101 protein-coding genes, 1 rRNA gene and 2 pseudogenes (1 of these 104 cut by a window edge) are annotated in these 113,194 nt (G+C 74.0%); 51 read left to right on the top strand and 53 right to left on the bottom strand.

Annotated features, from left to right (window positions below):
• The 3 genes from ACLQ22_RS15440 to ACLQ22_RS15430 all read left to right on the top strand — a co-directional run.
• On the top strand, positions 1-370 hold the 3' portion of the coding sequence (locus ACLQ22_RS15440) for a DUF7662 domain-containing protein (protein WP_425692872.1). It extends 59 nt beyond the left edge of the window; only the last 370 of its 429 coding nucleotides appear in the window; its start codon lies beyond the left edge, outside the window; the stop codon is at positions 368-370.
• Positions 367-1,059: a hypothetical protein gene (locus tag ACLQ22_RS15435; protein WP_425692871.1), complete on the top strand. Its 693-nt coding sequence runs from the start codon at positions 367-369 to the stop codon at positions 1,057-1,059. The genes ACLQ22_RS15440 and ACLQ22_RS15435 overlap by 4 nt, the downstream gene beginning before the upstream one ends.
• 174 nt (positions 1,060-1,233) lie before the next feature.
• On the top strand, positions 1,234-1,911 hold the full coding sequence (locus ACLQ22_RS15430; RefSeq protein WP_425692870.1) for a hypothetical protein: 678 nt from the start codon (positions 1,234-1,236) through the stop codon (positions 1,909-1,911).
• Positions 1,912-2,554: 643 nt separating this feature from the next.
• Here ACLQ22_RS15430 and ACLQ22_RS15425 read toward each other — a convergent pair.
• The 3 genes from ACLQ22_RS15425 to ACLQ22_RS15415 all read right to left on the bottom strand — a co-directional run bounded on the left by ACLQ22_RS15425 (position 2,555) and on the right by ACLQ22_RS15415 (position 7,381).
• Positions 2,555-3,406 carry a hypothetical protein gene (locus tag ACLQ22_RS15425; protein WP_425692869.1) on the bottom strand — a complete coding sequence of 284 codons (852 nt, stop codon included), beginning with the start codon at positions 3,404-3,406 and terminating at the stop codon, positions 2,555-2,557.
• A gap of 69 nt (positions 3,407-3,475) precedes the next feature.
• Positions 3,476-7,069, bottom strand: a complete 3,594-nt coding sequence (gene pglX, locus ACLQ22_RS15420; RefSeq protein ID WP_425692868.1) for a BREX-2 system adenine-specific DNA-methyltransferase PglX — start codon at positions 7,067-7,069, stop codon at positions 3,476-3,478.
• A gap of 72 nt (positions 7,070-7,141) precedes the next feature.
• A complete protein-coding gene (locus tag ACLQ22_RS15415; protein WP_425692867.1) occupies positions 7,142-7,381 on the bottom strand; it encodes a winged helix-turn-helix domain-containing protein in 240 nt (79 codons plus the stop codon).
• Between the two features lie 366 nt (positions 7,382-7,747).
• Between ACLQ22_RS15415 and ACLQ22_RS15410 the strand changes: the two genes are divergently transcribed.
• From ACLQ22_RS15410 to ACLQ22_RS15400, 3 genes are read left to right on the top strand one after another with little or no spacing between them, the layout of a single operon-like run.
• On the top strand, positions 7,748-7,987 hold the full coding sequence (locus tag ACLQ22_RS15410) for a DivIVA domain-containing protein (RefSeq protein ID WP_425692866.1): 240 nt from the start codon (positions 7,748-7,750) through the stop codon (positions 7,985-7,987).
• Complete coding sequence (locus ACLQ22_RS15405; RefSeq protein ID WP_425692865.1) at positions 7,984-8,325, top strand: hypothetical protein; 342 nt, start codon at positions 7,984-7,986, stop codon at positions 8,323-8,325. Before ACLQ22_RS15410 ends, ACLQ22_RS15405 begins: the two co-directional genes overlap by 4 nt.
• Positions 8,258-9,298 (top strand): ADP-ribosylglycohydrolase family protein, encoded by a 1,041-nt coding sequence (locus ACLQ22_RS15400; protein WP_425692864.1) that lies wholly within the window; start codon positions 8,258-8,260, stop codon positions 9,296-9,298. The genes ACLQ22_RS15405 and ACLQ22_RS15400 overlap by 68 nt, the downstream gene beginning before the upstream one ends.
• Positions 9,299-9,352: 54 nt before the next feature.
• Here ACLQ22_RS15400 and ACLQ22_RS15395 read toward each other — a convergent pair whose 3' ends face one another.
• Positions 9,353-10,201 (bottom strand): hypothetical protein, encoded by an 849-nt coding sequence (locus ACLQ22_RS15395; RefSeq protein ID WP_425692863.1) that lies wholly within the window; start codon positions 10,199-10,201, stop codon positions 9,353-9,355.
• On the bottom strand, positions 10,198-11,076 hold the full coding sequence (gene brig1 / locus ACLQ22_RS15390) for an anti-phage DNA glycosylase Brig1 (RefSeq protein WP_425692862.1): 879 nt from the start codon (positions 11,074-11,076) through the stop codon (positions 10,198-10,200). Before brig1 ends, ACLQ22_RS15395 begins: the two co-directional genes overlap by 4 nt.
• On the opposite strand from brig1, the gene ACLQ22_RS15385 reads away from it, so the two are divergent.
• The 5 genes from ACLQ22_RS15385 to ACLQ22_RS15365 all read left to right on the top strand — a co-directional run bounded on the left by ACLQ22_RS15385 (position 11,029) and on the right by ACLQ22_RS15365 (position 15,122).
• Positions 11,029-11,661 carry a DUF6998 domain-containing protein gene (locus ACLQ22_RS15385; RefSeq protein ID WP_425692861.1) on the top strand — a complete coding sequence of 211 codons (633 nt, stop codon included), beginning with the start codon at positions 11,029-11,031 and terminating at the stop codon, positions 11,659-11,661. The genes brig1 and ACLQ22_RS15385 overlap by 48 nt on opposite strands.
• Positions 11,662-11,952: 291 nt before the next feature.
• Positions 11,953-12,381, top strand: a complete 429-nt coding sequence (locus ACLQ22_RS15380) for a hypothetical protein (RefSeq protein WP_425692860.1) — start codon at positions 11,953-11,955, stop codon at positions 12,379-12,381.
• A gap of 7 nt (positions 12,382-12,388) precedes the next feature.
• Positions 12,389-13,561, top strand: a complete 1,173-nt coding sequence (locus tag ACLQ22_RS15375; RefSeq protein ID WP_425692859.1) for a hypothetical protein — start codon at positions 12,389-12,391, stop codon at positions 13,559-13,561.
• Positions 13,558-14,163, top strand: a complete 606-nt coding sequence (locus ACLQ22_RS15370; protein ID WP_425692858.1) for a hypothetical protein — start codon at positions 13,558-13,560, stop codon at positions 14,161-14,163. Before ACLQ22_RS15375 ends, ACLQ22_RS15370 begins: the two co-directional genes overlap by 4 nt.
• Entirely contained in the window at positions 14,160-15,122 is a 963-nt protein-coding gene (locus ACLQ22_RS15365) for a hypothetical protein (protein ID WP_425692857.1), read from the top strand. The genes ACLQ22_RS15370 and ACLQ22_RS15365 overlap by 4 nt, the downstream gene beginning before the upstream one ends.
• On the opposite strand, the gene pglW is transcribed toward ACLQ22_RS15365, so the two are convergent.
• The 3 genes from pglW to ACLQ22_RS15350 all read right to left on the bottom strand — a co-directional run bounded on the left by pglW (position 15,072) and on the right by ACLQ22_RS15350 (position 20,924).
• Positions 15,072-19,463, bottom strand: coding sequence for a BREX system serine/threonine kinase PglW (gene pglW / locus ACLQ22_RS15360; RefSeq protein WP_425692856.1), 4,392 nt, complete (start codon positions 19,461-19,463; stop codon positions 15,072-15,074). The two genes, ACLQ22_RS15365 and pglW, sit on opposite strands and share 51 nt — an antisense overlap.
• A 249-nt stretch (positions 19,464-19,712) precedes the next feature.
• Positions 19,713-20,321 carry a hypothetical protein gene (locus ACLQ22_RS15355; protein ID WP_425692855.1) on the bottom strand — a complete coding sequence of 203 codons (609 nt, stop codon included), beginning with the start codon at positions 20,319-20,321 and terminating at the stop codon, positions 19,713-19,715.
• Between the two features lie 45 nt (positions 20,322-20,366).
• Positions 20,367-20,924, bottom strand: coding sequence for a restriction endonuclease (locus tag ACLQ22_RS15350; protein ID WP_425692854.1), 558 nt, complete (start codon positions 20,922-20,924; stop codon positions 20,367-20,369).
• A gap of 418 nt (positions 20,925-21,342) precedes the next feature.
• On the opposite strand from ACLQ22_RS15350, the gene ACLQ22_RS15345 reads away from it, so the two are divergent.
• Complete coding sequence (locus ACLQ22_RS15345) at positions 21,343-21,831, top strand: hypothetical protein (protein WP_425692853.1); 489 nt, start codon at positions 21,343-21,345, stop codon at positions 21,829-21,831.
• A 171-nt stretch (positions 21,832-22,002) separates the two neighbouring features.
• Here ACLQ22_RS15345 and ACLQ22_RS15340 read toward each other — a convergent pair whose 3' ends face one another.
• Entirely contained in the window at positions 22,003-23,628 is a 1,626-nt protein-coding gene (locus tag ACLQ22_RS15340) for an ABC transporter permease (RefSeq protein WP_425692852.1), read from the bottom strand.
• Positions 23,625-24,593, bottom strand: a complete 969-nt coding sequence (locus ACLQ22_RS15335) for an ATP-binding cassette domain-containing protein (protein WP_425692851.1) — start codon at positions 24,591-24,593, stop codon at positions 23,625-23,627. Before ACLQ22_RS15335 ends, ACLQ22_RS15340 begins: the two co-directional genes overlap by 4 nt.
• A 107-nt stretch (positions 24,594-24,700) precedes the next feature.
• Here ACLQ22_RS15335 and ACLQ22_RS15330 point away from each other — a divergent pair, with 107 nt between their 5' ends.
• Positions 24,701-25,465 carry a TetR family transcriptional regulator gene (locus ACLQ22_RS15330; RefSeq protein ID WP_425692850.1) on the top strand — a complete coding sequence of 255 codons (765 nt, stop codon included), beginning with the start codon at positions 24,701-24,703 and terminating at the stop codon, positions 25,463-25,465.
• A gap of 91 nt (positions 25,466-25,556) precedes the next feature.
• Here ACLQ22_RS15330 and ACLQ22_RS15325 read toward each other — a convergent pair whose 3' ends face one another.
• The 3 genes from ACLQ22_RS15325 to ACLQ22_RS15315 all read right to left on the bottom strand — a co-directional run bounded on the left by ACLQ22_RS15325 (position 25,557) and on the right by ACLQ22_RS15315 (position 30,613).
• Positions 25,557-26,414 carry a hypothetical protein gene (locus ACLQ22_RS15325; protein WP_425692849.1) on the bottom strand — a complete coding sequence of 286 codons (858 nt, stop codon included), beginning with the start codon at positions 26,412-26,414 and terminating at the stop codon, positions 25,557-25,559.
• Positions 26,415-26,424: 10 nt separating this feature from the next.
• Positions 26,425-28,743: an NACHT domain-containing protein gene (locus ACLQ22_RS15320; RefSeq protein WP_425692848.1), complete on the bottom strand. Its 2,319-nt coding sequence runs from the start codon at positions 28,741-28,743 to the stop codon at positions 26,425-26,427.
• Between the two features lie 76 nt (positions 28,744-28,819).
• Positions 28,820-30,613: an ABC transporter ATP-binding protein gene (locus tag ACLQ22_RS15315; RefSeq protein WP_425693051.1), complete on the bottom strand. Its 1,794-nt coding sequence runs from the start codon at positions 30,611-30,613 to the stop codon at positions 28,820-28,822.
• 79 nt (positions 30,614-30,692) lie between these two features.
• Here ACLQ22_RS15315 and ACLQ22_RS15310 point away from each other — a divergent pair, with 79 nt between their 5' ends.
• Both ACLQ22_RS15310 and ACLQ22_RS15305 read left to right on the top strand, forming a co-directional pair.
• Entirely contained in the window at positions 30,693-31,118 is a 426-nt protein-coding gene (locus tag ACLQ22_RS15310; protein WP_425692847.1) for a MarR family winged helix-turn-helix transcriptional regulator, read from the top strand.
• A gap of 200 nt (positions 31,119-31,318) precedes the next feature.
• A complete protein-coding gene (locus ACLQ22_RS15305; RefSeq protein ID WP_425692846.1) occupies positions 31,319-33,103 on the top strand; it encodes an N-acetylglutaminylglutamine amidotransferase in 1,785 nt (594 codons plus the stop codon).
• A 71-nt stretch (positions 33,104-33,174) separates the two neighbouring features.
• On the opposite strand, the gene ACLQ22_RS15300 is transcribed toward ACLQ22_RS15305, so the two are convergent.
• The 3 genes from ACLQ22_RS15300 to ACLQ22_RS15290 all read right to left on the bottom strand — a co-directional run bounded on the left by ACLQ22_RS15300 (position 33,175) and on the right by ACLQ22_RS15290 (position 35,974).
• Positions 33,175-34,308, bottom strand: coding sequence for a carboxylate-amine ligase (locus ACLQ22_RS15300; protein ID WP_425692845.1), 1,134 nt, complete (start codon positions 34,306-34,308; stop codon positions 33,175-33,177).
• A 101-nt stretch (positions 34,309-34,409) separates the two neighbouring features.
• A complete protein-coding gene (locus ACLQ22_RS15295) occupies positions 34,410-35,621 on the bottom strand; it encodes an RNA polymerase sigma factor (RefSeq protein WP_425692844.1) in 1,212 nt (403 codons plus the stop codon).
• Positions 35,622-35,623: 2 nt separating this feature from the next.
• Positions 35,624-35,974 carry a YciI family protein gene (locus ACLQ22_RS15290; RefSeq protein WP_425692843.1) on the bottom strand — a complete coding sequence of 117 codons (351 nt, stop codon included), beginning with the start codon at positions 35,972-35,974 and terminating at the stop codon, positions 35,624-35,626.
• A 191-nt stretch (positions 35,975-36,165) separates the two neighbouring features.
• On the opposite strand from ACLQ22_RS15290, the gene ACLQ22_RS15285 reads away from it, so the two are divergent.
• Positions 36,166-36,420: a hypothetical protein gene (locus ACLQ22_RS15285; protein ID WP_425692842.1), complete on the top strand. Its 255-nt coding sequence runs from the start codon at positions 36,166-36,168 to the stop codon at positions 36,418-36,420.
• A 140-nt stretch (positions 36,421-36,560) separates the two neighbouring features.
• Here the strand turns inward: ACLQ22_RS15285 and ACLQ22_RS15280 are convergent, their stop codons facing one another.
• The 5 genes from ACLQ22_RS15280 to ACLQ22_RS15260 are packed head-to-tail and all read right to left on the bottom strand — an operon-like array spanning position 36,561 to position 43,878.
• Positions 36,561-39,398, bottom strand: coding sequence for a hypothetical protein (locus ACLQ22_RS15280; RefSeq protein ID WP_425692841.1), 2,838 nt, complete (start codon positions 39,396-39,398; stop codon positions 36,561-36,563).
• Positions 39,395-40,507 (bottom strand): ATP-binding protein, encoded by a 1,113-nt coding sequence (locus ACLQ22_RS15275; RefSeq protein WP_425692840.1) that lies wholly within the window; start codon positions 40,505-40,507, stop codon positions 39,395-39,397. The genes ACLQ22_RS15280 and ACLQ22_RS15275 overlap by 4 nt, the downstream gene beginning before the upstream one ends.
• 13 nt (positions 40,508-40,520) lie before the next feature.
• The gene (locus tag ACLQ22_RS15270; protein WP_425692839.1) at positions 40,521-41,969 is read right to left on the bottom strand and encodes a vWA domain-containing protein; all 1,449 of its coding nucleotides are present in this window, start codon (positions 41,967-41,969) and stop codon (positions 40,521-40,523) included.
• Positions 41,966-43,372 carry a hypothetical protein gene (locus ACLQ22_RS15265; protein WP_425692838.1) on the bottom strand — a complete coding sequence of 469 codons (1,407 nt, stop codon included), beginning with the start codon at positions 43,370-43,372 and terminating at the stop codon, positions 41,966-41,968. Before ACLQ22_RS15265 ends, ACLQ22_RS15270 begins: the two co-directional genes overlap by 4 nt.
• Positions 43,372-43,878: a hypothetical protein gene (locus ACLQ22_RS15260; protein WP_425692837.1), complete on the bottom strand. Its 507-nt coding sequence runs from the start codon at positions 43,876-43,878 to the stop codon at positions 43,372-43,374. Before ACLQ22_RS15260 ends, ACLQ22_RS15265 begins: the two co-directional genes overlap by 1 nt.
• 451 nt (positions 43,879-44,329) lie before the next feature.
• On the opposite strand from ACLQ22_RS15260, the gene fxsA reads away from it, so the two are divergent.
• Genes fxsA through ACLQ22_RS15245 form a run of 3 tightly spaced genes read left to right on the top strand, consistent with a single transcriptional unit; the run spans position 44,330 to position 47,771 of the window.
• A complete protein-coding gene (gene fxsA / locus ACLQ22_RS15255; RefSeq protein WP_425692836.1) occupies positions 44,330-44,521 on the top strand; it encodes an FxSxx-COOH cyclophane-containing RiPP peptide in 192 nt (63 codons plus the stop codon).
• A 1-nt stretch (position 44,522) separates the two neighbouring features.
• Positions 44,523-45,980, top strand: a complete 1,458-nt coding sequence (locus ACLQ22_RS15250; RefSeq protein WP_425692835.1) for an FxsB family cyclophane-forming radical SAM/SPASM peptide maturase — start codon at positions 44,523-44,525, stop codon at positions 45,978-45,980.
• A 3-nt stretch (positions 45,981-45,983) separates the two neighbouring features.
• Entirely contained in the window at positions 45,984-47,771 is a 1,788-nt protein-coding gene (locus ACLQ22_RS15245) for an aKG-HExxH-type peptide beta-hydroxylase (protein ID WP_425692834.1), read from the top strand.
• Between the two features lie 18 nt (positions 47,772-47,789).
• Here the strand turns inward: ACLQ22_RS15245 and fxsT are convergent, their stop codons facing one another.
• Both fxsT and ACLQ22_RS15235 read right to left on the bottom strand, forming a co-directional pair.
• Positions 47,790-51,701: an FxSxx-COOH system tetratricopeptide repeat protein gene (gene fxsT, locus ACLQ22_RS15240; RefSeq protein ID WP_425692833.1), complete on the bottom strand. Its 3,912-nt coding sequence runs from the start codon at positions 51,699-51,701 to the stop codon at positions 47,790-47,792.
• Between the two features lie 16 nt (positions 51,702-51,717).
• Positions 51,718-52,950 carry a TIR-like protein FxsC gene (locus tag ACLQ22_RS15235; protein ID WP_425692832.1) on the bottom strand — a complete coding sequence of 411 codons (1,233 nt, stop codon included), beginning with the start codon at positions 52,948-52,950 and terminating at the stop codon, positions 51,718-51,720.
• 186 nt (positions 52,951-53,136) lie between these two features.
• Here ACLQ22_RS15235 and ACLQ22_RS15230 point away from each other — a divergent pair, with 186 nt between their 5' ends.
• The 4 genes from ACLQ22_RS15230 (at position 53,137) to ACLQ22_RS15215 (ending at position 55,481) form a co-directional block, all read left to right on the top strand.
• A complete protein-coding gene (locus ACLQ22_RS15230; protein ID WP_425692831.1) occupies positions 53,137-53,517 on the top strand; it encodes an ArsR/SmtB family transcription factor in 381 nt (126 codons plus the stop codon).
• Positions 53,514-54,155: an SRPBCC family protein gene (locus ACLQ22_RS15225; protein WP_425692830.1), complete on the top strand. Its 642-nt coding sequence runs from the start codon at positions 53,514-53,516 to the stop codon at positions 54,153-54,155. Before ACLQ22_RS15230 ends, ACLQ22_RS15225 begins: the two co-directional genes overlap by 4 nt.
• Positions 54,156-54,284: 129 nt before the next feature.
• Positions 54,285-54,845 carry an NADAR family protein gene (locus tag ACLQ22_RS15220; protein ID WP_425692829.1) on the top strand — a complete coding sequence of 187 codons (561 nt, stop codon included), beginning with the start codon at positions 54,285-54,287 and terminating at the stop codon, positions 54,843-54,845.
• Between the two features lie 123 nt (positions 54,846-54,968).
• Positions 54,969-55,481, top strand: a complete 513-nt coding sequence (locus tag ACLQ22_RS15215) for an NUDIX domain-containing protein (RefSeq protein WP_425692828.1) — start codon at positions 54,969-54,971, stop codon at positions 55,479-55,481.
• Between the two features lie 10 nt (positions 55,482-55,491).
• Here ACLQ22_RS15215 and ACLQ22_RS15210 read toward each other — a convergent pair whose 3' ends face one another.
• On the bottom strand, positions 55,492-56,031 hold the full coding sequence (locus ACLQ22_RS15210; RefSeq protein WP_425692827.1) for an RNA 2'-phosphotransferase: 540 nt from the start codon (positions 56,029-56,031) through the stop codon (positions 55,492-55,494).
• 149 nt (positions 56,032-56,180) lie between these two features.
• Between ACLQ22_RS15210 and smpB the strand changes: the two genes are divergently transcribed.
• Both smpB and ACLQ22_RS15200 read left to right on the top strand, forming a co-directional pair.
• Complete coding sequence (gene smpB, locus ACLQ22_RS15205) at positions 56,181-56,675, top strand: SsrA-binding protein SmpB (protein ID WP_425692826.1); 495 nt, start codon at positions 56,181-56,183, stop codon at positions 56,673-56,675.
• 322 nt (positions 56,676-56,997) lie between these two features.
• Entirely contained in the window at positions 56,998-57,390 is a 393-nt protein-coding gene (locus ACLQ22_RS15200; RefSeq protein ID WP_425692825.1) for an SCO5389 family protein, read from the top strand.
• A gap of 64 nt (positions 57,391-57,454) precedes the next feature.
• Here ACLQ22_RS15200 and ACLQ22_RS15195 read toward each other — a convergent pair whose 3' ends face one another.
• Positions 57,455-58,585, bottom strand: coding sequence for a hypothetical protein (locus tag ACLQ22_RS15195; RefSeq protein ID WP_425692824.1), 1,131 nt, complete (start codon positions 58,583-58,585; stop codon positions 57,455-57,457).
• Positions 58,477-59,523 (bottom strand): transporter substrate-binding domain-containing protein, encoded by a 1,047-nt coding sequence (locus ACLQ22_RS15190; protein WP_425692823.1) that lies wholly within the window; start codon positions 59,521-59,523, stop codon positions 58,477-58,479. Before ACLQ22_RS15190 ends, ACLQ22_RS15195 begins: the two co-directional genes overlap by 109 nt.
• Positions 59,524-59,802: 279 nt before the next feature.
• Here ACLQ22_RS15190 and ACLQ22_RS15185 point away from each other — a divergent pair, with 279 nt between their 5' ends.
• The 4 genes from ACLQ22_RS15185 (at position 59,803) to ACLQ22_RS15170 (ending at position 62,895) form a co-directional block, all read left to right on the top strand.
• A complete protein-coding gene (locus tag ACLQ22_RS15185; RefSeq protein ID WP_425692822.1) occupies positions 59,803-60,228 on the top strand; it encodes a TOBE domain-containing protein in 426 nt (141 codons plus the stop codon).
• 62 nt (positions 60,229-60,290) lie between these two features.
• Positions 60,291-61,022 carry a molybdate ABC transporter substrate-binding protein gene (gene modA, locus ACLQ22_RS15180; protein ID WP_425693050.1) on the top strand — a complete coding sequence of 244 codons (732 nt, stop codon included), beginning with the start codon at positions 60,291-60,293 and terminating at the stop codon, positions 61,020-61,022.
• Positions 61,019-61,834 carry an ABC transporter permease gene (locus ACLQ22_RS15175; RefSeq protein WP_425692821.1) on the top strand — a complete coding sequence of 272 codons (816 nt, stop codon included), beginning with the start codon at positions 61,019-61,021 and terminating at the stop codon, positions 61,832-61,834. Before modA ends, ACLQ22_RS15175 begins: the two co-directional genes overlap by 4 nt.
• Positions 61,831-62,895 carry an ABC transporter ATP-binding protein gene (locus ACLQ22_RS15170; RefSeq protein ID WP_425692820.1) on the top strand — a complete coding sequence of 355 codons (1,065 nt, stop codon included), beginning with the start codon at positions 61,831-61,833 and terminating at the stop codon, positions 62,893-62,895. The genes ACLQ22_RS15175 and ACLQ22_RS15170 overlap by 4 nt, the downstream gene beginning before the upstream one ends.
• Positions 62,896-62,916: 21 nt before the next feature.
• Here the strand turns inward: ACLQ22_RS15170 and ACLQ22_RS15165 are convergent, their stop codons facing one another.
• Positions 62,917-63,342: a hypothetical protein gene (locus ACLQ22_RS15165; protein WP_088999889.1), complete on the bottom strand. Its 426-nt coding sequence runs from the start codon at positions 63,340-63,342 to the stop codon at positions 62,917-62,919.
• Between the two features lie 166 nt (positions 63,343-63,508).
• On the opposite strand from ACLQ22_RS15165, the gene ACLQ22_RS15160 reads away from it, so the two are divergent.
• The 3 genes from ACLQ22_RS15160 to ACLQ22_RS15150 all read left to right on the top strand — a co-directional run bounded on the left by ACLQ22_RS15160 (position 63,509) and on the right by ACLQ22_RS15150 (position 66,835).
• Positions 63,509-64,294, top strand: a complete 786-nt coding sequence (locus ACLQ22_RS15160) for an RNA ligase family protein (protein WP_425692819.1) — start codon at positions 63,509-63,511, stop codon at positions 64,292-64,294.
• A gap of 206 nt (positions 64,295-64,500) precedes the next feature.
• Positions 64,501-66,039, top strand: a complete 1,539-nt coding sequence (locus ACLQ22_RS15155; protein ID WP_425693049.1) for a chitinase — start codon at positions 64,501-64,503, stop codon at positions 66,037-66,039.
• Between the two features lie 208 nt (positions 66,040-66,247).
• The gene (locus ACLQ22_RS15150; protein ID WP_425692818.1) at positions 66,248-66,835 is read left to right on the top strand and encodes a TOPRIM nucleotidyl transferase/hydrolase domain-containing protein; all 588 of its coding nucleotides are present in this window, start codon (positions 66,248-66,250) and stop codon (positions 66,833-66,835) included.
• On the opposite strand, the gene ACLQ22_RS15145 is transcribed toward ACLQ22_RS15150, so the two are convergent.
• Entirely contained in the window at positions 66,806-67,381 is a 576-nt protein-coding gene (locus tag ACLQ22_RS15145) for a GNAT family N-acetyltransferase (protein ID WP_425692817.1), read from the bottom strand. The two genes, ACLQ22_RS15150 and ACLQ22_RS15145, sit on opposite strands and share 30 nt — an antisense overlap.
• An 80-nt stretch (positions 67,382-67,461) precedes the next feature.
• Between ACLQ22_RS15145 and ACLQ22_RS15140 the strand changes: the two genes are divergently transcribed.
• From ACLQ22_RS15140 to ACLQ22_RS15130, 3 genes are read left to right on the top strand one after another with little or no spacing between them, the layout of a single operon-like run.
• The gene (locus ACLQ22_RS15140) at positions 67,462-67,986 is read left to right on the top strand and encodes a PadR family transcriptional regulator (protein WP_121398809.1); all 525 of its coding nucleotides are present in this window, start codon (positions 67,462-67,464) and stop codon (positions 67,984-67,986) included.
• Complete coding sequence (locus tag ACLQ22_RS15135; RefSeq protein WP_425692816.1) at positions 67,983-68,663, top strand: ABC transporter ATP-binding protein; 681 nt, start codon at positions 67,983-67,985, stop codon at positions 68,661-68,663. The genes ACLQ22_RS15140 and ACLQ22_RS15135 overlap by 4 nt, the downstream gene beginning before the upstream one ends.
• Entirely contained in the window at positions 68,660-70,933 is a 2,274-nt protein-coding gene (locus ACLQ22_RS15130) for an ABC transporter permease (protein ID WP_425692815.1), read from the top strand. The genes ACLQ22_RS15135 and ACLQ22_RS15130 overlap by 4 nt, the downstream gene beginning before the upstream one ends.
• Before the next feature lie 160 nt (positions 70,934-71,093).
• Here the strand turns inward: ACLQ22_RS15130 and ACLQ22_RS15125 are convergent, their stop codons facing one another.
• The 6 genes from ACLQ22_RS15125 to ACLQ22_RS15100 all read right to left on the bottom strand — a co-directional run bounded on the left by ACLQ22_RS15125 (position 71,094) and on the right by ACLQ22_RS15100 (position 77,508).
• Positions 71,094-72,275 (bottom strand): (Fe-S)-binding protein, encoded by a 1,182-nt coding sequence (locus ACLQ22_RS15125; protein ID WP_425692814.1) that lies wholly within the window; start codon positions 72,273-72,275, stop codon positions 71,094-71,096.
• Positions 72,272-73,657, bottom strand: a complete 1,386-nt coding sequence (locus ACLQ22_RS15120) for an FAD-binding oxidoreductase (protein WP_425692813.1) — start codon at positions 73,655-73,657, stop codon at positions 72,272-72,274. The genes ACLQ22_RS15125 and ACLQ22_RS15120 overlap by 4 nt, the downstream gene beginning before the upstream one ends.
• A 128-nt stretch (positions 73,658-73,785) precedes the next feature.
• On the bottom strand, positions 73,786-74,229 hold the full coding sequence (locus tag ACLQ22_RS15115; protein WP_425692812.1) for a hypothetical protein: 444 nt from the start codon (positions 74,227-74,229) through the stop codon (positions 73,786-73,788).
• 54 nt (positions 74,230-74,283) lie between these two features.
• Positions 74,284-75,105 carry a sugar phosphate isomerase/epimerase family protein gene (locus ACLQ22_RS15110; RefSeq protein WP_425692811.1) on the bottom strand — a complete coding sequence of 274 codons (822 nt, stop codon included), beginning with the start codon at positions 75,103-75,105 and terminating at the stop codon, positions 74,284-74,286.
• Between the two features lie 38 nt (positions 75,106-75,143).
• A complete protein-coding gene (locus tag ACLQ22_RS15105) occupies positions 75,144-76,301 on the bottom strand; it encodes a dihydrodipicolinate synthase family protein (protein ID WP_425692810.1) in 1,158 nt (385 codons plus the stop codon).
• 55 nt (positions 76,302-76,356) lie between these two features.
• Positions 76,357-77,508, bottom strand: a complete 1,152-nt coding sequence (locus ACLQ22_RS15100) for a Gfo/Idh/MocA family protein (protein ID WP_121398816.1) — start codon at positions 77,506-77,508, stop codon at positions 76,357-76,359.
• Positions 77,509-77,804: 296 nt separating this feature from the next.
• Between ACLQ22_RS15100 and ACLQ22_RS15095 the strand changes: the two genes are divergently transcribed.
• The gene (locus tag ACLQ22_RS15095; protein WP_121398818.1) at positions 77,805-78,851 is read left to right on the top strand and encodes a LacI family DNA-binding transcriptional regulator; all 1,047 of its coding nucleotides are present in this window, start codon (positions 77,805-77,807) and stop codon (positions 78,849-78,851) included.
• Here ACLQ22_RS15095 and ACLQ22_RS15090 read toward each other — a convergent pair.
• Complete coding sequence (locus ACLQ22_RS15090) at positions 78,844-80,097, bottom strand: hypothetical protein (RefSeq protein ID WP_425692809.1); 1,254 nt, start codon at positions 80,095-80,097, stop codon at positions 78,844-78,846. The genes ACLQ22_RS15095 and ACLQ22_RS15090 overlap by 8 nt on opposite strands.
• A 229-nt stretch (positions 80,098-80,326) precedes the next feature.
• Between ACLQ22_RS15090 and ACLQ22_RS15085 the strand changes: the two genes are divergently transcribed.
• Positions 80,327-81,880, top strand: a complete 1,554-nt coding sequence (locus ACLQ22_RS15085; RefSeq protein ID WP_425692808.1) for an NAD(P)/FAD-dependent oxidoreductase — start codon at positions 80,327-80,329, stop codon at positions 81,878-81,880.
• Between the two features lie 66 nt (positions 81,881-81,946).
• Here the strand turns inward: ACLQ22_RS15085 and ACLQ22_RS15080 are convergent, their stop codons facing one another.
• Positions 81,947-82,765, bottom strand: coding sequence for a class I SAM-dependent methyltransferase (locus tag ACLQ22_RS15080; RefSeq protein WP_425692807.1), 819 nt, complete (start codon positions 82,763-82,765; stop codon positions 81,947-81,949).
• A gap of 12 nt (positions 82,766-82,777) precedes the next feature.
• On the opposite strand from ACLQ22_RS15080, the gene ACLQ22_RS15075 reads away from it, so the two are divergent.
• Together ACLQ22_RS15075 and ACLQ22_RS15070 are read left to right on the top strand one after the other, a co-directional pair.
• Positions 82,778-83,758, top strand: coding sequence for a helix-turn-helix domain-containing protein (locus ACLQ22_RS15075; protein ID WP_425692806.1), 981 nt, complete (start codon positions 82,778-82,780; stop codon positions 83,756-83,758).
• Between the two features lie 155 nt (positions 83,759-83,913).
• Positions 83,914-84,201 (top strand): hypothetical protein, encoded by a 288-nt coding sequence (locus tag ACLQ22_RS15070; protein ID WP_225851988.1) that lies wholly within the window; start codon positions 83,914-83,916, stop codon positions 84,199-84,201.
• Between the two features lie 147 nt (positions 84,202-84,348).
• On the opposite strand, the gene ACLQ22_RS15065 is transcribed toward ACLQ22_RS15070, so the two are convergent.
• Positions 84,349-84,789, bottom strand: coding sequence for a hypothetical protein (locus tag ACLQ22_RS15065; protein WP_425692805.1), 441 nt, complete (start codon positions 84,787-84,789; stop codon positions 84,349-84,351).
• Between the two features lie 102 nt (positions 84,790-84,891).
• Between ACLQ22_RS15065 and ACLQ22_RS15060 the strand changes: the two genes are divergently transcribed.
• Positions 84,892-85,389: a DinB family protein gene (locus ACLQ22_RS15060; protein WP_425692804.1), complete on the top strand. Its 498-nt coding sequence runs from the start codon at positions 84,892-84,894 to the stop codon at positions 85,387-85,389.
• A gap of 59 nt (positions 85,390-85,448) precedes the next feature.
• Here the strand turns inward: ACLQ22_RS15060 and coaD are convergent, their stop codons facing one another.
• A complete protein-coding gene (coaD, locus tag ACLQ22_RS15055; RefSeq protein WP_425692803.1) occupies positions 85,449-85,913 on the bottom strand; it encodes a pantetheine-phosphate adenylyltransferase in 465 nt (154 codons plus the stop codon).
• Positions 85,914-86,115: 202 nt separating this feature from the next.
• Between coaD and ACLQ22_RS15050 the strand changes: the two genes are divergently transcribed.
• The gene (locus tag ACLQ22_RS15050) at positions 86,116-86,601 is read left to right on the top strand and encodes a GNAT family N-acetyltransferase (protein WP_425692802.1); all 486 of its coding nucleotides are present in this window, start codon (positions 86,116-86,118) and stop codon (positions 86,599-86,601) included.
• A 76-nt stretch (positions 86,602-86,677) separates the two neighbouring features.
• Here the strand turns inward: ACLQ22_RS15050 and ACLQ22_RS15045 are convergent, their stop codons facing one another.
• Together ACLQ22_RS15045 and ACLQ22_RS15040 are read right to left on the bottom strand one after the other, a co-directional pair.
• Entirely contained in the window at positions 86,678-87,523 is an 846-nt protein-coding gene (locus tag ACLQ22_RS15045) for a siderophore-interacting protein (RefSeq protein ID WP_425692801.1), read from the bottom strand.
• Positions 87,520-88,557 (bottom strand): ABC transporter substrate-binding protein, encoded by a 1,038-nt coding sequence (locus tag ACLQ22_RS15040; protein WP_425692800.1) that lies wholly within the window; start codon positions 88,555-88,557, stop codon positions 87,520-87,522. The genes ACLQ22_RS15045 and ACLQ22_RS15040 overlap by 4 nt, the downstream gene beginning before the upstream one ends.
• A gap of 217 nt (positions 88,558-88,774) precedes the next feature.
• On the opposite strand from ACLQ22_RS15040, the gene ACLQ22_RS15035 reads away from it, so the two are divergent.
• The 4 genes from ACLQ22_RS15035 to ACLQ22_RS15020 all read left to right on the top strand — a co-directional run bounded on the left by ACLQ22_RS15035 (position 88,775) and on the right by ACLQ22_RS15020 (position 92,323).
• The gene (locus ACLQ22_RS15035) at positions 88,775-89,725 is read left to right on the top strand and encodes a FecCD family ABC transporter permease (RefSeq protein WP_425692799.1); all 951 of its coding nucleotides are present in this window, start codon (positions 88,775-88,777) and stop codon (positions 89,723-89,725) included.
• Positions 89,722-90,747 carry a FecCD family ABC transporter permease gene (locus ACLQ22_RS15030; RefSeq protein WP_425692798.1) on the top strand — a complete coding sequence of 342 codons (1,026 nt, stop codon included), beginning with the start codon at positions 89,722-89,724 and terminating at the stop codon, positions 90,745-90,747. Before ACLQ22_RS15035 ends, ACLQ22_RS15030 begins: the two co-directional genes overlap by 4 nt.
• A gap of 47 nt (positions 90,748-90,794) precedes the next feature.
• On the top strand, positions 90,795-91,622 hold the full coding sequence (locus tag ACLQ22_RS15025; RefSeq protein ID WP_121399371.1) for an ABC transporter ATP-binding protein: 828 nt from the start codon (positions 90,795-90,797) through the stop codon (positions 91,620-91,622).
• A gap of 134 nt (positions 91,623-91,756) precedes the next feature.
• Positions 91,757-92,323 (top strand): GNAT family N-acetyltransferase, encoded by a 567-nt coding sequence (locus tag ACLQ22_RS15020; protein WP_425692797.1) that lies wholly within the window; start codon positions 91,757-91,759, stop codon positions 92,321-92,323.
• Positions 92,324-92,392: 69 nt separating this feature from the next.
• Here ACLQ22_RS15020 and ACLQ22_RS15015 read toward each other — a convergent pair whose 3' ends face one another.
• Positions 92,393-96,919: a HAMP domain-containing protein gene (locus ACLQ22_RS15015; RefSeq protein WP_425693048.1), complete on the bottom strand. Its 4,527-nt coding sequence runs from the start codon at positions 96,917-96,919 to the stop codon at positions 92,393-92,395.
• A gap of 344 nt (positions 96,920-97,263) precedes the next feature.
• On the opposite strand from ACLQ22_RS15015, the gene ACLQ22_RS15010 reads away from it, so the two are divergent.
• A complete protein-coding gene (locus ACLQ22_RS15010) occupies positions 97,264-98,400 on the top strand; it encodes an FUSC family protein (protein WP_425692796.1) in 1,137 nt (378 codons plus the stop codon).
• Here ACLQ22_RS15010 and ACLQ22_RS15005 read toward each other — a convergent pair.
• Genes ACLQ22_RS15005 through ACLQ22_RS14975 form a run of 7 tightly spaced genes read right to left on the bottom strand, consistent with a single transcriptional unit; the run spans position 98,367 to position 103,943 of the window.
• The gene (locus ACLQ22_RS15005) at positions 98,367-99,059 is read right to left on the bottom strand and encodes a RibD family protein (protein ID WP_425692795.1); all 693 of its coding nucleotides are present in this window, start codon (positions 99,057-99,059) and stop codon (positions 98,367-98,369) included. The two genes, ACLQ22_RS15010 and ACLQ22_RS15005, sit on opposite strands and share 34 nt — an antisense overlap.
• On the bottom strand, positions 99,052-99,708 hold the full coding sequence (locus ACLQ22_RS15000; RefSeq protein ID WP_425692794.1) for a GTP cyclohydrolase II: 657 nt from the start codon (positions 99,706-99,708) through the stop codon (positions 99,052-99,054). Before ACLQ22_RS15000 ends, ACLQ22_RS15005 begins: the two co-directional genes overlap by 8 nt.
• 11 nt (positions 99,709-99,719) lie before the next feature.
• Positions 99,720-100,655 carry a lysylphosphatidylglycerol synthase domain-containing protein gene (locus tag ACLQ22_RS14995; RefSeq protein ID WP_425693047.1) on the bottom strand — a complete coding sequence of 312 codons (936 nt, stop codon included), beginning with the start codon at positions 100,653-100,655 and terminating at the stop codon, positions 99,720-99,722.
• Between the two features lie 46 nt (positions 100,656-100,701).
• Positions 100,702-101,526, bottom strand: a complete 825-nt coding sequence (locus ACLQ22_RS14990) for a methyltransferase domain-containing protein (protein ID WP_425692793.1) — start codon at positions 101,524-101,526, stop codon at positions 100,702-100,704.
• Positions 101,523-102,560, bottom strand: coding sequence for a glycosyltransferase family 4 protein (locus tag ACLQ22_RS14985; RefSeq protein ID WP_425692792.1), 1,038 nt, complete (start codon positions 102,558-102,560; stop codon positions 101,523-101,525). The genes ACLQ22_RS14990 and ACLQ22_RS14985 overlap by 4 nt, the downstream gene beginning before the upstream one ends.
• Positions 102,561-102,959 (bottom strand): 6-pyruvoyl trahydropterin synthase family protein, encoded by a 399-nt coding sequence (locus tag ACLQ22_RS14980; protein ID WP_425692791.1) that lies wholly within the window; start codon positions 102,957-102,959, stop codon positions 102,561-102,563.
• Positions 102,960-102,962: 3 nt separating this feature from the next.
• Positions 102,963-103,943 (bottom strand): zinc-dependent alcohol dehydrogenase, encoded by a 981-nt coding sequence (locus ACLQ22_RS14975; RefSeq protein WP_425692790.1) that lies wholly within the window; start codon positions 103,941-103,943, stop codon positions 102,963-102,965.
• A 92-nt stretch (positions 103,944-104,035) separates the two neighbouring features.
• On the opposite strand from ACLQ22_RS14975, the pseudogene ACLQ22_RS14970 reads away from it, so the two are divergent.
• A pseudogene (locus ACLQ22_RS14970) lies at positions 104,036-106,511 on the top strand (CDP-alcohol phosphatidyltransferase family protein).
• A gap of 109 nt (positions 106,512-106,620) precedes the next feature.
• Here ACLQ22_RS14970 and ACLQ22_RS14965 read toward each other — a convergent pair.
• The 3 genes from ACLQ22_RS14965 to ACLQ22_RS14955 form a co-directional block, all read right to left on the bottom strand.
• Positions 106,621-107,154, bottom strand: coding sequence for a GerMN domain-containing protein (locus ACLQ22_RS14965; RefSeq protein ID WP_425693046.1), 534 nt, complete (start codon positions 107,152-107,154; stop codon positions 106,621-106,623).
• 158 nt (positions 107,155-107,312) lie between these two features.
• Positions 107,313-108,668 (bottom strand): sensor histidine kinase, encoded by a 1,356-nt coding sequence (locus ACLQ22_RS14960; protein WP_425692789.1) that lies wholly within the window; start codon positions 108,666-108,668, stop codon positions 107,313-107,315.
• Complete coding sequence (locus ACLQ22_RS14955) at positions 108,665-109,339, bottom strand: response regulator transcription factor (RefSeq protein ID WP_425692788.1); 675 nt, start codon at positions 109,337-109,339, stop codon at positions 108,665-108,667. The genes ACLQ22_RS14960 and ACLQ22_RS14955 overlap by 4 nt, the downstream gene beginning before the upstream one ends.
• 173 nt (positions 109,340-109,512) lie before the next feature.
• Here ACLQ22_RS14955 and ACLQ22_RS14950 point away from each other — a divergent pair, with 173 nt between their 5' ends.
• The 3 genes and pseudogenes from ACLQ22_RS14950 (at position 109,513) to ACLQ22_RS14940 (ending at position 110,904) form a co-directional block, all read left to right on the top strand.
• Entirely contained in the window at positions 109,513-109,884 is a 372-nt protein-coding gene (locus ACLQ22_RS14950) for a GlsB/YeaQ/YmgE family stress response membrane protein (RefSeq protein WP_425692787.1), read from the top strand.
• Positions 109,881-110,408: pseudogene (locus ACLQ22_RS14945) on the top strand (STAS domain-containing protein); the annotation flags it as partial. The gene ACLQ22_RS14950 and the pseudogene ACLQ22_RS14945, both read left to right, overlap by 4 nt.
• A gap of 196 nt (positions 110,409-110,604) precedes the next feature.
• The gene (locus tag ACLQ22_RS14940; RefSeq protein ID WP_425692786.1) at positions 110,605-110,904 is read left to right on the top strand and encodes a BON domain-containing protein; all 300 of its coding nucleotides are present in this window, start codon (positions 110,605-110,607) and stop codon (positions 110,902-110,904) included.
• An 85-nt stretch (positions 110,905-110,989) separates the two neighbouring features.
• Here the strand turns inward: ACLQ22_RS14940 and ACLQ22_RS14935 are convergent, their stop codons facing one another.
• On the bottom strand, positions 110,990-111,739 hold the full coding sequence (locus ACLQ22_RS14935; protein WP_425692785.1) for a DNA-formamidopyrimidine glycosylase family protein: 750 nt from the start codon (positions 111,737-111,739) through the stop codon (positions 110,990-110,992).
• An 85-nt stretch (positions 111,740-111,824) separates the two neighbouring features.
• On the opposite strand from ACLQ22_RS14935, the gene ACLQ22_RS14930 reads away from it, so the two are divergent.
• The gene (locus ACLQ22_RS14930; protein ID WP_425692784.1) at positions 111,825-112,901 is read left to right on the top strand and encodes a spore photoproduct lyase family protein; all 1,077 of its coding nucleotides are present in this window, start codon (positions 111,825-111,827) and stop codon (positions 112,899-112,901) included.
• Between the two features lie 67 nt (positions 112,902-112,968).
• On the opposite strand, the gene rrf is transcribed toward ACLQ22_RS14930, so the two are convergent.
• A 5S ribosomal RNA gene (gene rrf, locus ACLQ22_RS14925) occupies positions 112,969-113,085 on the bottom strand.
• Positions 113,086-113,194 lie beyond the last annotated feature (109 nt).

Genomic DNA, 113,194 nt, shown 5'->3' with positions numbered 1-113,194 from the left:
GCCGGCGGCGACACTGGTCGAACCGATCGGACGAAGCCTGCAGGCGCTGCTTTCAATACGCTCCATCTTCATCCGCGCGTGCAGAGCAGCGATCTCGACACAGTTTGATGGAGACCACGTGTCCAAGTACGACGCTCTACGAGATCACCTTCGGCGGCGGACAAGCGAGGTACGGTACCCGCTCGACGAAGTCTCGGAACTGGTGCCGGGTGGGCTACCCCCATCGGCCTACCGGTACGAGGCGTGGTGGGCCAACGGCGACCAGACACATCCGCACAGCCGGGCCTGGGGAGACGCCGGCTTCACGGCTCATCCCGACCTCGCTGGCCGAGCAGTGCGATTCGCGCCGAAGCCGAGGGCGTCGCGGTGACGAGCGAGCCAGCGTGTGCGCCGTTTGCGGGAGAACCCCCCTCGCGCGAGACGTACATCCTCAACCACGGGTTCCATTTCAATCCCCAGACCTGGCGGCGGCGGTTGCCGGAGCCAATCGGCCTACCGGCCTGGATCGAGGACCTCCCCCAACTCGGTCGCTGGCCACGCATCACGCGCGGGGACCTGCTGCAGGCGGGCGCCGCCGCACACACCGGCCGCGCGGCCATCGACATCCTGATCGGGGCGTACGTATGGGGTAGCGGGCTGCCCGGCGGGCGAGGGCCGGCCCGCCTGCGCAAAGTGTTCGATCTCAACAACGGTCACACGGAGCGGCACCTCGGTGAGGCACTCCAGGTCTTGCGGAGTAAGGGGCCTGAGGCGGCATACGCGGCCCTCCATCAAGGCGGTGACTACAGGCTGAAGCGGCTGGGTCCATCCTTCTTCACCAAGCTGCTTTACTTCCTCGGCTGGGACTCGGCAGCGTGCGACCACCGCCCCCTGATCATGGACCAGTACGTGGTGATCGGCATGAACCGCTGCCGGGGCACGCGTTGGCGACCGCTTGGTCCCTGGAGCGCGGCCGAGTACGGCGAGTACATCACCTGGGCTCACGAAAGAGCGAGTGGCTGGGGCGGCGGAACCGAGCCGGATGTCGTGGAGCGGGCGGTTTGGGAGCACGGTCGATGAGGCATGCTGTGAACACCGGGGGTGCGGACCGCTCCCGCTTCTTTCCCACGCGCGTGTACTGACCCGAGTTGCCAATCAAGCGGTCATCATTGCCCAAGCGCAACAACCTCGTCAGATTGGCCGGCAAACGTAGGCTGTGCCGGCCACTCGCCACCAGCAAGGACTCCAATGCACTTGAGCCGTACCGTCACGATCCTCGCGACCGCCGTCACCGCGGCAATCACCCTGGCTGCCTGCGGCGGTGATGGTGGCGGCGGAGCCGAGCCGCCTCCAACTCCCAGTGCTTCCGCGCCCGCCACCGGTCCCACCGCTTCACCGACCGCGGCTACGTACAAGCGGCTCGACAAGGCGGCCCTCACCCAGGCACTGCTGCCGCTGAAATCGATGCCGGCGGGCTACAGCGAGGCTCCGGACGAGGAGGACGACGGTAGCGACAAGACGTTCTGCAACTACCGGCAGCCGCACACCGCCAAGGTCGAGGTATCCCGGTCATACCAGAAGGGCGGTGGCCTGAACACCGAGGTCGCCGTGGTGACGCTACGGCAGTTCGGCAGTGCCGCTCAGGCCAAGGCGTCGTTCGACAAGCTGGCGGAGGTGCTGCAGACCTGCCGCAAGGACACTCTGAACGGTCAGAAGGTGACTTACGCGCTGATGAACCTGCCGGAGACAGGCGAAGCCAGTCTGGGCGTCCGCATCGAGATGGACAACGGCACGGTGCTGCAGGGCTTCGCTCTCGTCGGCCCGGTCTTGATCTCGACGGGTGCCGGCGGCTTGATGAGCGCGGACGCGGACGTGGTGGCCGACCTGCTCGGCAAGCAGGTGGATCGGTACTCGGCCGCAGCCGGCGCCTAGCAGCGAAGTCAGCGCCTCCGGCGCTGACTTCGCTGTCTGAGCCACGAGTTGCGACAACTGCTGGGCGAGCGGACTGGCTGTATGAAGCGGTATCCCGCCGTTCCGCTCGCACTTGGTTGATATCGCACGCACTTCCAGCGTGGCGACGGGCCAATCTGAAAGTGTTGCCAGGACCGTCCTCAGTTCTGCGAGCCGGGCCGGTGTCATGCCTTCATCGCCTAGCAAGCTCCGGCACGCTCACGGGCTCCGCAGCGATTGTCCATACTGGCGCCCAGACACTGATATCCGTGGTCACGTCTCATCCCCTCCCCTCCCCAAAAACGGACGTCCACCCCAGAGGCGGTGGTACCCACACCGGCGCCGGGCTCGTCCATGGACTTTCGCAGATATGGTGGGACCGACAAGGGGAAGTTTGCGTCGTCAAGCAACGACGACGAGGTAACGAGCAACCTCAACAACCTGCTCAATGAGCACACGACCACAAACCCTGGGGTTACGGTCAAGGCGGCCAGAGTGTGGACTGTCCCGACCGCATCAACTCCTATCGCCGCGCTGTTCCCGTTCGAGACAGCCGCCTCTGGACCGACAAGCCGAATTGAGATGTAACTTCCGGGCGGGAGGGCTAGGAGGGGGTGAGGAATCTCTAGTCCAAGGGCGTGCACCCTGGCCCCGGCTCCTGATTGGCGCCGTCGGCAGCAGAGGACTCATGAATATTCGCATCTACGACTTGCGCATCTACGACTTGCTGCTTCGGCTTCGCCAGTTCCGAGCCGGACAGGTGCTCCTTCAGCCTCTTGGACATGGGGAGGAAGGTCGCAAGAGTAAGGCCGCCCGACACGACGGCCCCGACGAGGGGGATCGCCTTTGAGACAGTCTGTGCGAAAGTCTGCTTGGTCATCTGAACACCGAGGTAGCTTGCGACTTTCTTGACTACTGGGTAGACAACGCCCTTGGTAAGTGCCTTCTGCGGTAGTTTCTTGACAACTTGCTTGGAGATCTCGCCCGATATTCTCCCCACGGCAGCGTTGGCCGACTGGGTGCCGAACATCACGCCCACGAAGAGGATGAGTATCCCTTTGGTCGCGTCGTCGAGGTCGTCGCTGTCGGCCGAGAAAAGGTCCGGCCAACTATAGAGGTAGGCAAGTTTTTGTGCCACTCGGAGCATGTGGCCGAAGTATTGGGCCAGGTCGGCGGGCACAGTGGCGGGCAGGAACAGCAAACCGGGTATCCCCGCAGCGGCAGAGAGAACGCTGGCCTTGGCAGCCTCGTAATAGATGGAATCGTCTGCCGCCTTATTGAGAACTTCGAGAGGGATTCCGGCTGCTGCAGGGGTCTCTTCGATTACTCGGCGAATTTCCTCCTCGGAACAGTACTGGGTCAGGGCACTCTTGAGATATTCAGCCCTGCTGATGCGCACGCCCGGAAGACTTGCTGCGCTCACCAGCACTGCCGAGAAGCGCGCCTCCGGGTCCTCGATCGCTTGGCTCGTGGCCATGGCATGGACCTCCCCATCTGATCTCTGTAGAACCGTCGCCGAGGAACGTCCCGGACGTGAATCCGCCACCTATGCCTTGGCTTTACGACCGCGGGTGGCCTTCGGTGGGCGCCACGAGGTGAGCGATTCGTCGGTGAGGTGCAGGCGGTTGGTGGTCTCGGCGAGGAAGCCGGCGTAGATGTCCGCCGGCGAGGCGGCCCACTGCGGGTCGAACTCGCCGTGCCACTGGCGTACCCAGGGGAGGATCTCGCGCAGCCCCGCGACCAGCGGCAACAGCCGGTCGGCGGCCCAGCCGTCCTCCTGCTCGCGGGCGACGATCAGGGTGGCCAGGGCCTGGGCCTGCTCGCGGTGGTCCCAGCCGGCCCAGCCGACCAGCAGCGACGGGTCACCGTCGCGGCTGGCGCCCGGGTACGAGACGAACCGTTCCTTGGGCACGTCGAGCTTGCCCCGGTGCTTCCAGTAGCTGCCCTTGAGGAAGTCCGCCGAGGTGTACTTCGGCGGCACCGGGATCTGCTTGCGGAACTCCCGCTTCGCCGCCTCGTCAGGCAGCGCGTCCTCCTGCCGCTGCAGGTCCCACACGTGCTCCCAGTCGGCACGCTTGGCCAGCCCGGAATCCTTGTAGCGCAACGCGGCCAGGTGCGGCACGTGCTCGTCGGCGACCAGGTCGGCGATCACCTTGCCGAGATCCTGACCGGGCGCGTACAGGTTGGCGACGGTGAGCACGTCGTCGTCGCGGCGCAGTTCGTCGGCAAGCTGGGCGGTGGTCAGCGGGCGCGGCTGCTCCAGCCCGTCGACGTGGTGGTACCACAGCTCACGCGCCTCGCACCGGTCGAGCAGCCAGTCGCGCAGCGCCTTGCGCTGCATCGCGTCCCAGCCCTCGGTGGCCCACCGCCGCTTGCACTCCGGCCGCTCGATCAGCCCGATGTTGCGGTTGCCCTCGATGACCGCGATCCGCCGCTCCACGATCGCCTTGTACTCCGCCGACCAGGACGCCGGCAGCTCGGTGATCGGAGTCGACCCATGCCGGGCGAACCACTGCGTCTCCAGGCCCTCGTCGCGCATCTTGCGGGCCAGCACGATCTCGAACGCCCGCTGCCCGAGCTGCAGGATCGGCGGCCGGACGCTCTCCGGGGCGGTCAGGTCCTCGTCCAGCAGCCCGTAGAGCGAGTAGACCTGCCAGTCCAACTCCTCCTGCAAGCAGATCATCGTCCCCCGGACCGCGTGCCACTCGTAGCTGGCGGCGTCCAGCCGGTCACGGGTCGGCACCCCGGAGCCCGCGACCGCCGCCGGGGTCACGGTGGCAAGCCGCTGCGCCGCGCCGTCGATCTCACGGCTCAGCTCAAGGGGGTACGCCGACGGCAGCGGAAACTCCTGCAGCTTCGTGCCCGTGAACTCATACCTGTCCGACCAGCCCTCGGCGCTTACCCGTGCTCCCTCGTCACCCAGCGGGTCCCCACCCTTTGGATAGCTGACTTGCTTAAGCCAGAAGCAAGCGGTGGAGCTGTTGAGTATCCCGAGCAGCCGCAGGTGCTCGTCTTCCGATGCCCCTTCCGCCAACTTGATGACTGGCGCTGAACGGTTGAACGCCCTCCCGCCCCGATCCATAACGAAGTGGTTGTGGGTTGCCACGAAAGCAAAAGCGATCGCCCATGCATGCGCCCGCTCGTCCTTGGGTATTTGGTGCCACTCGAACCAGGGTCTGCCGTCGCTGAAGTAGGTCCCCCGGGAGAAGGTGGCCCGGTTTCCCAGATCAGTCCGGTAGGGCCACAACCGTCTCGCGTGCGAAGGCATCGCAGAAAGCGGAACCAGGTTGCGGTTTTCGTCATAAGGATGGAAAGCACGGTCGCCGTCAAGCGTGGTCCAGTCGCGCTCCTCATCGCCGATTACCAACCGGCGGTGATATCGAGCCTCTACCTGCTCGCGAACGAATACGGCGAGGGGAGCTGTCATGGCTTCATCGGCACCCATTACGCCGTAGAAGCCGACACGGAACAGGTGCGGACCGAGGCTCGTCACGGACGTCGACTCGATCGATTGCAACAAATCACCCGCGCCGCCGCCGCTCAGGCTCCAAGGGAAGGTTGCAAGTTGGGAACGGGGCGTTTCAGCGGCGGTGACCCACTGACTTTCGGAGCCGGGCCGGCAAATCTGGTCCACGATCGCTTGCCAGACATAACCCTGGCTCGGCTCAGTGGGAGCGCTCGGCTCACCGCGGATGCCCATTATCGTACGGATTGTGCCGGACCGGCCACGGTTGGTATTGCGGCCGACCAAAATGACGGTCGGGGTGCCGTGGCCGGGGATGTAGGCACCAGAAGTATCAATGACGTGGGTCAGGTTGACGTCGACGGCAAAGAGCCGCTCGATCAACTTCTTGCCAAACTCGCGCTTCATGAACGAGTTGGCGGTGATCTGGCCGACGTAACCAGCGCCTTTCCCCTCGCCATCACCAGGCTTGGCTAGGTGAAAGAATCGCTGGGCAAACGGCACCGATAGGGCGTACTTGCCAGAGCAGGCGTCGTACATCTCGCGGTATGCCTCGTTGAGGCCCTTGTCCTTCACGGCAATGTACGGCGGGTTACCCGCGACCACGTGGTAGCTGCCGGGGCTAAGGATGCCAGGGTACTCGTGCGCGTCCTCCGTTGCGTAGGCAAACTCCGTCATCGGGTCCTCGCCAAAGAGCATGGCCTGTCGCCGCTTGATCAGCGAATCGCCGATGGCGAGGTGCATCGGGAAGGTGTAGCCGGCCGAGTCGGCGAGGGTCTTCACGTCGCTGGCGCGGAGGGCTGCGACGAGGAGGCGGAAGCGGGCGATGGCTACGGCGAAGGGATTGATGTCGACGCCGTGGACGGCGTCGAGGGCGAGGCGTACGCGCTCGTGGGGGTCGCGGTTGGGGGCGTGCTGCTCCCACTCCTTCAGCAGCCGATGGAATGCTCCGAGGACGAAGTGGCCGGAGCCGCAGGTCGGGTCGATCATCTTGACGACGTCGTGGCCGAACTCGGCGATTGCCGGGGTGAGGGTCAGGTCGAGGATGAACTCCTCGACGAATTCCGGCGTCTGGAGCAGGGCGTAGGTCTTGCGAGCCGCCTCGGAGAGGTCCTGGTAGAGGTCGCCGAGGAAGCGGGTGTCCCACTCCGGGTCGGCGAAGTCGTGCGTGAGGCCGCCGGTCTCGCCGCGTCGACGCCAAGAGACGATCAGGTTCTTGGCCTCGTCGTGGGACAGCGGGATCTGGTAGAGCGCGTTGTGCCGCTTGTCGAAGAGTGACTTGCCGGCCTGGGTGCTGGCGATGGCTTCGAAGCCCTGGTGCAGCCAATCGCGCAGCGTCTTGTCGGGCTGGTCGCGGAAGAACTGCGCCTCGGCCTCCTCGGCCAGCACCAGTCGGTCCCCCGGGCCAGCCAGGTACGGGTCGGGCAGCAGGCCGTTGTCCTCGCAAAAGCGCACGAAGACGGTGCCGAGCACCCAGGCGACGGCGACCTGGGTGACGCGCTCGTCGCGCCAGGCCGCCCATGTAGCGGCGGTACGCCCGACCTTGAAGGCGTGGTCGTACTCGCCACGCAGGCGGAGGCGCACCTCCTCGACCGATTCGGCCTGCTCCCGCAGGTCCTTTTCCAGGTTCTTGACCTGCTTCTGCAGGTCGGACAAGAGCAGCTTCCGGTCGATCACCCGACGACTCTAGCCGTCCCGTCGACGGGACGGGGGTACCCGTAAGGGCTGTTTCCGTCGCCGGACCGCTACCTACGGCTCCCGCATCCAGGTCTTCGGGTCGGTGACGAAGACTCCCTTGCCCTGCTGCCGGCGGATTACCCGCAACGCCTCCAGTCGGGCGTAGGCCATCTGCACGGTCCCGTGGCTGACGCCATAGCTCGAGCGCAGCTCGGCGATTGAGGGCAGCCTGTCCCCCGGCTTCAACTTCTTGGATCTGACGTCGGCGATCACATCGTCGGCGATGCGCCAATAGTCCGGCACTTCTCGCATGGCACTCCTCGCGTGGCAATCCGATTCGATCACACCGCGACGCGCCTAACAAGCAGCGTTGACTCATCTGACATGTCTAGTTATGTTGATCCCGAGCCGTTCCTCGCGTGGCAACGAGTTCGGCTCATCCCCTGGTCGGGGCGGGTGTGCGTGCCCGTCCCGGCCCCGTCCGGCTGCTCTGCTGTCGTACTGCCGAATCGGGCTGCGGCGGCCGAGCGGGCGGGTCGTCCGCGGCCCCTCGCGGACGACCCGCCCTTCCAGACCCCACCGCGCGGAGCCTGCGCTCCCGCCTGCCCTGGAGAGAGGATCGTCGTGGCTCAGGTCTATCGAGGTGCTCAGCCCCATCCCGCCGGCTACCCGGGTCGGTTGACGCCACACGAGGTGCGGACCCGCGAGTTCGCCGCGCGCCGGCGGGGTGTCGACCCCGTGGAGGTACGCGAGTTCCAGGCCCGGGTCTCCGACGAACTGGCCATGCTCAACGAGACGGTACGGCTGCTCACCCAGGAGAACGACCGGATCAGGCGGGCGCTGCGAGACTGGCAGACCATACACGCGCGGGAGTGCCGGCCGCCGGAGGAGCACCACCGCAACTCCGGTCACTGGTGACCGCGCGCCCCGCCCCCGGCGACCTGCTGATCGTCGACGGCCGGGCCTCGGTGCAGTTCGCCGGGGACCGCGCCCTGACCTTCCGCGTCGTCTCGGTCGCCGACCAACCGACGTACGCCGGCTGGATCTGGCTGACCGGCTACGTCCTGAACCGACGCGGCGACGCGACCGACAAGCGCGAGATCTACGTTCAGCTCGCCGGCCTCCGCCCCGTCGTCAGCCCGCCGACCCCGCAACGCCCGCGTGCCACCCGCTCCTATGCTTCTCAGGGTGACCAAGGTGACGGCAGAGCAGCTCGCGACCGCTCGGGGCTGCGTGCTCGGGCTGATGCTCGGTGACGCGATCGGCGCGACGGGCGGCAAGGTGCCGGCGGGCGGAACCCTGCCGGTCACCAGCGCCGGCCAGCTCGCCTGCTTCACCATCGAGGGCATCATCCGGGCCAACATCCGGGGCACCCACAAGGGCATTTGCCACCCTCCCGGCGTGGTGCGCCACGCCTACACGAGGTGGGCCGCGCTGCAGGGCATCCCTGGGATCAAGCGCTGGCAGGAGCAGGACTGGCCGGACGGCTGGCTCGCTCGGGTGCCGGTGCTGGCGGCCCGGCGTGGATCGGCTCCCGCCACCGTGTCCGCGCTACAGAGCCAATCCAAGTACCCGGCCGAAAAAGCTGACTGGACCAGCGTCGGGGCCCATGGGCTTACTCGCAGCCTGCCCGCCGGGCTCGTTCAAGGGTGGGGGCCGCAGCCGGGGCGCTTCGCGGCGGAGATCGCAGCCACCACCCACGGCCCAGCAGCGGCCGACGCGGCCGCGCTGGGTGCCACGGTGATTGCCAACGTCGTCAAGCGTCAGGACGTCGAGAAGGCGGCGGAACTCGCACAGCGGGAGTGCCAGCCGATCGTGACGGTCCTGACCGGGCTGCCACTCGCCCCGGCCCTGCACGCCGGGCGCACGCGCCCGCGCCAAGCAGAGGTCCTGGCGCAGCTCGCGCCGGATGCTCGTGCGGCGTCTGCACTGGCCGGAGGCGTCTACGTGGCGCTCTCCTATCCCGATCGCTCGCAGCTACGCGACGCCCTCGTCTTTGCCGCATCCGTTCCGCACGGCAAGCACGTGGCCGCTACCGCCGGCGCGTTCCTCGGTGCCGCGCACGGCGTCGACGCGCTTCCCGTCGACGTGGTCTCCCGAGTCGAGTTGGTGTGGGTCGCCGACGTCCTGGCCCGGGATCTCCTCACCGAATTCGCGGACGGCCCGTCCGGCAGCGGCTACGGCGACGAGACCGATCCGCACTGGTGGGAGCGTTACCCGGGCTGGTAGCGCATTCGCGCTGTCCGAGACCGGTGGGGCGTGGCTCGACATTGACGGCAACCGTCAGCGCTGCTGCTGAAGCCATCGGCGTGCGGTTCTGATCGTCGGCACAACCGTCCCGTGCAGGTAGGGCACGCTGGTCAGCCGCCCCCAGTGGTCCGTCAGCCGCATGGCGGACGGGTGGGTGAAGGCGGCGACGAGCGTGTCGACGCCGGCGATCCTCGCCTGTACGAGGTGCGGTGTGATCTCCCGACGGCGACTCATGATCGCGGTGAGCGACTTGTGGACCTCGACGCCCTGGACGATGCAGAGGGTCGGCTGGAGGATCGCGATCGTCGCCGCCATGTGCGGGGCGCAGTTGCGGCTCATCGTGGCGTTACCGAGCGATTTGGTCGTGCCGCTGACCACGGCCGAGCAGAGCCGCATGTTGGCCATGGCGTAGGCGTCGAAGAGGTGCACCGGGGAACGGACGCCGTCCAGGTGGAGCAGCTCACCGGCCCGGTCGGGCCCGGGTTCACGCCCGACGGCGAGCCGCAGGGCGCTCGTGACACCGCGCATGTGCGGGTTCCGGGCGGTGAACGCCAGGCCAGCGGACTGCATGACCTCCGCATGACGCTGTTTGAGCGTCACGCCCTCGCGCGCCCGCCCGGTCTCCATGGCGATGCCCAGGGTCCGCTCCGGCACGCCGTCGAGGACCAGGTCGTAGTGGTGGCCGACGTGCGAGAGTTGCCCCGCGGCGAAAGCGGCCTCGGGTCGGGACGCCGATCGGCGTCCGCCCAGGGCGCTCTCACGGCAGCTGCCGAGCCTGCGGCAGACGCAGGCCCCGGACGGCGCGAGGACGTGCTCGGCCATGTACTGATCGAGCTGCGCGATCCGGCCGGCGGTGACAATCGGGTCGCTGGCATGGGTCATGAGGACGGCCCGATCGGGGTCGGAGCAGGGCTCGAGTCGACGGAGACTCCCGCCCTGGGAATGGGCGTCGTCCGGATGCCGTCACTCCCGGCGCCGACGAGCGCTTTCCGCAGCAGCGCCGTCTCCTTCGCGCTCGGCGGTCCGGCTGAGCCCGTATGCCACTCGACGACCAGTCGCTGCCCCGACGGCAGCGCGTACGTCCGCACCGCCCGGCTGGGCACCTTCGACCCGTAGTCCGTGCCGCCGGAGCCCAGCGCGCCCGTCAGCGGCAACTTGAGCGCCCGAGCGAGGTCATTCCAGGGGCGGCCGAAGGCGAACACGTCCCACACGGGCAGCTCCGCGATCGGCTGCCACACGAACTCGTCGATGACCTCCGGCGGCGGCCGCAGTGGCGCGGTTATGGCCTTCGAGTGCCACGGATAGCACTCGAAGATCAGCAGGTCACGATGATCGGCGCTCGGGTCCTGCAGCCACCGGCGGGTGAACGCCAGCCGGGCCTGGTAGTACCTGTTCTTGCCCATCTCCTGCGGCAGCGTCCATGGCGGCCGGTTGTAGGGGCATGTCGTCGCCCACCTGCTGTACGAGCCGTGCTCCTTGATCTCCTCGGCGAAGATGCCGTCCCGCGCCTGGAAACGGGGGCGGAATTCGCCGGGGTTCAGGCCGAGCACCACCATTCGTGGCGTGTGCTCCAGACCGAGGAGGTCACCGTGGTAGGGCTCCGGAAACCCGTCACGGGTCACCTCGCCGTGGCCGACGCCGACATAGGAGTCGAACCATGGCTGGAGGCATTTTGGTAGTTCGTCCTCGCCGCTGAGCCAGGATTCGACGTGAGCATCCCAGAAGGCCTCGACGCGCTGCCGTGCGGAGGTCGTCATGACGAAAAGTTAGCGATGCGTGACTGGCCAGGCCAGGGCGCAACGCGAAGAATCAACCTCGTGACCGAAACCTTGCGCCAATTGGCCGCGTTGCTGCGGGATCGCGACGAGTTGGACACCCGGATCGCGGCGCTCACCGGGCGATCGGCGCGGCCGGGTGACATCGGCGAGTTCATCGCCGCCCAGGTGTTCGACATCGAGCTGGCCGCCGCGATCCAGGCCGGCTACGACGGCACGTTCCGATCCGGTCCACTCGCCGGCCGGACGGTGAACGTCAAGGCCTACGGTGACGCCTTCGCCGGCCTCGACATCAGCCCGCACCACTGCGACCACTACCTGATCCTCAGTGGACCGGCCAAGCCCCCGGGCATCGTGCGGCACCACCGGTGGCGGATCTCCGCGGCGTACCTTCTCGACACCCGCCGCCTGCTCGAGACCCTCACGGCCAGGGGCGTGAAGGTCGGGATCGCGACGAGCATTCGCAGAGGCGACCTCGATGCGGCCCAGGTCTTCCCCACTGTCGGGGCGCACGCCCCGATACGCCTCACGCCGGAGCAGACCGCACTGTTGTCGCTGTTCACATAGATCGCTCCTGCCCGCCGCCACCACTCGCGGGCCGGCCATGCGCAGCCCTGGTAATCGACCGCGCCGACCGGGGCGGACTGTCGTGATGACGACAGCACGCGGCTCCCACGATCGGCCGCGACACCGACCCTCGCACAAGCGATAGGCGATTTCCCATGGGAAACGACGGCTTTCAACGCCATTGGATCAATAGCGGGAAGGCCCGGCGCATTCTTGACAGACATTTTGGCGTTGGCATACTGGGCGGTGCCCGTTCCCCGCCGTGCGCCATCAGGACAGATACGGTGACCCATGGACGACCTGTCGGCAGCAGGCCTGGCCGCCGCAGCGAGCGCGGCTCTGATCCAGGCCATGGTCTCGGACGTGTGGCTCAACGTGAAGGACCACGCGGCACGCGTCCTCGGTCGCGACGAGACGGAGTTGGTGGCCCGCGCAGACCGGGTCCTGGAGGATTCGCGCGAACGGGTGTTGGCCGCCTCGCCGGACCGCAGAGATACGGCGTCAGCCCTGGAGGCGGCCCGGTGGGAGGGCCGGTTGCAGGCCCGGCTGGAGGAGGACCCGGACTTGGCCGTCGCAATACGGGAGCTGATCGCCGCGGTCCGGGCGGCCGGCGAAGGCGCCGACCAGTCGACCACCGTGCAGCAGAACGTGACCGCCGGACGGGATTCGTACACCGCAGGCCGTGATCTCACCGTGGGTCGCCCCGAACGAACCCCGTGAGTGACGCGTGACCGCGCCCCGGCAGGATGTCAGCGCACACCGTGACGGCTATGTCGCAGGCCGGGACCTGCACCTGCACGTGGCGGGGCAGCAGCTCAGCCTCTATCCAGAGGAACGCTTCGCCGCGCCGCTCACCTACGATCGCGAGCGGCCGATCTTCGTGCAGTACCTGAATCCGGAGATCCGGTCGTGTTACGGCCGCCCGCAGTCGGCCCGTTTCACGGAGACGGATCTGTCCCAGGCGCTGCACGCGACGCGACTGGCCGTGCTCGCCACCGACGAGGAACTGATCCTGCCCGCGTCGTACCTGTTCGAGGTGCCCAGCCTGTCGGTCTTCCTCACCCGGATCCGGTCACTCGTGGTCCGCGGCGTGGTCCACTACTCCTCCCACATCGCCGACCTCGACTCCTACGTGGAGCACAAGGCCGTCGAATACCGCCGCGACGCCCGCAACCCCTACGAGCTGACCCCGCACCGCAGCCTCACCGATGGCCTCGTCTGGCGACCCCGCTACGCGCAGAACACCGCCACCGACATCGGTCAGAGCTGGGGCACCGCGCTACAGCCGGACGGCGAGCTGGCCACGACGGTCGCCAGCATCGCCGGTCGCTGGCCTCCGACGGCCGGTGACGTCGAGACGCACCTGCATGACGTGCCCGAACGGCTCGACGGGCAGGCCTTCATCAGCCGGTTCGTCCGGGCCACGGTGCCGGTGGCCCTGGGAGCCGAGGAACGGGCCAGGATCGACATGTTCCTGTCCCGCGAATACCTCGCCAGTTACCTCCGCGACCTCGACGCCGCCATTGTCGCCGACTTCGACTTCGGCGACTTCTCCTGCGGCATCCGCCAGCTGCGGGCGTCCCTCGCCGACCGCGTGTTGTCCGCCCGCTCGTTCGACCTCGGCCTGCGATGGCTCGGCATCCACGACTTTGTCCACCGCAGCGCCCGCTGGCCCGATCTGCTCTCCCTGCGCTCGACTCCCGAGTTCGGCACCGTCGCTACCGCCACGCAGCATCCGGTGCTCCGCGCCCGGCTCCGCGAGGCGGTGATCCGCGGGCGGAAGCGCATCAGGTTCCAGAACGCCGCGACCATTCAGCAGGCGCTGACCGTGGTGGCCGTCGTCGCCAACAAGCTCGATGTCACGTTGAACCAGACAGATCCCGACCGAAGGGCACGATGATGCTGATTTCCGTTTACTGTTCCGGGTCGATCATCAAGGGCGGAGGCGATCAACAGCGTCTCTGCTGGACGGATGTGGAGCGGGAGGAGGTCGCGGGCGGGGCGGCTCCCTGTGACGTCGTGTTCCTCAATCCGGACGACCCTATTCCCGACGCAGGCAACACGTTGGGTCAGTTCGGCCGGGACATGTACCAGGTGATGGTGGCGACGGCGGTCATCGTCGACGCGCGGGTACGCCGCGGGATCGGCATCGGTGTCGAGATGGCGGCAGCGGTCACGCTGGGAACGCCCGTGGTCGTGGTCGCTCCCCGCAACTCGCAGTACCGCAGTGACGTCCTGGAATATCGCGGCGTGCGGGTGACCGACTACGTGCATCCGCACGTGGCGGCGCTCGCCACCGAGGTGGTCGACGACTTCGCCGCCGCCGGTCGTGCCCTCGTGTCGCTGGCCGACCGACCCAGGGCGGCCCAACCTCGCCCTGCCTGGCTGTCGACCGCACTGAACGAGTACGAGAGCAACGTGCTCGACATCGACACACCGATGCTCGACGCGCTGCGAAGGATCAGGGCCGGCGCGGCGCGAGTGCCCAGCACGACGGCATGATCGCCGACACGGGGTCCAGTGCTATCGAGCCGATCGGCACCAGGACGGGGGTGACCGGTCTCCACCTGGTGCACAACCGGCACCTGGAAACGCTGCTGTTCGACCGTAACCTGACGGGCCTGCCGTTCCGGCGGGCGTGCCTCGCCAGCAGCCGGGAGTTCGTCCGGCACATCCGGGACGAACTCGACGGCGCGGATATCGCCGAGCTGATCGTCCTGAGCAAGGGCCTGGTCTACCAGCTCGCGGAGGCGGTCGCCCTCGAGGCGGGCCGGAACCTGCCGGCGAACCTGGTCTCCACGAGCAGGGTGGCCGTCGCCTCCGACGACGCCACGGTCGAGGTGTCCTACGCGCGGTTCGACGCCGGCGGTTCGACGCTGCTGATCGGCGACACCGTCGCCTCCGGTGCGACGATCGTGGCGGCGCTGCGGGAATACCAGCGGTTCCACCCGGTCCGCCGCCTGTACGTGCTGTCGTACGCCGGCGCCCTGCACGGTGCGGCCCGCATCGCCGACTACTGCGCCAGCAGCGGGATCGAGTGCACCATGCTTTTCGGCCTGGCCGCGTTCGGGCTCGCCGAGAACGGGTTCGACCTGTCCTTCCTGCACCCCGCGACAGTCACCAGGGACGCCTACCGCGAGCGGGCCCGACGGCAGTTCGCCGGCAAGCCCGTCTCGGCCGTCGGGTGGGACTTCGGCTCGCAGGCCATGGCACCGGAGAAGTACCGCCAGCTCTGCTGGGTCGAGGCCGGTTTGTGGGAACTGCACGGCTCACCGGCTCTCGCCGTGGCTCGCAAGCCGGAAGATATGGCAGCCCTCGCGCACGAGGCACCCGCGTACGCGGGCACCACGTTCCAGGCTCCGGGCAACGACGCGGTCCGAGGTGCCGAGGCCATCGTGGACGCTCGTGCGTCAAGCGGTGACTGCGCTGCGGTGGGCGTTGACGACCCAGGCATCCGGTAGGGCGATCCACTCGTTGTCACCCACCCGCACGACCGCACCGTCCAGTTTGGGCAGCAGCGCCGGGTCCTCCATCGGGCAGAGCAGCCACACGTCGCCCGCCCCGCCCCGCGCTGCGTCGGCCAGCTCATAGAGCCGGTCCACCGCCCGGTAGCGCGCCAGCACCGCCGCGTCGTGCAGCAGCACCGGCCCCTCGCCGGCCCGCAGCTCCGCGCGCAGCTCGGGCACGGCGAGCTGCCACGCCTGCTCGGCGTACTCGCCCAGCTTGATCGCCGGCCGAGAATCGGGCGCCGCGATGTCGGCTCTCAGCACCGTCTCCCAGGTCGGTTTCGGGCGCGCGTCGACCAGGGCGTGCAGGTGGTCCAGGAAGCGGGCCGCCACGTTGACCGGCCGGGCGTCGAAGCGCCGGATCAGTTCCTCGCGGGCCGGGGCGTACCGGTTCAGGCGTACCGTCAGAGCCCGGAACCCTCCGGCGGACCTGGCGCCCGTCAGCCGCTCCTCGGCGCGCATCGCCGCCGCCAGCTCGGGTGACTCCGCCGTCCACCGGCTCGGCGCAGCCGTAGCCGACGGACGACGCTGCACGAACGACATCGAGGACGACGCGTTGCGGGGCGGCGGCGGGACGTACCGGTCGCGGTCCCAGCGCAGCTCGAAGCCGGCCTCGGCCAGCAGCCGGTCCAGCTTCGGGTGCGGCGGCAACGGGTCCAGCTCGGGGAAGCGCGCGGTCACCCGGTCTGCCACCTGCGTGGGGGTCAGGCCGCGCCGCTTGTCGGGCCCGGTCGCCGGTGGCACCACACCGGCCTGGGCCAGCCGCAGCGCCCGCACCGGGTCGAGGTCGCGAGGATAGAGCTCCAGCCGCGCGGTCGCGGCGGCCCGCTCCGAGGCCACCGCCGCGAGCAGCACCCGTCGCCGCTCGTCGATCGCGTCGGCCGCCCCGCCGGGCGCGGTCACGGCCGCGAGGGTACGCAGCACCGTCGCCGGGCTGGGCAGCACCTCGCTGGCGGCGAGCCGGTCGGCGGCCTTACCGAGCGCGTCGGCGTAGTCGAGCAGGGCCGGCGCGGCCGGGGTGTCCGGGGCGTCGTCCTCGCCCGCTTCGAGGGCCACCAGCAGCCGCTCGCCGTGCCGGCGCAGCAGCAGGCGCGGCTCGTCGGCGAGGGCGTCGATCTCCACGGCGGCCCGCACCGCGGCGAGCGCCACCGCCCGGCGCAGCGCGTCGCCGGTACGCACCGAACCCCGACTGCCGAGCAGCGCCGTGGCCAGCTCGGGAACGCCCATCACCCGACCACCGTCGCGCAGCAGCTCGATGATCTGCGTACGGACGCTGCCGACGACGGGGATGTCGTGCCAGCGCTTGCGCTGCTTGCCGAGGATCTGCGCGATGCGGGCAGAGCTCACGCCCAGCGCGGTGGCGACCTGCGGCTGCTGCGGCCAGGGCGGCAGCGCCGGCAGCGTGCCGGATTCGTCGGGCAGGTGCAGCAGCAGTCGGGTGCCCTCGATCTCGGTGCCGTTGCGGCCGTTCTTCGCAGGCAGCAGCAGCGTGGCAATCGCGTCCACGCCGACACGTACCAGATCGGCGTCGCCGTGCCCGGCGTCGGTCTCGGTGGCCACCTCGGCGGTGGCCGCCCTGCGGGCGGCGGGGGTGGTGAAGATGGTTTCCCGCTCCCCCAGCCGGCCGCGCCACTCCTTGACCCGGCGCTGCAGCTCCTTGCGGGTCCGCGCGCCGAGGCCGGGGAGGGTGGCGAGCTTGTTCGCCACGGCGAGCAGTTCGCCGACGGTGGTGGCCTCCAGCCGGTGGGCGGCGGAGACGGCGCGCGGGGTGAGGCCGGCGGCCTCCAGCGCGGTGGCCCGGGTCGCCCGGGTCGCGGCCTCGTCGCGGGCCGCCTCGGCGGCCTGCTCGTCCGGCTCGTCGGCCTCGATCTCCGGGTGGTCGGTGCCGACCGGGGCGCTCGCGTCGGAGCGACGGAAAACCTGGTGCCAGGCGTCGCGCATGTCCTTCAGCGAGGCGAACCGCTGCCGGTGGTCGCGGTGCAGGGCCCGTCGGAAGAAGTCGACCAGGTCGTCGCGGATCGCCGGGTCGAACGCCTCCACGGCCAGCACCGGCGGGCCCTCGGTGAGCTGCGGTTCCGTGCCGCCGTCGCCCCAGACCGGCAGCTCGCCCGAGGCCATCTCGTGCAGGGTGACCGCGAGGGCGTACCACTCGGCGTGCTTGTCATAGACCTGCCGGTTGGCGGTGCCGAGGAACGGGTCCAGGTAGCGGGGGGTACCGGCGGCGGTCTCCTTGACCGAGACGCCGGCCAGGGAGAAGTCGAACAGCACCAGCTGGCGGGTGCGGTTGGGGCGGATTCGGATGGCGATGTTGTCGGGCTTGATGTCGCGGTGGTAGACGCCCTCGCCCTCCAGGTAGTCGAGCGCGCCGAAGAGGTAGTGGCTGTAGGTCTCCAACTCGTCGACGGTCAACCGGCCGTCGTCGCGCAGCTTACGTGCCAGCGTCAGTTCGCCGGCGTGCTCCAGCACCACGACGGTGCGGGTGCCGAGCTGCAGCGGCTCGGGCCGAGCCAGCCGGATCACCCGCGAGTCGGTGAGCGGGCCGAGCACCCGCGCCTCGTGCGCGAGCCGGGCGCCCTTCTCGTCGGAGAGGCCGACCTTGAGCACCTCGTCCTTGCCGGTGCGCTCGTTGTGCGCGAGGAACGCGCGGCACGTCGAGCCGGTGCCGAGGCTCTTCCTGATCGTCCACTCGCCGACCCGGTCACCGCCGCGTGCCTCCAGCGGGTCGACCTGCTCGGGCTCCCGTTCCTCCGGGTGCACCGAGCCGGGCGGCGGGGCGGTCAGCTCGTCCTCGACCTCCTGCAGCATCTCGATGAACTCGGCGACGGTGGTGAGTCGCTGCGTCGGCACCGGGGCGGTGGCCGCCTGGATCAGCTCGTCGGCGAACAGGCTGATCCCGTCGGCCACGGCGGTGGCGCGCAGCCCGTTGTCGCGGGCCAACCGGGAAAGCAGCTCGGGGCGCTTCGCCGCCGGCGGCTCGCCGGTCAGGATCAGGTACGCCAGCGCGCCCAGCCCGAAGACGTCCATCGCCACCGCGTCCGGCTTCGGGGCGGTCAGCTCCGGCGCGAGGTACGCCTCGGCGGAGTGCTCGATGTGCGAGGCGGCGTGCGAGGAGTGGGTAACCGGGTCACCGCTGCTGCCGCCAGCGGTGTCGGCACCCCGGGTGGCCGCCTGCCAGTCGCTGACCTGCAACTGCGGCACCAGCCAGGCCTCGTCCTCGCTGCCGCCGCGCCGCCGGCGGCCCGGGCTGACCAGCACGCTGCGGGCCGACAGGGCGCGGTGGTGCAGCCGCCGGCGGTGCGCGTACGCCACCGTCTCGGCGAGCTGACGGATCATGGCGAGCCGGCTCAGCGCGTCGAGGCGGTCGCCGTACTGGGCCATGTAGTGGTCCAGCCGGATGGAGCGGTGGTCGTACCGGAAAATCAGCGCGGGCCCGGCCTCGTGCGACTCCATCGAGTCGACCCGCACGATGCCCGGGTGGTTGATGCCGTGCAGGACGGTCATCTCGCGCTTCGCGGCGCGTTCGATGCTGGCCCGTTCGGACTGCACCGCATTGCGCTCGACCAGATAGATCCGGATCCGCCGGTGCTCCCGCTCCAACTCCCGGTGCCGGGCGTGGTGGTCCTGCCACGTCGGGCCCAGATCGAAGGGTCGGGTGTCCAGCTCCCACGCCCCGATCTGGTAGTGCTTGCGGCTGCGGGCAATGCCGACGGCCTTGAGCAGCTCCGGAAGCGCCGCGGACATCTCCTTGGTGACCCGCTGCCGCTCGTCCTGCGGTGGACGCCGCAACAGCGAGCCGATCGTCGGCAGCGGGCCCGGCTGGTGGCCGGGCGCCGACTCGGGGCCGTGGATGCCGTGCAGGTGGTGCTCGGCAAGGTTGACGATCAGACCCGGCTTGGACAGGAAGACCGCCGCCTGCACGAACGGGATCCTGAGCGGCGGACCCTTACGCTGGCTCGCCGCTACCTGGAGCAGGGACTTGATCTTCTTGGCCTTGGCGTCGGCGAGGTGCAGCGGGTTATCGAACGTGCGGGTGCTGTTCGGGCCGTACAAGATCCAGTTGGAGCCGCTGGAGGTCAGCCGGCCGGCCAGGCTCTTGATCTCGATGAGGTAGAGCCCGCCCGGGCCCGCCACCAACAGATCGACCTCGTACGGGTGGCCGGTCTGCGCGGTGAAGGTGAAGTTAGACCAGGCACGGTAGGGCTCGGTGTCGGGCAGCAGCGCTTGGACGTGCGCCAGCGCCTCCCGCTCGTGCGCGAACTGCGACGGCGTGATCGTCGTCCACCGGCCCTCCTGCATGCCAAAGATCCTAGGCCCAGGTGACCCGCCCCCTGGACCCCCACCAGTTGATCTACAGTCGTGGCGCATGACGCCGTGCAGCGCTTGGGGAGGTACGCCGGTGGGCGTCGAGGTGGCTCGTTTCCACGTGGAAACCGGACCGGCTCCGTTGTTCGCCCGCGTTCACCGGGTGCTGGCCGGCGTACGGCGGCTGCGGTTGCACGGGGCACACCACGCGGAGCGCGTCGCCGGCCAGGACGCTCCCGATCGCTACGCACCGCCTCCGGTTGCCTCGGCCGGAGGCCACGCCTCCGGGGTCTGTCGTGACGCTCTGCTCGCCCGGATCTCGTCCAGCCTTCCCTCCAGCATCATGGCCTGGGCGACTGAACCGCCGCTGACCCCGAGGCCGCCGCGGGCCGCGCGGTAGAAGAGATCCCGCGCCTCGTTCGCCCGGTGCAGCAGATCGGCGGGGTCGTCCCCCACGGTGAGTTCGCGGGCCGCCCGCTCGATCCCCCACACGGCGTCCCGCCAGGTGCGCGCCGCCGACACCGTCGAGGCGTCCCCAAGCAGCAGGAGGCTCTCCCAGGCCAAGGTGTGCCGGACGTCGGCCTCAGCCAACCGGGTGAGCCCTTCCTCCCGGTCTATGCGGTGCGAGCGCGAGTGGGGTCGCTCACTGGTGAGCATGCGCACGGCGACGGCGTGGATCTCCTTGACCACCCGCGCGAACTCGACGTACGCGTCGAGCCGCCGGTCATCCCAGCGAACGGACTGGTTCCGCTTCCAGCGGTTTCGATCGGCGACGGAGGTGGCGACGATCGTGCCGATGGTCCCGATCAACACGCCGATGAGCGCGGGCAACTGCGCGGCGACACTTCCCATGACAGCGAGCCTGCCAGCCGGCGGCAACCCGAGCCGCCCACCGGGTCACCTGCCGCGCAGGCTCGACGGCGGCGTGCCCGTCCAGGCCCACGTCTCCAGCACCCGCCGGTCGACCAGGACGATGCCGAGCTGCCGGGCGAGACGCACGCCGTCACCGGCGGTGAAGAACCCGTTGGTGACGATCACGCACAGCTCACCGCCGTGCACCTCCCGACAGGTGCCGGCGAAGCGCTGGATGGCGGCGCTGCCGACCCGGTTCGTCAGGCTCTGCCGCTTGCACTGCACGACGACACGCCGTCCGTCCGGGGCGATCGCCGTGACGTCGGCACCCCGGTCCCTGGAGCCCCCTCGGACCTGGACGTGCCGGAATCCGGACGCCTCCAGCAGCCTGGCGAACCACTGCTCGAACTCGGACCCGGTCATCCCGTCGGTCACCGCGACCGCCCGGTCGCGCTCGGCCTGCTCGGCCCGCTGGCGTGCCCGCTGCTTCGCCCTGGCCGACACCACGGCGACGGCACTCGCGACGACAACCAGGACCAGGGCGGCCGACCAGTACGGGTACCGCCGGACGAAGTCGACGATCAGCACGACCGCAACGAACACGGCCAATCCCCCAAGGCCGAGACCCCAGCCGTTTCCCGAGCCGCCTCCGGAACGACCACGCCGCGCGGGTCTTCCACCGCCGGCAGGCCGCCGCCTGCGGTAGTGCCCCCGCACCCGGGCTCCGTTCCGGCGGACGTGGGGTTTCACGTACGGCATGCGGCACCTCCGAAGGGTGGGGAACCCAGCTTCCCGCCCCGGTACGACACACACGGGGCACGCATGTCGATACTGTCAGCTACCCGTCACTTCGGAGACGGCCGACGCTCCCATCCGCGCCAGCCGGTCGTCCCGCCGAGCGGGCCCGGCCGCTGCTACGGCTCCCACCTTCTTCGCAGGGCTTGACCCTCGAGTTCGTCGAGTCTCCAGCATGTGTCGCGAGGACCAACGGCCGGTCACCGGCCCGACCATGAGGAGCACCATGGATCCGAACGACACCGACGAGGTCATGGCGGACATCGGCCGCGCCTTGGAATTGGGCCGGGCCGGCGACCAGGCCACCGCCCGCGACGCCCTCACCGAACTCTGGCACCGGGTCGGTGACACCGGGGACGCCCTGCACCGCTGCACTATCGCGCACCACCTGGCCGACCTTCAGGATTCCGTCGCGGAAGAGTTGCGGTGGGACCGCCGTGCGCTGGCCGCCGTCGCCGACCTCAGCGACGCACGCGTCCAGCGGCACCATGCCTCGTTGCAGGTCCGCGCCTTCCTGCCGTCCCTGCACCTCAATCTCGCCGACGGGTACCGCCGTGCCGGCGACGGCGAGCGCGCCCGGCACCATGTGACGGTCGCGGCGCCGCTCGCCGCCGAACTGCCCGACGACGGGTACGGCGAGATGATCCGCGACGCGATCGCGCGGGTGACCGGGCTGCTCGACACCGGATCGCGGGAGCCCCTCGCCGCACCGTGACATAACCCCACTGGAGCAGCTCGGCCCCGGCCTCGCCCGGCGCCGCACACGCGACCCTCACGGTCCCACGAAAGTCGGGGCTGTCAGTTGCCCCCAGCCGCCCTCCACAGGTGTTAGGAAGGACCCTTGTACTACAGAATGCGTTAACAAGGGGCCCTTCCTTACACCAAGTCAGCTGGGGATGTCGCGACGGCGGAAGGCGGCCAGGCCGGCCGCGAGCAGCGCCGCCGCGACCGCCGTCAGCACGACCAGCGGCAGCGCCGCCGGGTCGACCGCCGGCGCCGACGGCACGTGGGTGTACGGCGACAGGTTCAGCGCCGCCTGCGGCAGGTCGAGCACCGCGCCCAGCTGCCCGAGCAGCAGGAACGCGATCAGCGCCGCCCAGGACAGCGCCACCGACCAGCGGGGCAGCAGACCGAACAGCGCCGTCACCACCCCGGCAACCACCAACAGGGCCGGCAGCCGTACCAGCGCCGCCCCGCCCAGCTCGACGGCCCGGCCGAGGGGGTCGCCGGCGACAAGGCCGTAGCCGAGGCCGGTGGTGAGCCCGCCCAGCAGCACCAGGGCGAGCGCACCGAGCGTCGCCGCGACCACCTGCGTGGTCAGCCAGCGGGTGCGGCCGACCGCCGTGGCCAGCACCGCCTCCAGCAGCCCGTCGGTCTCGTCGCCGCGCGTGCGCAACAGCGCCTGCACGACGTACGCCCCGATGGTCAGCGCGAACAGCCCCAGCATCGCCGCCAGGTACGCGTCGATCAGCCGCGCGCCGCCGCCCATGGCGCTGATCGCCTCGGCGGCGGCCGGGTTCTCCTCGATCATGGCGTTGAACTCGTCGCCGGCGATGCCCATCGAGAACCCGAGCACCGCCACCCCGACCGCCCAGCCGAGCAGCGTGCCACGCTGCAACCGCCAGGCCAGTCCGGCGGGGCTGAGCAGCCCGGGTGCGGCCGTGGCCGGTCCGCGCCGGGGCGCGACGAGCCCGGCCCCGATGTCCCGCCGCTCGGCGAGGGCGTAGGCCGCCACCACCCCGGCGACCAGCAGCGCGACGGGCAGCGCCAGCACCCACCAGCGTTCGCCGCCGAAGGCGCGGACCTGGTTGCCCCAGCCGAGCGGCGAGAGCCAGGACGGCCAGGCGCTGACCACCCGCAGCCCGCCGTCGGTCTGCTCGCCCAGCACGTCTCCCGCCGCGCGGAGCAGGAAGGCGATGCCGACGGCGGCGGCGGCGAGCGCGTTGGCGCCCCGGGAGGTGACCGACAGTTGGGCGGTGACGGCGGCGACGCCGGTGAACGCCACCCCGACGCCGCCGACCGCGGCGGCCGCGGCAACGGACCCGGCGAGCGGCAGTCCGGCGCCGGCCAGGGCGGCGGCGAGCAGGGCGGTGGCGGCCACGTTCGCCGCGACGACCACCAGCAGGGCGGCGGTGAGCAGCGCGTACCGGCCGACGACGGAGGCGCCGAGCAGCTCCGCCCGGCCGGTCTCCTCGTTCTGCCGGGTGTGCCGGACCACCGCGAAGGTGCTCAGCAGCGCGGCGAGCAGGGCCAGCGTCACGTACGTCTCGGCGACCACCACCGCGCCGAGGTCGGTGCCGGCGATCGGCCCGTTGAACGCGCGGGCGACGAGGCTGGACGCCGACGTGCTGGCGTAGCCGACCCGGGACGCCTCGTCCGGGTAGAACTCCTTGACGCTGCCGGCGAGGGCGTAGCCGAGCAGGGGCGTGCCGAGCACCCAGATCGCCAGCCGGACCCGGTCGCGGCGCAGCACGAGGCGGGCGAGCCGCCCGGTGCCGGTGAACGCGCTCACCGGGCACCCGCCGGCCGCTCGGCGCCCGGGCTGCGGCCGTCGGTGGGACCCGCCACCGGCGCGGAGGGCCCGGCAACGGCGGCGCGCTCGTCGCCGTAGTGGCGCAGGAACAGCTCCTCCAGGGTGGGCGGGGCGCTGGTCAGCGCGCGGACGCCGAAGCGCACGAGGTGCCCGAGCAGCTCGTCGAGGTGGGCGGGCTCGACCTCCAGGTGGGTGCGCCCGTCGACCTCGCGCACGTCGTGGACGCCGGGCAGGGCGTCCAGGCCGGTCGCCGGCCGGGCCGTCTCGACCGTCACGGCCGTACGGGTGAGGTGGCGCAGCTCGGTGAGGGTGCCGGACTCGACGGTGCGGCCCTCGCGGATGATGCTGACCCGGTCGCAGAGCGCCTCGACCTCGGCCAGCACGTGGCTGGAGAGCAGGACGGTGGCGCCGTCGCGCTTGAGCTGGCGGACCTCGTCCTGGAACACGGCCTCCATCAGCGGGTCGAGCCCGGAGGTCGGCTCGTCGAGCACGTAGAGCTCGACGTCCGAGGCGAAGGCCGCGACGATGGCGACCTTCTGCCGGTTGCCCTTCGAATAGGTGCGGCACTTGCGCGTCGGGTCGAGGTCGAAGCGCTCCAGCAGGTCGTCACGGCGGCGCCGGTCGAGGCCGCCGCGCAACTGGCCGAACAGGTCGATCGCCTCGCCACCGGAGAGGTTCGGCCACAGGTTCACGTCGCCGGGCACGTACGCCAGGCGGCGGTGCAGGGCCACCGCGTCGCGCCACGGGTCGGCGTCGAACACCCGCACGTCGCCCGCGTCGCGGCGCAGCAGGCCGAGCAGGATACGGATGGTGGTGGACTTGCCGGAGCCGTTGGGCCCGAGGAAGCCGTGCACCTCCCCGGCCCCGACCTTCAGGTCGAGCCCGTCGAGCGCGCGGACGCTGCCGAACGTCTTGACCAGGTCGTCGATGGAGATGACGGACATGACCCCTCCTGCCGCTGGCGGTGCCGACGAACCCACTGTACTGACCGGTGGTCAGTCAAATCAACAGTGTCGCCTCCCACCGGTCAGGCGCGGCTAGGCTTGCCGCCATGACCGTCGAGGCGCCCGACGACACGCGTACCCGGATCCTGCGCGCCGCGCTCGACCTGTTCGCCGAGCACGGCTACCAGCGCACCTCGCTGCGCCAGATCGCCGAACGGCTGCGGCTGACCAAGGCCGCCATCCTCTACCACTTCCCCGCCAAGGAGCACCTGCTCGCGGCCCTGGTCGAGCCGCTGGTCGCCGACCTGGAGGCGCTGCTCGACGCGGCCGAGGCAGGGCCGGCCGAACGGGCCCGCTGGACGGTGCTGGAGGGCTGGGTGGACACCATCCTGGGCCACCGCCGCCCGCTCGGCATGCTCTTCCACGACATCGCGCTCGTCGGCCGGGGCGACACCTACCACCGCCTGATGCGGATCGCGATGCGGGCCAACGACCTGATCGCCGGGCCTGACGCCGGGCGCCGGGAGCGGGTCCGGGCGGTGCAGGCGGTCGCCGCGTGCAGCGACCCGGTCGTCTTCTTTACCGACATTCCGGTCGAGGTGCTGCGGGCCGACATGCTCGACGGCGTACGCCAACTGCTCGGCGACCCGCCGGAGGACCTCCCGACCGGGGACTTCGGCGCGGCCACGGGCGGCGACGCCCCGCGGGGCCGACGGCGACCGGGGCGGCCGCAGGCGATGGGCCCGGAGCAGGTCGAGGCGGCCCGGCGGATGTACGCCGAGGGCCGCCAGTCGGCCGACGAGATCGCCGCCGCGCTAGGGGTCTCGCGGGCCACCGTCTACCGTCACCTCGACCCCGCGTCGAGACGATAATGAGACGGTTTACGAGACAGTTGTGAGACGCTACGGCCGCGCCGCCGAAGCCACCGTCGACGACGCGCCCGAAGTGCTGGGCCGGTCGCGCTCAGCCGTCGTGCCACATGGGCGCGCCGCGCCGCACCGTCCGGGCCACGATCTCCGGGGCGTCCAGCACGTCGACGAGCCGGCGGGTCGCGGCCACCCCGAGGGCCCCCAGTGTCGGATGGCCGATCATCGCGTGGCACGCCTGCAGTCCGATCTCCGCCACCTCCCGCCTGGTCAGCTGGATCCCCCGCCCGCGGGCCCGTTGCGCGGCGAGCGCGGCGCGGACCCGGTCGCGCAGCTCCGTCCGCTCGTCGACGACCCGCAGCATCACCGCCACCGACCATCCCCAGGTCTGCGCGAGCACCAGCGGGTCGGTCCGGTCCTCGCGGTCGTCCGCCAGTAGCAGTTGCGCGTGACAGACGGCGAGGACCGAGGCGACGTCCCCGCCGTCGTCCCGGTCCCCGCCATCGTCCGTGGCAGTGTCGCCGGCCGCGTCCGCGTCCCGGCTCCTGTCGGCGTCGGCGTCGGCGTTGGCGTTGGCGTTGGCGTTGGCGTTGGCGTCGAGGATCATCCGGGCCAGCAGCCCCGCGCCGACGGGCGTCGCGCATCCCGCGCCGGCGCTCGCCGCCTCAACCAGTCGCTCCAGGTGCTCCCGGGCGGCCGCCACCTCCCCCTCGGCGTAGCGGACGACCGCCAGGAACTCCCTCGTCGCGGCCAACGGCCGGCCCGCCTGGTCCTCGGCGCGGATCAACTCGTCGCAGGCGGCGCGCAACTCGGGCAGCGACGCCCTGGCGGCGACCAGCTCGGCGACCCGTCCACGCCGCTCGGACAGCGGTGACCCCGCCGGGGGCGTGAGGGGCGTCGGCACCGGCTCCAGCAGCTCCGCCAGCCGACCCCACTCCCGGGCCGCGGCGCCCACCAGCAACGCCTTACGCAGCGACGTCAGCGTGAGGTCGTCGGCCGGCCCGACGCCCGCAGCGCGGGCCCGCGTGACGGCCGCGAAGACGCCAAGCGCCTCCGTCCAGTATCCGGCCCGGGCCAGTTCGACACCGAACTCCTCGCGCAGCCTGCTCCCCCGTCGCCCGGCCAGCGAGCCGGCAGCCAGCCGGCCCTGAACGCGGCCGTGTCGGAACCGGTACGCGCCGGCGCCGTGCCGTACCAGGCCGACCGTCTCGGCGTGCTCCAGGAACGCCAGCAGCCCGGTGCGGCAGGTGCCCGCGCGCCGCGAGCACCATCCGGGCCACGCCGAACTGGACCCACGCGCCACCCCCACGCGCCAGCGTCCACCAGCCCAACCCCAGGCCCACCCCGGCGTACGCGACGGCCGGCAGCGGCGGCGTCCGGGGCAGCAGGCCGGTCACCCAGAGCGCCGCGACACCGGCCAGTACGCCGACGAGCGCGGTGGCGACGGCCGGCAGCACCGACGCGACCGTCGCCGCGCGGTCGGCCCGGACGGTCTCGACCGCGCCGGTCGCCCCGAGTTCCGCGGCCGGGGCCGCGAAGTCGACGCGTAGGGCGGACCGGAGCGCGACGACGACGCACCAGACGACGCCGAGCACCACGCCGGCGCGTGTTTCCACCGGCCAGCCCGTGAGCCCGGGCAGCCGGTCCAGCTCGGCGACGAGCGCGGACGGCGGGGTGGACAGCCACAGCGCGAGCCAGGTCAGCATGCCCCAGAACACGCCCCGGACCAGCCCGTCGAGCGTGCCCTCGCGAAGCGCGCCCCACCCGCCGACGAAGACCACCCGGGTCGGCCGCGGGGCCGGCCCCCGGGCGCCACCGCGTAGCGCGGCGGCCCCTACGGCCACGGCGGCGGCCGCGACCGCGAGATCCCCCGGGTGGTCCGCGAGGGCGGTGAGCAGCTCGGCGGTCCGCTGGTCGGTGACCATTGCGGCCACCGACCTGAGCCCGTCCCCGGCGAGGGCGAGGGTCACCCAGACCGCCAGTCCGGTCCGCAGACCGTCGACGGCCGCCCAGAACAGTCGGGGCAGCGCGGTCGGCAGCTGCCACCAGCGGAACTCGCGGACGTCCAGCGACTCCAGGTACGCGGCCAGGAAGGCCAGGTACCGACGGGCCGTCGCCGGCTCCCACCGACGCAGCCCCTGCGCGCCCCGCCGGGACCGCAGCGCGGCGTCGACCGCGCGGGACAACAGCTCGTCCTCCACGGAGCTGCGGCCCCGACTGGCCGCCAGCGGCACGAGGTCGCGCGGATCGGTGCCGGGCTGGTCGAACGCGCTGCGCGCCATCGCCACCATCAGCGGCGTGGACAGCGCCGCGCTCAGCTCCGCGTCACTGCCGATCCGCGCCGCCACGGTCGACCAGCCCTCGGCCTGGTGCAGGGGCGCGGCGTCGACGAGGTACTCCGCCACGTCGTCCGGGGGCAACGGGTCGATGACCACCACGGCGGCACCGCGCACCTTCTCGCCCTGGGCGAGGTACTTCTCGTAGACGGAGGTGCGGCAGGTCAGCACGAAACGCTGCGTCGACAGCTGGTTGAGCTCCTCCAGGCAGCCGGTCAGCTGCTCCTCGGGCACCTCGTCCAGCCCGTCGAGGACCGGTACGACGAGGTCCGTCTCCACCAGGTCCCGCAGCACCGCTACCCGGCGCGGATGGCTGGGTGCGAGCGGCGTGTACCGCCGGGCGAGCCGGTCCACCAGCCAGTCGTGGAACGTCTCGGCGGTCGGGTCCCAGGACCCGACGGGCAGCAGTACGGGTACGGGCGCGTCTGCGTCCCGGTGCGGCGGCAGCTCCCGAGCCATCCGCAGCGCGATGATCGACTTTCCGGAGCCGGGCGGACCCAGCACCAGCAGGCGGCCGGACGGGATGCTCCGGTAGCGGCTCCACAGCGTCCCGTGGCGACCGGACAGGTCCATTGGGCCGGCGTCGCTGGACCGGCCGATGGCGCGCCACGAGGGCAACAGCCGCGCCGTCGCCGTGCGCCAGGTCACCGGGAGCGGGTAGGGCTCGTCGACTGCCCGCAGCAGGGCCTCGTCGGTCGGCTCGCGGCGGACCAGTTCGAGCAGCTCGTCGGCCGCCGCCCGGCGGTGCACCGCCGCCGCCCCCGAGTCCGCCTGCCGGCTGGTGAGGGTCTGGTCGAGAACGACGTAGACGCCGATGAACCCGGCGACCACGCCCCACGTCCAGTTGACCTTCTCGAAGTCGTACCGCAGCCAGACCCAGGCCGTCCCGCTCGCTGCGAGGGCCGCCACGACGACGAGCAGGCCCCATCTCCACCCCCGACGCTGCACCGGATGATTGTGGTCGTCCGTGCGTCGGTCCGGCAGCCCCGGAACGGTTGGCCGCCGCCGGTGGCGCCGGCCATCGTCAGGCGGCGAGGGTGGCGTAGCGGCCGGCGCGCTCCACCAGGCTGTCGTGGCTGCCGGACTCCACGATCCGGCCGTGGTCGAGCACGGCGATCCGGTCCGCGTCGCGCACCGTGGAGAGCCGGTGCGCGATGGTGATGGTGGTGCGACCCCGGGCCACCTCGTCGAACGCCCGCTGCACGGCGCGCTCGGTCTCGGTGTCCAGTGCGCTCGTGGCCTCGTCGAGGATCAGGATGCGTGGGTCGCGCAGCAGCGTACGGGCGATCGCGAGGCGCTGCTTCTCGCCGCCCGAGAAGCGGTGTCCCCGCGAGCCGACGACGGTGTCGTACCCGTCGGGCAGCCCGGCGATCAGGTCGTGGATCTGGGCGGCCCGGGCGGCGGCCTCGATCTCGGCGTCGGTGGCGTCCGGGCGGGCGTAGCGCAGGTTCTCCCGCACGGTGGTGTGCAGCAGGTACGTCTCCTGACTGACCACGCCGACGATCGCGGCGAGGTCGGCCAGGCGCAGGTCGCGCAGGTCGACGCCGTCGACGGTGATCCGGCCGCTCGTCGGGTCGTGCAGCCGGCTGACCAGCGCGGCCAGGGTGCTCTTGCCGGAGCCGGTCTCGCCGACGAGCGCCAGCCCGGTGCCGGCCGGCACGTCGAGGGTGATCCCGGCGACGGCGGCGGTGTCGCTGCCCGGGTAGCGGAAGGTGACGTCGGTCAGGCGCAGCTCGCCCCGGATCCGGCGCGGGTCGACGGCGACCGGCTCGGCGGGGTCGTCCACCTCGACCGGCAGGTCCAGGTACTCGAAGATCCGGGCGAACAGCGCCAGCGAGGCGGTCACCGAGACGCCCACGTTGAGCAGGCCCATCAGGGGGCGGAACAGCCCGCCCTGCAACGCGGTGAAGGCGACCAGGGTGCCGATGCTGAGCGTGCCGGCGGCGCCGGGCAGGCCGGCGCTGAGGTAGATGACAGCCGGGATGGCGGCGAAGACGACGCTCATGGTGGCCATCCGCCAGCGGCCGGCGAGTTCGGAGCGCAGTTCCAGGTCGACCAGGCGGTCCGACGAGGCGGCGAAGCGCGCGGCCAGGGCGGGGCCGGTGCCGAGGGTCTTGGCCAGGTGTACGCCGCTGACCGACAGCCCCTCCTCGACGGTGACGTTCAGGTCGGCGAGTTCGCGCTGGCGCTGGGCGGTGATCTCGCGGCGTAGCTGGGCGACCCGGCGGGTCAGCCAGACGGCCGGCGGCAGCACGACGAGGGAGACCAGGGAGAGCCGCCAGGAGAGCGCGACCATCGCCGCCGCCGTGGCGACCACGGTGGTCAGGTTGGCCGCGATCGAGGTGGCGGTCGAGGTGACCACGCTCTGCATGCCGCCGATGTCGTTGGTGATGCGGGACTGCACCTCGCCGGTGCGGGTGCGGGTGAAGAACGACAGTGACTGCCGTTGCAGGTGGGTGAAGACGTCGGTGCGCAGCCGGTGCATGACCTGCTGGCCGACCCGGGTGGAGATCCAGGTCTGCGCCACGCCGAGCACCGAGGTCACGGCGGCGACGGCGACCATGCCGGCGACCAGCGCGCCGAGCAGGGCCAGGTCGCGCTCCGGCAGGGCCCGGTCGATCACGGCGCGCAGCAGGAAGGGCGAGGCCATGGCGAGCACCGAGGAGACCACGATGATCGCGGTGACGGTGGCGAGCGCCGCCCGGTGCCGGGCGAACAGGGCGCCGATGCGCCGCAGGGACACCTGGCGGGCCTGCGCCTTCTCGGCGGCGCTGACCTTGCGGGGGCCGCGGTCGCGGCCGGAGGGGACGAGTTCCAAGGGATACTTCCTCACGTCGGATATGCTGAGGTTACCTCAACATGAGGGAGCAACAGCTTCCGCTGCTACGGTATTCCCCGTGACGGCAGACACCGACAGCACCGAGGACGGCCTGGCCGAGGCGTTCCGGGCGGTGACCCGGCGGCTGCGCCACCGCACCGGCGAGGCGCTCGCGCCCTGGGACGTGACGCCCGGCCAGTCCCGGGCCCTCGGCGTGCTGCTCCGGCACGGCGCGTTGCGGCTCAGCGCGCTCGCCGAGCACCTACGCATCGCCCCGCGCTCCGCCACCGAGGTCGTGGACGACCTCGAGGCGCGCGGGCTCGTGCGGCGCCGGCCCGATCCGGCGGACCGGCGCGCCACCCTGGTCACGCCGACCGAGGAGGGCACGCGTGCCGGCGCCGCCATCCACGCCGCCCGCCGGGCCGCCGCCGAGGAGCTGTTCGGCCGCCTCGCACCCGCCGACCGGGCTCAGCTCGCCCGCATCCTGCGTACGCTGCGCGACTGACCGGCCGCCCACCGCCCGGCGCCCGCCGACGCCCGCGACCGGGCACCGCCGGGGTTTGCCGCTCCCGGCGGCGGGTAGCCCAGCCACCCGTCCTGCCGACGGGACCGGGCTCCCGCGAGCGGGCGGCCCGGCACACCTGCGACGCCGACAGGAGTGATCACGGTGGGTCGGATGCCCGGCAAGCCCGGTGACCGCTGACGATGTGCGGCATCAGCGGCGAGGCGAGGTTCGACGGATCGACGCCGGACGCCGACGCGGTGACCCGGATGACCGAGGCGATGCGGTCCCGGGGCCCCGACGGCGAGGGCCTCTTCGACGACGGCTGGGTGACCCTCGGGCACCGCCGGCTCACCGTCATCGACCTCACCGAGGCCGGCTCCCAGCCCATGGTCCGCGACGACCTGGGGCTGGCGCTGGTCTTCAACGGCTGCGTCTACAACTACCCGCAGCTGCGCCAGGAACTGCGGGACGCCGGGCACACGTTCCACTCCACCAGCGACACCGAGGTGATCCTGGTCGCGTACGCGCAGTGGGGCGAGCACTTCGTCGACCACCTGGTCGGCATGTTCGCCGTCGTGCTGGTGGACCGCCGGCGGCACCGGCTCGTGCTGGCCCGCGACCGGCTCGGGATAAAGCCGCTCTACCTCGCCGAGTCGCCCGGTCGGCTACGGTTCGCCTCCACGCTGCCGGCGCTGCTGGCCGCCGGCGACGTGGACACCACGATCGACCCGGTGGCGCTGCACCACTACCTCTCCTGGCACTCCATCGTGCCGGCGCCCCGCACCGTCCTGCGCGGCATCCGCAAGCTCCCCCCGGCCACCGTGCGCGTCGTCGAGGCCGACGGGCGCAGCCGTCAGCACGTGTACTGGCGGCCCGACTACGCCCGGGACCCCGCCCACGCCGGCATGGACGCCGGGGACTGGCGGGCCGCCGTCGGGGAGGCGCTGCGCGAAGCCGTACGCCGGCGGCTCGTCGCCGACGTGCCCGTCGGCGTGCTGCTCTCCGGCGGCCTCGACTCCAGCATGATCGTGGCGCTGCTCGCCGAGGCCGGGCAGCAGCACCTGCGGACCTTCAGCATCGGCTTCGACAGCCGGGGCGGCGAGGCAGGCGACGAGTTCCACTACTCCGACCTGGTCGCCCGCGCCTTCGGCACCGACCACCACCGCATCCGGCTCGCCGACGACGACCTGGTCCCGGCGGTACGCCGCACCGTCCACGCCATGACCGAGCCGATGGGCAGCCACGACGTGGTCGCCTTCCACCTGCTCTCGGAGCAGGTCGCCCGCCACGTCAAGGTGGCCCAGTCCGGCCAGGGCGCCGACGAGGTCTTCGCCGGCTACGGCTACCACCAGCCCCTCGCGCGGGCGCCCCGCGACGACGCGGCCGCGGCCTTCGCCGACGCGTTCTTCGACCGGGACCACGCCGAGCTGAGCCGGGTGGTCGACCCGGCGTACGCCTGCGACCGCGACGCCAGCCGCGAGCTGCTCGCGGCGGACCTGGCCGCGCCGGGCGCGGAGACGGCGCTGGACGCCGTGCTGCGCCTGGACACGCACCTGATGCTCCCCGACGACCCGGTCAAGCGGGTGGACAGCATGAGCATGGCGTGGGGGTTGGAGGTGCGCACCCCGTTCCTGGACCAGGACCTGGTCGCCCTGGCGGCGGCCTGCCCGCCCGAGCACAAGGTGGCCGACGGCGGCAAGGGCGTGCTCAAGGAGGTGGCCCGCCAGGTGCTGCCCGCCGAGGTGGTCGACCGGCCGAAGGGCTACTTCCCGGTGCCGGCGCTGCGCAACGTCGACGGGCCGGTACGGCAGCTCGTCACCGAGGCCCTCGCCGCACCCGCCGCCCGCGAGCGCGGCCTGTTCCGCCGCGAGTACGTCGACGAACTGCTCGCCGAGCCGGACCGGGCGCAGGCCGCCGCCGGCAGCAACAAGCTGTGGCAGCTCGGCCTGCTGGAACTCTGGCTCCAGTCCCACGACATCCGCTGACCGGGCGCGGCCGGGCGCAGCCGGGCATCCCGCCTGGCGCGGGTCAGGCGGCGCGGGTCAGGCGGCGCGGGTCAGGCGGCGCGGGTCTCGGCGGCCAGGTGGTCCAGGACGGCGCGCACGTCGTCGCCGGTGCGGGCCATGACGCGGCGCTGCCGGGTGGCGCCGTTGCCGTCGCGGCGCAGCCGGACCAGCTGGTCGCGTACGTAGTCCAGGTCGCCGTGCCGGGCCAGGGCCGGCGCGACCGTGTCGACGAGCTCGCCGACCAGGTCCCAGGCGGGACGGGCGACGCCGACGCGCAGGTCGATGAGGTCACCCTCCAGCCCGTCGTGGGCGGCCCGCCAGTGCGCGGCGGAGACCAGGCAGTCCCGGATCCGTCGGGCGGGAAGCCCGGCGCGGACGTCGTCGGCCAGCGTCGCGACGAGCGCGCGGACCAGCCCGGCGACCAGCACGGTGTCGTCAACGGCCGGGCAGACGTCGCCCACCCGCACCTCCACAGTGGGGTACGCGGCCGACGGGCGCGCGTACCAGTAGACCATCGCGGCGTCGAGCATGATCCCGGCGTTGATCAGCTCCGCCACCGTCGCGTCGTAGTCGGCGACCGACTCGAAGTGCGGGGTCGGCCCGATGCTGGGCCAGCGTTCCAGCTGCATGGAGCGCCAACTGGCGTGCCCGGTGTCGCGCCCGTCGTGCAGCGGCGAGTTGGCGGTGATCGCCTGCACCACCGGCAGCCACGGGCGCAGGTGGTTGCAGACCTGGATGGCCAGTTCGCGGTCGGGCATCCCGACGTGCACGTGACAGCCGCAGACGGCCGGGTCGTGCGCCACCGGTCCGAACCGCCGGGACATGGCGTGGTAGCGCGGTTTGTCCGGCACCGTCCGGTGCGGCTCGTGCACGGGCGTGGCGCCGACCGCGACGAGCCGGGCCCCGGCGGCCTCGGCCGCGTCGCCGGCGGAGCGGCGCAGCGACACCAGGTGCGCGCGCAGCTCGGCCAGGTCGGCGGTGACCGGCGTGACCATCTCCACCATGCTGTGCCGGAACTCCTGCCGGCTCTGGTCCCGCGCGCTGCCGGACAGGGCGGTGAGCACCCGGTCGGCGACCGGCAGGCTCTCCCCGGTCCGCGGGTCGAGCAGGAGGTACTCCTCCTCGACCCCGAGCGTCAGCGTGCTCTGGTCGGAGGCGGTGGCAGGTGCCGGACGGTACGTCATGGGCGCTCGCGTCCGTTCGTCGGGCGGCGCGCCGGGCGCCGCGCTGCCGGAGGACCCGGGTTCCCGGCCCGCCGCGCGGGCAAACGCGCAGGACGAGGGCGTCATCCGCCCGTCAGCACCGAGGCCGCCCGGGTGTCCAGGAAGGCGCGTTCGGCCGCGTTGTCCGTCCGCTCGGCAGCCGTCCGGTACGCCTGCGCCGCCTCCCCCGCCCGGCCGAGCCGCCGCAGCAGGTCCGCCCGGACGGCGTGGAACACGTGGTACCCGGCCAGGTCGAGCCGCTCGACGGCGGCCAGCGCCGCTGCCGGCCCGACCACCTCGGCGAGCGCGACGGCCCGGTTCAGCGCCACCACCGGCCCCGGGGCGTACGCGGTGAGCTGGTCGTACAGCTGGAGGATCTGCGCCCAGTCGGTGCCGGCGGCGTCGGGCGCGTCGCTGTGCACGGCGGCGATCGCGGCCTGGATCTGGTACGGCCCCGGCCGGTCGCGGCGCAGGCAGCGACGGACCAGGGCCTGCCCCTCGCCGACGAGCCCGGCGTTCCACCGGCGGCGGTCCTGCTCGGGCAGCGGCACCAGCGCGCCGTCGGCCGTGGTGCGGGCGGGGCGGCGCGCCTCGGTGAGCAGCATCAGCGCCAGCAGCCCCAGTGCCTCCGGCTCGTCCGGCATCAGCCGCACCAGCAGCCGGCCCAGCCGGATCGCCTCGGCGCACAGGTCGTCGCGGGCCAGCCGGTCGCCGGAGCTGGCCGTGTGTCCCTCGGTGAAGATCAGGTAGAGCACGGCCAGCACGGCGGGGAGCCGGTCCGGCAGGTCGGCGTCGCCGGGCACCCGGTACGGGATCCCGGCGTCACGGATCTTGGCCTTGGCCCGGACGATGCGCTGGGCCATGGTCGCCTCCGGCACGAGGAACGCCCGGGCGATCTCGGCGGTGCCCAGCCCGCCCAGCAGCCGCAGGGTCAGCGCGACCCGGGCGGCGGGGCCGAGCGCCGGATGGCAGCAGGTGAAGATCAGGCGGAGCCGGTCGTCGCGCACGGGTCCCTCCTCGGCCGGTACGTCGCGGACGTGCAGCAGGGCGGCCTGGGCGTGCCGGTCGGCGCGGGAGGCCTCCCGCCGCAGCCGGTCGACGGCCCGGTTCCGGGCGGTGGTGATGATCCAGCCGGCCGGGCTGGGCGGCGGCCCGGTCTCGGGCCACCGCGCCACCGCCACGGTGAACGCCTCCTGCACCGCCTCCTCGGCGAGGTCGATGTCGCCGAGGAGGCGGACCAGGACGGCGACCGCGCGGCCGTACTCCGCGCGGAACACCGCCTCCACGTCGGGCATGGTCAGTCCTCGCCCTGGAAGGGGCGCACCTCGATCGGCAGGGTGGTGGCCAGCGCGTACCGGCGGCCCCACGCCAGCGCGGCGTCGAGGTCGGGCGCCCGGATGATGGTGAAGCCGCCGAGGTGCTCCTTGCCCTCGACGAACGGCCCGTCGGTGACCAGCACGTCGCCGCCGGACGGCCGCAGCACGGTCGCCGTGTCGGGCGCGTGCAGCCCCTGGCCGAAGACCCAGCAGCCGGACGCCTCCAACTCCTCGCGGATAGCGCCCAGCTCGCGCATCACCCCGGCCAGGAACTCCGGGTCCGGCGCCCCCTCGCCGCCGGGCTGGTAGATGCTGAGCAGGTACTGCTTCATGACTTCTCCTCGCGTCGACGGCCGGCACCACCGCCGGCCTCTCATCCTCCATACGAACGAGGCGAGCCTGGATCGACAACCGTGGGCGATTCGGCGACCCGGCCGTCGACGGTGGGGCCACATGATCGTTCGTGGATGTGCTGACGACCGTCGGTGTGGTGGTTTCACGCAGAGTGGCGAGAATCGGTCCCATGACAGACGACAGCGCCCCGGCCGACGACCGGCCGTCCGACCCGACGGACTCCGCCGACTACGAGCGGGCCGTCGCCCGGAAGATGCGGGCTCTCGGGCTCTCCACGGGCTCCGACTACTGGGTGTACGTACACGACGATCCGGAACTCGTCGCGCTTCGTCGGTCGCGTTCCGCCCCCGCCGCGCAGCTCGACCAGCCACGGTCGCCGGAACCACCGGTCGTGAAACAGCCCCCGGTCGGAGACGACGCGTAGCCACGCCCGACCCCCCGCCCGGCGGCCTCCGCTGCCGCCGGCGGTCAGGGTCGCCGGACCAGTTCGCCGGCGGTGGTCCGCGCCGGCGGGCCGACGAGCCACCGCCCGCCGTGCGGGCCGGGCGTACCGCCGGCCCGCCGTCAGCTCGGTTGGCCCGCCAGCAACGCGGCCACCGCATCGGCGGTCGCCGGATGCGCGGACAGCAGGGTGGCCAGTTCCGGCGGGGTGGCGCTCGCGGTGGCGGCCTCCTCGCGCCACCCGCCGTCGCAGCCCAGCAGCGCGGCGACGGCGTCCACGGCCTCCGGATGGCCGGACAGCAGGCCGGCCACCGGCCCGGACGCGACCGCGGGGAGCGCCGGCACCGGCGATGACGCCGGCCTCGACCACGGCGGCACCCAGGCGTCCAGCGCGGGCAGCGAGCCGGGGAACGTACGCCCGGCCTCCCGCACCAGCAGCGGCACCAGCTCCGCACCGTGCTCCCGCAGGGTGGTGATCAGCGTGGGCAGCCAGGGCAGCAGGACCGGGTCGGGCAGCCGGGCGAACGCGGACGACATCACCTCCACGACGAACGGGGCGAGCCCCGGCACCGGTTCCAGGGCCTGCACGAAGCCGCTGAGGTACTGCGGGAAGGCGGGCACCACCAGCGGGTTGGCGAGCAGCGCGGCGCACCGCTCGCGCAACTCGGCCAGGGGCAGCAGGCCCAACTGGTGCCGGGCGGCCCAGAGCAGCGCCACCTTGGCCGGCGCCTCCGGATGGGACTGTGCGACGGCGAGTTCGAGCTGGGACCGGTCGCAGCCCAGGGAGAGTGCCAGGCTCTCCATGCCGAACAAGAAGCCCAGCATCGCGCCGACCTGCCGCACCCCGCTCTCCTCGTCGACGAACGCGGTGGGCAGCAGGGTGCAGTAGTGCGCGTACCCGGTGGTCACGAACGCCTCGCACCAGGCCGGCAGCGGCCCGGTGGCGCGGTGGTGGGCCAGCAGCCGCCGGATGCGGCGCAGCACCTCGGGGGCGTCGTCCACGGTGCGTTCGGCGGCGAGCAGCTCCACCGCCCGGGCGCCGAGCTCGTCGACCAGGCGCGGGCTGTCGAGCAGCCGGATGGCGTCCTCGACGGCCTCCAGCGCGACCGATGCCGTCGCGGCCGGGCCCCGCACGGCGCGGCGCAGGCGCTGCTCCAGCACCTGCTCGACGGTCACCCCCTCGTAGCCCAGCTCGATCAGCGCCCGCTGGCTGCGGCCGAGGGCCAGGTCCCAGCTCTCCTGGATCGAGCGGTGCCCCAACCGGCGCTCGCCCATGATGGGCCGGACCGCGTCGCGGGGCAGCAGGTGCCGCAGCCGCCACAGCAGGTCCGAGCAGGGCACCAGCTCGGGGCTGGCCCGCAGGTCCACCAGGGCCCGCTGGATCGTGCGTTTCTCCAGGTCCAGGCCGAGCGGGGCGAGCCGGTCGTGGACGTCGCGGGCGAGCGGCGGAAGGGCCTCGTAGCCCACCTGGCCGACCCGGTCGCCGCCGAAGAGGATCTCGCAGAGCCGGCGGACGTCGCGGCGGCCGGGGACGACGTCCTTCTCGATGCAGGTGACCGCCGCGTCGGCGAAGTCGTACGGCGTGGGGCGGGCGCGGTTGCGCAGGCCGGCGAGGAGGATCGAGGTCTCGAAGACGGCGATCGCGTCGGCGGTGCTGGCCAGGTAGCCGTTGCGCCGGGCCAGCCGGACGATGTCGACGCACCAGCCGCGCAGCTCCGCCTCGTCCAGGCCCTGCGCCGCCGGCGGCTGCGCCAGGTATCCGGAGAGCCGGTCGGCAACCGGGGCGGCCGGCACGGGGGCCGGGGCGGCGCGGCGGCGGCCACCGCCGCGGGTCCGGCCGCCGCGCTGCCCCTCCAGCCGGAACGGGCTCAGCCCGGTGCGGGCGACCGCCTTGGTCCAGGTGGCGGCGGCGATCGAGACCGAGCCGGGCGCGAGGCCGAACTGCGCCTCGATGGCGGAGTGGCTGGACGGGATCAACCCGTAGTGCCACCGGGTGCCGGTGCGCGGGGTGATCTCGAACGGGGCGTCGGCCCGCAACCCGAACTGCTCCACCCGGCTGGCGGCGTGGAACGCGCCGCAGACGTAGAGGCAGTCGGCGGGATCGGCCCCGGAGGCGGCGAGGTGCTGCCGCATCCGGGTCCACATGTAGCGCTCCCGGTCCTCGTCGCGGTCCTGCCGGTCCGACCCGGCCGGGCGCAGCCGCCGGAACAGGCTGCCGATCAGCACCATCACCTGCCGGTAGGTGTCGTGGTCGGCGTCGGCCAGGGGCTGCTCGACGTACTGGTCCCACCACTCCGACCAGTGCCGGACCTTGCCGTGGTGCAGCAGGTACGCCTCCAGCTCCGCGAAGCGCGGCCGCAGGTCGCCGATCTCGACGCCGACCGCGTCGCCGTGCAGGGCGGCCTCCTCCCCCGCCGGTGTGGCGGCCTCGACGTCCCCGCCGGCCGGGGCCTCGTCGGCGTCGTCGGCCGGACGGCGCGGCGACCACTGGAAGACGTGGTCGGTGGAGCGGTCCACCAGCACCAGCTCGACGCCCGGCGTCTCCAGCGCGTACGCGACGGCCTGGTATTCGGCGCTGGCCTCGGTGATCGGCGCGACCACGCTCAGCGGCCCCCAGTCGGCCGGGAAGCCGTCCAGCTCCGAGGCGAACGCCTGCACGGCCACCGGCAGGCGGCAGTTGCGCAGCTCGCCCAGCAGCGGCTGGAGGTCCTCGCAGAGCTCCAGGTAGATCACCTTCGGCTGCTTCGCGCGCAGCCTGCGGACCATGGCCAGCGCGGACGCCGGGGAGTGGTGGCAGACCGGGAAGATCTCCAGTTCCTCGCCGAGGGCGCGGTCGACGTCGTCGACCATGCCGGCGAGGATCTCGGAGACGGCGCCCGAGCTGCCGGCGAAGGCGCCGGCGGCGGCCGTGAGCTGCTCACGCAGCGCACCGAACGGCCCGGCCGTGGTGGGGGCGGTCACGACAGGGCGGCGATCGCCTGGCGGCCACCGTCGAGGAAGCCCTCCCAACCGCCGCCGTCCTGCTTGGCCCGCGGCTCGACCACCCCGTGCAGGTACTTGTTGAGGATCGCCAGGTCCTCCGGGCTGCGCCGGGCCAGCGAGCCCACCAGCGACCCGGCCAGCGTCGCGGCGCGCAGGGTGCGGTCGCCGAAGAACTGGCTGTGCAGGATGGCGTCCTCCAGGACACCGATCTGCTCGGCGGTGGACAGCGCCGACTCCAGCTTCTCGTCGTCGCTGGTCGCCGAGGTGGCGGCGGCGCGCAGGTCGGCGAAGCTCTGCAAAAGGATGTCCAGCAGGGTGGGCGGCACGTCCAGCGTGATCTGGTGGCGGCGCAGCAGCTCCTCGGTGCGGAAGCGGACGATCTCGGCCTCGCTGCGCTTGTTCGTCACCACGGGGATCCGGACGAAGTTGAACCGCCGCTTGAGCGCGGAGGAGAGGTCGTTCACGCCCCGGTCCCGGCTGTTCGCGGTGGCGATGATCGAGAAGCCCGGCTTGGCGAAGACGATGTTGTCGTGGTCCAGCTCCGGGATGGAGACGTACTTCTCCGACAGGATCGAGATCAGCGCGTCCTGCACGTCGCTGGTGGAGCGGGTCAGCTCCTCGAACCGGCCGACGGTGCCCTGCTCCATCGCCGTCATGATCGGCGACGGGATCATGGACTCGCGGGACTGGCCCCGGGCGATGACCATGGAGACGTTCCACGAGTACTTGATGTGGTCCTCGGTGGTGCCGGCGGTGCCCTGGACCACCAGGGTCGAGTTGCGGCAGACAGCGGCGGCCAGCAGCTCGGCCAGCCAGCTCTTGCCGGTGCCCGGGTCGCCGATCAGCAGCAGGCCCCGGTCCGACGCCAGGGTCACGATGCTGCGTTCGACGAACGTGCGGTCGCCGAACCACTTCTGCGGGATCTCCCGGTCGAGCCCGTCGGCCCGTTCCGAGCCGAGGACGAACAGTCGGACCATCCGCGGGCTCAGCCGCCACGAGAACGGCTTCGGGTCGGTGTCGACCGACTCCAGGAAGTCGAGTTCCTCGGCGTACTTGACCTCGGCGGGGGCGCGGAGCATCTCGGACATGAGGGGTGTTCTCCTAGGTGAGGAAGCTCTTGAGCTCGAAGACGAGTTTGCGGATGTGGCCGGAGATGACCGGGGTGCCCAGGTCCTTGAAGCGTTGCCGGAACCAGGGGTTGACGCTCTGCTGGCCCGAGCTGTTGACCGAGCCGACCGGGATGAACCGCACCCCGGAGCGGTGCACCGCCTCGATGCCGTCGAACAACGGCTGGGAGCGGTTGAACTCGTAGAAGTCCGAGATCCACACCATGACCGTGTTCCTCGGCTCGACGATCTTGGGGCGGGCCAGCGCCATCGCGACCGGGCCGTCGTTGCCGCCGCCCAGCTTGGTGCGCAGCAGCACCTCGAACGGGTCGTGCACCCACGGCGTGAGGTCCAGCGCCCGCGTGTCGTACGCGATCAGGTGCACGTCCACCTTGGGCAGGCCGGCGAAGATCGACGCGAGGATGGTGCAGTTGACCATCGAGTCGACCATCGAGCCCGACTGGTCCACCACCACGATCAGCCGGGCCGGCGTGACGCGGCGGGCGGTCTGCCGGTAGTAGAGCCGGTCGACGTAGAGGCGCTCGTCCTCCGGGCTCCAGTTCGTCAGGTTCTGCCAGATGGTGCGGTCGAGGTCGAGGTTGCGGTACACCCGCTTCGGCGGCACGGACCGGTCGACGACGCCGACGCTGGTCTGCGCGACCTGGGTACGCAGCACCTCGGCGACCTCGTCGACGAACCGCCGGATGAGCGCCTTGGCGTTGGCCAGGGCCACCCCGGAGAGGTTGGACTTGTCGCGCAGCAGCTGCTCGATCAGCGACATGCTGGGCGTCAGCCGGCTGGCCAGCACCGGGTCGGCCAGCACCTCCCGCAGGTGCATCCGGCGGACCAGGTCGCCCTCGATGCCGGCCAGCACCTTGCCCAGGCCGTCGCCGCCGCCCTGCCGGCGCAGCCCGCCGGGTTCCATCCCGAGGGCCTGCTCGAACCAGCCGGCGTCGGACTGCCACCGGGCCAGTTGGCCGGCGTCGACCGCCCCGTGGCCGGTGGCGAACACGTTGAGCAGCAGCTTCGACACCAGCGCGGCGCGGCGTACCTCGGCGGCACCCGGCGCGGACGGCGTCCCGTCGCCACCGGTCCCGGGGGCGGACTCGGCGGGCTCGGTGACGGACTCGGCCGGCTCGGCGGGCTCAGCGCGCTCCACGGCGGCGGGAGCGTCGGACGCCGCGGGGGCGGGAGCGTCGGGCGTCGGTCGGAGCAGGCCGCGCAGCTCGTCGGCGACGGCCGGGAAGCGCTGGACGACGGTGTCCACCGACACCGCCGGGTCCAGCAGGGCGGCCGGCAGGCCGAGGTCGTCGACGACCGCCATGCTGGCCGACTCCAGGGTGGGCTGCTCCTCGGGGTCGAAGAGCCGGGCCAGCAGCCGCCAGTAGAGCACCTGGCGCCGGTTGGCGTCGGCGAGGTCCGCGGGGTTCGGCGAGTCGGTCATCGGCGCAGCAACCGTCCCGCGCGCTCGCGCAGCACCGCCACGGCGTCGCCCGCCTTGGCCTCGGACTTGGCGATCTTCGGGTCGGTGACCCCGCCCGCCCAGTCGCCGGTGTGCGCCTCGACCGGCCGGCGTTTGACGGCGCCGCGCACCGCCAGGGGTTGCAGCAGCCAGCGACCGTCGTCCCACCGCACCAGGCCGAGGCACGCGGAGGACGCGGCCACCAGTTCGGGGGTGAGCGGGCCGCAGGAGGGCAGCCGGTCGACCGCGACGGCGATCGACTGCCCGTCCAGTTCGAAGGTCGTCGTGCCGTCGTCGTCGCGCACGGCGTAGCCCTCCACCAGCACGGGCTCGGCGATTCCGACGGGGTGCCGCTCCAGCGGCGCCGTCGCCGCCGCGACTGCGGTCGGCAGCAGGACCCGGGCGGTGGCGAACGGGTCGGCCGGCTCGCCGGGGCGCACCCGGTCGTCCTGCCAGAGCAGGTCCGCGCCGTGCAGCGGCAGACCCGTGACCGTCACGGCACGCCGTTCGGCCAGCGCGGCCAGCAGTACGGGGTGAGCGTCCAGCAGGCGCCACAGCGCCGGCCCGACGATCGTCTCCACCTTGACCGCGCCGACCGCGCAGCGGACCAGCCGGGGCGGCCCGCCGTCGGCCGGTTCGAGGATCGCGTGCAGCTGCGCCTGCACGGCGGTGTCGTGCTCGTGCACGTCGACGCCGAGCACGAGCAGCCGCCCGGAGACCTCCTCGACGGCGGTCGGGACGGAGGCGGCCGCCGCGTCCTGGGCGAGCAGCGCGCCTCTGGCCCAGAGATCGGCCCAGCGCCGCAGCGGCGGCTGCGCCATCGTGGCGACCGGCACGCACGCCCGCAGCTCGGCGGCGAGCCCGTCGAGCAGCACCGCCAGCCGACGCAGGCCGGGCTCGGCCAGGGCGGCCTCGACCGGCGCCCCCGCCGCGGCCACGAGCTCGTGGTCGAGGCCGCCCCACCCCGTCAACGCCACCTCGTGCAGCCAGGCGCGGGCGGCGGCGCGGGCCGGGGACCCGGCGCCCGGGGGCTCGACCGCGCCGGGCGCCCAGGGGGCGCGGGCCCGGCCCAGCGCGGTGTCGAGCTGCCCGAGCAGCGCGTCGTGGGCGGCGCCGAGCAGCGCGCACCGGGCGCCGGCGAGGGCGAGGAGGTGTTCCTCGGCCACCGAACCGGCGGTCACCTTGGCCACCGCCTCGGCGAGCCGGTCGCCGAGCGGGGTAGTGGACAGCGCGCCGGCCAGGGCGGCCAGCGCGGCGGCGTCGTCCTCACCCACCCGGGCGAGGCCGCGGAGCAGGGCGTCGTCGAGGCCGGCGACCAGGTCGAGGGCGTCGGTCAGGCCGGTCGGGGTGCCGTCGCGCAGGACGGCGAGCTGTGTGCCGAGCATCAGCGGGCCGCCCCGGTGGCCGGGAACCAGTGCAGCTCGGGCAGGGGGACCGTGCTGCCGGGCAGTTCCAGGTAGGACAGGTGGCGCAGGAAGCGGCTGAACACGACGGCGGCGGGGGTCGGCTCGTGCCGACCGTCCAGCGCGGCGAGCAGCTCCCGGGCGGTTTCCGTCCCCGCGCCGACGTCGACCCGCAGGTAGCGGGCGACCCGGTCGGCGCCGTACTGCAGCAGTGCCTCGTCGGCCAGGGCGTGCAGGTGCTTGCACGGCGCGCCGCGCAGCCCGCCGCAGGGACGGTTGTTGTTGGTGCTGCAGTTGTAGGCGTGGGTGCCGGAGGCGATCGACGAGACGTAGACCCGGTCGACGTCCGACCCGCTGGAGACCACGCCCTGCAACCGCCCGTCGGCCAACTCGACGAAGGGCACCTTGGCCAGCTTGCGGGGCCGCGCGGGCGGCACCACCCGCACCGTGCTGCGCCGTCGCCACGCGGTCCGTTCCGCGTCAGCCACTGTCCGACCTCCCGTCCGCCGCTCCCGGCGCCGCCCATGACCATCCGGACGCCGGAGGGGACGCCGGCGTCGCTGTGACGACAAGGATCATGGACCACGGGTACGACACGACCGTGAGTCGGGTTTGCGGACGGTGGTCGCCCGCGACCTCGCCCCGCCCCTATGCTTCGGACACCGACGCGGACGGGAGGCGGGATGTCACCGGTCATCGCGATCCTGGGCGGCAGCCCCGCCCGGGCCGGCCACCCGCCGCCACGTCACGCCGCGCGGGCCGTGACCGCCCCCCGGTATCCGGGCTGCGAGCTGGCCGGCCGGCACCGTCGCGGCGCCGCCGCGCCCCGCGCCGCTCTGCGCCACAGGGCCGTCGGGGCCGGCTCCCGATGGTGTAGAAAAGGCGGGGTGAGGGCAGCGATGACGCGCGGCAGGATCCACGGTCGCCGGACGGTCCACCGTGGCTGAGTCCGAGCTGCCGCCAGCGGCCGTGGAGGCGGGGCCCGCCCTGGTGCGGCTGGGGGACGTACCGCTGGCCGACCTGCTCTCCGGCGCCGGCGACGGCGTGCTGGCCCACGTGCTCGGCACCCTCGTGGCCGGCGACGAGCCGGGCCGGCAGCTCGACGTGTCGGCGTTCGAGTCGAGCTTCTGACGTGTCCGCCGGCACCCCGACGTCGGCCGCCCCGCCCGGTCCTGACCACGCCCGCCCGCCGACGGGCCACGACCGTGCGGAACCGGCGGCGGGGCGGCACGGGGGCGCCCCGGGCGCCGATGCGTCGCCGGCCGCCGGGAACGGCGCGACGCCGCCGCCCCGGGTCCGGCAGCTTGTGCTCAAGGTGCACAGCCGGTGCAACCTGGCGTGCGACCACTGTTACGTCTACCGGCACGCGGACCAGCGGTGGCGGGAGCGGCCCCGGGTGATCGCCCCGGGCACGGTGACCCAGGTCGCCCTGCGCCTCGGCGAGCACCTGGCGCGGCACCGGCTCGACCGGGTACGCGTCGTGCTGCACGGCGGCGAGCCGCTGCTGGCCGGTCCGGCGGCGCTCGACCGGACCGTACGCACCCTGCGCGCGGCGCTGCCCCCGGGCGCGGTGCTCGACGTCGGCGTACAGACCAACGGCGTGCTGCTGGACGAGGGTTTCCTGGCGCTGTGCCACCGGCACGACATCGACGTCGGGGTGAGCCTCGACGGTGACCGGGCCGCCAACGACCGGCACCGCCGCTACCCCGACGGGCGGGGCAGCTTCGCCGACGTGGCCGCCGCGCTGCGGCTGCTCGCCCGCCCCGAGCACCGGTCGCGCTGGGCGGGGCTGCTCTGCACGGTCGACCTGGCCAACGACCCGGTGCGCGTCTACGAGTCGCTGCTCGCGTTCGCCCCACCCCGGCTGGACCTGCTGCTGCCGCACGGCAACTGGACCACTCCCCCGCCCGGGCGCAGGCCGGGCGGCACCGAGACCCCTTACGGCGACTGGCTGGTGGCCGTCTTCGACCGCTGGTACTCCACCGCGCCACGGCGGACCGGGATCCGGTTGTTCGAGTCGCTGATCGCGCTGGTGCTCGGCGGTCGCAGCGGCACCCGGGCGCTGGGCTTCGCCGAACCGGACATCATGACGATCGAGACCGACGGCACCATCGAGGGCACCGACACCCTGAAGACGACCGACGACGCGTCGATGCGTACCGGCCTCGATGTCTTCCGGCACTCCTTCGACGAGGCGCTGCGTCATCCGTCGCTGGCCGGCCGGCCCACCGGTGCGGCGGCCCTGGCCGACGAGTGCCGGGCCTGCCCGGTGCTCAGCGCCTGCGGCGGCGGCCTCTACGCGCACCGCTTCCGCGCCGGCGCGGGATTCGCGCACCCGTCGGTCTACTGCCCCGACCTCTACCGGCTGATCCGGCACGTGCAGCGGGTGGTGGCCGCCGACGTCGACGCCCTGCGCCGCCGTGCCCTGGCCGACGCCCCGACCGGCCGCGCCGACCCGGACGGGCCCGGACCGGCCGGGCCCGCCCTGCCGAGCGACGCGGACGGATCCGCGCCGGCCGGGCACGCCCTACCAGCCGACGGGTCGGCGCCGCTGGCGCAGGCCCGGCGGGTCGCTCCCCGGCGGCGGTGAAGCGTGGTGCTCTCCCCCGCCCAGTTGGCCGGGCTCGCCGCCGGGCACGGTGACGACGCGACGCTGGAGGTGCTGCGCGCCGGTCAGCTCGGGCGGCGGCGGCTGCTCACCGTCGCCGCCGCCCGCGCCGGCGGGGACGGGCCGTCGGTGCGGGAGTGCCTCGCCCTGCTGACCCGCGCCGAGCGGGCGGACCCGACGGCGGTCGCCCACGTCCTGGCCCATCCGCCGGTCACCGGCTGGGCCACGACGGCGCTGCGCGGCGAGCCCGACACGGGTTACCTGGCCGGGCTGGCGGCCGCCGCGGCCGTCCGGGCGGGCCTGCCCTTCACGCTCGCCGTGCCCTGCCCCGAGGGCGCGCTGCTGCTGCCCACGGTGGGCGGCGCGGCCGGGCTCGGCGCCGGCCTCGCGGTGGTCCGCGGCGTCGGCGGGCCGTACGACGGCCGGCCGGCGAGCGACGGCGGGCCGCCGCCGGGGCTGTCGGTGCACGGGCCGGCGGGCGCCGTGCCGGCACCGGCGGGCGGGCCGGGCGGCGGTCGCGCCCCGGCAGGTCGGTGGCTGCCGACTCGCCGGATCACCCCGATCCGCGCCACGCCCCCGACCGAGGTGCTCGTTGACGACCAGGATCCGTACCGGCACCGGTACCACCGACCGCCGACGGGTCGGCTGGACGACGCGGCGGTGGACCGGCTCGACCGGCTGACCGGGCAGGCGTGGCACTGGCTGACCGACCGGCTGCCGGCGCACGCCCGAGGGCTGGCCGCGCTGCTGCGTTCGCTGGTGCCGCTGACGCCGCCACCGTCCGGGCACCCGGTCAGCGCCACCAGCCGGACGGCGCTGGGCGCGATCGCGGTCTGCGTGCCGGACGATCCGGAGACGCTCGCGGTGCTGCTCGTACACGAGTTGCAGCACACCAAGCTGGGCGCGCTGCTGGACCTGCTGCCGCTGCACGCCCCGGGCGGAGCGGCCCGTTACCGGGCCCCCTGGCGGTCGGACCCACGCCCCGTCGGCGCGCTGCTCCAGGGCGCGTACGCCCACCTCGGGGTGGCCGAGGTGTGGCGCTGCCGGCGGCACGAGGGCGTGCACGGCGCGTTCGAGTACGCGTACTGGCGGGAGCAGACCGCGCGGGCCGTGGCGCAGCTGGCCGGCAGCGCCGAGCTGACCGACGACGGGCGGGCCTTCGTGGCGGGCATGGCCGGCACCCTGCACGGCTGGGGGTCCGGCGGCGACGGGCGGGTCGAGGCGGCGGCCCGGGACGTCGCGGACGGTGGGGCGGTGCGCTGGGCGCTGGCCAACCTGGTCCCCGCGGACGGGGACGTGGACGAGGCGGCGCACGCGTGGCGGCGGGGTCGGCGGAGCCCACCCCCGCTCGCCCCGCCCACCGTCGCACCCGGTCCGGCCGGGCCCGCGCGAATCGGCGACACCGGGCCGGAGGCGGCGGTGCGGCACCGGCTGCTGGGGACGGCGGCGGACCGGACCGGTTCGCGTCCCGGCGTCGACGTTCCGGTTGTCCGGCAGCCCCGGGAGACGGCGCGCCGCGCGGACGACGCCGACCGGGCGTACGCCGGGGGGAACGCGCCGGGTGCCCTGACCGGGTACCGTCGCCGGCTCGCCGAGGATCCCGGGGACACCGACGCGCTGGTCGGGGTCGCGCTGGCCGCCGGGCGGCTGGGGCGTACCGCCGCCGCGCGGGTGCTGACCACCCGCCCGGACCTGGTCCGGGCGCTGTGCCACCGGCTGCCGGGGGCAGACCCGGTGGCGGTGGCCACCTGGCTGGCCGGCGACCCCGCCTAGCCCGCCCGGGCGGCCGGGTCAGAGCAGGGCGGGCTCGATGTAGCCGTTAAACCGGTCCCGCTGGCGGGCCTGGACCACCCGCGGGTTGTCGCCGCCGAACAGCTGCACCAACTGGCCGAACGCGTCGTCGTAGAGGGCGCGGCCGGCGTCGGCCTCGCTCTCGGTGGCCATCCTGCTGACGGCCAGGTTGACCGACGCCGACACCGTGTCCGGGTGGTCGGCGCCGAACGCCCGGGTCAGCTCGACGTACGCCGTGGTGTCCAGCAGCAGGGCGGCGTCCCGCTCGCCGAGGGCGAACAGGTCGTTGGCGAGGTTGAGCGTGGCGAGCAGGGTGTGCGGGTGCCGCTCGCCGAGGCTGGCCAGGAGCTGGTCGCGCACCCGCTGGGCGAGGTCGCGGGACTGCGGGTGCTCACCGGCCTTGCGCAGGAACACGCCGAGGTTGTTGAGGCAGGCCAGGGTGATCGCGTGGTCGGCGCCGAGCACCTCGGTGTAGCCGTCGCGCAGCCGCCGCGCCATCCGCAGCGCGGTGGGGTTGTCGCCGACCGCCGACCAGGTGGTGGCCAGCGCCATCTCGCAGGAGAGGGTGTCGGCGTGGTCGCCGCCGAGGGTGCGCTGGTAACGCACCACCGTCCGTTCCAGCACCCGGTGGGCGTCGGCGAAGCGGCCGAGCTGGCGCAGGGTCAGCGCCAGCTCCTTGGCGGTACGCAGGGTCTCCGGGTGGTCGGGGCCGATGACCTTCTGCTGGGTGGCGGAGGTGCGTTGCAGGACGCTGTGCGAGCGCCACAGTTCCCCGGTGTCGCGCAGCCCCCGACCGTAGTTGCTGGCCGAGGCGAGGGTGGACGGGTCCTCCTCGCCGAAGCGTTCCCGGCGCCGCTCGTAGATGTGCTGGTCGAGCTGGGCCGCCTCGCGGAAGTGGCCGACCAGGCGCAGCGAGACGGCGAGGTTGTTCTCGGCGGTGAGGGTGCGGCCGCTGTCCTCGCCGAAGCTGCGGATGCTCAGCTCCAGGGTGCGCCGGTCGCGCTGCTCGGCGTCGTGGTAGCGGCCCTGGGCGCGCAGGTCGGCGCCGAGGCTGCGGGCGGTCATCAGGGTGTAGAGGTGCTGCTCGCCGAAGATCCGCCGCTGCCGGTCGTAGACGTCCTGGTCGATCTCGAAGGCCCGGTCGAAGAGGCTCTGTGCCCGAAGGACGTTGGCCAGGTGGAACCGCATCCGCAGCTTGGTGGGGTCGTCGTCGTCGGTGTCGCGCCAGCGGTCCAGCGCGTCCTCGGCCAGCGAACGCCCGGTCTCGTAGTCTCCGCGCCGGTAGAGGTAGCGCACCGTGTCGGCGACGAGCTGGCGGGCCTCCTCGGCCGTCGACTCGTGCAGCGCCGAGGGCCGTACGTGCGGCCACAGCTCGGCGTAACGCGGCCAGTTGGCCGGCTTGTCCGGGTCGCGGGGGCTGGCGGCGGCGAGCAGCAGCTGGGCCTGGCGGCGGGTCTCGGCCGGATCGTCGAGCTGGTCCTTGATGACCAGCTGCACCAGCCGGTGGATGCGGACGGTGTTGTTCTCCGCGTCGACCTGGGCGAGGCCGTACCGCCCCAGCTCGGCGGTGACCAGCCCCTGCAGGATCGGATCGGTGAGGGTGGGGTCGAACGGGGCCATGAAGACGGCGAACCGCTCGCCGGTGAGCATCGCGACCGGGATCGGTTCGGGGGCGTAGTACGAGCACAGCTCCAGCAGGCGCGCGGCGGCGGGCTTCTCCTGCCGCAGTTGGCGCAGGGTCACCAGCCAGGTCGCGGCGAGCGCCTTGGAGTAGCCGGCCGACTGCCGGCCCTCCAGGATGCGCAGCAGGCCGGGGGTGTCCAGCGACGCGAGGTACTGCTCCACCGGCAACGCGGTGGCCCGCAGGTAGGCCGCGCCCTGCTCGACCGCCAGCGGCAGGTCGCCGAGCTTCTCCGCGACCTGGGTCGCCTCGTCCTCGGTGAGCCCCCGGACGCGCTCGCGCAGCAGTTGGACGCTTTCCATCCGGTCGAAGACCGTCAGCTCGGTGGCCGTGGCGTACTCGCTCCAGGTCTGGTCGCGGGTGGTGAGCAGGACGTGCCCCGGGCCCTGCGGGATGAGCGCCCGGGTGGCCCGGGACGGCTCGTCGGCGTTGTCCATGACGACCAGCCAGCGCCGGCCGGGGCCGCCCCGGCGCAGCGCGTCGAGCACCCGCCGGACCGCCTCGCCGCCGCCGCCGGCGCCGAGCCCCATCGCCTCGGCGAGGTCGGCCAGCCCACCCCGGATCCGCTCCTCGCTGTCGGCGGGGATCCACCAGACCACGTCGTAGTCGCGGGCGAAGCGGAGCGCGTACTCGGCGGCGAGCTGGGTCTTGCCGACCCCGCCCAGACCGTGGACCACCTGCACGCCGGAGGCGGGCGAGGCGGTCAGCCGGTCGCGCAGCGCCTCCAACTGCGCCGCCCGGCCGACGAAGGTGGTGCCGTGCTGGCGCACGTTCCACACCCCGGGGAACGATCCGGGGAACCGGCCGACCGCCCGGCCGGTGACCGCGTGCGCGGGTGCGCCGACCTCCTCGAGCAGCAGGGCCCGGGCGGTGCCGGCGTCGGCGTCGGTGAGGTCGACCGGCGTACGGTCGGTGTAGGGCAGGGTGAGCCGGGACTCGTCGACGCGCAGCGGCACCAGGACGCCGGCGCCGGCGATCTGGTCCCGGCTGGCGGCGACCTTCCAGGCCTCCCCGGCCAGCGCAGTGGCCGCGAAGTGGCGGGTCAGCACGACCAGCACCCGGCTGGCAGCGGCGAGCGCGCGGTCGAACTCGGCCCGCCCACCCGCCCGGACGGGTACGTCGACCGCGCGCCGGTCCACCCGCAGGCCGGCCTCCTCGAGCTGGTCGCTGATCCACTCCGCCCAGAGCCGGTCCATCGAGGCGTAGCCGACCAGCACGGTCTGCTCGGCGGTGAGCCGGGAACGCTCGAACGCGGTCAGCGACCGGCGCCGCTCCTCCTCCGGCATCGGCTCCAGCCGGCTGACCCGGCCCCCGGTCACCACGGAGGCGAGCTGCTCGTACGCCGCGAGCAGGGTGCCGGACTGCTCCGGGCGGTCGCCGAACGCGGCGAGGATCTCCTCGTAGGCGTAGAACGTGCGGTACGGCACCTCGATGGTGTTCCAGTAGCGGGCCCGCGCGGCGTCGGAGAGGTGGTCGAGGAACGACGCGAACTCCGCCCGGACCAGGTCCCGGCCGGTCTCCAGCTTGCGCAGCTCGGCGTCCTCCACCCGGGTCGGCACGGGCACGAGCAGCGGTGGGTCGTCCGGGCGCTGGGCGCGGATCGAGCGGGCCACGGCCGCCGCGCCCCGGATGCTCTGCGTGGACATGGTGAAGCAGTTGACGACGGTGTCGGGCAGCTGCACGGTGCAGATGCCCGCGACGTCGCTCAGGCCCGTCCGGCTGTCGACCAGCACGATGTCGTACTCGGCGCGCATCTGGGCGCGGACCGCGTCGAAGAAGGCCGCCCCGCCCTGGCGTTCGTAGAAGTTCGACCAGTCGAACGTGCTCACCAGCCGCGAGTACGCCGCGTCCTGCTGGCCCGCCGCCACGAAGTCGATCACGCCGCCGTGCGGGAACTCCCAGTTCAGCGAGACCGCCCGCCGCTGGATCTTGGCGTGCCCGGCGAGCAGCTCCTGCGGGTCGTCGGCGGGGGTGCGCTGCATGGTCGCCATCGAGTAGTCCCAGATCATCTCGATGACCCCGGGGGTGGCCCGCAGCTCGGAGTCGCGCAGGAACGGGTGGAAGTAGCGGTGCAGGCCCGGCGATTCCAGGTCCCAGTCCACCACGAGGACCTGGAGGCCCTGGCTGGCCAGGATCCAGGCGACGTTGGCCAGCGCCATCGTGCGTCCCGTGCCGCCCTTGTACGAGTAGAACGTGACGATCTGCCCACGTGCCGTGTCGTTCACCGCCATCGGCTACCCGCCTCCATCAGGGACCTTCGAGGATCGGGCGGTGCACCGGGCCGTCCGACGGCGGCTCCTGGTAGACCGTCCCCGTACGGTAGATGCGGCTCTGGGCCACGACCAGCGCGTCCTCCAGCTCGGCGTGGAAGCGGCCGGCGGTGCTGATCTCGGGTCGCCACATCGCGGGATCGTTGCGCACCACGTGGTGCGAGAGGACGCGTGCCAGGGTCTCCCACATCCGTTGGTTGCCGTCGGCCGCCGCGTCGTCGGCGGCCGTCCAGGGCACCAGCACCGGGGTGGTGGTGTCGGGGTCGCGGTCGTAGCCGACCAGGGTCAGCTCGTAGCGTGGCAGGCCGGCCGACCAGACGTCCACCACGAGCACGACGATCTGGTTGTGCGCCCGGGCCCACTCCCGCACCTCGGCGAGGTCGGCGGCGTCCTCCACCGTCCAGCCGTAGCTCTTGGTGGTGGCGATGGCCCCGGCGTAGCTGCCGATCGGCGCCTCCAGTTCGGGGCGGTACGGCCGCCAGTCCCGGGCGAGCGCGCCGTAGCGCTCCTCCGCCCCCGGCCGGGTGCCGGCCAGCTCCACCGAGCTGCCGGCGGCCAGGACGAACCAGACGTGCCGGGCGCTGGTCGCCCGCGGCACCCGCGCGGCCGGCGATCCGGCCGCCGGCCGCCGGCGCGGCGCCTCGAAGGCGCTGGTGACCTCGGCGAGCACCGGACGCCGGGCGGGGCGGGCGAGTCGGTGGTCGCGGTCGGTCTGCACGATGTGCTTGGCCAGCGCGTCGACGAAGTCCTGGTAGTCGTCGTGGTGCCGGCGACGCTGCTTGAGGGTGAGCAGCCCGTCCTGCGCGTACACCGCGCCGGCCGGGAAGTTCTTGTGCTGGAAGCCGGTCAGCGCCTCGGGCATGCGGTCGCAGGGGATCCAGCGGATCGGCAGGACAGCGGGGGGACGGCGGCGGAACTCCCGCTCGTGCGCGTCCACCCGGTCGGCGAAGACGCGGAACTCGCGTCCACAGTAGTCGCTCACCACGTAGCGGGGAGAGGTCAGCGCCACCAGGCAGGAGCTGGCGGCGAGCGCGTCGGCCAGTTCGTGCGACCAGGTCGCGCCGAGCGGCATCTGCCCGTCGATGAATCCCGCCTCGTCCCACCCCACGCCGGCCAGCCGGGCCACCGCCTCGCTGAGGTCGCCGAAGAACTCCTGCACCTGCCCGTTGCGGTTGTCCTCGTGGGCGTAGCTCAGGAAGAAGAGTGGCACGCCCGCCTCCGCTCACGGGTTCCACGACCGTACGGAAATTATAAGTCCGTCGATGCCAGGGTAGCCTCGTGCGATCTTCGCACCGACCCCGCGGAGAGTCGTATCCCCGACGGTTTCCGGGCGCCGGGACGGCGCGGCACGTCATCACCATTCGCTTAAATAAGCCTGGCGTGATACAAACTGTCCGTGCACGCCTTCGACGTACTCGGTGACCCGGTGCGGCGCCGCATCCTCGAACTGCTCATCGACGGCGAGACGACCGCCGGCGGGCTGTGCGACGTGATCCGGCGGGAGTTCGGGATCTCCCAGCCGGCCGTCTCCCAGCACCTGAAGGTGCTGCGGGACAACGGCTTCGCCACCGTGCGGGCGGAGGGGACCCGGCGCCTCTACGCCGTCGATCCCCGGCCGCTGCGGGAGGTCGACCGCTGGCTCGACCACTTCCGGCGGTTCTGGACGCCGCCCCTGCACGCCCTCGCCACCGAGCTGGCCCGAGGCAAGCGCGAACAGCGGCTGCGCGAGCAGCCGCCCACGACAGACGACACGACCGACCACGGGAGAGACCGATGATCGACGCGACCGAGCAGATCAACGCCGTACGCCGCCAGCTCGGCCGGCGGGTACTGGAGGCCGGCGAGGCCCGGGTGATGACCATCAGCCAGACGTACGACGCGCCGCTGGAGGACGTCTGGGACGCCTGCACCAACGCCGAACGGATCCCCCGCTGGTTCATGCCGATCTCCGGTGACCTGCGGCTGGACGGCCGCTACCAGCTGGAGGGCAACGCCGGCGGCACGATCGAGCGCTGCGACCCGCCGAAGGGCTTCGCCGCCACCTGGGAGTTCGGCGGCGAGGTGAGCTGGATCGAGGTGCGGCTGACGCCGGTCGAGGACGGCCGGACCCGGTTCGAGCTGGAGCACGTCGCGCACGTCGACCAGGAGCGCTGGGACCAGTTCGGTCCGGGCGCCCTCGGGGTCGGCTGGGACCTGGCGCTGCTCGGCCTGGCGTCGCACCTGGCCGCCGACGGCAGCGGGGTCACCCCGGAGGAGAGCGAGGCCTGGTCGGTCTCCGAGCAGGGCCGGCAGTTCGTGACGGCGAGCAGCGAGCGGTGGGGCGAGGCGAGCGTCGCCGACGGCACCGACGTCGAGGCCGCCCGGGGGGCCGTGGAGCGCACCACCGCCTTCTACACCGGCGCGCCGACGGCCTGACCGCCGCGCACCCGGGCGGTCGGCGCGGCGGCCGACCCGCGCACTCGGGGAGCCGACCCGCCCGCACGTCGGGCGGGCGGGCGGAAAAGCGCGCGCGTTCCGTCGGACCCCTCGGGCAGACTCGCCGCCATGTCGCCACGATCCGTCGCCGAGCTCGTCGCCGCCGTCCAGGCCGGCGAGAAGATCCGCTACCTGCACTTCTGGGGTCACCGACCGCAGCGTGACGGCAGCGTCGGGCCCGGCTGCCTGAGCCAGTGGTGGCCGGCCTTGTGCACCGACGGCGAGCGGACGTACGCCACCGCCGAGCACTGGATGATGTGGCACAAGAGGATGCTGTTCGGCGACACGGCGGCCGCCGACAGGATCCTGGCCGCCGGGCACCCCCAGCGCGCCAAGTCGATCGGCCGCCAGGTGCGGGGCTTCGACCAGGCGACCTGGGAGGCCCGGCGGCACGACATCGTGGTGGCGGGCAGCGTCGCCAAGTTCGGCCAGCACGACGACCTGCGGGCGTTCCTGCTCGGCACCGGTGAACGGGTGCTCGTGGAGGCCAGCCCGCTCGACCGCGTCTGGGGCATCGGCCTGGCCGCCGACGACCCGCGCGCGGACGATCCGGCGCGCTGGCAGGGCGCCAACCTGCTCGGATTCGCCCTCATGGCGGCCCGCGACGCCCTGCGCGCGGGTGCCGGGTGAGCACCGGGGCCCGGCCGTTCGAGGGCGCCCGGTGAGCGCCGGAGCCCGCCGCGCCCGACCGCCGGCAGCCGCCTCGGCGGGAGGTCGCGGCGGCCCCGGGTGCGCCGGGTAACGTGCTGCGGCATGACCGCCGTGGCGTACTCCCACTGCTCCTTCTGCGGCGCCGCCTATCCGGCGGCGGCCGGGTGGCCGCGGGTCTGCGCGGCCTGCGGCGGGACGGTGTGGCGCAACCCGCTGCCCGTCGCGGTGGCGGTGCTGCCGGTCCGCACGGCCCGGGGCCTCGGGGTGGTCGTCGTGCGCCGCGACATCGAGCCCGCCCGCGGCCAGCTCGCGCTGCCGGGTGGCTTCATCGAGTACGGCGAGGAGTGGCAGGAGGCGCTGGTCCGGGAGCTGTGGGAGGAGACCGGCCTGCGCGCCGAGGCCGCCGACGCCCGGCTCCTCGCGGTGCACGGCGCCCCGGCCGGCGGCACGATGATGGTCTTCGGCGAGCTGCCCGAGCGGCGGGCCGACACGCTGCCGCCGTCGGCGCCGACCGAGGAGGCCACCGAGTGGCTGGTGCTCACCGAGCCGACGGAGCTGGCCTTCTCCACCCACACCCGGGTGCTCGCCGACTTCCTCGCCCGGCGCACGGGCTGAGCCGGACCGCTCAGTCGGCCAGGTACCGGGCGGGCACCGCGTCGGTCAGCCAGACGCCGTTGGCGCTGCGGTAGAAGGCGTGCCCGTCGCGGGCCATCGCCGCCGCGTCCACGGTCAGCACCACCAGCTCGCCCGGCCGGCGGGCACCCACCCGCCGGGCGGTCGCCACGTCCGGCGACAGGTGGACGTGGTGCCGGCCGGCCCGGTGCAGGCCGGTGGCCCGGATCGAGTCGAGCGCGACGCGGCTGGTGCCGTGGTAGAGCCGCGCCGGCGGCGGGCTGGGCGCCAGTTCCAGGTCGACCGGGATCGAGTGCCCCTGGTTGGCCCGGATCCGTTCGACGCCGTCGGCACCGCGTTCCACGGCGAAGCGCTGCTTGTCGTTGCCGGCCACCACGGCGTCCAGGTCGGCGCGGTCGATCCCGAGCGCGGCGAGCAGGTCGTCGACCGACACCCAGCCGGCCCGGTCGGGCACGAGGCCGAACCGGGCGGGCTCGTGCCGCAACGCCAGGGACATCCGCTTGCTCAGCCGCACCATCGCCCGGTGATCCATTGGCGGAGTCTCCCCCGCCGGGCACCGCCGGCGCCATCGGATTCGGCTCGACCCGCTGCGGCCTCGGCGCCGGACGGGACACCGACGGCCGCCGCCCGCCTGATCCGCCCGGTCTGCCGCGCCGGCAGGCGGCCGATATCCTCGACCGGGTGAACGCGGCCCGGCAGACCGAGCGCAGGCTGATCGCCTCCAACAAGAAGGCGCGGCACGACTACACGATCCTCAAGACCTACGAGGCGGGCATCGTGCTGGCCGGCACCGAGGTCAAGTCGCTGCGCGAGGGCCGGGCGTCGCTGGTCGACGCGTTCGCCCAGGAGCGTGAGGGCGAGCTGATGCTGTACGGGCTGCACATCGCCGAGTACGGCTTCGGCAGCTGGACCAATCACGCGCCCCGACGCACCCGCAAGCTGCTGCTGCGCCGGGTGGAGATCGCCCGGATCCTGGAGCGGACCCGCGAGGGCGGCCTGACCCTGGTGCCCCTGTCGATGTACTTCTCGGGCGGCTGGGCGAAGGTCGAGCTGGCCCTGGCCAAGGGCAGGAAGTCGTACGACAAGCGGCAGGCGCTCGCGGAGCGGGACGCCGAGCGGGAGATCGCCCGGGAGCTGGGCCGCCACCTCAAGGGCCGCTCCCCGCGGCGGGGCTGACCGCTCCCGTCGCCCCACACGGCCGCCTCACCGTTGCCCGCCGGCCCCGCCCGACTCCTCACCGGCGCTCCGCGCACGCCGGCCACGCACCGGCCGTCCCCGTCGACCACCCCGGGGCGCCGGTCCGGCCCGTCGACGTCCGCCTCCCGCACCGTCGTCACCGGCGGTCGCAGGCCGAGGATCGCCGCGTCCTGCCATCGCCGTCACGGTGGGTCGGCGCGGCACGCCGGACAGTCGTTGACGCGACGCCTCCGTCGTGATGTGCTCCCCTCTGCCACGGTAATGAAAACCGTAGTCATTACCATTGACCTGGAGGATGAGCATGTCTCTCACCGTTTCGCCCGCCCTACTCGACGCCGCCGAGCGCGGCCCCGTCGACGACGCCGAGTTCGTCGCCTGCGTCCGCGACTCGCTGCCGTACGCCTGGCAGACGGTCAGCCGAGTGGCCGCCGAACTGGCGTCCACCGGCGCGGACCACGCCGACAACGTCATCCCGCCGCCCACCGAGGCCGAACGCGGCCAGTTGTTGCGGGCGCTCGCCAGCGACGCCATCCGCGCCGGCCTGGAGCGGCACTTCGACGTCAAGCTCGCCTTCCAGAACTGCCACCGGGTCGCCGCGTTCCGCCCGGCGGCCGTCGACTCCGACGCGTACCGGCGGTTCGTCTCCGCCCGGGGCCAGCTGCTCAACCAGTCCCCCGAGCTGCGCAACTGCTGATCCCGCCGGATCGGGGCCGGCGGGCGGGGCGGGGCGTCGAGGGCCCGCCCCGCCCGCCGGGCCGTCAGCGGGGGCCGGGAGACGGCGGCGCGGACGGGACGGCGGACGGCGGCGCGGACGGGACGGCGGGGTCCCCGGCCGGTACCCGGCCCAGGCAGCGCGGGTCCGCCCGCCCCACCGGCTGCCGGGGGATCATCCAGTCCAGCGCCGTCTCCTCCACGTGCCAGCCGTACACGTCCACGCGGGTGACCGGGATCCGCCCCGGGTCGGGGCAGAGGAGCTGCCCGCGCACCTGGTCGTTGGGCAGGAAGCGCACCGCGCCCCGCCCGTCGAGCACGATCGTCATCCGGTCGGTCACCGTGACCGCCTGACCGCGTACCACCTCCCGGACCGGGCCCGCCTCCGGGCCGACCTCGACGGCGACCGCGGGCAGCAGCGGCACCCGCAGGAAGACCACGCCCGTCACCAGTGGCACCACCGCGGCCACCACGTAGGCGAGGACGCGCGTCAGCGCCGGGGCGACCGGGCGCGGCACCGGGCCGGTGAGCACCACGGCTCCCAGCGGGGGCACGACCAGCAGCAGGGCCGTGGCCAGCTCGCCGTCGCGGATCGCGGGCGGCACGGCGGGCGCCAGCCAGGCGTAGCTCGCGGTCGCCGCCACGACCGGCAGCACCAGGGTGGCGAGCAGGAGCAGGCGGGGCCGGTCCGGATGGCGCAGCCGGGTCCGCAGCGCCAGCAGCCAGAGGGCGAGCATCACCAGCAGCGGCAGGAACCGCAGCTGCCAGGTGAGCGCCGCCAGCCCGGTCGCCGCCACCAGCACCCAACCGGGGGTACGCACGGTGCCGTAGGCGAGCAGCGAGCGTTCCGGGTCGAACCGGTCAGGCGCGCTCACCTGGAGCAGCCGACCGAGGACGGCCAGCACCAGCACCACCAACGGGAACGCCCACACCAGCGCGATCAGCAGGGCGCTGAGCAGCCCGAGCGGGCTGACGTACTGCACCAGCAACAGCATCGTCGGCATGTCCTGCCGGCTGAGCCGCCAGAGCCGCAGCACCAGCAGCAGCACCGGGAACGCGGGCAGCAGCGTCAGCAGCCACTGCTGCGCCTGTTGCGCCTGCTTGGTGCCCGGGCGGCGGTCGGCGCGACCGATCGCGGCCGGCTCGGAGACGGCAGGGCCCATCTCTCCCACGGCCACTGCCGCACCTCCACCGTCTCCTCGGGCTCCGGCTGCCGGCCGACCGCCACCTGCTGCGGGTTGCTGTACTGCTGCTCCGAGGCCAGGTACCGGTCGAACGCCGCCTTCCACCGGTCGCCGTCGGGGCCCTTCGCCGACTGGTAGAGGGAGAGGTTGACCAGGTCCCGCATCGCCGGATTGGGGCCGGTGTTCACGCCCCACTTCTCCGCCGACTCCGCGCCGATGTCCCAGTGCCGCAGCTCCTTGCGCCGCAGCAGCTTCGTCGCCGGCGGCAGCTCGCCCGGCGGGCGCGGGCCCACGAAGCCGGCCAGGATGGCCGCGTCGGTGGTGACCGCGTCGACCGCGCCGTCGTAGAGCGCCTGGACACACTGGCTGATCCGGTTGCGGCCGATCGGGTTCGCGCCCGCCTCGCGCAGGCGCTGCTCCGAGGTGGACGTGCCCAGCGTGCAGACCTTCGCCCGGTCGAGGTCGCGCAGGCTGGCGACCTGTCGGGGATCGGACGCGAGCGTCAGCACGGACTGCTCGGTCTCCAGGTACGGGAAGGAGAAGACGACGCCCTGGTCCCGGCGCTGCTCGGTGACACTGTAGGAGGCGATCACCAGGTCGACGGTGACGAAGCTGCCGTTGGCGTCGCGCGCCTGCCGGCGGGCCCGGTCCTCGCTCTCGATCGACAGCAGCGTCACCTCCGGGGCGTCGAAGCCCAGGTCCTCGGCGATCATGTACGCGATGTCGATGTCGAAGCCCTCGAACGCGCCGTTCTCCAGCTTCTGCGCCACGCCCGGCTGGTCGTCCTTGACCCCGATGACCAGCCGGTCCCGGTTGGTCAGCCCGGCCTGCTCGCGCAGCTCGTCCCACGTGGGCGGGCCGGTGGCCACGACCACCCGTACCGTGGCCGCCACGACCACCACCAGCAGGAGCAGCAGGGCCGCCAGGCGCACCTGCCGTGACCTGGACGCGCGGGCGGGGGCCGCCGACGCCGGCGCCGGTGGGGTGCTGCTGGTCTCGTCGTCCCGACCCAACTCGGCCCTCCCCGTCGCCGTCCCCCGTGCGAGCCCTTCATTGTGGTCTATCCCGCCACGCCGCGACAGCATGCGACAGGGTGGTCGTGTCGCCGGCCCGCGTCGCCGCGTACGCCAGGCCCGGTGGCCGCTCGCGGCAGCAGCCACGAGAGCCACCCGCTGCCCGGCCTCGCATCTGCCGGTCGGTAGGGTGGGCCGGTGACGACGTTCCGCATCGGGGAGGCCGCCGAGCTGCTCGGGGTCAGCGCCGACACCGTACGCCGGTGGGTCGACGCCGGGCGGCTCGCCGCCGGCCGCGACGCGCACGGGCACCGGGAGATCGACGGGGTCGACCTGGCGGCGTTCGCGCGCGGCCAGGCCGCCGACCCGGACGACCGGTCGGACGCCTCCTCGGCCCGCAACCGGCTGCGCGGCATCGTGGTCAACGTCGTCAAGGACACCGTGATGGCGCAGGTCGACATCCAGGCCGGGCCGTTCCGGATCGTCTCGCTGATGAGCCGCGAGGCGGTCGACGAGCTGGACCTGCGGGTCGGCTCGCTGGCCGTCGCGGTGATCAAGTCGACCACGGTGGTGGTGGAACACGTCTCCCCGCCGGGGGCCTCCCGGGGGAGGCAGGGCTCGTGAGGGCGCAGCGGCCGCGCCGCGGGACGGTGGGCGTGACGGCGACGGTGCTGGCCCTCGCCGCCATGGCCGGCTGCGGCGGGAGCGCCTCCGGCGGCGGGTCGGCGGGTGGCCCGGGTGCCGGCGGCACGGTGAGCGTGTTCGCCGCGGCCTCGCTGACCGAGTCGTTCACCCGGCTGGGCCGGGACTTCGAGGCGGGCCACCCGGGCACCACCGTCGTGCTCAACTTCGCCGGCAGCGCGGCGCTGGCCGCCCAGATCAACCAGGGCGCGCCCGCCGACGTGTTCGCCTCGGCGGCGACGCGGAACATGGCCACGGTCACCGGGGCGGGCAACGCCGACGGCGACCCGGTGGTCTTCGCCCGCAACCAGCTCGTCGTCGCCGTGCCGAAGGGCAACCCGCGGGGCGTCGCCGGGCCGGCCGACCTGGCCCGGCCGGGGATGAAGGTCGCGCTCTGCGCCGAGCAGGTGCCCTGCGGGGCGGCGGCGCGGACGGCGCTCGACGCCGCCTCGGTCGCCCTCACCCCGGTCACCCTGGAACAGGACGTGCGGGGCGCGCTGTCCAAGGTGCGGCTCGGCGAGGTCGACGCGGCCCTCGTCTACCGCACGGACGCCCTGGCCGCCGCGGCCGACGTGACGGCCGTCGAGTTCCCCGAGTCCGCCCGCGCCGTCAACGACTACCCGATCGTCGCGCTGCGGGACGCGCCGAACCGCGACGGCGCGCGGGCGTTCGTCGCGTACGTCCGCTCGGAGCGGGGGCGCGCGGTGCTCACCGAGGCCGGGTTCCAGGCCCCGTGACGCGTACGCACGGCGGGCGCGTCCGGCGGCGGGGCGCCGGGGTGCCCGTCGCGCTGCTGCTGCCGGCCGTGCTGGGCCTGGTCTTCCTCGTCCTGCCGCTGGTCGGGCTGCTGGCCCGTACGCCGTGGGCCACCCTGCCGCAGCGGCTCGCCGCGCCGGGCGTGTTCACCGCGCTGCGGCTGTCCCTGCTGACGGCCACCCTGGCCACGCTGCTCTGCCTGCTGCTCGGGGTGCCGTTGGCCTGGCTGCTGGCCCGCGTCGAGTTCCCCGGCCGACGCCTGGTACGCGCCCTCGTCACCGTGCCGCTGGTGCTGCCGCCCGTGGTCGGCGGGGTGGCGCTGCTGCTGGTCTTCGGCCGGCGGGGCCTGCTCGGCGGCTGGCTCGACGCGACCTTCGGGATCACCCTGCCGTTCACCACCGCCGGTGTGGTGCTGGCGGAGGCGTTCGTGGCGATGCCGTTCCTGGTGATCGCCGTGGAGGGGGCGCTGCGCGGCGCCGACAGCCGGTACGAGGAGGCGGCGGCGACCCTCGGCGCCGGCCGGTGGACGACGTTCACCCACGTCACCCTGCCCCTGGTGGCTCCCGGTCTGGCGGCCGGGGCGGTGCTGTGCTGGGCCCGGGCGCTCGGCGAGTTCGGCGCCACCATCACCTTCGCCGGCAACTATCCGGGACGGACGCAGACCATGCCGCTGGCGGTCTACCTGGCGCTGGAGACGGACGTGCAGGCCGCCGTGGTGCTCAGCCTCGTGCTGCTCACCGTCTCGGTGGTCATCCTCGCCGGGCTGCGCGACCGCTGGATCACCAGCCCGTGAGCGCGCCCCTGCTCGACGCGCACCTCGTGGTGGAGCGGGACGGCTTCCGCCTCGACGTCGCGCTGCGGGTCGCCGCCGGCGAGGTGGTCGCGCTGCTGGGCCCCAACGGGGCGGGCAAGACCACCGCGCTGCGCGCGCTCGCCGGCCTGCTCCCGCTGACCGCCGGGCACCTCACCCTCGACGGCGTCGACCTGGACCGGCCGCGGCGACGCGCCTGGACGCCGACCGAGCGCCGGCCGGTCGGCGTGGTCTTCCAGGACTACCTGCTCTTCCCGCACCTGAGCGCACTGGAGAACGTGGCGTTCGGGCCGCGGCGGCACGGCGCCGACCGGCGTACGGCCCGGCGGACCGCCCACGACTGGCTGGACCGGGTCGGCCTGGCCGAGCACGCCCACCGCCGGCCCCGGCACCTCTCCGGCGGGCAGGCGCAACGGGTCGCACTGGCCCGCGCGCTCGCCGTCGAGCCGGCGCTGCTGCTGCTGGACGAGCCGCTCGCCGCGCTCGACGCGCGCACCCGGCTGGACACCCGGGCCGAGCTGCACCGGCACCTCGCCGCGCACCCGGGGGCCACCCTGCTGGTCACCCACGATCCGCTGGACGCGCTGGTGCTGGCCGACCGGCTCGTGGTCGTCGAGGAGGGCCGGGTGGTGCAGGAGGGGGACGCCGCGACCGTCACGGCGCGGCCACGCACCGACTACGTGGCCCGGCTCGTCGGGCTGAACCTGCACCGGGGCCACGCCGACGGGCACCTGGTCCGGGTCGCCGACGGGCTGACCCTCACCGTCGCCGACCGGCTCGACGGGGAGGTCTTCGTCGCCTTCCGGCCCTCGGCGGTGGCCCTGCACCCGTCGCGCCCCGAGGGCAGCCCGCGCAACACCTGGGCGGCGACGGTGGCCGGCGTGCAGCGGCACGGCGACGACCTGCGGGTGCAGCTCGACGGGCCGATCGGGGTGTCCGCGGACGTCACGCCGGCCGCCGCCGCGCAGCTGCGACTGGCCCCCGGCCAGCCGGTCTGGGCCGCGGTGAAGGCGGCGCAGACCCACGCGTACCCCGCCGGCTGACGCCCCCGGCCGGGAGCCGGGTCAGGCGGCGGGGTCGGCGGCCAGCAGGTCGGCGTGGGCGGCCCGGAGCCGGGCGAGACCGGGGTCGCTGCCCGGGGTGACCCGGCGGTCGAGCTCGGCCCAGACCTCGGCGAGGGCAGCGGTGACCGCGCGCAGCTCGGCGGCGTGCCGGTGGCTGCTGCGCCGGTGCGCCTCGTCGAGGCGCCGGGCCCAGCCGGCGGTGACGGCGGCGAGGCGATCGGTGTCGGCACGCGCCTGGGCGGCGCTGCGGGCGGCGGCCGCCGGGACGATCGCGGCCACCGGGCGGGGATCGCCGTCGCGGGTGACGACGGTGACGGTGTCGGTCAACTCGGCCAGCGCGACGAGCTGGGTGAGCCGGGTGCGCGCCTCGCGCAGCGGCACCGAACGCGGCTGGTCGGTGTGCGGGGTGAGAGCGGGGACAGCCATGGATGGATGGTCGCCGCCGGGTACGACATTTCCGCACGCCGACGGTCCAGGTTGGACGCGCGGGCCGAAAACTGGCGCGAGCCGGGGCCTTCGCGGCGGATACGCTGCCCGCCCGACGCCGCACCGCGAACCGGCGCGGCGGACCCCGCCACGTGAAGGAGCTGCCGTGTCCCGCCTCGACGTCCGGACGGTCGACCTGCGGACGATCAACTCACTGACCAAGTACCCGTCCATCCCCACCTACCACGCCCTGGACCCCCGCGACGGCGGCCTGCTGGCGGAGTGCGTGGCGTTCACCGGGCCGGTCACCCTCACCGAGAAGATCGACGGGACGAACGCCCGGATCGTCGTGCTGCCCGGCGGCGCGTACCTGATCGGCAGCCGCGAGGAGCTGCTGTACGCGCGTGGCGACCTGATCGGCAACCCCGCGCTCGGCATCGTCGACGCCCTGCGCGACGTGGCCGAGCGGCTGGCCGTCGCGGCGGCGGACGACCGGATCACGGTGTTCTACCTGGAGGTGTACGGCGGCAAGGTCACCGCCGCCGCCCGGCACTACACCGCCGAGCGCCGGGTCGGGCACCGGCTCTTCGACGTGGCCGTGCTGGACGACCCCGCGCCGATGCTCGACTGGCCGACCCCGCGGATCTCGGCCTGGCGCGACGGCGGCGGCCAGCGCTTCCTCGGCGAGGCCGACCTCGTGGGGCGGGCCGACGCGCTGGGTCTGCCGACCGTGCCCCGGCTGGCCACCGTCCCCGCCGGGGACCTGCCCCGCGACATCGCCGGGACGCACGCGTTCCTCACCGGTCACCTGCCGCGGACCCTGGTGGCCCTGGACGGACCGGCCGGCAGGTCCGAGGGGCTGGTGCTCCGCGCGGCGGACCGCTCGGCCATCGCCAAGGCGCGGTTCCAGGACTACGAGCGCACCCTGAAGCGCCGCGAGGGCCGGCGCTGACCACGGTTCGGTGGCGCGCCGGTCGGGCGCGCCACCGGACCGGCCGGGAGGCGGGGCGTCGACGGTCGGGCGCGGGCGTCGGGACGCGACGGGAAGTCCGGCCCGAACGCCTGGACAGCGACAGTTAACAATCCTAATAATTGTGCATCCGTCGATCCGACGGCCCTCGTACCCGGGAGGTCCGGATGCGTCGCCCTGCCCGAAACCTGCTGCTGGCCGCCGTGGCGGCCCTCGCCACCGTCACCGCCACCACGCTGACCCTCGCCGCGCCGGCCCGCGCCGCCGGCCCGACCGCCACCTTCGTCAGGACCGCCGACTGGGGCACCGGATGGGAGGGGCGCTACACCGTCACCAACGGCGGCCCGAGCACCATCACCGGCTGGCAGGTCGCCTTCTCCCTGCCCGCGGGCACCACGCTCGGCTCCTACTGGGACGCCACGGTGAGCAGTGTCGGCCAGCGGCACACCTTCACCAACCGCTCCTGGAACGGCACCGTGGCCCCCGGCGCCTCGGTGTCGTTCGGCTTCCTGGCCACCGGCTCCGGTTCCCCCACCGACTGCACGCTCAACGGCGTGCCCTGCTCGGGCGGCACGCCCACCACCCCGCCCACCACGGCACCGCCCACGACCGCCCCGCCCACCACGGCACCGCCGACCACCCCGCCACCCAGCACACCGCCGCCGACCACCCCGCCGCCCACCACTCCCCCGCCCGGCGGGCTGCCACGGCACGCGCTGATCGGCTACCTGCACGCCAGCTTCGCCAACGGCTCGGGCTACCTGCGGATGGCCGACGTGCCCGCCGACTGGGACATCGTCAACCTCGCGTTCGGCGAGCCCACCACGGTCACCTCCGGCGACATCCGGTTCCAGCTCTGCCCGGCCAGCGAGTGCCCCGGGGTCGAGACCGAGGCCGAGTTCATCGCGGCGATCCGCGCCAAGCAGGCGCAGGGCAAGAAGGTGCTGCTCTCCATCGGCGGGCAGAACGGCCAGGTGCAGCTCACCACGACCGCCGCCCGGGACACCTTCGTCCGGTCGGTGTCGGCCATCATCGACCGGTACGGCCTGAACGGGCTCGACATCGACTTCGAGGGGCACTCGCTCTATCTGGACGCGGGCGACACCGACTTCCGCAACCCGACCACGCCGGTGATCGTCAACCTGATCTCCGCGATCCGCACCCTCAAGCAGCGGTACGGGGCGGGCTTCGTGCTCACCATGGCGCCGGAGACGTTCTTCGTCCAGCTCGGCTACCAGTTCTACGGGTCGGGCCCGTGGGGCGGGCAGGACCCGCGCGCCGGGTCGTACCTGCCCGTGATCCACGCGCTGCGCAACGACCTCACCGTGCTGCACGTGCAGGACTACAACTCCGGGCCGATCATGGGGCTCGACAACCAGTACCACACGATGGGCAGCGCGGACTTCCACATCGCGATGACCGACATGCTGCTCGCGGGCTTCCCCGTCGCCGGCAACCCCGACCGCGTCTTCCCGCCGCTGCGCGAGGACCAGGTGGCCTTCGGCGCGCCCTCCTCCCCCAGCGCCGGCAACGGATACCTCGCCCCGGCCGGGGTGCAGGCGGCGGTGACCTGCCTGGTGAAGGGGCAGGGCTGCGGCCCGTACACCCCGCGCAGCGGCACCAACCCCGCCTTCCGGGGCCTGATGACCTGGTCGATCAACTGGGACCGGTTCTACGCCTGGGAGTTCCGCCTGAGCCACGGCCCGTTCCTGCGGGCGCTGCCCTGAGCACGTGCCGCCGTCCGGGCCGCCCGGCCCGGACGGCGGCCCGGCCCGGACGGCGGCCGGGACGCGGCACGCCCGTCCGCGCGCCGGAACCCGGTTGCGCGGCCGGGCCGATCCGGCCCACCATCGCGTGGCGGGCACGGGACCGGACCGCCCGGAGCGACGCCCGGCCGCGCGTCGGGCGCGGCAGCGTCCGGGGCGGGAGGCGAGCGTGCGCGACATCCGTGAACTGGCGGCCGGCATCGACGCGCGTGCGGTGGTGCTCGTCGAGGGGGCGAGCGACCGGGTCGCCCTGGAGGCCCTCGCCGCGCGCCGCGGCCGGGACCTCGACGCCGACGGCGTACGGGTCGTGGCCATGGGCGGCGCGACGAACATCGGCCACTTCCTCGACCAGCTCGGCCCGGCGGGACGCGGGCTGCGGCTGGCGGGCCTCTACGACGAGGCCGAGGAGGGCTTCTTCCGGCGCGGGCTGGAACGCTGCGGCCTCGGCGCCGACCTGTCCCGCGCCGGTCTGGCGGCCCTCGGGTTCCACGTCTGCGTGGCCGACCTGGAGGACGAGCTGATCCGCGCGGTCGGCGTCGGCGGGGTGCGGTCGGTGCTCGCCGCCGAGGGCGAGCTGCGCTCGTTCGACCTCTTCCAACGGCAGCCGGCCCAGCGGGGGCGCGCCGTCGAGGCGCAGCTGCGCCGGTTCCTCGGCACCCGGTCCGGCCGCAAGAGCGCGTACGCGCGGCTGCTCGTGGCGGCGCTGGAGCCGGACCGGGTGCCCCGCTCACTCGACGCGGTGCTCGCCGGCGTCTGAGCGCACGCCGCGCCACTCGGGCGCCAGCACCGACCACACCTCGAGGTCGATCCGTCCGGCCGGCCCCGGGTAGAGCTCGCGCAGCGTCCCGTCGAGGCGCATACCCAGCCGCCGGGCGGTCGCGATGCTGCGGGCGTTGCGCGCGTTGGTGCGCCACTCGACGCGGTGGATGCCGCGCTCCCGCACCGCCCAGTCGACGATCCGGCCGACCGCCCGGGTGACCAGCCCGTGGCCCTCCCCGGCCGGCTCCAGCCAGCAGCCCGCCTCGCAGACGCCCCGGGCGACGTCGAACGAGACGAACATGACCCCGCCGACCAGGTCGCCCCGCCGCCAGATGCCCCAGATGCCGCCGGCGTCGCGCGCCCACCGGTCCGCGTAGCTCTGGAGCACGGCCCGGGCGGAGTCGAGGTCGCCGACGACGAACGAGGGCGACACCCAGGGCGCGATGTGCGTACGGGCCCGGTCGAGGTGGGCGAGGAACTCCTCGGCCCGCCACGGCTCCAGGGGACGCAGCTCGGCGTCCTCGGTCAGGGACAGGACGAACACGTGACCTCCCGATGCAGACGGTTGAGCGGGCAATGTACCGGTATACACGCGAGGTATACACGGTGTGTATAGTCCCCCGCATGTCGATCGGACAGACCTTCCTCGGCCTCCTGGAGGCCACCCCCCGCCACGGCTACGACATCAAACGCCTCTACGACGAGCGCTTCGGTCACGCCCGCCCGCTCGCGTACGGGCAGGTCTACGCCACCCTGTCCCGGCTGCTGCGCGGCGGCCTGGTCGAGGTGGAGTCGGTGGAGCCCGGCGAGGGCCCGGAGCGCAAGCGGTACGCGATCACCGAGGCGGGCGTCACCGACGTCACACAGTGGCTCGCCCGGGCCGAGAAGCCCGAGCCGTACCTGCAGAGCACCCTCTACACCAAGGTGGTGCTGGCCCTGCTGACCGGCCGCCCCGCCGCCGACGTGCTCGACGTGCAGCGTTCCGAGCACCTGCGGATGATGCGCGAGCTGACCCGGCGCAAGCGCGACGGCGACCTCGCCGAGCAGCTGGTCTGCGACCACGCGCTGTTCCACCTGGAGGCCGACCTGCGCTGGCTGGAGCTGACCGCCGCCCGCCTCGACGAACTCGCCGCGGCGGTCCGCTCGTGAGCGCGCCGCTGCTTCTCGCCGAGGACCTGCACCGCTCGTTCGGGCCGACCCGGGCCCTCGCCGGGGCGAGCGTGCGCGTGCACCCGGGCGAGGTGCTGGCCGTCATGGGCTCGTCGGGCTCCGGCAAGTCCACGCTGCTGCACTGCCTCGCCGGCATCACCCGACCCGACTCCGGCCGGGTCCGCTACGCGGGCCGCGACCTCGCCACCCTCAGCGACGCCGGGCGCAGCGCGCTGCGCCGGGAGGAGTTCGGCTTCGTCTTCCAGTTCGGCCAGCTCGTACCGGAGCTGACCTGCCTGGAGAACGTGGCGCTGCCGCTGCGGCTCGGCCGGGTCGGCCGCCGCGAGGCGGAGCGGCGGGCCGCCGAGTGGCTGGACCGCCTGGAGGTCGCCGAGGTGGCCGGCAAGCGGCCCGGCGAGGTCTCCGGCGGGCAGGGGCAGCGGGTGGCGGTCGCCCGGGCGCTGGTCACCCGGCCACGGGTGGTCTTCGCCGACGAGCCGACCGGCGCGCTCGACTCGCTCAACGGCGAGCGGGTCATGCGGCTGCTCACCGCCGCCGCCCGGGACACCGGGGCGGCCGTGGTGCTGGTGACCCACGAGGCGCGGGTCGCCGCGTACTCCGATCGGGAGGTCGTGGTCCGCGACGGCCGCACCCGGGACCTGGAGGTCGCGGCGTGACGCGGCTGCGCGACCGCGCGGCCGACCTGGTCATGGGCGCCCGGATGGCGTTCACGGGCGGCCGGGACGGCTGGCTGCGGGCCGTGCTCACCGCGGTCGGCGTCGGCGTGGGGGTGGCGATGCTGCTGCTCGCCGCCGCGGTGCCCGGCGCGCTGGACGCCCGGCAGGCGCGCGGCGACGCCCGCGACGACCTGCGGATGGGCGAGCGGATCCCGGCCGCCGCGAACACCCTGCTGATCCGCCAGACCGACACCGAGTTCCGGGGACAGCCGGTGCGCGGCCGGGTGCTGCGGCCCGAGGGACCGGCCGCGCCGGCGCCGCCGGGGGTGGCCGCGCTGCCCCGCGCCGGCGAGGTGCTGGTCTCCCCCGCCCTGCGCGACCTGCTCGGCTCCGCCGACGGCGCGCTGTTCGCGCCCCGGCTGGGCGGCGCCACGGTCACCGGCGTCATCGCCGACGAAGGGCTGGCCGGTCCCCGCGAGCTGGCCTACTACCTGGGCAGCGACACCCTCGCCCCCGACGACGCGACCCGGCTGGACGCGTTTGGCGGCGGGCTGCCCGGCGAGGCCTTCGACCCGGTGCTGATGGTCCTGGTCAGCGTCATCTTCGTGGTCCTGCTGCTGCCCATCGCGGTGTTCCTCGGCGCGGCGGTCCGCTTCGGCGGGGAGCGGCGCGACCGGCGGTTGGCCGCGCTGCGGCTGGTCGGGGCCGACGCCGCGATGGTCCGCCGGATCGCCGCCGGGGAGGCCGCCGCCGGCGCGCTGCTCGGCGTCGCGGCCGGCGGCGTGCTCTTCGCGCTCGGCCGGCAGGTGGTCCCGCTGGTCACCCTCATGGACCTCAGCGTGTACGCCGCCGACGTGCGCCCGCCGCTGCCGCTGGTGGCCGCCGTCGTGCTGGCGGTGCCGGCGCTCGCCGTCGTGGTGACGCTGGTGTCGATGCGCGCCGTGCTGGTCGAGCCGCTCGGGGTGACCCGGCGTGCCACGCCGGTGCGCCGCCGGCTGGTGTGGCGGCTGCTGCTGCCGGCCGCCGGGCTCGGGCTGCTGCTGGCCGGCGCCGCCGGAATCGCGCCGCTGGGCAGCGAGCGGCAGACCGCGGCCGGCGCCGTGCTGCTGCTGGTCGGCGTGGTCACCCTGCTGCCCTGGCTCACCGACCTGCTCGTACGCCGGCTGCGCGGCGGCCCCGTCGCGTGGCAGCTCGCGGTGCGCCGCCTCCAGCTCGACAGCGCCGCCTCGGCGCGGCTGGTCAACGGCATCGCGGTCGCCGTGGCGGGCACCATCGGGTTGCAGATGCTCTTCGCCGGCGTCGCCGGCCGGTTCACCTTCGACACCGGACAGGACCCCTCCCGGGCCCAGGTGCAGGTGCAGTTCCCCGGGCGGCCGGACGCGCCGGCGGCCCTGGACCGGCTGTCCGATGTGCCCGGGGTGACCGCCAACACCGCCACTCTGACCACCTCGATCAGGGCCGTCGGGGCGTACGGCATGCTGCGCATCGGCGACTGCGCGGCGCTGGCCGAGTTCGCCCGGCTCGACCGGTGCGCCGACGGTGACGTGTTCCTGGTCCGCGATCCCGAGGGTCAGCCGGCCGGCGTCGGGCCGGGCGCCACGGTGGTGGTCGCGGACACCGATGGGGTGACCTGGCGGGTTCCCCGCACCGCGCGGGAGGCGCCGGTGCGCACCGACCCGTCCGGCTACCGGCAGGGCGGGGTGCTGGTCACCCCCGGCGCGGTCGACGCCCCCCGGCTCGGGCCGTTGCGCGCGGAGGCGTACCTGCGCCTCGCGCCGGGCCAGCCGGACGCGGTGGAGCACGTCCGCAACGCCGCCCTCGGGGCCGACCCGTACGCCTCCGTGCTCACGCTGACCGGGGAGCGCCGGGCCACCCAGTTCGTCAACGTCCAGCGCGGCCTCTACATCGGCGCGGTGGTCACCCTGCTGCTGATCGGGGCCAGCATGCTGGTCGGCGTGCTGGAGCAGCTGCGGGAGCGCCGCCGGCTGCTGGCGATGCTGGTCGCGGTGGGCACCCGGCGCTCCACGCTGAGCTGGTCGGTGCTGTGGCAGAGCACCGTGCCGGTGGTGATCGGGCTCGCCCTGGCGGTCGTGTTCGGGCTCGGCCTCGGCGCGGTGCTGCTGCGCATGGTGCAGACGCCGGTCACGGTCTCCTGGCCGGCGCTGGGCATCTCCACCGGCCTCGGGGCGGCGGTCGTGCTGCTGGTCACCGGGCTCAGCCTGCCGGTGCTGTGGCGGCTGACCCGCCCGGACGGCATCCGCACCGAGTAGGGCGTCCCCGCCCGGTGGGCCACGACCGACAGAGGCGGATCGCGGAGAAACAGCGTCCACGCGGCGAACGGCTCGGGCCCCGCACGGGGTCCGGGCCGTCCCGGCACTCGTCCGGTCGGCATCGCGAGCCCGGGCTCCTCAGATCCCTGTCGACGTGTCGCTACGCCGACTCCACCTGGGCGAGCAGCTCGGCGAGATGCAGGGCTCGGACGGCCGACCGGCGCCGGCGCAGGCCCGTGCGCAACTGCCGCAGGCAACCCGGGTTGACCGTCACCACCAGGTCCACTCCCGCGGCCTCGATCTCGTCGAGCTTCGCGTCCAGGATCCGCCGCGACTCCTTCGGCCGCAGCAGCGAGTACGTGCCGGCCGCCCCGCAGCAGGTGGCCGCCGAGGGCAGCTCCACGTAGTCGGCGACCTGGCTCAGCAGCGCCCGGGGCTGCGCGAAGACGCCGAGGCCGTTGCGCAGGTGGCAGGAGTCCTGGAGGGCGACCCGGGCGCGCCGCCCACCCACCCGCAGCTCGGCCCCGGCGGGCCGGTCGGCGAGCCAGGTGGACAGCTCGCGCACCCGGTCCCGGCCGAGCACGGAGGCGAGGTGCGCGGCGCAGCCGCCGGAGGTGGTGACGATGGTGCCGGGCAGGTCCTCGCCGAGCCGCTCGGCCAGCCGCTCGCCGCCGGCCAGGTCGCCGTTGTGCGCGTGCAGCGCGCCGCAGCAGCCCTGGGCGGTGGGCACGGCCAGCTCGGGGGCGAGCGCGTGCGCCCCCCGGCTGACCGCCGGGAAGAGCCCTCGCTCGACGCAGCCCAGCATGAGCTGCGCGCCCCCCGGCCCGCCGGCGGCGGACCCGGGGACGGCGGACCCGGGGGCGGCCGCCGGAGCGGGTGCCGCGCCCGGGGACGGCCCGGCAGCCGGAGCAGGTGCCGCGGCCCGGGTCGGCCCGGCCAGGCGGGAGGTGACGGCCCGGCCGCGGGCGGCACGACGGAGGAGGCCGGACAGCCGCAGCAGCCACCGCTGCTCGACCAGCAGCATCAGCGCCCGGGCCACCAGCGGTCGCCGCCAGCCCCGCCACTGGTGCACCCGCCACTGCTCCAGCAGGCTGCCGTACTCCACCCCGGCCGGGCAGACCGGTTCGCAGGCCCGGCAGCCCAGGCAGAACGAGGACTGCTCGGCGAGGGTGCCGTCGTCGGGGGGCAGGCTGCCGTCCTGCAACGCCCGCATCAACGTGATCCGCCCGCGCGGCGAGGACGCCTCGTCGCCGGTCATCGCGTACGTGGGGCAGGCCGGCAGGCAGAACCCGCAGGAGATGCAGCGGGACAGCTGCTCGGGGTCGAACACGTCGCCGGTCACGATCCCAGCTTTCCGGGGTTGAGGACGCCCGCCGGGTCGAAGGCGCTCTTGATCCGGCGCAGCAGGGCGAGCTGGTCCTCGCCGAGGCGGGCGGCGAGGAACGGCAGTTTCGCCGCCCCCACCCCGTGCTCGCCGGTGATCGTGCCGCCCAGGTCGATGGCGGCGGCGAAGATGTCGGCGAAGGCCGCCTCGGCCCGGCGTACCGCCTCGTGGTCCTCGGCCGAGTCGAGCACGCAGGTGGGGTGCAGGTTGCCGTCACCGGCGTGGCCGAAGGTGGCGATGGCGACGTCGTGCCGGGCCGCGACGGCGTCGATCCGGTCGACCATCTCGGCGATGCGCGGCCGGGGCACGGTCGCGTCCTCCAGGATGGTCACCCCGCCCCGGCGGGACAGCGCCGGCAGCGCGCAGCGCCGGGCGGCCAGCAGCGCCTCGGCCTGGGCGACCTCGCGGGCCGTGGTGACCTCCACCGCGCCGGCCTCGACGCAGGCCGCGCCGATCCGGTCGAGGTGGGCGGCGACCAGGTCCGGCGGGCCGTCGTCGCCGAAGAGCAGCAGGGCGCCGGCGTCGGCGCGCAGCCCCAGGTGGGCGAAGTCCTCGACGGCCCCGATGCAGGCCCGGTCGAGGAACTCCAGCGTCGCCGGCACCACGCCGGCCCGGATCACCCGGGCGACGGCCTCCCCCGCGTCGGCCAGCGTCGGGAAGTACGCGACCCCGGTGTTCGCCGACGCCGGGGCGGGCAGCAGCGCCACGGTCGCCTCGGTGATCACGGCGAGGGTGCCCTCGGAGCCGGTGAGCAGCCGGGTCAGGTCGTAGCCGGCGACGTCCTTCCACAGCCGCCCGCCGGTGCGGATCACCTCGCCGGTGGGCAGCACCGCCTCCAGGCCCAGCACGTAGTTGCGGGTCACGCCGTACTTCAGGCCGCGCAGCCCGCCCGCGCAGGTGGCGATGGTGCCGCCGACGGTGGCGACGGTCCGGCTGCCGGGGTCGGGCGCCCAGAGCAGGCCCCGGGCGGCGGCGGCGTCGGCCAGGGCGGCGCTGGTCACGCCCGGTTGGGTCCGGGCGAGCAGCTCGTCCGCGCTGACCTCCAGGATGGCGTTGAGCCGGGTCAACACCAGCACGATCCCGCCGCGCAGCGGCACGGTCGCGGCGCACAGGTTGGAGCCCGCGCCGCGGGGCACCACGGGCACCCGGTGCCGGGTGGCGAGTGCCAGCACCGCGGCGACCTCGGCGGTGTCGGCCGGGAAGACCACCGCGTCCGGCCGGTGCGAGAACAGCGGCGTCGCGTCCCTGGCGTACGCCACGAGATCGCCGGCCGCGTCGTGCACGTGCGACGGGCCGACGATGCCGCGCAGTTCGGCGAGGACGGTCGCGGACAGCGCCATGCCCCCCCCTTCCCGGCGCCGGTCGCGCCTGTAGCTTTTTGCCGGCCCATGACCGGCTGTCTGGCGACAGTTTTCACCGATCATAGAGAGCCGGGCAGCTCGGGTGAAGACGACGGCCCGTCCTGCCGTCAGCGCGGCGGCAGATGCTCGCGCAGCGCGGCGAACTCGGCCACCGTGAGGAAGGACGGATTGGCCCCCTGAGGCTGCCGCAGCACCTCCGCGCCGGCCAGCCGCGCGTCGCCCCGCAAGCACTCACGGGGCACCCGGTGCGCCTCGTCGAGGACCGTCAGGTCCAACGGCACCGTCCAGGCCGCGCCCGGCTCACCCGGCACCGCGGCGGCGGCCACCAGCCCCACACCCCAGACGCCGTACGCGAGCCGCCCGCGGCTGCCACTGGCCCAGAGGGCCACCGGCTGACCGGCACGCATCAGCCGGGACCGGTAGCCGGGGCGTACGCACCAGCCCGTCACCCGCGGATCGCGGGCGAAGCGGCCGGCCAGGTCGACCCGGTCCGCGTTGCCCTTGATCAGCCAAGCGCCGAGGTCGTCGAGGTGCACCCGTCGGTCGGTCACCCCCTCATCCTCGCCCGGATCCCGGCCGGCCGCCCGACCGGCCGGGACCCGCCGTCAGGCGACGTGGCGCAGGTAGCCCGCGACCGACGCGTCCAGGACCTCCCGGCCGGGCCGGGCCCACACCTCGGCCGAGAAGACCTCCACCTCGACCGGCCCGGTGTAGCCGGCCTCGTCCACGGCCTCCCGCAGCCGGCGCAGCTCGATGCAGCCGTCCCCGGGCAGGGCCCGGCCGAGCAGCACCCCCTCGGGTAGCGGGGTGACCCAGTCGCACACCTGGAACGCGGCGATCCGCGCCCCCGCCCGGGCGATCTGCGCGTACACCGTGTCGTCCCACCACACGTGGTAGGCGTCGACGACGACCCCGACCACGCCCGGGTCGAACCGCTCGGCGATGTCGAGCGCCTGGCCGAGGGTGGACACCACGCAGCGGTCGGCGCAGAACATCGGGTGCAGCGGCTCGATCGCCAGCGTCACCCCCGCCGCGGCGGCGTGCGGGGCCAGCTCGGCGATCGCGTCGGCCACCCGGTGGCGGGCGCCGTCGACGTCCCGGCTGCCCACCGGCAGACCCCCGGAGACCAGCACGAGGACCGAGGTGCCGAGGGCGGCGGCCTCCTCGATGGCCCGCAGGTTCTCCTCCCGCCAGCCGTCGGCGGTGAAGAAGCCGCCCCGGCACAGGGACGTCACCTCGAGGCCGGCGTCGCGGACCAGCTTCGCGGCGCGGGCCAGCCCGTGTTCGGCGACCGGCTCCCGCCACAACCCGATCCCCGGCACGCCGGCGGCGACGCAACCGGCGACCACCTCGGGCAGCGGCCAGTGCTGCGACGTGGCCTGGTTGAACGAGAACCGCCGCAGGGCTTCCGCGCCATCTCCGCCCACCGGGCGGCCCCCGACCGCAGGACTCGCCGGACCGGCGCTCACTGGGGCACCCCCGCGACGGTGAACAGCGCCCGGGCGCGGGCGGCGGCCAGGTCCGCGTCGGGCAGCAGCCCGGCGGCGTCGGCGAGGGTGAGCAGGGCCGCCAGGTGCGCCGGCGAGCGGCCGGTCTGCGCACCGCCGACCATCGTGAAGTGGTCCTGGTGCCCGGCCAGCCAGGCCAGGAAGACGATGCCCGTCTTGTAGTGCCAGGTGGGGGCCGCGAAGATGTGCCGGGCCAAGGGCACGGTCGGCGCGAAGATCGCGTCGTACGCCTCAAGCTCCCCCCGGTCCAGCGCGGCGAGCGCCGCGGCGGCGGCCGGCGCGATCGCGGCGAACACCCCGAGCAGCGCGTCGGAGTGGCCGCTCGCGTCGCCCCGGATCAGCTCCGGGTAGTGGAAGTCGTCGCCTGTGTAGAGGCGCACCCCGGCGGGCAGCCGGCGGCGCAGCGCGACCTCGCGGCCGGCGTCCAGCAGGGAGACCTTGATCCCGTCCACCCGGGCGTCGTGGGCCTTGATCAGGCCGATCACGGCGTCGGCGGCCTCGTCGAGGTCCGTCGACCCCCAGTAGCCCGCGAGCGCCGGGTCGAACATCGGGCCCAGCCAGTGCAGCACCACGGGCTCGTCGGCGGCGCTCAGCAGTTCGTCGTACACCCGCAGGTAGTCCTCCGGGCTGCGGGCGGCGGCGGCCAGGTGGCGGCTGCACATCAGCACCGGGCGGGCCCCGGCGGCCCGCACGTCGTCGAGCTGCTCGCGGTAGGCGCGGGTGACCTCGGCCAGGGTCGCCGGGCCGGGCGGAAGCTGGTCCGTGCCGACGCCGGCGACGATCCGCCCGCCGACCGCGCGGGCCTCGGCGGCGCTGCGCCGGATCAGCTCGCGGGTGGCCGGGTAGTCCAGGCCCATGCCGCGCTGCGCGGTGTCCATCGCCTCGGCCACCCCGAAGCCGTACGACCACAGGTGGTGCCGGAACGCCAGGGTGCGGTCCCAGTCCAGCACGGCCGGGGCGCCGGGGACGTTCTCGGCCGTCGGATCGGCCACCACGTGCGCGGCGGCGTACGCGATGCGGCTGGTCGGCGGCCCGGCGGGGCGCGGGAAGCCGGCGCCCCCGGTCAGCCGGTACCGCCGCCCACCGGGCAGCACCACCTCATTGGTCGCGCTCACAGTTCAGTCTCCGTTCGCGACTGCGGGGCTCGCAGACCCGGCTCACTCCTCGCGCTCACAGTTCCAGCTCCGGGATGTCCAGGCGGGCGCCCTCGCGCGCCGACCGCAGGCCCAGCTCGGCGAGCTGCACGCCGCGCGCGCCGGCCAGGAAGTCCCACGGGAACGGCTCGTTGGCGACGACGTGCCGCAGGAACGCCTCCCACTGCACCTTGAAGCCGTTGTCGAACTCCTCGTTGTCCGGCACCTCCGTCCACTGTGACCGGAAGGGCTCGGTGACCGGCAGGTCGGGGTTCCACACCGGCTTCGGGGTGACGGCCCGGTGCTGCACCCGGCAGCTGCGCAGCCCGGCCACGGCGCTGCCCTCGGTGCCGTCGACCTGGAACTCGACCAGTTCGTCGCGGTGCACCCGGACGCACCACGAGGAGTTGAGCTGCGCGACCACGCCGCCGTCGAGCTCGAAGATGCCGTACGCGGCGTCGTCGGCCGTCGCCGGGTACGTGCGGCCCGCCTCGTCGACCCGCTGCGGCACGTGCGTGGCGGTGAGGCAGGAGACCGTACGCACCCGGCCGAAGAGCTCCTCCAGCACGTACTGCCAGTGCGGGAACATGTCCACGACGATGCCGCCGCCGTCCTCGCTGCGGTAGTTCCAGGACGGGCGCTGCGCCGGCTGCCAGTCGCCCTCGAACACCCAGTAGCCGAACTCCCCGCGCACCGACAGGATCCGGCCGAAGAAGCCGCCGTCGATGAGCCGCTTGAGCTTGCGCAGCCCGGGCAGGAAGAGCTTGTCCTGCACCACCCCGGTACGCACGCCGGCGGCGCGCGCCGCCCGGGCCAGGTCGAGGGCGCCCTCGGTGTCCTCGGCCAGCGGCTTCTCGGTGTAGATGTGCTTGCCGGCGTCCAGGGCCCGGCGGATCGCCTTCTCCCGCTGCTGGGTGACCTGGGCGTCGAAGTAGATCTCGACGTCGTCGCGGGCCAGCGCGGCGCTGAGGTCGGTGGTCCAGTCGGTCAGCCCGTGCCGCTCGGCGATCTCGCGGAGCTTGGTCTCGCTGCGCCCGACCAGGACGGGCTCGGGCCAGATCGACGTGCCGTCGGCCAGGGGCACGCCGCCCTGCTCGCGGATGGCGAGCAGGGAGCGCACCAGGTGCTGCCGGTAGCCCATCCGGCCGGTGACGCCGTTGACGATGATGCCTATCGACCTGCGGGTCATGGTGTTCCTTCCCTCCGCGGGCGCCTCCGACCGGGACGGCGGCGGGCGGCGACCTGTTCCACGCCTGCGCCGCCGCCGGGAGGCCCCCGGCGGCGGATCTCAGGCAAGCGCTTTCCTGGGCAGCGTAGGGAACGCCTCCCTCCTCAGGCAAGGGGCTGTCCGCCCCGTCACGCGACCGTCGTCGCCCGCCGGGCCGCGCGGGCGGGCGCCGGAGCGGGGAAGCGCTCTCGCTGCGGTACCGTGACGGATGGCCGGCACCGGGGCGCGGCCGAGAAGAAACGACCGAGGGGGCGGCAGTGGCGACCCTGTCCGACGTGGCCCGGCGGGCGGGGGTCTCGCCCGCGACCGCCTCCCGGGTGATCAACGGCAGCAGCAAGCCCGTCACCGAGGAACTCCGCGAGCGCGTGCTCCGCGCCGTCGCCGAACTGCAGTACGTGCCGAACGCGCACGCCCAGCTGCTGGCCCGCTCGCACCGCGTGGCGGTGGGCGTCATCGTGCACGACGTCTCCGACCCCTACTTCGCCGAGATCACCCGGGGCCTGCAACGGGTCGCCACCGACCAGGGCCGGCTGCTGATGATCTGCAACAGCTACCGCGACCCGGACCGCGAGCTGGAGTACGTCGAGCTGCTGCGCGGCCAGCAGGTGGCCGCGATCATCCTGGCCGGCTCGGGCTACCACGACGCCACCTTCACCCGCCTGCTCAACGAGAAGCTCGCCGCGTACGAGGCGACCGGCGGACGGGTCGCGGTCATCGGCCGGCACGAGCACTCCGGCGACGCGGTGATGCCGGACAACCGCGCCGGCGGCCGGTTGATCGGCGCGGAACTTTACGAGCTGGGGCACCGCGCGATCGGCGTGGTGGCCGGGCCGGCGGTGCTCACCACCACCACCGACCGGCTCACCGGGCTCCGGGAGTCCCTCGCCGCGCACGGGCTGAGCCTGCCCGAGCACCGCGTGCGGCACGCCGAGTTCGACCGCGACGGCGGCGTCGCCGCCACCGCCGCCCTGCTCGACGCCGACCCCGAGCTGACCGCCGTCGTGGCGCTCAACGACTCGATGGCGATCGGCGCGCTGGCGCTGCTGCGTTCCCGGTCGGTGGCGGTGCCCCGGCAGATGTCGGTCATCGGCTTCGACGACATGCCGATCGCCCGGGACGTCACCCCGGCGCTGACCACCGTCCGGCTGCCCCTGGTCGAGATGGGGGCCCGCGCGATGTCGCTGGCGCTCGACCCGGGGGCCGCGGCACCCCGCGTCGAGGTGCTGCCCGCCGAGGTGGTGCGCCGGGACAGCACCGGGCCGGCCCCCGAGGTCACCCCGGTCCGCCCGCGGGAGGTCAGATGATGAAGTGGGTCCAGTAGGCGAGCCAGGTGACGAAGAGCGCGCCCTGGAGCAGGGCCAGGGCGGCGGTCAGCCAGGCGTCGGCGCCCGCGTGCCGGGCCCAACGGGCCAGCACGAGGGCGACCGGGAAGACGGCTAGCAGATAGCGCAGCAGGCTCTTGTACACCGGCGGGCCCATCGACAGCGGCACCAGGACCATGAGCAGCCCGTACACGAGATAGGGCAGCCCGAGCCGGCGGGCGCCCGCGAGCAGGACCGCCAGCACCAGCACGGCGACCCACACCCGCAGGGCGTCGCGGGGCGGGGTGTCGGTCAGGCCGTGCCACAGCACCGCCAGCGGGTTCTGCACCCGGATGCCCCAGCCCGTCTCCTGGGCGTGCTTGTAGGCGAACCAGTCGCCGCTCTGCCACCGGCAGAACGCCATGAAGGCCAGCCAGCCGGCGGGCACCAACGCCAGCGGCCAGCCGACGCGGACGTACGCCCACCACGCGCGCGGGCCCAGCCGGTAGCCGTGCTGCCGCAGCAGCACCAGGGCCAGCGGGAGCACGACGAGGAACCCGACCGAGCGGCTCATCGCCAGGAAGAAGCCGACGACGCCCACGAGCAGCCAGCGCCGCCGCTCCGCGTGATGGAAGGCGGCGAGCGCGAGGCAGAGGAACAGCGACTCGGTCAGCGCCGCCTGGAACAGGAACCCGGCCGGCAGCAGCACGAGGTAGCGGACGAACCGGCGGGCGGAGGCGTCGTCGCCGAGCAGCCGCTCCCCCAGCCGGTGCGCGTAGAAGAGCATCAGCAGGAACGCGACGTTGGCGACGAGCAGCAACGCCAGCGCGGTGTCCCCGCCCAGCAGCGGGGCCAGCGGACGGGCCAGGAACGGATAGAGCAGGGGAAAGCCGAAGTCGCGCCACGGCTCGTCGAGCGGGAGCCGCGCCAGCCGGTCGTAGAGGAAGGAGTCCCAGGCGAACCAGAGCGCGACCGCGCGGTGCCCGGAGACCGCCCGCTGCTGCTCGCGCATCATCGTCTCGTCCGGCGGCGGGGCCCAGGGCACGTCGTCGAACGCGCTCAGCGCGAGCACCCCGAGGGCGCTGAGCACGATCTTCGTACCGAGGAAGACGGCGAGGACGAACAGCCACGGCGTCGGTATCCGGCCGGCGGCCCGCGACGCCGCCCGCCGCAGGTCGTGCCCGCGCCCGGCCAGCCGGGCGGGCAGGGCGCGCCATTGCCGGTCCGAGACGGCCCGCCCACTGTCCATCACGCGTCTCCCGATCCGGCCGCCCGAACGGTGCCACATCCCCGTTCCCGGGCCGTTGACACGTCCGCGCGACCCCGGGTGCGGAACCGGGCGCCGGGCGCGTCGGTGGCCCTCCCGGGCGGTCCGTCCCGTCGGGGTGTCCCGGGAGCGGACGGGAATCCGGGGTGAGTTCGGGCCGGTGCCGGGTAAGCGGGCCGCCTCCGGGAGGCGGAAGCAGGGGGCGACGGGCATGGGCGAAGAGCGCGGCACGGTGGTCATCGGCGCGGGGCCGGCGGGCCTGACCACGGCGTACGAGTTGCTCCGGCGGGACAGCCCGGTCCGGGTGTTCGAGGCCGACGAGGTGGTGGGCGGCATCAGCCGCACCGTCGAGCGGGACGGGTGGCGCTTCGACATCGGCGGGCACCGGTTCTTCACGAAGGTGGCCCGGGTCGAGGAGTTCTGGCACGAGATCCTGCCCGACGAGGACTTCCTGCTGCGGCCCCGGATGAGCCGCATCTACTACCGGGGCGCCCTGTTCGACTACCCGCTGAGCGCGACGAACGCCCTGCGCAACCTCGGCGTGCGGGAGGCCGTGCTGTGCATGGGCTCGTACGCGCGGGCCCGGCTGCGCCCGCCGAAGGACCAGTCGCACTTCGAGGGCTGGGTCTCGGCGCGGTTCGGCTGGCGGCTCTACTCGATGTTCTTCAAGACGTACACCGAGAAGGTCTGGGGCATGCCGGCCGACCGGTTGCAGGCCGACTGGGCCGCGCAGCGGATCAAGAACCTGTCGTTGGCCAAGGCGGTCCGCAACGCGGTGCTGCCCAAACGCAACCGCAAGGACGTGACCAGCCTGATCGAGGAATTCCAGTACCCGAAGCTCGGCCCGGGCATGATGTGGGAACGCTGCGCCGAGGAGGTGCGCCGGCGTGGGGGCCGGGTGGACACCGGCACCTGGGTGACCGCCGTGCACCGGGACCCGGAGCGCCGCCGGGCCGTCGCCGTGACCGTCAACGGGGCCGGCGGGCAGCGTACCGAGCCGGCGGAGCACGTCGTCTCCTCGATGCCGATCTCCGAGCTGGTCGCCGCGCTGCGCCCGGCGGCCCCGCCGGAGGTGCTGGCCGCCGCGGCCGACCTGCGGTACCGGGACTTCCTGACCGTCGCGCTGGTGGTGCCGGAGGAGTTCTCGTTCCCGGACAACTGGATCTACGTGCACGACCCGGCGGTGAAGGTGGGCCGGATCCAGAACTTCGGCTCCTGGTCGCCCCACCTGGTCAAGGACGGTCGCACCTGCCTCGGCCTGGAGTACTTCGTGTTCGAGGACGACGAGACCTGGCGTACGCCGGACGCCGAGCTGATCGCCGCCGCGACCGCCGAACTGGAGCGGCTCGGCCTGGTCCGACCGGGGGTGGTGGAGGCCGGGTACGTGGTGCGGATGCCGAAGGCGTACCCGGTCTACGACGAGCGCTACCAGCACAACGTCGACGTGATCCGGGACTGGCTGGCGCGCGAGGTGCCCAACGTGCACCCGGTGGGCCGCAACGGCATGCACCGCTACAACAACCAGGACCATTCGATGCTGACGGCGATGCTCACCGCCGAGAACATCGCCTGCGGCACCCGGCACGACGTGTGGTCGGTCAACGTGGAGCAGGACTACCACGAGGAGTCGAGCCACGACGGGGACGGTCACCGGGGCACCGGCCGGGACGCGCCCGTCGTACCGGCCCGGCCCGCCGTCCCGGTCGGCACGACGCTCGACGGCGCCACCCGGCCCGAACGGCCGGCCCAGGTACGCCTCGGCTGAGCAGACGGCGCGTGCCGATGGCCCGAGCCCGGGGTCTTCGAAGCCCGACGGCGGACCGGCCCGGGCTCAGTGCGCTTCGAGGACGAAGAAGATGAAGCAGATGAACGACGTGCGGTCCACGAGATGCGGAGGCAGAATCTCGCGCGGAGTCCCGGGGGACATGGGGGGCTCGCTGACGACCGAGACGCGGAAGCCCGCGTCGGTGAACGCATCCGTCATCGCGTGCAACGGCCGGTGCCAGTAGGTCAGCTCCGTGCTGTGCCCGTCGAACGTGTAGTCCTCCGACCACCGTGCGAGGGCGAAGTAGTCGGCGTCCGGGTGCACTGCCGTGTAGACCATCGGGTGGTTCACGGACAGGATGAGGCGCCCCCCTGGTCTCAGGACTCGTCGCAGCTCGGCCAGGGGCGCAGTCCAGTCCTTCAGGTAGTGCAGGACCAGGGACACGACGACGTCGTCGAACGCGCCGTCGGCGAAGGGAAGCGGCTCGCTGAGGTCGGCGACCAGCAGCGTGGCGTCCTCGCCCAGTCGCCGTTCGGCCAGCTCGACCATCGCGGGGCTGGAGTCGAAGCCGGTCACGATGGCCCCTCGCTCGCGGAGCGCCGCGGAGAGGGGACCTGAACCGCAGCCGGCATCGAGGATCCGTCGGCCGTTCACGTCCCCGGCGAGTCCGATCATCGCGGGCCGCTCGTAGTGGCCGTTGATGAGGTTGGCTTCGTTGTCCGCGGAGTAGCGCTCGGCGAAACTGTCGTAGTGGTCGGCCTTCACCAGGTCGTCTCCCAATAAGGTGCTCCGGGGTCGAACGCACGATCCTGCCATGGCGGCGGAGACGCCACGTGCCCCTGCCGCGCGCGGGATCAACTGGGTGGGCTCGCTCGTGTCGGTCACTATGGTTGGTCGATGGACGTTGTCAGCACTGCCGACGTCTCGCCGGGCGACCGGTTCGCCTTCTGGCGCGAGGTCAGCGCGAAGCTCTGGGTACCGTACGACCTGGCCCGGGAACGGCAGGCGGAAGCCGGATTCGAGGCGCGGGTCGGTATCAGCGAGTTCGGCCCGGTGCAGGCGACCCTGATGACGACGATGGCGCACTCGGTGCGCCGTACGCCCCGGCTGATCCGGCAGGCCGATCCGGAAGTGTTCAAGGTGAGCTGCATGGTCAGTGGCAGCGGCACGCTGACGCAGGACGGCAGGCGCGCGGAGTTCGGTGCCGGGGATCTCGTGCTCTACGACACCTCGCGTCCGTACGTGGCCGAACTCCGGCCGGACGATTCGACGAGCCGGATGCTGCTCCTGCGTTTCCCCCGGGCCCTGCTGCCGTTTCCTCCCCGGGAACTGCGCGAACTGAGCGCCGTCCGCATTCCCGGTGCCCGCGGCGTCGGCGCGTTGTCGTCGCGTTTCCTGCTGCAGCTCGCCGACCAGATGGACGAACTGACCCCGGCCGAGACCGCGCGTCTGGCCACCCTGACGCTCGACGTGCTGATCACGGCGTTGGCCGACGCGCTGGACACCCGCAACGTCGTCCCCGCGGACACGCGCCGGCGGGCGCTGACCGCCCGCATCCACGCCTTCATCCGCGACCATCTCGGCGACCCGGGCCTGACCCCGAACGTGATCGCCGCGGCGCACCACATCTCCGTGCGCCACCTCCACAAGCTGTTCCAGCGGGAGGGGCACACCGTCGCCGGCTGGATCCGCGAGCAGCGCCTCGACCGGTGCCGACGCGACCTCGCCGAACCCCGGCTCGCCGCCCGCACGATCAACGCGATCGCCGCCCGGTGGGGATTCACCAGCGCCCCGCATTTCAGCCAGGCGTTCCGCGCCCGTTACGGCCAATCCCCCTCCGAGTTCCGCCAGCAGTTCCCGACCAGGCACGGAGACTGAACATCAGTGCACCCAGCCACAACGACAGGTGCGGATGCGGCGGGCGGTCTGCGGCACGAGGGGTGGGACGAGATCGCGGTCGTTTCGAAGCCGTTCGCGTTACCCGGCGGTTGTGGTAGCGCGAACGGGCACGGTCCGGGATAGCCTTGCCGCATATGGCTACCTATCGCAGCGCCTCAGTGCTCCTCTCCTCCGACGGCACCCGGACCCCCGGCACCGCCGCCCTCTTCGCCGAGCCCGCCCGCAAGGGTGGGACCCCGCCGTGGGCGGGCGACTTCCGACCCGCCAACAGCGCCGGCAACGGCCCCAAGAACGCGGTCGGGAAGACCTTCACGTTGGAGTTGCCCGACGGCAGCACCGGCAAGGTCGTGGTCCAGGGCCTCAAGAGCGGGAAGGGAGGCGTCGTGCTGGCGTTGATGGGCGAGGACGCACCCCCCTTCTGATCGGGAACTGATCGCCCGCCGACGTCACCGGCGCTGGAGACGGCCGGTGCGCGCGGTGCGCCGCAGCGCCGGTGGCGGCTCGGGTCCCGGGCTGCCGCACGCTCACGGATCGGCCCTGGTCGGCGGCCCGCCGACCAGGGCCACCGGTCAGCGGCGGCCGGCGGCCAGGGCGACGAGGTACTGTCCGCCGCCCGCGTCGACGCTCGCGGTCACCGGCAGTCCGGGCACCAGCCGGGAGAACCGGTCGACCAGCCAGTCCGCCGCCGCCTGGGCGTCCTTCTCGCTCGGGCAGCGGGCGACCAGCTCGCGGCCACCCTTGCGTTCGAGTCGCTCGGCGACGGTGATCAGTGGCGCGGGCTCCACCACGTGCAGGTGCTCCGGCCAGGCGATGACCACCTTGACCGCGCCCTTGCGACTGTTGCAGGCACGGTGCGCGAGTCGCTCGGCGACCTTGGCCTTCTTGTCGGCGGTGCGGCTGTCGACGCTGGGACCACGCGGGTCGTTCACCGACATGCCGGCGTCGACCGGCTCGTCGCACACCCAGCATCGCCAACCGTCACGCCTCGCGACGTCATCGAGGGAACTCATCCGAGCAAACTAGCCCGTGCCAGCCGAACCATCCGCACTCGGCCTGGGCCACCCACCGATGTCCGACGCTGCTCCCGGGCGACAATCTGGAATGCTTCTCCCATGCCCTCCTACCCGCCCACCTTCGCCGACCAGGTCGTCACCCAGCCAGCCCGCGCCCAGTTCGAGGCGTTCCTCGACGAGCACCGTCGCGCCCTCAACGGCTGCCTGGACGGGCTGACGGAGGAACAGGCACGCCGGTCGTTGGTGGCCTCCCGGACCACGCTGCTAGGCCTCGTGAAGCACGTGACCTTCGTCGAGAAGGTCTGGTTCGACGAAGCCGTCACGTGCCGGTCGCGCGCTGAGATCGGCATCCCCGCGACGCCGGACGAGTCGTTCGTCCTCGATGACGACGACACGATCGCCACCGTCCAGCGCGCACACCGCGAAGCCTGCGAAGCATCACGCCGTGCGACGTCGTCCCTGGGTCTGGACGACATCCTGCACGGCAACCGGCGGGGCCCGCTTCCGCTGCGGTGGGTGTACCTCCACATGCTGCGCGAGCTCGCCCAGCACTGTGGGCACGCGGACATTCTCCGGGAGCAGCTCGTCGACGGGTAGCGCGCGGACGTCCGCTCATGCCCCGGCGGTCCGACGAGCGTGCGCCGATGTCCGGCAGCCTACGGCCGGGCGGACGAGGGCAGCTTCCCCAGCGTGCGCACCGCGGTCGAGGACACCGCGGCCAGTTCGGGCTGCGCGGGCAGGAACACCGTGGGGACGCCCAGCGACTGGTTCATCGCGGCGAGCCGGTACTCGGTCTGGAGGTCGCTGGTGTTACGCACGCCGCGGACGATCACTCCCACGTCGTGGCGACGGCAGTAGGCGGAGGTCAACCCGCTCCAGGCCGCAACGGTGACGGAGGTCCACCCGACCGGCAGGACGGCCCGGACAGCGGCCGCCCGCTCCTCCTCGTCGGCGCTCGGCTGCTTGATGCTGTTGACCGCGACGAGCACGACCACTTCGTCGAAGAGGCCGCGTGCCCGGTCCACCACGTCCAGATGGCCGGGAGTGAAGGGGTCGAAGCTGCCGGGGTAGACCGCTCGCACGCGTACCCGACCGGGGGTGCGTGCTGTCGAAGTGCTCATGGCCCGACTGTAGGTACCGGCTGCCGGATCCGCGGGCCCCCGGGTGTGGGCAGTGCGTCACAGCGCCGTGGACCCGTCCGGCACCCGCCTGGCCGAGGGTCGGCGGAACCCGCCACCCTCGACCCGAGCCCGCGACGGCGCGCCGGTGCCGTGGCCGGTAAACGCTTTGCCGCCGCGCCGGGCCGCCCATAGCATCCGCCGGATGCGGATCCGCGAGTTCCACGAGTCCGACTGGGCCCAGGTGTGGCCGCTCGTCCGGGAGGTGGTCCGGGCGCGGGAGACCTTCCCCTACGACCCGGAGCTGACCGCCGAGCAGGCGTACGACATGTGGGTGGAGGCCGCGCCCGGCCGGACGGTGGTCGCGGTCGACGGCGACGCGGTGCTGGGCACCGCGAAGATGGGCACCAACCGCCCCGGGCCGGGCTCGCACGTCGCCACCGCGAGCTTCATGGTGGCCCGCGCGGCGCGCGGGCGGGGCGTGGGCACCGCGCTGTGCCGGCACGCCGTCGACTGGGCCCGGGAGCGGGGGTACGCCGGAATGCAGTTCAACGCCGTGGTGGCGAGCAACGCCACCGCCGTGGAGCTGTACCGGCGGGAGGGGTTCGCCGTGGTGGGCACGGTGCCCGGCGCGTTCCGCCATCCCACCCTCGGCCGGGTGGGCCTGCACGTCATGTACCGGGAGTTCTGACCGGCACGACGGACGCCGCCGCGCGCCGGGACGCCCACCCCCGGCGGGCGGGCGTCCGGCGCGACGGCGGCGTCGGTCAGACGGCGGCCTTGGCGACGGCCTCGGCGCGCAGGTCCTCCTCGGAGGCGCCCCGGCGCCAGTAGCCGGAGAAGGTGACGTGGCGGCGGTCCAGGCCGCGCTCGCCGACGAGGTGCCGGCGCACCGAGCGCACCATCGAGGACTCGCCGGCGATCCAGGCGTACGGGCTGCCGGCCGGCAGCCGGGCGGCGCGCACCGCGTCCGCCAGCAGGGTGCTGCCGGGGGCGGTGCCGCCGCGCACGATCCAGCGCACCTCGGCCCGTGCCTCGGTGGGCAGCTCCTGGATGTCCCCCGCGTCGGGGACCTCGATCCAGGCCCGTACCGGGGTGCCGGGCGGCAGCCAGGCCAGGATCCCGGCGGCGGCCGGCAGCCCCGTCTCGTCGGCCACCAGCAGGACGGAGTCCGTGCCGACCGGGGGGCGGAAGCAGACGCTGCGGTTGTCGTGCACAGCCGGGCCGAGCAGCACCACCCGGTCGCCCGGCAGGGCGTGCCGGGCCCAGCGGGAGGCGGGGCCGGTGTCGCCGTGGCTGACGAAGTCGATGTCGACCTCGGCCACCTCGGGACGCTGCTCCCGGATGGTGTACGAGCGCATCACCGCGCGCACGTCCGGGTCCATGGCCCGGTAGGCGCCGAACCAGTCCTCCCCCGCCTCGACGGGGAGCACCGGCTCGGGCTGGCCCGGGTGCGGCAGGAACAGCGAGACGCTCTGGTCCCGGCCGCCACCGGCGAAGTCGGCCAGCTCCGGCCCGCCGAAGGTGACCCGGACCAGGGAGGCGCCGACGCGGCGGGCGCCGACGACCTGCGCGGCGAAGAGGCGGTACTGGACGGCGACGGCGGTGGTCACGGGGTGACCTTCTTCGCGCCCTTGATGGCGGTGGCCAGGTTCTCCAGCAGCGGCGCGGCGCCGGCGTACGAGAAGCGGGGCACCGCATCCCACGGGGTGATCTGGTTGGCCTTGACCGCGGGGAGCTGCTGCCAGGTGGGCTTGGCGGCCATGTCCTTGGGCTGCAGGGCCGAGGCGCGGTTGTCGAGCAGGATCAGGTCCGCCGGGAACTTGCCCGCGTTCTCCCAGCTCAGCGCCTCGAAGTAGTCGCCGGCCTCGAGCTTGGTGGGTACGACGATGTCGACGCCCAGCTCGGCGAAGTACATCAGGTCGGTGCTGACCTTGGGATTGGAGACGTAGAACAGGTCGGGGCTGCCGGAGCAGGCCATCACCTTGATCCCCGGGTTCGCCTTGACCGCCTGGCGGACCGACTCGGCGGCGGCCTCGAAGCGGGCCTTGGCGTCGGTGACCTTCTTCGCGGACAGGTCGGCGCCGAGGGACTCGGCGAGCTGCGCGTACCGCTCGATCGGCTTGGTCATCGGCACCCGGGCGGTGGTGATCGCGACGCTGGGGGCGAGCGGGAGGATCTTGCCCTTGCTCTCGTCCGGCACGTACCAGAGGGCGCCCGGGTCGTACATGTGGGTGACGAGCAGCTGGGGCTGCAGGGCGGCGTACTTCTCCAGGTTGAACTCGCCCCACACGTTGCCGAGGATCTGCACGGACTCCACGTTCAGGTCGCCGGCCTGCGGCTCGGCCGTGCCGTCGGCGCGCTTCGTCTCGCCGAACACCCCGACGATCTGCTTGTCGAGCCCGAAGTCCACCAGCGCGGCGGCGACCCCCGTGAAGGCGACCACCCGGGTCGGGCGCGCGTCGGCGCTCACCTTCTCGTTGCGGTCGTCCGTGAACGACCACGGCCCGCCGGAGTCCTTGGCGGCAGGGGTGGCGGAGTCCTCGTCCCCGCCGCAGCCGGCGAGCAGGGCTGCCAGGGTGGCGGCGCCACCGGCGGCGAGCAGGCCCCGGCGGGAGAGGCGGCGGGCGGACACGGGATGCGGCATGGTGGTGTCTTTCGATCGGGGTCGGGCGAATGACCATGGACAGCGGGGTTAGGTTAACCTAACCTAAACGGCTGTCAAGTCCCGTTCGGAATTCCGCACCACATCGGAGCCCACACTGTCCGCCACCCTCTCCCCCCGCGTCGGCGCGCCGCCGGCACCGCCGGCCGTACGCCGGCCCGGCCGGGCCGCGCTGCGGGCCGCCGGGCTCGCGGCGTCGGTGCTGCTGCTCGCGGCCGTCGCGGTGCTCAGCATCGCCGTGGGCGCCAAACAGCTCCCCCTCACCGACGTGTGGCAGGGCCTGCTGGACCGCGACGCCGCCGAGTACGCCGTCGTGCACCGCATGCGGCTGCCGCGTACGCTGCTCGGCCTGCTCGCCGGGGCGGCGCTCGGCGTCGCCGGCGCGGTGATGCAGGCGCTGACCCGCAACCCGCTCGCCGACCCCGGCCTGCTCGGCATCAACGCCGGCGCCTCGGCGGCGGTGGCCACCGGTGCGCTGCTGTTCGGCATCGGCGGCGTCGGCGGGCACGTGTGGTTCGCGCTGCTCGGCGCGGCGGCCGTCACCGCCGCCGTGTACGCCGTCGGCGGCGGGCGCGGGGCCACCCCCGCGCGGCTGGCGCTGGCCGGCGCGGCGCTCAACGCCACCCTCTACTCCTACGTCAGCGCGGTGATGCTGGTGGACACGGCCTCGCTGGAACGGCTGCGGTTCTGGACGGTCGGCTCGCTGTCCAGCGCCGAACCGTCGACCGTCCGCACGGTCGCGCCGTTCATGGCGGCGGGCCTGCTGGTCGCCCTGGCCGTCGCCCGCCCGCTCAACGCGCTGGCGCTCGGCGACGACGCGGCGCGCGCGCTCGGCGCCCGCCCGGCCCTGGTCCGGGGCGCGGTCATCCTGGCGATCACGCTGCTCTGCGGCGCCGCCACCGCCGCCTGCGGGCCGATCGTCTTCGTCGGGCTGCTGGTGCCGCACCTGGTGCGCGCGCTCACCGGGCCGGACCTGCGCTGGCTGCTGCCGTACTGCATGGTGCTGGCGCCGGTGCTGCTGCTCGGCGCCGACGTGCTCGGGCGGGTGCTGAGCCGCCCCGGCGAGCTCCAGGTCGGGCTCGTGACCGCCGTGGCCGGCGGGCCGCTCTTCCTCTGGCTGGTGCAGCGCGGGCGGGTGGCCCACCCGTGATCACCCTCCGTACCCGCGGCCTTTCCCTGCGGCTGCGTCCCCGCGCCGTCGCCGTCGGCGTCGCCTGCGTACTGCTGGCCCTGACGCTGAGCGTGCTCGCCATCGGCAGCGGCGACTACCCGATGAGCCCCGCCGACGTGCTGCGCGCCCTCACCGGCCGGGGCACCCCGGCCGAGGAGTTCATCGTCACCGAGCTGCGGCTGCCCCGGGTGGTCACCGCGCTCTGCGTCGGCGCCGCGCTGGCGTTGGCCGGCGCGGTCTTCCAGTCACTGGTACGCAACCCGCTGGGCAGCCCCGACATGCTCGGCTTCACCCAGGGCGCGGCCACCGGGGCGCTCGTCGTGGTGGTGCTCGGCGGCAGCAGCCTGGCGCTGGCCTCGTCGGCGGTGGTCGGCGGGCTGGTCACCGGCGCGCTGGTCTACGCGCTGTCCTGGCGGCGCGGCGTGCACGGGTACCGGCTGATCCTGGTCGGCATCGGCACCATGGCGATCCTCACCGGGGTCAACGGCTGGCTGCTCACCCGGGCCCCGCTGATGGACGCCGCCCGCGCCGTGCTCTGGCTCACCGGCAGCCTCGACGGCCGCGGCTGGTCGAACGCGCTGCCGCTGCTGATCGCGCTGGGCGTGCTGGTGCCCCTCATGCTGGCCGGCTACGGGCCGGCGATGCGGCTGGTCGAGATGGGCGACGACACCGCCGCCGCCCTCGGCGTACGCGTGGAGCGGCTGCGCCTGGTCGTGCTGGCGGCGGCGGTGCTGCTGGTCTCCCTCGCGGCGGCCGCCGCCGGGCCGGTGAACTTCGTGGCCCTCACCGCGCCGCACCTCGCGCGGCGGCTGACCCGGGCCCCGGGGCCGAACCTGCTGCCCTCGGCGGCCGTCGGCGCGGTCCTCCTGGTCGCCGCCGACCAGCTCGCGCTGCGGGCGTTCCCCGGGCACCAGCTGCCGGTCGGCGTGGTGACCGGCGTGCTCGGCGGCGCCTACCTGGTCTGGCTGCTGGCCACCGAGCGCCGGGCCGGCCGGCTGTGACCGGGCTGGGCCGGCGGGCCACCCACGACGAGAACGGAGCACCAAGCATGCAGTCCCGGCTGAGCGGCACCGCGATGACCCTCGCCTACGAGCGGCGGACCATCGCGCAGGACCTGAGCGTCGCCGTGCCCGACCGGTCCTTCACGGTCATCATCGGCCCCAACGCCTGCGGCAAGTCCACCCTGCTGCGGGCCCTGTCCCGGCTGCTGAAGCCGGCCGCCGGGGCGGTGCTGCTCGACGGCGAGGACATCCACCGGCAGCCCGCCCGCAGCGTGGCGCGCACCCTCGGCCTGCTGCCGCAGACGTCCGTCGCGCCGGACGGCATCGGCGTCGCCGAACTCGTCGCCCGCGGCCGGTACCCGCACCAGGGGCTGCTGCGGCAGTGGTCGCGCGAGGACGAGCGGGTGGTCACCGAGTCGATGGCCGCCACCGGGGTCGCCGACCTGGCCGACCGGGCCGTCGACGAGCTCTCCGGCGGGCAGCGGCAGCGGGTGTGGATCGCGATGGCGCTGGCCCAGCAGACCCCCCTGCTGCTGCTCGACGAGCCGACCACCTACCTGGACATCGCCCACCAGATCGAGATCCTCGACCTCTGCGCCCGGCTGCACGAGGAGCAGGGCCGCACGCTGGTGGCGGTGCTGCACGACCTCAACCACGCCGCCCGCTACGCGACGCACCTGATCGCGATGCGCGAGGGGCGGGTGGTCGCCGCCGGCGCCCCCCGTGAGGTGGTCACCGCCGAGCTGGTCGAGGAGGTCTTCGGCCTGCCCTGCCGCGTGATCGACGACCCGGAGAGCGGCACCCCGCTGGTGGTCCCCGCCGCCCGCCGCCGGGCCCCCGCGAGCGCCCCGACGGTCGCCGCCGCCGGCGGGTGAGGGCTGTGGGCGGGTGACGGGCGTGGGCGGGTGAGGGGCGTCCGCGCCGCCGGCCGGGGTCGCCGGACCGCCCGCGCCGCGCCGGGGGTCGACCTACTCGCGCATCGACCGGAATCATCGTACGGTGGCACACGATGCGTGATCTCGCCAGCACCTACCGCCAGGATGTCGACGGCTTCGGCCGGGTGACCATCCGCCCCCTCGACCCCGACACCGACATCGACCTGATCCACGCCTGGGTCAGCCAGGAACGCGCCCGCTTCTGGGGCATGCGCGACGCCGGCCGGGACCGGGTCGGGGAGATCTACCGCTACCTGGACTCGCTGCCCACCCACCACGCCTGGCTGACACACCGCGACGGCATGCCGGTGGCGCTGTTCCAGACCTACGAGCCGGCCGCCGACCCGGTCGGCGAGTGCTACCCGGTCCAGCCCGGCGACCACGGGGCCCACCTGCTGATCGGCCCGCCAGACACGGCCGAGCGGGGCTTCACCGGCACCCTGTTGCGCGTGTTCCTCGACTTCGTCTTCGCCGACCCGCGACACCGGCGCGTCGTGATGGAGCCGGACGCGCGCAACGACAAGGCGGTGGAGCGGCTCCTGCGCACCGGCTTCGTCGCCGGCCCGCTGATCGACGTGAACGGCAAGCGGGCCCAGCTGCTCTTCCTCGACCGCGAGACGTTCGAGGCCGGCCGGCCCTGAGCGCGGGGACGGCCGCCGAATCCGACTCGCTCCCGCCGCCGGGGCCGGCGGCGGGGGCGGCGCGACGGGTCAGCCGTGCAGCCAGCGGTGGATGCACTGCAACAGGTCGGCGGCGTCGACCGGCTTCGTGACGTAGTCGCTGGCGCCGGAGGAGATGCTCTTCTCCCGGTCGCCGTGCATCGCCTTCGCGGTCACCGCGATGATCGGCAGGTCGGCGTAGCGGGGCATGGCGCGGATCGCCGCCGTCGCGGCGTAGCCGTCCATCTCCGGCATCATGACGTCCATCAGCACGAGGTCGATGTCGTCGTGGCGCATCAGCGTCTCGATGCCCTGCCGGCCGTTCTCCGCGTAGACCACGTCGAGCCCGTGCAGCTCCAGGATGTTGGTCAACGCGAAGACGTTGCGCGCGTCGTCGTCCACCACCAGCACCTTGCGGCCGGCCAGGTCGGCGGGCAGGGCGTCGACGGCGGGACGGACGTCGGGCACCACCGGGGCGAACGGCAGCACCCGCTCCGGGGTCACCGCCGTCAGGTGCAGGGCGATCCGCTCGCGCAGGTCGTCCAGGCTGCGCAGGACCTCCAGCGGCCGCTCGTGGGCCAGCGCCTGCAACAGGGCCTGCGAGCCGGACGGCAGTGGGTGGCCGTGGTACGCCAGCACGGGCAGCCCGCGCAGCGCCGGATCGTCGTGCAGCGCCTTCAGCAGGTTCGTACCGCCGTCGTCGGGCAGGTCGAGCTGGAGCACCAGGACGTGGTGCCGCCCGCCGGCGAGCGCCTCGATCGCCGAGGCCACGTCCACCGCGGTGGAGATCTCCACCGGCGGGTGCGCGTCGCCCAGGTCCGCCGCGACGCCCTGGGCGAGCAGCGTCAGCAGCCCCTTGTCCCGGCGCTCCAGCACGAGCATCCGGCGTACCTCGCCGGGTTGCAGCGTCACGGCCGGCGGCAGGGTGGCCGGGACCGCCCAGGGCAGCGTGGCCGGCGGCGTCCAGGGCAGCGCCCCGGCACGGCCCGTTGCCGGCGACGGGCCGGTCGGGCGGTCGTCCGCAGCCGCGTCGCCGGTCCCGGCGGGCACCGGCCCGACGGGCAGGTAGAGGGTGAACGTGCTGCCCCGGCCGAGCACGCTGTGCGCCTGGATCCGGCCACCGAGCAGGTGGGCGATCTCCCGGCTGATGGACAGCCCGAGGCCCGTGCCCCCGTACCGCCGGCTGGTCGTGCCGTCGGCCTGCTGGAACGCGTCGAAGATGGCGGTCAGGTGCTGTTCGGCGATGCCGATGCCGGTGTCGATCACCCGGAAGGCGAGGACGGTGTCCGCCGGGGCGAGCCCCTCGGGCAGCTCGCCCGGCGCGGCCCGCTCGATGCGCAGCCGCACCCGCCCCTTCTCGGTGAACTTGACCGCGTTGGAGACCAGGTTGCGCAGCACCTGCCGCAGCCGCTGCTCGTCGGTGTGCAGCTCGGCCGGCACGCCCGGCCCGGTGCTGATCTCCAGCTCCAGGCCCCGGGGGGTGGTCAGCGGCCGGAAGGTGGCGTCGACGTAGTCGCGCAGCGCGGCCAGCTCGAAGGTCTCCGGGTTGATGTCCATCTTGCCGGCCTCCACCTTGGACAGGTCGAGGATGTCGTTGATGAGCTGGAGCAGGTCGGTGCCGGCCGAGTGGATGACCGTGGCGTACTCGACCTGCTTGGCGGTCAGGTTGCGGTTCGGGTTCTGCGCGAGCAGCTGGGCGAGGATGAGCAGCGAGTTCAGCGGCGTACGCAGCTCGTGGCTCATGTTGGCGAGGAACTCCGACTTGTACTTGGAGGCGAGGGCGAGCTGCTGGGCGCGGGCCTCCAGCTCCTGCCGGGCCTGCTCGATCTCGGAGTTCTTCGTCTCGATGTCGTGGTTCTGCCGGGCCAGCAGGGCCGCTTTGTCCTCCAGCTCGGCGTTGGAGCGCTGGAGTTCCTCGGAGCGGGCCTGCAGCTCCTCCGAGCGGGCCTGCAGCTCCGCGGCGAGGCGCTGCGACTCGGTGAGCAGCACGTCGGTGCGGGCGTTGGCGACGATGGTGTTGACGTTGACGCCGATGGTCTCGGTCAGCTGGTCGAGGAAGTCGCGTTGCACCTCGGTGAAGCGGCTCATGCTGGCCAGCTCGATGACGCCGAGCACCTGGTCCTCGAAGAGGATCGGCAGCACCACCAGGTGCAGCGGGGCGGCGGCGCCGAGGCTGGAGGAGACGGTGACGTAGTCGGCCGGCACGGTGTCCACCACGATGGCCCGCTTGCTCACCGCGGCCTGCCCGACGAGCGAGTCGCCGAGGGCGTACCGGCGGCCGGAGGTGTCGTGCCCGTACCCGCCGACCACCCGCAGGCCGGTCCCGCCGGGGCCGTCGTCCACCAGCAGGAACGTGCCGAGCTGCGCGGAGACCAGCGGGGCAAGCTCGTTCATCACCAGACCGGCGACCACGTCCAGGTCGCGGTGGCCCTGCATCAGGCCGGCGATGCGGGCCAGGTTGGTCTTGAGCCAGTCCTGTTCCTGGTTGGTGCGGGTGGTCTCGCGCAGCGACTCCACCATCGAGTTGATGTTGTCCTTCAGCTCGCCGACCTCGCCGGGGGCGTCCACGGTGATGGAGCGGGTCAGGTCGCCGGTGGCCACGGCGCTGGTCACCTCGGCGATGGCGCGCACCTGGCGGGTGAGGTTCCCGGCCAGCTCGTTGACGTTCTCGGTGAGCCGCTTCCAGGTGCCGGAGACGCCCTCGACCTCGGCCTGGCCGCCGAGGCGGCCCTCGCTGCCGACCTCCCGGGCCACCCGCGTCACCTCGGCCGCGAACGACGAGAGCTGGTCCACCATCGTGTTGATGGTGGTCTTCAGCTCCAGGATCTCGCCGCGCGCGTCGACGTCGATCTTCTTGGTCAGGTCGCCCTGGGCCACTGCGGTGGTGACCTGGGCGATGTTGCGGACCTGGCCGGTGAGGTTGTTCGCCATCGAGTTGACGTTGTCGGTGAGGTCCTTCCAGGTGCCGGCCACGTTCGGCACCCGCGCCTGCCCGCCGAGGCGGCCCTCGGTGCCCACCTCCCGGGCCACCCGCGTCACCTCGTCGGCGAACGCGCCGAGCGTGCCGACCATCGTGTTGATGGTCTGGGCGAGCACGGCCACCTCGCCCTTGGCCTCCACGGTGATCTGCCGGCTCAGGTCGCCCTGGGCGACGGCGGTGGCGACCAGCGCGATCGAGCGCACCTGGTTGGTGAGGTTGTTGGCCATCTCGTTGACGTTGTCGGTGAGGTCCTTCCAGGTCCCGCCGACGTTGGACACCCGGGCCTGGCCGCCGAGGCGGCCCTCGGTGCCCACCTCCCGGGCCACCCGCGTCACCTCGTCGGCGAACGCGGAGAGCTGGTCGACCATCGTGTTGATGGTCTCCTTCAGCGCCAGGATCTCGCCGCGCGCGTCGACCCGGATCTTCTGGGTGAGGTCGCCCTTCGCCACGGCGGTGGTCACCTCGGCGATGCTGCGCACCTGGGCGGTGAGGTTGTCCGCCATGACGTTGACCGACTCGGTGAGGTCCTTCCAGGTGCCGGAGACGCCCTTGACGTCCGCCTGGCCGCCGAGGCGCCCCTCGGTGCCGACCTCGCGAGCCACCCGGGTCACCTCGTCGGCGAACGACGACAACTGGTCCACCATCGTGTTGATGGTGTTCTTCAGCTCCAGGATCTCGCCGTGCGCGGTGACGGTGATCTTCTGCGACAGGTCGCCCCGGGCCACCGCCGTGGCCACCTGCGCGATGCTGCGCACCTGGTCGGTGAGGTTGACCGCCATGGAGTTCACCGAGTCGGTGAGGTCGCGCCAGGTGCCCGCGACGCCGCTGACCTGGGCCTGACCGCCGAGCCGCCCGTCGGTGCCGACCTCGCGGGCCACCCGGGTCACCTCGTCGGCGAACGAGGACAGCTGGTCCACCATCGTGTTGATGGTGCTCTTGAGCTCCAGGATCTCGCCCCGGGCGTCGACGGTGATCTTCTGCGACAGGTCGCCCCGGGCCACGGCGGTGGTGACCTGGGCGATGTTGCGGACCTGGCTGGTCAGGTTGCCGGCCATGAAGTTCACCGAGTCGGTGAGGTCGCGCCAGGTGCCGGCCACGCCCGGCACCTCCGCCTGCCCGCCGAGGCGGCCCTCGCTGCCGACCTCCCGGGCCACCCGCGTCACCTCGTCGGCGAACGACGACAACTGGTCCACCATCGTGTTGATGGTGATCTTCAACTCCAGGATCTCGCCGCGCACGTCCACGGTGATCTTCTGCGACAGGTCGCCCCGGGCCACCGCCGTGGCCACCTCGGCGATGTCGCGGACCTGGTCGGTCAGGTTGCCCGCCATGGCGTTGACCGAATCGGTGAGATCCTTCCAGGTGCCCGACACCCCGGGCACCTCGGCCTGGCCGCCCAGCTGCCCCTCGGTGCCCACCTCCCGGGCCACCCGGGTCACCTCCGAGGTGAACAGCGACAGCTGGTCGACCATGCCGTTGAAGACGGTGGCGATCTCCCCGAGCAGGCCGTCGGCGTCCTCGGGCAGCCGGGTGCCGAAGTCGCCGTCCCGCACCGCCGTCAGGCCCGCCAGCAGCTGCCGGAGCCCCGGGTCGGCCATCGCCGCGGCCCCACCGGTCGCCGGGTTGCGCCGCGCCGCCGTCTTCTCGACCACCACAACCACCTCGCGGAACGCCGGGGGCCCGCCCGCCGGCACAACATCGACCGCGCAAGTATGCACAGCCCGCTCGTCGCACGCGCGCCGGCCGGCGCCCCGCGACGACCTCCGTCCGGCGGCGGCGCCGCGGCACGGTGACCAGCACGGTTACCGGAGGCACGGCGCGGGTAGAGGCGACGCTCGGACCGGTCCGACCGGGACGGGGGACTCGCCGGGGCGGTCCTCGACGCCGGCCCGGCGAACGGGTCCGGTGTGGAGCGCGCCCCACCGGAGAAGGGGTACGGACGGTGCGACAGTGGTGGCGGGGCGTGGGCGGGCGGATCCGGCGCGACGGCACGACGGTGGTCGAGTTGGCCCTCGCCGCGACGGTGGCCTGGATCCTGGCCGCCCGGGTGATCGGTCACCCGGACCCGTTCTTCGCCCCCACGGCGGCGCTGGTCGTCCTGGGCGAGGCGCGGGGGCGGCGGGTCCGGCAGACGGTGGAGATCCTGCTCGGGGTCGCGGCCGGCGTGCTCGTCGCCGAGTTGCTGGTGTACGCACTCGGCCCCGGCACCGGCACCGTCCTCCTGGTGCTGCTGCTGACCACCGGCCTGATGGTGGCGATCGGGGCGCGCACCACCCTCGTGGTGCAGGCGGCGGTCTCCGCGATGTACCTGGTGGCGGTGGCCGCGCCCAGCGGCACGCTGATGCCCTTCCGGTTCGTCGACGCGCTGATCGGCGGCGCGGTCGCGCTGGCCGCGAGCCAGCTCCTGGCGGCCCGCGACCCGCTCGCCCCGCTGATCAGGGAGGCCCGGCAGAGCTTCGCCGACCTGGCCGAGGTGCTCGACGCGCTCGACGACGCGCTCGCCCGCTGCGACCAGACCGCCGCCCGGGCGGCGCTGGACCGGGCCCGGGAGCTGGACGACTGCGTGGACCGGCTGCGCACGGCGGTCCGGGCCACCGGGGAGACGCTGCGGTTCCACGTCCGCCGCCGGCGGCACGTCGGGCAGGTGCGGGACGTGGAGGCGACCACGCGGCAGCTGGACTACGCCGTGCGCAACGTCCGGGTGCTGGCCCGCGCCGGGGTGACGCTGACCCGGCTGTGCACGGGGACGCCGCCGGAGCTGGGCGACGCGCTGCCCGCCCTGGCCGCCGCCGTACGCGCCGCGGGCGAGGCGGTGGCGAGCGACCTCACCGGCGAGGACGCCGACCGCCACGCGGCGCGGGCCGACGAGGCGGCCATGACGGCGGTGCGCGTCGCCGGCCGGCTGCTCGCGTCCGACCCGGCGCTGCCCGTCACGATGATCGTCGGCCAGATCCGGGCGACCGCCATCGACCTGCTGCGCGGCGTCGGCCACGACGACGTGGCCGTGCTGGTGCGGGTGGACGAGGCGCTCGGGGTGGGGCCCGCTCAGCCCGCGTCGCAGCGCTCCGACAGCGCGTAGCGGACCAGCACGACGTCGCCGATCTGGCGGGTCTCCGCCACCCGGGCCCGGCGGCCGGGATGCCAGGGGAAGCTCCCGTCGCCCACGAACCGGGGCGCCCGCCGGTCACCGACGAAGAACGGGGCCAGGACCAGGTGCAGCTCGTCGGCGAGGCCGGCGGTGAGGAACTGCCCGAGCACGCTCGCCCCGCCCTCGACCATCAGCCGGTCCACCCCCCGGCCGGCGAGGTCCGCAAGCATCCACGCCGGGTCCACCGGCTCGCCCGCGTCCACCACGGTGGCCCGGCCGGCCAGCCGCTCCCCCGTCCTCCCGACGGCGGGGGTGGCACAGTAGACGATCCGCTCGGCGTCGCCGGTGGTGAAGAAGCGGGCCGTCGGTGTCAGGTCGCCGCGGCCGGTCACCGTCACCTTGGTCGGGGAGGCGGGCAGGCCCCGCGCGACGCGTTCGGCACGCCGCCGCGCGGAGCGGACCACCAGCCGCGGGTCGTCGCGGCGGACCGTGCCCGCGCCGACGAGGATCGCGTCGCAGCCGGCCCGGACCGCGTCGACCCGGTCCAGGTCGGCCTCGTTGGACAGCAGCAGCCGCTGCCCGCTGGCGTCGTCGAGGTAGCCGTCCATCGACGTGGCGCAGCTGAGCAGGACGTACGGGCGGTCAGTCACGGACGAGGGGCAGGTCGAGGGCGTGCCCGCCACGCCCGGCCTTGGCCGCCAGGTAGCCGGCGTTCGCCGGGGACAGGTGCACCCCGGTGGGTACGCGCGCGGTGACCGCCACCCCGAGCCGGTCCAGCTGTGCGGCCTTGTCCGGGTTGTTGCTCAGCAGGGCGGCCCGGTCCACGCCCAGGGCGGCGAGCATCTGCGCGGCGACCGTGTAGTCCCGCTCGTCGGGCCGGTGGCCCAGCGCGAGGTTCGCCTCGTAGGTGTCCAGCCCGGCGTCCTGCAACGCGTACGCGTCGAGCTTGGCGTACAGGCCGATGCCGCGCCCCTCCTGCCGCAGGTAGAGCAGGTAGCCGCCGGCGTCGGCGATGCGTTCGACCGCCTCGCGCAGTTGGGGGCCGCAGTCGCAGCGCCGGCTGCCGAACACGTCCCCGGTCAGGCACTCGCTGTGTGGGCGGACCAGCGGCGGCGACGGGCGCGCCGCGCCCCGGTCGACGGGGCCGGCCCGGTCGCCCAGGCCGAACGCGAGGTGTTCCCGGCCGTCGACGAGACCGTCGAAGGAGAACACCCGGGCGGTGGTGAGGTATCCGTCAGGGAACCGCAGCGGCACGGTGACCTGCGTACGGACCGTGGCGGCGGGTGGGGCTTCGGACATCGGGCTCCTCGTCAGTCGGTGCCGGTGGGCACGCGGACACGGCGGACCAGCAGGACGGCGGCGCCGGGCAGGCTCGCGGCGAGCACCAGGGCCCCGTACACCGTGGCGGTGGCGACGCCCTCGGCGGCGCTCAGGCCGGCGGCACCGAACGCCCACGCGGCCACGCCCTCGCGGGGGCCGAAGCCGGCGACGTTCACCGGCACCCCCATGGCCAGCAGCGCCAGCAGGGTCAGCGGCACCAGCAGCGTCAGCGGCGCGGTGCAGCCGGCGGTGCGCGCGGCCAGCACGAACGTGGCCAGGTGGCCGGCGACGGCCACGGTCGAGGCCACGAGCACGCCCAGCCAGGCACGGCGGCCGAGCAGCCCGGCGCGGACGTCGGCCGCCGCCGCGCGCGCCGCGCGCGCCCACCGCGACGGCCCGGCGGTGGGCAGGGCGCGGGCCAGCAGGACGACGCCCAGCCCGGCCGCCGCGAGCAGCGCCGCCACCGCCGGCAGGTGGGGCCGCACCGGCGACGGGAGAGCGGCGAGCACCACCACCGCCACGGCGGCCAGCACGACCTGCCCGGCGGCGCGTTCCCAGACCACCGCGCGCACGCCCCGGCCGACGTCGCCGACGTCGCGGCCGTGCCGCACCGCCCGGTGCACGTCGCCGAGCACGCCGCCGGGGAGCGTCGCGTTTAGGAACACCGCCCGGTAGCAGTGCGCGACCGCCGTCGGCAGCGGCAGCCGCACCCCCAGCCCACCCGCGACGAGGCTCCACCGCCAGGCGCAGCAGCCGGTGGTGAGCGCTCCGATGCCGACGGCGGCGGCCAGCGCCGGGCCGTCGATCAGGCGGAGCCCGGCGAGGAACGGGCCGGCGCCCAGCCAGCCCAGCAGCGCGGCCAGCAGGCCCGCGCCGCCGAGCGTGCGCGTCCACGGCCAGAACCTGCGCGCCGGCGCCACCCGCACCCCGGCCCCGCCCCGCCGATCGCCCCGCACCGGCGGGCGGCCCGGTTCAGCCACGGCCGGCCAGCAGGTCGAGGTGGTCGACCAGCACGTCGAGCCGGCCGGCGGCGATCTCGGCGCGGCGCCGGCGGGCGTACGACCGGGTCGGGCCGGTCAGCTCGGGCCGCTGCTCGCAGGCGGCGTCCAACCAGCCGGTGAACCACTCGTCGGCCAGCTCCGCCCGCTCCGGGCCGAGCCGCCAGGGGCTGGGCCGCAGGAGCACGTCGACGCCGTGCCGGACGAACGCCGCCGCGCAGGCGTGCACGGCGTCCGGCCCGAGCAGGGCGCGCCCGTCGACCGTGCGCCGCTGGTGGTCGTCGAACGCGGCGGCGATCCGCCCGTCCCACGGGTCCGCCGGGGTGAGCCGCACCCGGCCGGTCACCGACAGGGCCAGCAGGGCCGGGCGGCCCGCGCCGGCGCAGGCCGCGACGAGCCGCTCGACCTCCGCCGCGGTGAGCATGTCCAGCAGCGCGGACGCGGTGACCAGCGACGCGTCGGCCAGGTCGGCGGCGGTCAGCCGGGTGAGGTCGCCGCGGCGGACCTCGACGGTGACCGGGCCGCCGTCGCCGGCGGCGGCGGGCATCCCGGCGGCCGCGCGGGCGAGCAGGTCGGCGTCGAGGTCGTGCAGGACCCAGTGCTGCGGGCCGGGCAGTCGCGGCGCGAGCCAGCGGCCCATCGCGCCGGTGCCGGAGCCGAGGTCGTGGATCACGAGCGGTCCGGCGCCGGGCAGCCGGGGGCGGACCAGGTCCACCAGCTCCTCGGCGCGGGCCGCCGCGTCGGCGGGTTCCCGAAGCGCCAGCCAGTGCGCGAAGTGCGGCGGCAGGCGCCCGGTCATGCCGCGACCGCCCCGGCCAGCACCGCGCCCGCGACGGTCGCGGGGACCGTCCAGTCGTCGAGCGTGCGCCGCCGCCCGCGCGCCGCCCGCCGCAGCGCCCGACGCAGGTCGGGTTCGCCGAGCCAGCGCCGCAGCGCGCCGGCCAGGGCCGCCGGGTCGTCCGGCGGCACGAGCAGCCCCGGCGCCGCGCCGTCGGGCGCGCGGCCCAGGGCCTCGGGCAGCCCGCCGGCCGCCGTGGCCAGCACCGGCACGGCCCGCGCGAGGGCCTCGGTGACCACCATCCCGTACGTCTCCCGGCGGGAGGCCAGCACCAGCAGGTCGGCGGCGGCGTACGCGGCGTCCAGGGCCGCCCCGGTGCGCGGGCCGACCAGTCGCACCCGGTCGGCGAGACCGTGCCCGGTCACCCGCCGGCGCAGGCCCGCGACGAACCCCGGGTCCCGGGACAGCGGCCCCACGCAGACGCAGCTCCAGGGCAGGTCGGCGACCGCCGCCAGGGCCTCCACCAGCACGTCGTGCCCCTTGTGCGGGGCGAGGGCGGCGACGCAGAGCAGGTTCCCGCCGGCCGGTGACCCCGGCGCGGGCGGGGCGGGCTCGACGCCGGGTTGGGCGACGTGCACCCGGTCGGCCGGCAGCGCGTACCGGTCGAGCAGCCGGCGCCGGGTCCACTCGCTGGTGGTGACGACCGCGACGGCGGCGGCCAGCGCGGCGGCCTCGGCGTCGTGCTCCAGCGGCAGGTGCACGACGACGACGAGCCGCAGCCGCCGGGCGTGCGGGGCCAGCACCTCCGGCACGCACGAGGCGACCAGCCCGTCGAGCAGGACCGGCGCCCCGTCGGGCAGCGCCGCGAGCACCCCGGCCAGCCCGGCGCGCGCGGCCGGGTCGGGTCGGGGCCAGTCGCCGGGCACGGCGTGCTCGCGGACCGTCCAGCCGGCCGCCGCGAGGCCCCGGCAGAGCCGGCGGTCGTAGCCGTTGCCGCCGCTCGGCTCGGCCGGGTCGTCGATGTCGTTGGGCAGCACGACGTGCACCGTCGCCATTCAGAGCGACCGTTCGTAGCTGGCCCAGGCGACGTGCGACTCGTGCAGCGTGACGGTGATGCCGGCCAGGTCGTGGGCGCCCACGCCGAGGTCGCCGGCGCGTACCCGCTCGGCGAGGCGGTCGGCGACCGTGCGGGCCAGCACCTCGGTGGTCGTGTTCACCCCGGCGAAGGCCGGATCGTCGTCGAGGTTGCGGTAGGTCAGTTCCCCGAGCACCGCCCGGAGCTGGGCGGTGGCCAGCCCGATGTCGACCACCACGCCGTCGGCGTCGAGGTCGGGGCGGCGGAAGGTGGCGTCCACGACGAAGGTCGCCCCGTGCAGGCGCTGCGCCGGGCCGAACACCTCTCCTCGGAAGCTGTGGGCGATCATCATGTGGTCTCGGACGGTCACGCTGAACACGGGTCACTCTCCGTCGTAGGTGATGAGGTGGCACAGAGCGGGGAGGCTGCCGGCGGTCAGCCGGGCCAGCACGTCGGGCAGCTCCGCGAAGCGGGACTCGCCGGTGAGCAGCGCGTCGAAGGCGGGGTCGGCGAGCAGTTCCAGGGCGAGCCCCAGCCGGTCGGCGAAGCTGCGGCTGTCCCGTCGGGCCGGCGCGACGGCGCCCACCTGGCTGCCGCGTACGGTCAGCCGTCCGGAGTGGAACGCTCCGCCCAGCGCGAGCGCGACGCTGCGGTCGCCGTACCAGCTCAGCTCGACGACGGTGCCCTCCGGGCGGAGCAGCTCCAACGAGCGTTGCAGACCGGCGGCGCTGGCGCTGGCGTGCACCACGAGGTCCCGCCCGCCGGCGGCCTCCTGCGGCGGCGCGAAGTCGACGCCGAGCGCGGCGGCGACGCTCGCCCGGACCGGGTCGGTGTCGACCAGCTCCACCCGCACGCCCGGGAAGCGGGCGAGCAGCGCCGCCACGCAACAGCCGACCATGCCGCCGCCGACCACGCTCACCCGGTCGCCGACCAGGGGCGCGGCGTCCCAGAGCGCGTTCACCGCCGTCTCCACCGTCCCGGCGAGCACCGCGCGGGCGGGCGGCACCCCGTCGGGCACGGGCACCACGGCGCCGGCCGGGACCACGTACGCGCTCTGGTGCGGGTGCAGGCAGAACACGGTCCGGCCGCGCAGCTCGTCCGGGCCCTGCTCGACCACCCCCACGTTGAGGTAGCCGTACTTCACCGGGGCCGGAAAATCCCCCTCCTGGAACGGGGCGCGCATCGCCGCGTGCTGGTCGGCGGGGACGCGGCCGGCGAAGACCAGCGTCTCCGTGCCGCGGCTGACGCCGGAGTACCGGCTGCGGACGAGCACCTCGTCCGGGCCGGGGGCGGCGAGCGGCGCCGACCGGATCTCGCCCTCGCCGGGCGTACGCAGCCAGAAGGCGCGCGCCTCACCGGTCACCGGCTCCTCCTCACCCGCGTCCGGAGCGAACCGAACGGCGGTGTTTCCCGTAGTTCCTGTCGGAAGTCGTCGAACATAGACACGGAGGCACGGTGCCCACGGTTCGAAAAGGCCCGGCGATCGGGTTGATCGTCCAGATTGTCCTGTTGGCGGGGCTGGCCGCGACGGTCGGTCTCGGCCCGGCGGGCTGGCTCGCCGGGGCCGCGTACGGGGCGGGGCTGTGCCTGGCCCTCGACCGGGGGCTGCGCCGGTCGGGCGCGTACGCCCTGGGGCCGGCCGACCGGGTGACGCTGACCCGGGCGCTCCTCGTCGGCGGCGTGACGGCGCTGACCGGGGACGCGCTCGCCGCCACCGCCGTCGACCGGGCCGCGCCGGTCGGGGTGCTGGTCGCCCTCACCGCCGTGGCGCTGGCCCTCGACGCCGTCGACGGGTACGTGGCCCGGCGCACCGGCACCGCCAGCCCGCGGGGGGCCCGCTTCGACATGGAGGTCGACGCGTTCCTCATCCTCGTCCTCGGGGCGGCCGTCGCGCCCGCCGTGGGTGCCTGGGTGCTCGCCCTCGGCGCCATGCGGTACGCGTTCGTCGCCGCCGGGTGGGTGCTGCCCTGGCTGCGCCGGCCCTTGCCCCCGAGGTACTGGCGCAAGGTCGCCGCGGCGGCGCAGGGCGTGCTGCTGCTGGTCGCGGCCGCCGGGGTGCTGCCCGGGCCGGGCGACGCGCTGGTGCTGGCGGTCGCGCTGGCCCTGCTCGTCGAGTCGTTCGGCCGCGACGTCGGGTGGCTGTGGCGGCGCCGCTCGGCCCGGGAGGTGCCGCCCGCCCTCGCGCACCGCCGGGCCCGCTCGGCGCGTCCCGCCCCGGTACGCCCCGACCTCGTCGCCGCCCGTGACTGACCATCCGCCCGCCGGGGCGCCCGGCCGTACCCCCGAACGAGCGGGCGGGCGTCGAGGCGGCGCGGCGCGGCGCCGTACCCCCGCGGCAGCGGACGGGCGGCGGCGGGGCGCGGCGCGGGCGACGACCGCGCTGGCCGCCCTGCTCGTGCTCGCCGCCCTGACCGCGCCGCACCAGCCCGCCCGGCTCACGCCCGCCGCGTTCGTCCGGATGCCCCTAGAAGGGCTGCTCGTGGTCGCCCTGCTGCTCGCCCTGCCGGCCCGCGCGCGGCGGCCGGTGGCGGCGCTCGCTGGCGCGCTGCTCGGCTTGCTGGCCCTGCTGAAGGTGGCCGACCTGGGCTTCCTCGCGACGCTCGGCCGCCCCTTCGACCTCGTGCTCGACTGGGCCCTGCTCGACGACGCGCTCGGGTTCCTCACCGACTCGGCCGGGCGGGCGGGCGCCGCCGGGGCGGTCGGCGCGGCCGTGCTGCTGCTCGCCGCCCTGCTCCTCGCGACGACGCGGTCCGTGCTGCGGCTGACCCCGCTGCTGGTCCGGCACCGCGCCGCCACCCGGCGCACGGTCGCGGCGCTGGTGGTCGTCTGGCTGGCCTGCGCCGCGTTCGGCGTGCGGGTGTCCCCCGGCGTGCCGGTGGCCGACGCCGCCGCGACCGACCTGGTCGGCGACCACGCCCGCCAGGTGCGCGACCGGCTGAGCGACCGGGAGGTCTTCGCGGCCCAGGTCGGCGTCGACGCGTTCCGGGACACCCCCGGCGACCGCCTGCTGACCGCGCTGCGCGGCAAGGACGTGGTCGTCGCCTTCGTGGAGAGCTACGGGCGCGACGCGGTGGAGAACCCGGAGTACGCCCCGGGCGTGGGCGCCGTGCTGGCCGACGGGGACCGCCGGCTGCGGGCCGCCGGCTTCGCCTCGCGCAGCGGGTTCCTCACCTCGCCGACCACCGGCGGCGGCAGCTGGCTGGCCCACGCCACGCTGCTGTCCGGCATGTGGGTGGACAACGACCAGCGGCACCGCAGCCTGCTGGCCAGCGACCGGTTGACGCTGGGCGGCGCCTTCCGGCGGGCCGACTGGCGCACGGTGGGCGTGATGCCGGCCGCCACCCGGCCCTGGCCGGAGGGGGCCTTCTTCGGCTACGAACGCTTCTACGACGCCCACAGCCTCGGCTACCGGGGCCCGAAGTTCGGCTACGCCCCGATGCCCGACCAGTACACGCTGGCGGCCTTCGAGCGCCTGGAACGCGCCCGGGCGGATCGCGCCCCGGTGATGGCCGAGATCGCGCTCGTGTCCAGCCACTCCCCCTGGACGAAGATCCCGCGCCTGGTCGACTGGTCACGGGTCGGCGACGGGACCGTCTTCCACGGCGCGAGCACCGGCAACCCGTCGTCGCAGCCGCGCGCCGGCTACCGCCGGTCCGTCGAATACTCCCTGGGCACCCTGGTGTCCTACCTGGAGGCCCACGGCGACGACGACCTCGTGCTGGTCTTCCTCGGCGACCACCAACCCGCCCCGGTCGTCACCGGCGCGCGGGCGAGCCGGGACGTGCCGGTCACCATCGTCGCCCGGGACCCGGCCGTGCTCGACCGGATCTCGGGGTGGGGCTGGGACGACGGGCTCCGGCCCGGGCCGCGCGCGCCGGTCTGGCCGATGGACGCCTTCCGCGACCGGTTCCTCGCCGCCTTCAGCGGCTGACCCCACCCACGCGACACCCCGGGGTGGGCCGCCGTCGGGAGTGTCCGGCGGGCGGCGGCGGGCACCGGGCGGGTCGTCGTCGGGGCGTCGGCGGCACGGGTTGGTCCCGTCAGCGGGGTGCCACGAGGCCGGCGTAGTCGTCGGCAGCCAGGGGCCGCCGGGACAGCGACCCGTCGGCACGCGGGACCCCCAGCGGGGCCCCGCCCCGGAAGAAGGCCACGGTGTCGACGTCGGAGCGGGCGGTCAGGGTGCAGACGATCTGCCCGAAGGCGAGGACCTCGTCGCTGCGGCCCGTCTCGTCGCCGGCCCCGCCGAGCTCCACGTCGACCTCGTTGCCCCGGGGCCGGGCGGCGGCGACCGGCACGGCCCCGGGCAGCGCCGTGGTGAGGCCGTCGTCGCGCTCGGCGGTGGTCGGGCCGACCAGCAGGTGCTGGAGCTGGGCGTCGACGGTGGGCGTGCCGTCGACCCGACGCTCGACGCGGACCAGCCGGTCGTCGCGTACGAAGCAGAGGACCTCCGTCGTCCGCCCGGCGGTCAGGGTGGGGGTCGGCGTCGCCACGACCGCCCCCGGCGAGGGGAACGGCCCGGGTGGGGGCGCCACGGCGCGCGGGGTGCCCTCGGTCGGGACGCCGCAGCCGCCCATCAGCCCGAGGACGACGAGCGCGCCGCCGACGCGCCACCGCCGGCGGGACGCGGGCGCAGGGCTTGCGGGCGCGCGGCCGGTCCCGGCGGGGGACGCCGCCACAGACGAGGCGCTGGCCCGGGCGGTGCGCTGCGGCGGACGCCCGGGCGCGCGGCGGATCACGGCAGTACCCCGGGCAGCTCGACCCGGAAGCGGGCGCCCCCGCCGGGGCGGTCGCCCGCGCCGGCCCGCCCCCGGTGCGCCGCGGCGTGCTGCGCGACGATGGCCAACCCGAGCCCGGTGCCGTCGCCGTCGCCACGCGAGTGCGCGGCCCGGCCACGGACGAAGCGGTCGAAGATGGGGTCCCGGTCCTCCGGCGGCACGCCCGGCCCCTCGTCGTCGACCTCGACGATCCCCGTCCCGTCGCGCTGCGACAGCCGTACGGCCACCGGGCCGCCGCCGTGGCGCAGCGCGTTGTCGACCAGGTTGGCCAGGATCTGCTCGACCCGACGCTCGTCGACCAGCCAGGTGGGGGCGACACCCGCGTCGACCCGGACGAGCGTGTCCGGCAGCCCGCGGACCTGACAGGCGCGGCGGGCCAGCGCCGCCACGTCGACCGGCGCCCGGTCGACCGGCTGGTCACTGCGGGCGAGCTGGATGAGGTCGTTGACGAGCTGCTGGAACCGGGTGATCTCGTCGGCCACCAGGCCGGCGGCAGTGGCCGTGCGCTCGTCGAGGTGGGCCCGGCGACGGGCCAGGACGCTGGCCGCGGCCGAGAGGGTCTGCAACGGCGAGCGCAGCTCGTGGCTGACGTCGGCGGCGAAGCGGCGGTCCCGCTCGATGCGCCGGGAGAGCTGGTCGACCATGTGGTTGAAGGACGTGGAGAGGCGGGTCAGGTCGGGGTCGGTGGTCGCGGCGAGCCGGGCGGAGAAGTTGCCCGCGGCGATCTCCTGCGCGGCGTCGGCCACCGCCGTCAGCGGACGCAGGCTGTGCCGGGTGGCGTACCAGCCCAGGGCGGCTCCGGACCCGGCGACCACGATGGCCACGGCGGTCAGCGCCAGCGCCAGGACCCGCAGGGTCTGGTCCAGCTCCCGCAGCGACGTCAGCTCGTAGTAGCTGGTGGACGGGGCCAGCGGCAGGCCGACGAGCAGGGTGGGCTGGCCGTTGACCCGGACCCGCTGCACGGCCGGTTCCCCGGCGTGGACGAGCTGTTGCAGGTCGACCGGGATGGCGGCGGTCAGGCCGGCGTCGGCCGTGCGGGCGTACCAGTCGTTGCCGCGGTGCAGCAGCGGCCGGCGGTTTCCGCCGGTGTCGAGCGACCGCAGCACCTCCACCACGTCGGGAGCGTCCGTGTCCAGGCCGGTACGCACCACCGCCGCGTCGAAGTACGCCGCCCGCACGGCGGTGCGCTCCCGCTCGTCGAGCAGGGATCGCCTGGTCAGCTCGTACGAGACCAACGCCATCGAGGCGGACAGCAGCAACGCGCCGACCGCGAAACCGGCGGACACCCGGGCCCGCAGTCCGAGGCGCCTCACCGGGTCAGCTTGTAGCCGAGGCCGCGCAGGGTCACCAGGTGCCGGGGGTTGCCCGGATCGTCCTCGATCTTCTGCCGCAGCCGACCCACGTGCACGTCGACGAGCCGCTCGTCACCGGTGTCGTAGCCCCAGACCCGTTGCAGCAGCTGGTGGCGCGACAGCACCCGACCGGCGTGCTCGGCCAGCTCGCACAGCAGCCGGAACTCGGTGCGGGTGACCGGCACCGGCTGCCCGCCCAGGCGTACCTCCCCGGCGTCCGGGCTGATCTCCAGCTGCCCGAAGGTGAGCACCGGTACGGGGTCGGGCGCCGCCCGGGCCCGGCGCCGCAGGGCGCGCAGCCGCGCCGACAGTTCCTTGATCGCCACCGGTTTGACCACGTAGTCGTCGGCCCCGGCCTCCAGTGCCGCGACGATGTCGTGGGTGTCGTCGCGGGCGCTGACCACCACGATCGGCACGTCGTCGTCGCGGCGCAGCCGCCGGATGCACTCGAAGCCGTCGAGGCCCGGCAGCATCAGGTCGACCAGTACGGTGTCGGCAGGCTCCCGGCGCTGCCGCAGCAGGCCCTCCTCGGCGGTGGCCACGCCCCGGACGCGGTAGCCCTCGTCCTCGAGCGCGAGCAGCAACGCCAGACGGATCCGGTCGTCGTCCTCGATCACCAGCACGTCCGTCATACCGGCATCATCCCCAAGGCGATGGCGGGTGCCCAACCGTGTCCGGCGTCCGGCGGTTTTGTCACGCAACTGTCATACAACCGCGTGACCGGCGCCACGGGCGCCGCCGAGGGTGGTGGGGAACAACAGTGGGCCGGCTGCCGTCGGCCGGCCGGGCCCGCAGGAGGGATCAGATGACCGTCGCCGGTCTGGTCACGGCGCTCGCCGTCGGTCTCCTCGTCGCCGGGGCGGGCTGGCGGGTCAACCCGCGCCGGCGGCAGGTGCCGGTCTGGCTGGCCCTGGTGGCGGGGATCGTCACCGCGCTGTTCGGCGTCATCCTGGCCCGCATCGTCGGCCTCGACACCGACGGGTCGGCCGCGTGGCGCGTCGGCGTGCCGGCCGGCTCGGCCGTCGTCGGCGTCGCCCTCGTGGCGGCCACGGCCGGTCCCCGGCGCGCCGCCGCCCCGCCGGACGGGACGGGGCCGGACCTCGACACCGCCCAGACGCCGCCGGTCGCGGGCCGGCGCGTGGCACGGCCCGACCTCCCGTGGAGGAAGACACGATGACCGTCGTACCGGACGAGCACCTGATGACGTTGATCTGCGACAGCTGCGGGGACACGACCACCGGCACCGCCTGCGTCCTGCCCGACGCCGAGGTCGTCTGGACCCTGGTGGCCGAACACGGCTGGAGCGGCTCGCCGTTCGCCACGGGCCCGCACCGCTGTCCCCGGTGCAGCCTGCCGGATCTCGGGACCGGGGGCGACGCCGCCGGTCAGGGCGGCCAGTCGGGCGGCGGGGTGCTGGGCGTCGACCACCTCGACGACGTCGCGGTGGTGACGGCCACCGGGAACATCGACGTCGACACCGCCGACGAACTGCGGGCCGCCCTGCGGCAGGCGGTGGACGTCCACGGGCACGTGGTGGTCGACCTGACCCGGGTGCACCTCATCGACGCCGGCGGGCTCGGGCTGCTCGTCCGGGCCCACCGCGACGCCCGGGAGCGGGGCGCCGTGCTCTGCCTGGCCGCTCCGTCCCGCTTCATCCGCACCGTGCTGCACACCATGCGGCTCGACGGGCTGTTCCCGGTCTTCGCGAGCCCGCAGGAGGCGGTCCGCCGGCTCTCCCCGGGCGGGGCCGGTGACACCGCCGGGCTGGCGGCCGTCGCCGCCGGGCCGGATCCGCGCGGCCTTTCCGCGGCGGCGGTGTCCGAGGCGTCGTCCCGCTGACCCGATCGCCGGGCCCGGATGGCCCCGGGTCGACAGAACCATCGAGAGGAAGCACGCCATGCTCATCCCCTGGCCGTACCCGGACGAGGGCGGGTTCCCTGCCGAGCCGCCGGGACCCTCGCCGGACGACGAGGACGGCCGGCTGGCGGCGCTGGTCGCCCAGCGGTTGAGCAGCGACTGGACCACCCGTCGCCAGCAGATCGTGGTGACCGTGCAGAACCGCGTCGTCATCCTCGCGGGCATCGTGGCCGGCCCGGACACCCGGCGGGTGGCCGGCGAGATCGCCTGGGACGTCCAGGGCGTCGTGGACGTCTGCAACGCCCTGCGGCTCGCCGGCCCCCGCCGGCCCCGCCGCTGAGCGGCGGCCCCGACGAACGGCGACGGCGTCCGGGCCAGGTGGGTCCTCCCGGTCGAAGGAGAGCCCGGCGTCCCGCGGGGACCGGTCAGGCCGCGGGCTGGTCGACCGGGCAGGCGTACGCCGTGCGACCGCCCAGCTGCCAGGTGCGCACCTGGGCGCCGCAGCGCCGGCAGGTCGGCCGCTTGTAGACCCACCGCTCGTCGGGTGCCGCCGGGTCGCTGACCACCTGGCCAACGTCGCGGCCCAGCGCCAGGTACCCGACGGCGAGCTCCCACAGCCGGCGGGCCGGCGCCGGCCCGACCGCCCGGGCGTCCGGGTCGAGGCCGGCGAGGAAGAGCAGCTCCGCCCGCCAGGCGTTGCCGAGGCCCGCCCACACCGCCTGGTCCAGCAGCGCCGCGCCGACCGCGCCCTTGGCGGCGCCGAGCCGGCGTACGGCATCCTCCCCGTCGGCGTCGCCGCGCAGCGGGTCCGGGCCGAGCGAGGCCCGCAGCGCGCGCTCGCCGTCGCCCGGGAGCGGTTCGCAGCGGATGGGCGCGATCAGGTCGTACGCGACGCCGGCACCGGCCAGGCGCAGCCGGACGCCCCCGCGGGGCAGGACGGCCGGGTCGTCGTGGCGCAGGAACAGCCCACGCATGCCGAGGTGCACGTGCAGGGCCGGCGCGTCGTCGACGTGGTAGAGCAGGTGCTTGCCGTACGCCTCCACCGCGCGCAACCGCCGGCCGTCGTACGGGCCGGTGTCCAGGCGACCCTGCGGGCTGGAGGCGGCGAGGACCTGCCCGGCGAGCGCGGCGTGCTGGTCGCGCGCGTACCGGTGGACGAGGTGGCCCTCGGGCATGCGCCCGGGTACCCGCGGCACGGGCGCGAAAACGGCGCGCCGGGGCGCGGGAACAACGGCGATCGGTCCGCAGTTGTCCCCTTTCGTGACCGACGCTGTCCCGCACTCCCGGCTGTTCGACATCCGGCGGATCTACGTGGAGCCGGAGGCCGCCGCGCTGCCCCGTGGGCGGGCCGTGCTGGAGCGCTTTCCCGACGCGGAGCGCGTCGAGGTCGAGAGCCACTCCCGCATCCCGGAGCTGTACGGGGACGAGACGAACGTGGCCCGGTGGGTGCGGATCAAGACGGAGGCCCTGGTGCTGGGGGTCAAGAAGTCCCTGACCGCCCGCCCGAACGGCCGCTCGGCCGACTTCATCGCCCCGTCCACGGCGAACGGCTGCGCGATGGCGTGCGCCTACTGCTACGTGCCGCGCCGCAAGGGCTACAGCAACCCGGTGACGGTCTTCGCCAACATCGACCGGATCACCGGCTACCTTGGGCGGCACGTGGGGCGGCAGGGCGTCAAGGGTGAGCCGAACCAGTGCGACCCCGCCGCCTGGGTGTACGACATCGGCGAGAACTCCGACTGCTCGCTGGACGCCCGCGTCTCCGACAACGTCCGGGACCTGGTGACACTGTTCCGGGACCTGCCGACGGCGAAGGCCACGTTCGCCACGAAGCACGTCAACCGTGACCTGCTCGACTGGGATCCCCGGGGCCGGACCCGCGTCCGGTTCTCGCTGATGCCGGCCCGGGACGCGAAGCTGCTCGACATCCGGACCTCTCCGGTCGCGGAGCGGCTGGCCGCCGTCGACGACTTCGTCGCGGCCGGCTACGAGGTGCACGTCAACCTCAGCCCGGTGGTGGTCCGCGACGGGTGGCTGGACGACTGGGCGGAGCTGCTCGACCAGCTCGACGACGCACTCGGGCCCCGCGCGAAGGCGCAGCTCGCCGCCGAGGTCATCTTCCTGACCCACAACGACCGGCTGCACGAGGTGAACCTCGGCTGGCATCCGAAGGCCGAGGAGGTCCTCTGGCGGCCGGATCTCCAGCAGCCGAAGCGGTCGCAGACCGGCGGCTGGAACGTGCGGTACCGCACCGGCACCAAGGGCGCCTACGTGGCGGCGTTGACGGACCTGATCGCCGCGAAGGCGCCGTACTGCCGCGTCCGCTACGCGTTCTGACCGGTCCTTTTCCACCACGGAAAGCAGTTCAGGGCCACCCCGAAGGGTGACCCTGAACTGAAATATTGTCCGGCGGTGTCCTACTCTCCCACACCCTCCCGAGTGCAGTACCATCGGCGCTGGAGGGCTTAGCTTCCGGGTTCGGAATGTAACCGGGCGTTTCCCCTCCGCCATGACCGCCGTAACTCTATCGACATGTCAAACAACACCACACACGTGGTCTGTTGTTCGTTTATCGAGAGTTGCACAGTGGACGCGTAGCAGCTTAGTAGTCAAGTCCTCGGCCTATTAGT

It is taken from the genome of Micromonospora sp. DT178, assembly GCF_049841695.1.
Taxonomy (GTDB): Bacteria; Actinomycetota; Actinomycetes; order Mycobacteriales; family Micromonosporaceae; genus Micromonospora.
This window is presented reverse-complemented; position numbering and strand designations above follow the sequence as displayed.

What these genes read in the sequence shown, in the direction of transcription:
- ACLQ22_RS15425 (WP_425692869.1), bottom strand. Translation starts at nt 3,406, where the DNA reads ATGGCCACGAGCCAAGCGATCGAGGACCCGGAGGCGCGCTTCTCGGCA.
- ACLQ22_RS15415 (WP_425692867.1), bottom strand. Translation starts at nt 7,381, where the DNA reads ATGCGAGAAGTGCCGGACTATTGGCGCATCGCCGACGATGTGATCGCC.
- ACLQ22_RS15395 (WP_425692863.1), bottom strand. Translation starts at nt 10,201, where the DNA reads ATGACCCATGCCAGCGACCCGATTGTCACCGCCGGCCGGATCGCGCAG.
- brig1 (WP_425692862.1), bottom strand. Translation starts at nt 11,076, where the DNA reads ATGACGACCTCCGCACGGCAGCGCGTCGAGGCCTTCTGGGATGCTCAC.
- ACLQ22_RS15380 (WP_425692860.1), top strand. Translation starts at nt 11,953, where the DNA reads ATGGACGACCTGTCGGCAGCAGGCCTGGCCGCCGCAGCGAGCGCGGCT.
- ACLQ22_RS15370 (WP_425692858.1), top strand. Translation starts at nt 13,558, where the DNA reads ATGATGCTGATTTCCGTTTACTGTTCCGGGTCGATCATCAAGGGCGGA.
- ACLQ22_RS15365 (WP_425692857.1), top strand. Translation starts at nt 14,160, where the DNA reads ATGATCGCCGACACGGGGTCCAGTGCTATCGAGCCGATCGGCACCAGG.
- pglW (WP_425692856.1), bottom strand. Translation starts at nt 19,463, where the DNA reads ATGCAGGAGGGCCGGTGGACGACGATCACGCCGTCGCAGTTCGCGCAC.
- ACLQ22_RS15355 (WP_425692855.1), bottom strand. Translation starts at nt 20,321, where the DNA reads ATGGGAAGTGTCGCCGCGCAGTTGCCCGCGCTCATCGGCGTGTTGATC.
- ACLQ22_RS15345 (WP_425692853.1), top strand. Translation starts at nt 21,343, where the DNA reads ATGGATCCGAACGACACCGACGAGGTCATGGCGGACATCGGCCGCGCC.
- ACLQ22_RS15335 (WP_425692851.1), bottom strand. Translation starts at nt 24,593, where the DNA reads ATGTCCGTCATCTCCATCGACGACCTGGTCAAGACGTTCGGCAGCGTC.
- ACLQ22_RS15330 (WP_425692850.1), top strand. Translation starts at nt 24,701, where the DNA reads ATGACCGTCGAGGCGCCCGACGACACGCGTACCCGGATCCTGCGCGCC.
- ACLQ22_RS15305 (WP_425692846.1), top strand. Translation starts at nt 31,319, where the DNA reads ATGTGCGGCATCAGCGGCGAGGCGAGGTTCGACGGATCGACGCCGGAC.
- ACLQ22_RS15300 (WP_425692845.1), bottom strand. Translation starts at nt 34,308, where the DNA reads ATGACGTACCGTCCGGCACCTGCCACCGCCTCCGACCAGAGCACGCTG.
- ACLQ22_RS15295 (WP_425692844.1), bottom strand. Translation starts at nt 35,621, where the DNA reads ATGCCCGACGTGGAGGCGGTGTTCCGCGCGGAGTACGGCCGCGCGGTC.
- ACLQ22_RS15290 (WP_425692843.1), bottom strand. Translation starts at nt 35,974, where the DNA reads ATGAAGCAGTACCTGCTCAGCATCTACCAGCCCGGCGGCGAGGGGGCG.
- ACLQ22_RS15285 (WP_425692842.1), top strand. Translation starts at nt 36,166, where the DNA reads ATGACAGACGACAGCGCCCCGGCCGACGACCGGCCGTCCGACCCGACG.
- ACLQ22_RS15275 (WP_425692840.1), bottom strand. Translation starts at nt 40,507, where the DNA reads ATGTCCGAGATGCTCCGCGCCCCCGCCGAGGTCAAGTACGCCGAGGAA.
- ACLQ22_RS15270 (WP_425692839.1), bottom strand. Translation starts at nt 41,969, where the DNA reads ATGACCGACTCGCCGAACCCCGCGGACCTCGCCGACGCCAACCGGCGC.
- ACLQ22_RS15265 (WP_425692838.1), bottom strand. Translation starts at nt 43,372, where the DNA reads ATGCTCGGCACACAGCTCGCCGTCCTGCGCGACGGCACCCCGACCGGC.
- fxsT (WP_425692833.1), bottom strand. Translation starts at nt 51,701, where the DNA reads ATGGCGGTGAACGACACGGCACGTGGGCAGATCGTCACGTTCTACTCG.
- ACLQ22_RS15225 (WP_425692830.1), top strand. Translation starts at nt 53,514, where the DNA reads ATGATCGACGCGACCGAGCAGATCAACGCCGTACGCCGCCAGCTCGGC.
- ACLQ22_RS15220 (WP_425692829.1), top strand. Translation starts at nt 54,285, where the DNA reads ATGTCGCCACGATCCGTCGCCGAGCTCGTCGCCGCCGTCCAGGCCGGC.
- ACLQ22_RS15215 (WP_425692828.1), top strand. Translation starts at nt 54,969, where the DNA reads ATGACCGCCGTGGCGTACTCCCACTGCTCCTTCTGCGGCGCCGCCTAT.
- ACLQ22_RS15210 (WP_425692827.1), bottom strand. Translation starts at nt 56,031, where the DNA reads ATGGATCACCGGGCGATGGTGCGGCTGAGCAAGCGGATGTCCCTGGCG.
- ACLQ22_RS15200 (WP_425692825.1), top strand. Translation starts at nt 56,998, where the DNA reads ATGTCTCTCACCGTTTCGCCCGCCCTACTCGACGCCGCCGAGCGCGGC.
- modA (WP_425693050.1), top strand. Translation starts at nt 60,291, where the DNA reads ATGGCCGGCTGCGGCGGGAGCGCCTCCGGCGGCGGGTCGGCGGGTGGC.
- ACLQ22_RS15165 (WP_088999889.1), bottom strand. Translation starts at nt 63,342, where the DNA reads ATGGCTGTCCCCGCTCTCACCCCGCACACCGACCAGCCGCGTTCGGTG.
- ACLQ22_RS15140 (WP_121398809.1), top strand. Translation starts at nt 67,462, where the DNA reads ATGTCGATCGGACAGACCTTCCTCGGCCTCCTGGAGGCCACCCCCCGC.
- ACLQ22_RS15120 (WP_425692813.1), bottom strand. Translation starts at nt 73,657, where the DNA reads ATGGCGCTGTCCGCGACCGTCCTCGCCGAACTGCGCGGCATCGTCGGC.
- ACLQ22_RS15100 (WP_121398816.1), bottom strand. Translation starts at nt 77,508, where the DNA reads ATGACCCGCAGGTCGATAGGCATCATCGTCAACGGCGTCACCGGCCGG.
- ACLQ22_RS15090 (WP_425692809.1), bottom strand. Translation starts at nt 80,097, where the DNA reads ATGGACAGTGGGCGGGCCGTCTCGGACCGGCAATGGCGCGCCCTGCCC.
- ACLQ22_RS15085 (WP_425692808.1), top strand. Translation starts at nt 80,327, where the DNA reads ATGGGCGAAGAGCGCGGCACGGTGGTCATCGGCGCGGGGCCGGCGGGC.
- ACLQ22_RS15075 (WP_425692806.1), top strand. Translation starts at nt 82,778, where the DNA reads ATGGACGTTGTCAGCACTGCCGACGTCTCGCCGGGCGACCGGTTCGCC.
- ACLQ22_RS15070 (WP_225851988.1), top strand. Translation starts at nt 83,914, where the DNA reads ATGGCTACCTATCGCAGCGCCTCAGTGCTCCTCTCCTCCGACGGCACC.
- ACLQ22_RS15065 (WP_425692805.1), bottom strand. Translation starts at nt 84,789, where the DNA reads ATGAGTTCCCTCGATGACGTCGCGAGGCGTGACGGTTGGCGATGCTGG.
- ACLQ22_RS15060 (WP_425692804.1), top strand. Translation starts at nt 84,892, where the DNA reads ATGCCCTCCTACCCGCCCACCTTCGCCGACCAGGTCGTCACCCAGCCA.
- coaD (WP_425692803.1), bottom strand. Translation starts at nt 85,913, where the DNA reads ATGAGCACTTCGACAGCACGCACCCCCGGTCGGGTACGCGTGCGAGCG.
- ACLQ22_RS15050 (WP_425692802.1), top strand. Translation starts at nt 86,116, where the DNA reads ATGCGGATCCGCGAGTTCCACGAGTCCGACTGGGCCCAGGTGTGGCCG.
- ACLQ22_RS15040 (WP_425692800.1), bottom strand. Translation starts at nt 88,557, where the DNA reads ATGCCGCATCCCGTGTCCGCCCGCCGCCTCTCCCGCCGGGGCCTGCTC.
- ACLQ22_RS15025 (WP_121399371.1), top strand. Translation starts at nt 90,795, where the DNA reads ATGCAGTCCCGGCTGAGCGGCACCGCGATGACCCTCGCCTACGAGCGG.
- ACLQ22_RS15020 (WP_425692797.1), top strand. Translation starts at nt 91,757, where the DNA reads ATGCGTGATCTCGCCAGCACCTACCGCCAGGATGTCGACGGCTTCGGC.
- ACLQ22_RS15015 (WP_425693048.1), bottom strand. Translation starts at nt 96,919, where the DNA reads ATGGCCGACCCGGGGCTCCGGCAGCTGCTGGCGGGCCTGACGGCGGTG.
- ACLQ22_RS15000 (WP_425692794.1), bottom strand. Translation starts at nt 99,708, where the DNA reads ATGTCCGAAGCCCCACCCGCCGCCACGGTCCGTACGCAGGTCACCGTG.
- ACLQ22_RS14990 (WP_425692793.1), bottom strand. Translation starts at nt 101,526, where the DNA reads ATGACCGGGCGCCTGCCGCCGCACTTCGCGCACTGGCTGGCGCTTCGG.
- ACLQ22_RS14985 (WP_425692792.1), bottom strand. Translation starts at nt 102,560, where the DNA reads ATGGCGACGGTGCACGTCGTGCTGCCCAACGACATCGACGACCCGGCC.
- ACLQ22_RS14965 (WP_425693046.1), bottom strand. Translation starts at nt 107,154, where the DNA reads ATGGGCGGCTGCGGCGTCCCGACCGAGGGCACCCCGCGCGCCGTGGCG.
- ACLQ22_RS14955 (WP_425692788.1), bottom strand. Translation starts at nt 109,339, where the DNA reads ATGACGGACGTGCTGGTGATCGAGGACGACGACCGGATCCGTCTGGCG.
- ACLQ22_RS14950 (WP_425692787.1), top strand. Translation starts at nt 109,513, where the DNA reads ATGACCGTCGCCGGTCTGGTCACGGCGCTCGCCGTCGGTCTCCTCGTC.
- ACLQ22_RS14940 (WP_425692786.1), top strand. Translation starts at nt 110,605, where the DNA reads ATGCTCATCCCCTGGCCGTACCCGGACGAGGGCGGGTTCCCTGCCGAG.
- ACLQ22_RS14935 (WP_425692785.1), bottom strand. Translation starts at nt 111,739, where the DNA reads ATGCCCGAGGGCCACCTCGTCCACCGGTACGCGCGCGACCAGCACGCC.